Below are 113,909 nucleotides of genomic sequence, written 5' to 3'. Positions count from 1 at the left end.
CTCATCCACGTCGAGGTTGAACTTCTTGCGGCTGAACTCCAACAGGTGGAACAGGAAGAGCGGCGCATCGGCATGGGCGAAGGCCGCGTGGTTGGTCATCGAAGACGCGCCTGTGATGCGCGGGTTCAACTCACCCAGCCACAGATCGCCGGTCTTTTTGTCGATCAGGAAATCGAGCTCGAAATAGCCGCGATAACCCTCCTTGCGCAGCTGCTCCCCGAACTTGAAGGTCAGATCGCGGGCCTTCTCCCGCACCTTCGGCGGGAAGGCGGTGGCGAGGATTTCATTCCCGCACCAGCCGCCGCGATAGGGGGTCAGTTCTTTGAAACCCACAAGTTCGGTCATCAGCGGGCCGACGATGGTGCCCTCCTTGGTCGCACAGGCCTCGATCGCCGCGCCACGGCAATCGATCCGCTTCATGATCTTGATCTCGCCCTCGCCGATGATCTCGCTCTCGTGGCGGCGGAAGTCGGCTTCGGACTTGATGAAGAAGGTCGTGTGCCCGCTGTCGCCATAGGCCGACTGCAACACCAGATCATGGCCGATCCCGGCCTTCTCGCAGGTCTTTTTCAGGTCGTCGTAAGATTTCACCTCGGCCAGAACGTTCGGCACCGAGGGCACGCCCGCCTTGTTGCCGATGCGCACGGTTTCGATCTTGTTGTCCATCGACTGGCGCAGCTTGGCTTTCGGGAACCAGACCTCGGCGCCCAACTCCTTGCTGAGACGCTCGGTCTCTTCGTCGAACATCAAAAAGACGAACTTGGGCTTGCCGCCGCGGCGCTTGATAAAGTCGATGACCTCTTTGTGCTGCAGCAAGTAGTTGTTGATGTCCTCGATGCTCTGGAACTCTGCATGGGGCTGTTCCGAGGGGCAAAAGACGTTGGGGTGCTTACCGCCGTAGCAGTCGATATAGCAGATGTATTTGAAATTCTTCACCCATTCATCAAGGCCCAACAGATTGAAGTTGGTGGCCGAGATGAAATAGACCGGGTCCTCGTTTCGGTGAAAGAACCGGCGGATTTCGGAGATATTCTTGAGAATTTTTACCATGTCGTGGGTCCTTTTGGTCAAACGGGTGAAGAAGAAAGGTCTTTGCGGCGCACGCGTTTCAGCGCCTCCGCGGTAAAGACGCGCAGGCCCAGATCGGGCCGGTATCCGTGGATCTCGCTCACGTCCAAGGCACGCATAAAGTCGAGAATTTCCTGACTGACGACCTGTCCGGGGACAAGGATCGGAAAGCCGGGCGGATAGGGGATGATGAAACTGGCCGAGACAACGGTATCGCCCGCGTCCATCACCTCTTGGAGTGAGCCGTTCAGGTCGAGGTAGTCACAGTTTTTCTCATCATAGGCGAGGAAGAAGGGCGTGCGAATGTCCCCCTCTGGCGTATCCGCGGCGCGGAAGGCTTCGTGGAAGCAACTGAAATCCGGCAGCGGGGGGTAGTTTTCCATCAGGTTGGTGACACGCCGATCGAACGATAGCCGTTCCATCCGGCTGGCATCGTCCAAAAGATCGTCGAGCGATTTGGCGATCTCGACCAGCACTTCGATCAGATAGGCGACCGAAGAGCGCGTGGTGCCTATGTTGGTCATGAACAACACGGTATTGCGCGAGGTCTTGTTGATCTGGATGCCGTATTTATCCATCAAGATCTGCGTCTTGAAGGTATCGCCATCCCAGCCGGTGCCGCCCACGGCAAGCGTCACGCGGGTGGCGTCGAGGACAAACTCGTCCTGTTCCCAGCAATCCCACATGTCGGTCCAGCCCTGTTCGGTGTCGTAATAGCTGGTCACCCCGCTTTCGCGGTGGGTTTCGGGGATCATGTCGCCTGCGGTCAGCACCTTGAAATATTTGCGCAGCAAGGGGTGTTCACTGATCGCGCGGCGCATCGACATCGCCGCTTCGACCTGCCGCTGCACGAACTCAAAGCCCTCAAGTTCGACCTGCCGCCGCCCCACATCCAGCGAGGCGATGATCTGGTAGTTTGGCGAGGTTGACGTGTGCGTCATATAGGCTTCGTGGAAGCTTTGTTCGACCTCGCCTTTGAAGTCCTGATCGTTGACATGGATCATCGACCCCTGCCGCAGGGAGGTCAGGGTTTTATGGGTCGATTGCGTGGCATAGGCCCGCACCCGCGCCTGCGGTGGCGGGATCAGCCGGGTGTTGAGCAGGGTCTCATCATCCGCGTCTTTCAGCGTCTTTTGCTGCGCTTCATAGGCGTCGGCATGGGCGTCAGACTTGAATTTCTCGCGCAGGGTGTTGGCCGCGTTCATCGCCGTGCGCTGGCGATATGTGGGACTAAACCGGGCGAAAGCGAACCACGCCTCATCCCAGAGGAAGATCAGATCGGGCTTGATCGCCAGACATTCCTCCATCACCCGCTCGACGTTATAGACCAGCCCGTCGAAGGTGCAGTTGGTCAGCAGAAGCATCCGCACCCGATCAAGCTTGCCCGCCGCTTTCAGCTCCAGCAGCCGGTGCTTGATTTCGCGCAGGGGCACCGCGCCATACATCGAGTATTCATTTAGCGGATAGCTGTCGAGATAGCTGACCTGCGCGCCGGCCAGCACCATGCCGTAGTGATGCGACTTGTGGCAGTCGCGGTCGACCAGCACGATGTCACCGGGCCGCACCAGCGCCTGCACGACGATCTTGTTGCAGGTTGAGGTGCCGTTGGTGGCGAAAAACGTCTGCTTAGAGCCGAAAGCCCGGCTGGCGAGTTCCTGTGCCTCTTTGATCGGGCCATGCGGTTCCAACAGACTGTCGAGACCGCCGGACGTGGCGGAAGTTTCCGCTAAGAAGATATTAGGCCCGTAAAACGCCCCCATGTCCTGAATCCAATGGCTGCGGGTGATCGACTTGCCGCGGCTGATGGGCATGGCGTGGAAAACGCCTGTGGGCTGCTTGGAATATTCCACCAGCGCGGTGAAGAAGGGCGACTTGTTGCGCGCCTGCACCCCGCGCAGGATATTGAGGTGCAACTCCATGAAGTCTTCTTGGTTGTAGAAAACCCGCCGACAAATTCCCAGATCCAGCCCGGCGATATCCTCGACCGAACGTTCGGTGACCAGATAGGCGTCCAACTCGGGCCGGACCTTGGCGATCATCCGGCAAAGTTCGGGGCCATAGCTTTCAGGTTCAAGCGCGTCGATCTCATCCTGCCCCCCCGCGCGGGCGAGGTAGCGTGTCAGGATCTGCTGATCGACCTTTGATTTCAATGTCAGGCCGGGGCGGACGACGATGGCTTGGATGTTGTGGTTGAACATCACCGCAATCAGCGCGTCTTCGAGGCTCGGCACCACGACGGCTTCGTAGATAAACGGGTCTTCGCTGCGGCGCATGCGGGTGACATTGCTGCGCAGCCAGCGCTCTTGCTGTTCGTTCACATTGTCAACGATAAGCACTTCGAAATAGGGCTTGGCCAGAGCGCGCGCCTCGGGTGGGAGCATCGCCTCGTCGTCATGTTCGTCTTGATCCAGACTGTCGCGTTCCAGCGGGATCGTGCGCCGCCGGTAAGCGCCGGTGGTCAGCGCACGGGTCACCCGGTTCACGGCAAAGGCCAGATCCTCGAAATTGCCATGGGCAAATTGACGGCGCATGTGGTCAAAGGCGGACATGCCCGGAAAGGCCCAATAGGGCTCGATCAGGGCCAGCGAGTCGAACAGCGCCTCGATTTCCTTGCGGCCCTGCGCCGCGCCTTTGCCCTTAGGGTCACGCGACATGGCGGCGGCGGCGGCGCGCAGGGCGCTCCACCGATCCGACCGCAGTTGAATGGCCGAGGAATAGTCGTTCATAGAATGCATCAGTCGTCCTCTGCTGGAGGGCCGACCGATGCCTAGGTACCGCAGTGTGCGAACCTAACCTCGGCCTAGCCGCTGGTATTGTCGTTCTGCCCGGGTGTTTCGGGCGTTGTTTGTGGGTCTGGCATGGCCGCAGCAGGTGCCGCGGGCGCCGGTGTCTGTGCCACTTCCGGCGCGGTGCCGGCGGTGGCGCTGGCAAGCGGTTCCGGCGGGAAACCGTTCTTGCCCTTATAGGCGGGGATCTCGGCAGGCACCTGCTGGGCGGGCACATCGACATGCAGCCCCGCGCGGCTGCCCTGCTGCGGAACTTCGAGCGGGCCGAGGGTGTGCAGGAAAGCATCCGCGCCGCTGTCGCGGTCATAGACCGGGAAATCGGTCGGGCGATCACGGAAGGATTTGAGCAACTGGCCCAAGCCCTTCATCCCCGTCTCACGCTGGCGGCGCACCATGTTGAGATCGATCTCAATCGGGAACATGTCTTCTTGGCCTGCCGACTGGTGCAGCACCATCGAGGTCGGATCAACGACACAGGACTTGCCCACACCGCCAGCGCCAAGGCCGTTCACGTCAAAGATATAGCACTGGAACTGCGCCGCCGTGGCCCGCGCGATGGCAAGCTCTGCGTCGCGGTCCGTGGTGCCAGTCAAAACCGGGTGCAACAGCACTTCGACACCCTGAGAGGTCAGCTGGCGCGTCGTCTCGGGGAACCACATATCATAGCAGATCGACAGGCCAAAGCGGCCCACATCTGGCACGTCGAAGATGCAGAATTCATTGCCCGCCGCGATCCCGGCCTCATAGGGCCGGAATGGGAACATCTTGGCATAGCGGCGCACCACTTCGCCTTCGGGGTTGATGACGACGGAAGTGTTATAGACCCGGCCATCTTCGGGATGCTTTAGGAACATCGAACCGGGGATCAGCCAGACGCGGTGCCGCCGCGCGGCGGCCTGAAACTGTTCAATCGTCTCGTTCTCGGGCGGCAGGGCAAACCGGTCGAGCGGGCCGAAAGGCGCCAGTTCAGAGAACAGCACCATCTGCGTCCAAGGGAAGCGTGCCATCAGAATGTCGAGCCGCTGGATCATGCCATCGACATTGGGCTGCAAGGCATTGACGTACATCTGCACGCCGGCAATCGCGAAAGGGGTCATGCGTGAATACTCCGAACAACGCGGCGCAATGGACCATTTCCCTGCTTATCTCCGCGACGCACGTGTCTTACGCCCTCACGACCAAAACGGAAACAGGCGAACGACGCACAATGCGGTCGGCATTGGAGCCAACGAGGAATTCACGCAGGCTGTCGGGGTGTTCTGATCCCATGACCACCAGATCGGCGTTTGATTTCTTTATCGTTTTCAGCGCCTCGCGGTGGATTTTGCCGAACTTGAGGTGCTGCTTCACCTTTACGTCATCAGGCACTTCACGCTCGACTAGCTTTTCAAGCGCCTTGGCCGCACGGCCTGTGGCCTGTTTTTCGTAATCTGCGGGAAAGAACCCTTCGACCAGCGGCGTGCCCATGTCAGGCACGACCGACAGGATATGCAGGGTGCCCTTGGACAGGCGGATCATATCCACCGCCTGCGGCAGCGCTTTCTCCCATGATTTTGGGTCACTCAGGTCAACAGTCAGCAAGATATTGTCAAACATGGTGCGCCCTCCTCAGGCTGTCGCGGGCTTGCGGGTGTCACGCGCGGCACGGCCCCGTTGCAGGAAGACGACCAGTGCCAGCAGCAACAGCGCGGGGATGAACATCCAATATTTGCTGGGTTGCGGCATCGGTTTCAGCACGCGCAGCACCTCTTGGTCCCAATCAAGGCCCGCGCCCTGCGCAGGGCTATCGTAGAGGACATCGTCGATGATCATCTTGTCGCCATCCTCGCGGAACATGAGACCTGCGGCTTCCAGCTTCTCGGCCCCCGTCTCGCCCGCGCCAATCGGCAGCAGCGCGACGAATTCCAGCGGATCGCCCAGATCGTTCACTCCCGCAACGCGCAGGCGCAGCCGCTCACCGGCGGGCGTTTCCTCAGCCGCCTGCACGATCTCGGTCGGCGCTTCTTCGCTATAGGGCGGATAGACCATGTCCATCCAGAACCCCGGGCGGAACAGGGTAAAGGCAATCAGCAGCAACGCGATGGTTTCATAGAAACGGTTGCGGGCCAAAAACCAGCCTTGGGTCGCGGCGGCGAAGAGCAGCATCGCTACAGTTGCCACGACAAAGATGAACAGCCCCTGCCCCCATGTGACCCCGATCAACAGCAGTTCCGTGTTGAAGATAAACAGGAACGGCAGCGCCGCGGTGCGCAGGGAGTAGAAGAAGGCCACGAGACCCGTGCGGATCGGATCACCGCCCGAAACGGCGGCGGCGGCAAAGCTTGCCAGCCCCACCGGCGGGGTCACATCGGCCATGATGCCGAAATAGAAGACAAAGAGGTGCACAGCGATCAGCGGCACGATCAGCCCGTTCTGCTGACCCAATGTCACGATCACTGGCGCCAACAGCGCCGAAACCACGATGTAGTTCGCAGTGGTGGGCAAGCCCATGCCAAGGATCAGCGACAGGACCGCGGTCAGGAAGAGGATCGCAAGGATATTGCCGCCCGAGAGCACCTCAACCACATCCGCCAGCGCCGAGCCGACGCCGGTCTGGCTCACCGCGCCCACGATGATACCGGCCGTTGCCGTGGCGATGCCGATACCGATCATGTTGCGTGCGCCGGTGACCAACCCGTCGATCAGGTCAAGAACACCCGCCTTCACGTCGTTCACAAACTGGCTTTCGCCGCGGAACATCGCCATCAGCGGGCGCTGTGTCAGCAGGATAAAGATCATGTAAGCCGCCGCCCAAAAGGCCGAGAGGCCGGGCGACAGACGGTCGACCATCAGCGCCCAGACCAGCACGACCACGGGCAGGATGAAATGCAGCCCCGACCGCGCGGTCGGTCCGGGCATCGGCAGCGATGTCACCTCAGCATTGGGATCGTCCAGCTTCAGCGGCTCTTCTTTGCTGGCGACATAGAGCAGACCAACATAGACCGCCGTGAGGAAGACAAAGATGATGTAGCCCGCCGTCTCAGGGAAGGCCGGGCGGATCCAGCCCATTAGGTAGTAAACCGCGAAAGACAGGGCGCAGATGGCGATGATCGCAAAGGCGATGCCGATCAACTGCTGCACCAGCGGCTTGGGCGTATAGGCGCGGGGCAGACCCTGCATCCCGGCTTTCATCGCTTCAAGGTGCACGATGTAGACCAGCGCGATGTAAGAGATAACCGCAGGCAAGAAGGCGTGTTTGACCACGTCGAAATAGGGGATGCCGACATACTCGACCATCAGGAACGCCGCAGCGCCCATCACAGGCGGCATGATCTGACCGTTGACCGAAGAGGCCACCTCGACCGCGCCTGCTTTCTCGGAGTTGAAGCCCACTTTCTTCATCAGCGGAATGGTGAATGTGCCGGTGGTCACAACGTTCGCGATGGAGGAGCCCGAAATCAGGCCGGTCATGGCCGATGCCACAACCGCCGCTTTCGCCGGACCGCCGCGCATGTGGCCCATGAGGCTGAACGCGACCTGAATGAAGTAGTTGCCCGCGCCCGCACGGTCCAACAGCGAGCCGAACAGCACGAAGAGGAACACGAAAGAGGTCGACACACCAAGCGCGATGCCAAAGACGCCCTCGGTGGTGATCCACTGGTGGTTCACGATCTCCGACAGGCTATTGCCCTTATGGGCGATGATGCTGGGCATAGAAGGGCCAAGCACGGTGTAGAAAAGAAAAATGCTCGCCACGATCATCAACGCAGGCCCAAGCGCGCGGCGGGTGGCTTCGAGCAGGATTAACAGTCCGGTAACCCCTGCGATATAGTCTGGCAGGATCGGCGCGCCGACGCGGTTGGCGATTTCGCGGTAGAAGATAAAGAGGTAAAGCGCACAAAAGGTGCCAACGATCGCCAATGCCCATTCCCAGATTGGAACGCGGTTCTTGGGCGAGCCGAGCAGCACTGTCGCAATCACGAAAAGTGCGGGGATCGGGATCCACCAAATCGCGGTCGAATCTTTGGTGCTGACCATAAAGAGCGCGGCAAGAACGGCCGGAACGATGACACCAAGTGCCACCTGAAAACTCGTGCGCGTGGCCGGGAACACCATGATGCCAAGGAATACGGCAAAGCCCAAGTGAATGGAGCGGGCCAGCGTATCATTGAACAGACCAATGGGTGACGCGATGTAGAGTTGAAACAGCGACCAAGCCAGTGCCACCAACAGCAGCAAGGTGCCCATCAGCCCGCTTACAGCACGGCCGCCCGTATCAGAAGAAGCGACAAGTTCGTCCAGTTCCGCCTGGCTCAGTCCGCCTCGGTCACCGGTTGCGGCGGTTTCGACAGCCGCCGCCTTTTGCTGGTCCTTCTCAGACATATCGTCCCCCTGTCGGCTCCACCTTGGGGTGGATGCGCATATTGTTTTTTTCGGGTCTCTGACGGCAGCGTACCGCCGCCAGAGCTATCATGTCACGCGAAGATTACTCGATCCAACCTTGCTCTTTGTAATACTTCTCTGCACCGGGGTGCAGCGGCGCAGACAGACCGCCCGAGATCATCTCTTCTTGGGTCAGGTTCTCGAACGCCGGATGCAGACGCTTGAAACGGTCGAAGTTGTCAAAGACAGCTTTCACGACCTGATAGACCACATCGTCATCCACATCAGCGGATGTCACAAAGGTCGCTTTCACGCCGAAGGTTTTGATGTCGCTGTCGGTGCCCTTGTACATGCCGCCCGGCACGGTGGCCTCGGCATAATAGGGGTTGTCGTCGATCAGACCTTGGATCGCATCACCATCCACGGGGATCAGCTTGGCGTCGATGGTCGACACGGCTTCTTGGATGGAACCATTCGGGTGGCCAACGGTGTAGATGATCGCATCCACTTTGTTGTCGCCCAGAGCGGCGGCCTGCTCGGCTGGTTTCAGTTCGGAAGCCAGTGCGAAATCGTCCAGCGTCCAGCCCTTGGCGTCCATCACGACTTCCATGGTGGCGCGCTGACCGGAACCGGGGTTGCCGATGTTGACGCGCTTGCCTTTGAGATCATCAAAGGACTCGATGCCGCTGTCGGCACGGGCGATGACGTTGAACGGCTCACCGTGCACGGAGAAGACCGCGCGCAGGTTGTCGAACTTGTCGCCTTCGAACTGCGAGGAGCCGTTATAGGCATGGAACTGCCAGTCGGACTGGGCAACGCCCATATCCATGTCGCCCGCTTTGATCGCGTTGATGTTGGCGATGGACCCGCCGGTCGACGGCGCGGTGCATTTCAGGTTGTGGTCCGCTGTGCCGCGGTTCACCAGACGACAGATCGACTGACCGACGACGAAGTAAACGCCCGTCTGGCCACCGGTGCCGATGGTGATGAACTTTTCCTGCGCCATGGCCGCAGTGCCGGCCACCATGGCACCGGTCATTGCGAGCATTTTGAACATTTTCATAAGATGTCTCCCATTGTTATATTGGCGGACCACCCTTTAGGCGGACACCATTGCATGCACAAGTAGAGCGCCGCAGCCTTTAGGCAATTGACTGGGCAGGGAAATTTCTAACGCGCCGTTCAGGCCCAAGCAGACATGCCCTTGTGGCGGGAATCCCCGAATTCAGGTTAGGTCGGATTGCCATCGCGATCAATGCAACTCCCTTTCATGGCGTAACCCGACCCCAAAAGCCTACCCTACAGGCTGGGGCAAATCCGGCAGAACCGGCGCGGCGGCGATGAGTGATTTGGTATATTCATGCTGCGGCGCATCGAAGACCAGCGCGGTCTCTCCGGCCTCTACGATCTTGCCGGACTGCATCACCAGCACCCGGTCCGTCACCGTGCGCACCACCGACAGGTCGTGCGAAATAAAGAGATAGGTCAGATCATAATGGCTGCAAAGCTCGGCCAGCAGATCAAGGATCTGCGCGCGGACTGAGACATCCAGCGCGCTGACCGCCTCGTCGAAAAGGATCAGCTCTGGCCGGATGATCAGCGCGCGGGCAATGGCGATCCGCTGCCGCTGCCCGCCCGAGAATTCGTGAATGTATTTGCGCGCATCTGCGGGGCGCAGCCCCACGGCGGTCAGCGCTTCGTCAATCGCGCGGGTCCGCTCCGCCCCCTGCGGCGCGCTGTCGAGCAGGTGGAAAGGCTCGGTCACCAACCGATCAACGCGGTGGCGCGGATTGAAGCTGCCGAAAGGGTCTTGGAACACCACCTGCATCTTGCGGCGCACGGCAAGGTTCGGCTTGGTCCCGGTGAAGACGGGCTGACCATCGACGGTGATGCTGCCCTCTTGCACCTGTTCCAGACCCAAAATCGCCCGAGTCAGGGTCGATTTCCCGCAACCGGATTCCCCGACCAGCCCCAAACGCTCCCCCCGGTTCAGGGTAAAGCTGAGGTTGTTCACCGCGCGGAATGTGCCGGGCGCACCAAACAGCGTTTTGCGCGGCAGATGGTAATCGCGGCAGACGCCCTTGACCTCCAACAGCGGCTGGGGCGCGGGCGGCTCGGGCAGGTTCACCTCATGGCGGGAGGCGTCGAAAAGCATTTTGGTATAGGGGTGGCGCATGTCATGCAGCAGGGTTTGGGTTTCCCCCTGCTCGACGATCTGACCCTTGCGCATGACGATGATGCGGTCGGCCATATCGGCCACGACGGCAAGGTCATGGGTGATCATCAACAGCCCCATACCGTCTTCGCGCGCCAGACGGGTCAGCAGGGTAAGGATTTGTGCCTGCGTGGTGACATCCAACGCCGTGGTCGGCTCATCGGCGATCAGCAGACGGGGGCGCAGGGCGATGGCGATGGCGATCACCACCCGCTGACGTTGCCCGCCGCTCAGCTCATGCGGATAGCGCGACAGGGGGAAACGATCTTGCGGCAAGCCGACGCGGGTCAGCGTATCGGCGGCGCGGGTCTCAGCCTCGGCGCGCGACACGCCGGGTTCATGCACGCGGATGGTTTCGGCCACTTGGCGGCCAATGGTCTGCACCGGGTTCAGCGCGGTCATCGGCTCTTGAAACACCATGCCGATGTCATTGCCGCGCACGCCGCACAGGGCCGCTTCGCTCATCTGGCTCAGGTCATCATCGCCCAGCATTATATGGCCGGTGGTCGTGGCCCCCTTTGGCAGCAGTTGCATTGCCGCCAGCGCGGTCATCGACTTGCCCGAGCCGCTTTCCCCGGTCACGGCCACGATCTCTCCCGGTGCGACAGAGAAGGTCACCCCGTCGAGGATGCGCAGCCCGTGGATCGACAGCGAGAGATTGGAGACAGTCAAAAGCGTCATGTGCGTGCCACCCTCAGGCGGGGATCAAGCATGTCCCGCAGCCCGTCGCCCATCAAGTTCAACCCCAGCACCGTCAGAATGATTGCGAAACCGGGCATCAAGGCCATATGCGGCGCGATGCTGACCATCGTCTGCGCATCGGCCAACATCCGGCCCCATGACGGCACCGGCGGCTGCGCGCCAAGGCCGACGTAGCTCAGCCCCGCTTCGGCAAGGATACCCAGAGAGAATTGGATGGTCCCCTGCACGATCAGCAGATTGGCGACATTGGGCAGGATATGCTCAGCCGAGATCCGCGCGGCGGATTTGCCCGCGACCCGCGCGGCGAGGATGAATTCACGTTGCCACAAAGACAGCGCCGCCCCGCGTGTGATCCGGGCGAAAACGGGGATGTTAAAGATGCCGATGGCAATGATCGCATTGATCGCCCCGGCGCCAAAGACCGCCGTGATCAGAATGGCGATGACAATGGCCGGAAAGGCAAAGACCAGATCATTGCCGCGCATGATGACCTCATCCACGAGGCTCCCGCGCTGCGCTGCGGCCCAAAGCCCCAGCGGCACGCCCGCGCCCATGCCGATGCCCACCGCCACCAACGCTACGGCGATAGAGGTCCGCGCGCCGACCATGATCATGCTGAGGATATCGCGGCCAAAGTGATCGGTGCCCATGGGATGCGCCAGCGAAGGGCTGTGCAGCTTGTTCGCGATGTCGAGCCCGGCATAGTCATAGGGCGTCCAGACAAAGGAAATCAGCGCAGCCAATAGAAAGACCGAAGTCAGCGCAGCACCAAGGATCAAATTGCGGTTCATGTGCGCGCCCTCAGCCGGGGATCGACGGCGGCATAGGCCAGATCGACAAGGAAATTCACCAAGATCACCGAAAAGACCAAGAGCATCACCACCGACTCGACCACGATCAAATCCCGCGCCGAGATCGACTGAAACACCAGCCGCCCAAGGCCGGGTAGATAGAAAACCTGCTCAATGATGATCGACCCGGCCAACAGGAAAGAGAACTGCAGGCCGATGATCGTCAGCACCGGGATCAGCGCATTGCGCAGCCCGTGCCGCCAAAGCGCCTGTCGCGCGGTCAGCCCCTTGGCCCGCGCGGTCCGCATGAAATCTTCGCCCAGAACATCCAGAAGGGCCGAGCGCATGACCCGCGCGAGGATCGCCGCCTGCGGCAAGGCCAGCGCGATGGCAGGCAGGGTCAGCGCATGCAGCCCGGCGAAAAGCCCCTTGTCCCAGCCGACGAAACCGCCTGCCGAAAACCAGCGCAGGTTGATCGAAAAGATCAGCACGAGGATCATGGCGAACCAAAAGTTCGGCACCGCCACGCCCAATTGCGTTGCCCCCATGACGCCAACGTCGCCCGCCCGCCCCCGGCGGGAGGCGGCGTAGATGCCCGCCGGAAAGGCCACGATGACAGAGAGGAAAAGCGCATAAAGCGCCAAGGGCACAGAGACCCAAAGCCGGTCACCGATCATCTCGGTCACCGGGGTGCGATAGGTGTAGGATGTGCCGAAATCGCCGCGCAGCATGCCACCGACCCACTCAAGGTAACGCTCCGGTCGGGACTGATCGAGCCCCAGTTCACTGCGCAGCGCGGCCAATGTTTCTGGCTGTGCATTCAGGCCCAGCATAAAGGAGGCCGGATCGCCGGGGGCGACCTCGATCACCATAAAGATCACCAGCGACGCGACCGCGAGACTGATGAGCAGGGAGAGAAATCTTTTCAACGCATAGCGCAACATAGCGCGGAGGTTAGGCGGCACGCTCGGGAGGGTCCAGAGCCCGCGTGCAGTTTCCCAGAGGAGAAAGAGAGAAATGCTGAATTTTTAAGGCCCAGGCAGCGCGGGGCCGGGGTGCACATCGAAAGAATCCAGCATTGTGAGCATGTTATGCACTGAAACTGCCGTTTTCCCGTTCCTAATCGCTATGCGCTGGAACCATATCCGTTATGCGGTGTTGTCTTCGGGAGAACAGATAAAACTGGAGAATAAAAATGAAAACGACTTTGAAAACACTTGCGATCGCCGGCCTTCTGGGCACCGTTTCCGCACCCGCCTTCGCCGCTGCTCACATGGACATGGCCACCATGACCTGCGCCCAGTACCAAGAATTGAGCGATGAAGACAAAATGAAAGTCGCTTCCATGGCAATTGCCGAGCTGGAAGATGGCGACCACGGTGGCTCCATGATCACCGAAACCAAAAACGACGGTTCCGAGCCGAGCGACATCTCTGCTGCTGAAGCGACAGACGCTGAAGAAACCGAAGATTCCCTGATCGACGATACAAAAGCCGTCGAAGATTCCGAAGAAGCTGACGAGATGGCCGACACGGAAATGGAGCAGGAAATGGAAGACTTCATGGTCGTCTGTAACCAGAACCCCGACGCGCTGGTTAGCGAAGCCGCAGCAAACCTGCGTGGCAAAGACTAATAGGTCTTCGCATTTAATTAAGAAGGGCGCGCCTCACGGCGCGCCCTTCTTTAATGCTTAAACGCGATCCTATGGATCACTCCGCCCAGCTTACACCGGTCAGGTCGGTGGCCTGCGTGGGCGCGTTTACCCAAAGCCCCTCGACACCCGCCTTGGCAATCGTCGGGAAAGCGAGCTGGAACAGATAGCCGTTCACATAGTCTTCGGCGATCATGCGCTGCGCCTTGGCCAGCATCTCGGTCCGCGCTGCGGGTTCTGCCGTCTTGTTGAACTCGGTTATCAGCGACTGGAACTCAGCATTGTCATATTGGAAGTAATAGTCCGGGTTGGCGTAGATGTTGATGTCCATCGGCTCTGTATGGCTGACGATCGACAGACCGAAATCCTTGCCTTTGAACACCGTTTCCAACCACTGTGCCCATTCGACATTGGTGATCTGCGCCTTGATGCCAACTTCGGCCAGCTGGGCTGCGATGATCTCTCCGCCGCGGCGGGCGTAGGATGGGGGCGGCAGGTGCAACGTCGTCTCGAACCCATCGGGGAAACCGGCCTCGGCCAGCAGCGCCTTGGATTTTTCAGGGTCGTAGCTGCTCATCTCAGTCAGATCGACGTAGTCCGGGTTATGCGGCGCGAAATGGGTGCCGATGGGCGTGCCATAACCAAACATTGCCCCATCGATGATTGCCTGACGGTCGATGGCATGGGCCACGGCCTCGCGGACTTTAACGTTATCGAAAGGTTCGCGCTTGTTATTGATCGATAGGATCGTTTCCCCCTCGGTCGAGCCGATCAGCACTTGGAAACGCGGGTCCGCTTCGAACTGGGGGATATTTTCCGGCGCGGGGAAGCCGGTGAAAACATCGACATCCTCGGCCATGACCGAAGCGAAAGCCGCTGTCGGGTCCGAGATGAACTTGAAGGTCGCGCTGGCCAGCGCGGGCGCCTCGCCCCAATAGTCGTCATTCCGGGTCAGAGTGATCTTGTCGCCCTGATTCCAGTTCTCAAACTTGAACGCGCCTGTGCCAATCGGGGTTTGCTTGATCGCCTCGACCGTTTCAGGTGCGACGATCACCGCGTCGCCCCAAGCGAGGTTGAACAGCATGTTGCCATTCGGTTCGCTCAGTTTGACCTCAACGGTCTGCGGGTCAATGACGTTCACTTCGGAAATTGCGGCATAGAGCGTCTTTTGCGCGTTGGCGCTGTCTTCGGCGTTGATCCGGTCGAGGGTGAATTTCACGTCCTCGGCGTCCATCGTGGTGCCATCGTGAAAGGTGACCCCCTCGCGCAGCTTGAACGTATAGGTCAGCCCGTCTTCGGAAATCTCCCAGGACTCAGCCAAGCCCGGCACGACAGAGCCATCGCCCATGAAACGGGTCAGCCCTTCGAAGACATTGGTATAAAGCACCGAGTCGATGGCCCCGGCCGCGGCAGAGGTCGGATCAAGGTGCGGCGGCTCAAGCTGCATGGCGACGGTGATGTCGTCCTTGGCGAAGGCGCTGGTGGCGGCGACAACCAATGCAGCACTGGCCACACCGGTCATCAAACGGTTCAAACGGTTCATGAAGTTCTCCCATATTGGCGTATTTTTTTGCGAGGCTAGCCAAAAGCCGCGCGACGCGCCAGCCTTCGTTGCCAAGCCCGCGCGAGAAGGGTATCGCGGGTGCTTTGCACGGGCGCGCTGCGCATCGGACCGCCCGTGAGAAGGCATTAGGAGAACGTCATGGCCAGGCTGGGGATTGATTTTGGAACGTCCAACACCGCGGCGGGCATCGCCGTCAACGGCACCCCGCAACTGATCGCACTAGAGGCCGAGGCGCAGACCCTGCCGACGGCGGTATTTTTTGATTTCGAAGCGCGTGAAATGCGGATCGGCGCCGCCGCCTCTGACGCGCTGCTGGCCGGGGCCGAGGGCCGTTATATGCGCGGGCTGAAAAGCCTGCTTGGCACCCGGCTGATGCGCGAGCGGCGGGTGCTTTTAGGTGAACGGCTGGACTTTATCGACATCGTGGCGCGGTTTCTGGCGCGGGTGAAAACGCAAGCCGAAGCCGCCACGGGGATGCAGTTCGACACAGCACTCTCTGGCCGTCCGGTGCGCTTTCATTCAGCCGATGACGCGCGCGATGCGCAAGCGCTGACAGACCTGCGCGAGGCCTATGGCCGGGCCGGTTTCGACCATGTGGATTTCATGAACGAACCCGAAGCCGCCGCGCTTGCCAACCGCGCCGCGCTGCGACCGGGGGATCTGGGGCTGGTGATCGATATCGGCGGCGGCACCTCTGATTTCACGCTTTTCCGCCAGCGCGGGAATGATGAGATCGACATTTTGGAAAGCCACGGCATCCGCCTTGGCGGGACCGATTTTGACCGGTCCTTGTCCATCGGGCGGGTGATGCCGCAGCTTGGGATGGGCAGCGAAATTCGCCATGCTTTCGGAGGCGACACCCACATCGCGCCCAATGCGATCTTCAACGATCTGGCCACTTGGGCGAAAATTCCGTTTCTCTACGGCGCTGACACCCGCAAGGCGGCGGCGGAATTGCATAAGTTTGCCGAACACCCCAAGCGTCTGGCACGATTGGTTAAAGTGCTTGATGAAGAGCTTGGTCATGATCTTGCTTTTGCCGTCGAAGCGGGCAAAATCCGCGCCAATGGCGCAGGGGCCGAGGGGGATGCAGAGCCGGTAATCGACGTGTCGATGCTCAAACCCCGCGCAACTTTGCCCCTGCCCCGTGACTGGATGCGCAAGCGGCTTTCGAAACTGGCCGCACAGATGGGGGATGCAGCGGAGACGACAGCGCGGAACGCAGGCATCGCGCCCGGCGCCGTGGACCGGCTGATCTTTGTCGGCGGGTCGAGCCTGATGGAGGTGGTCGAGGCCGAAATGCGCACACGCTTTCCGCACGCGGAAGGGCATCGGGGGGCGGCGCTGACGGCTATTGTCGAGGGGTTGGCGTTGAGTGCCGGTGGGGGAGAACGCGGCTGATCCGTCTGATTGAGGGTGCGGGATCGGTATTTAAGAAAGGATGAAGTTGAAGGGGGGGGACACTCCCCCCGGTGGGGGCGAGATTGGCGGGGCGTTGTTGTTTGGGGCGCGCGGATTAAGCAGCCTGGGGCTTTTTACTGTGCAGGGGGCTTCGGCGGGCTATGTTCATCATGTCCATGAATTTCAGGAAGAACGCGAATGGCCCCACTGATCCAGAAAAAGCCCCCTACCTCTGCCGTGCAGGAAGAGGCGGAAGAACGCTCTGTCAGTGAGGCGGCGGCGCTGTCGCCCAAGCTGATCTATGAGGTGATCCGGCGCGAGGGGCGCGATGAGTTGAACCGCACCAACCGGTCGTTGATCTGGTCGGGGATATCCGCGGGGATGCTGATCAGTCTTTCGGTCTTGGGGGAGGCGATTTTCCGAACCTATTTGCCAGATGCAGGCTGGCGTTTTCTGCTGGAGAACCTCGGCTATTCATTGGGGTTCATCGCGGTCATCATGGGCCGGATGCAATTGTTTACCGAAAACACCATCACCACGGTCTTGCCCCTGATGCAGGAACGTAGCCTGAATATTCTGTGCAGGCTCATGCGGCTTTGGGCCGTTGTGCTGGGGGCCAATGTGATCGGGGCCTTCGCGGCGGCCGCGCTGTTTATCTATACGCCCGCCATCCCGGCGGAGGTTTTGCCCGCCATCATCAGCCTTTCGGAACACGCGACGGGCATGCCGGCGGCGGAGGGGTTTTGGCGGGCCATTCCGGCGGGGGTCATCGTGGCATTGATCGTCTGGATGCTGCCCGAAGCGGATGAGGCGGCGTTTTTCCTGATCCTGACCTTTACCTGGCTTATTGCTGCGGGGGATTTCACCCATATCGTCGCCGGGTCAGTCGAGATGGCAGCGCTCATTCTGCATGGCGGGCTGGGGCTTGGTCAGGCGATCTTTGGCTTCTTCCTGCCGGTGCTTGTCGGCAACATCATCGGCGGCACGTTGATCTTCACCCTTGTTGCTTGGGGGCAGGTCCGCGACGATGTGGAGGACAGCTAACGCGAAGCGGTCCCGGTTTTGGCCGGGGCCGAATTGAAAGGATTGGCATTGGTGCTGCGCAGACCTCCGACCCGACCGGCGATCTATTGGGATGCTTTCAAGGCGAGCCTAAAGCAAGCGGCCGACGATAACCTTGCGCTGATCTCGGCCGGGGTGGCGTTTTTCGCGATGCTGTCGTTGTTTCCCGCGCTGGCGGCGCTGATTGCGCTTTTGGGGCTGATCTCGGACCCTGTTGTGGTCATTGCCCAGTTGGAGGATGTGCGCGGGCTGCTGCCGGATGATGTCTATGACATTATCAATACGCAGGTGACCGGGCTGGTTACCGCGCGGGCCGATACCTTGGGTTGGGCCGGTATTGTATCGCTGCTGGTGGCGCTGTGGTCTGCGCGGGCCGGTGTGGGTGCCATGGTGATCGGTCTGAACGCTGTCTATAACGAGCGCAACCGCAATGCTGCGAAACATTACCTGCATGCCTTGATGTTGACGGTGAGCCTTGTGGGGGTCGGAATTGTGGCGCTGCTGGCGGTGGTGGTCGCACCCATCATTCTGGCGTTCATCCCGCTTGGACCCTTTGGCAACGCCGTGGCCGACCTGCTGCGCTGGACCGTTGCGACGGCGGTTTTGTTTGCCGGTGTGGGTGTGCTTTACCGTTTCGGGCCGAACCGGCGCGCGGCGCGATTGCCTTGGCTTAGCAGCGGGGCGATTTTGGCGGTGATGTCTTGGGCGGTGCTTTCGATCGGGTTTTCCTATTACGTCGCCAATTTCGGCAACTACAATCAGGTCTATGGCTCGATCGGGGCTGTGATTGCGATGTTGGTCTGGCTTTGGATCAGCAGTTTTCTGATCCTATTCGGCGCGGCCCTGAACGCGCAGGTCGAACGCCGGACGCGCCCGGACAGCACCATCGGCCCGGCCAAACCGCGCGGGCAACGTGGGGCCGAGGCCGCAGATACCTTTATCGATATCACGCAAGAGTAGCTGTTAAAGCAGGGGGCGCTTTTGGCGACCCTCAAGTTCGGTCACCCCCGCTTTCGCCAAGGCGGCGAGGTCGTTGATCTGAAGCACCCTGTCGGACCACGAAAGCAACTGGCGTTCTTTCAGGGCACCGAGGGTTTTGTTGGTGTGCACTACCGACAGGCCAAGCGCATCGGCCAGATCGCGTTGTGAATAGGGCAGCAGCATCTGGTTGTGGGTGACCATCCCCAGCGACTGGCCACGTTCGAAAATCTTGACCATCGCCCAAGCGATGGCCTGCATCGCGGTGCGTTGGCCAATGGTGGCAAGGACTTCGCCCATGAAATGCTCTTCGATCGCGGCCAACCAAGTGATGTCAAAGGCGCGTTCGGGGTGGTTTTTGAAGAAATTCCAGAACTCGCTGCGGTTGAAAACGCAAAGCCGCATATGGGTCCGGGCTTCGACGGAATGGCCCATTTCACCCATGATGCCTGCCTGCAGGCCGATGAAATCGCCGGGGAAGACAAAGCTGATGACCTGCCGGTTGCCGTTTTCCAAGGTCTTGTCGCGGATGCCCATCCCGGTCAGGGCCGTGTAAAGCTGGGGTGAGTTTGACCCCTCAAGCAGGATCGGCGTGCCCGGCTCAACCGTCAGCTCACCGGACTTGAACTTCTCCATGAAGTTCACTTCATCTTTCGACATCGGCAGGAAGGCATCTTTGCGACGGAGAGGGCAATAGCGGCATTGTGTCGTCATCAGATAAAATTTGCCTTCTTATGTCTTAGTTTAATGCGCCCTCGTGGCGCGCCCCCTAAATCGACAACTTTGCTAACCCGGGGGAAGACCATGTCGATTTTGATCTACGAACCGGACCCGTTGGTCTGTTCAGACATAAATGAAACGCTTTCTGCTGCGTTTCCGCAATCGCAAATTCGCCTTTTAGAGACGTTTGATCTCAGCAAGCTGGTGGAAAACATCGACAACATCGAATTCGCGGTCCTGTCGCTGCGGCGCGATCAGTTGCACCAGCATCTGTCGGATTTGTCGAACCTGCGGGAGTGGTTTCCAATCGTCTGTATCATGAACGATACGCCCCGATTGGCGGAGGCCGAAAGGAGGCTGAGGTTCATCACCCGCCCCTTTTCCAGTGGCAATCTGCTCAGCGCTGTTAACGGCGCGCTTTCTGACCCGCGGTTATGCCAGCCAGAAATGCCATGACCAAGTTCTTGAGACCGTCATGTTCGGTCGCGGAGGGGTCTTCCTGACGGGGGGCCTGAGCGGCGGGCGCGCGATCGGATCCGGCCATGGCAAGCAAGAGAAAACCAACACCAAAATAGACCGCGCCGAGGATCAGCGCGGCGGTGAGCGCTGTGGTGACGGTGATGAGATAAAGCCATGCCGCAAGCGTGAGAAACAGCAGCCCGATCAGCAGAAAGAGCGCGGCCCCGGCGCTGAGCATCGCGGTGCGCAGCGCACGCCGCAGGGAGCCGCGCAGATGGTTCATCACCGAGGAAAGCATCTTAGCGGCGGGCCGTCACAAGACCGACAAGGAAACCGATGCCTGCGGCGATGCCGAGGGCGGTACCGGGCTGGGCTTGCAGGAATTCCTCGGCTTGCTTTTGGGCCTCCATCGCCTTCAGGCGCCCTGTGTCGGCAAAATCATTCGCCGCGTTGCGGGCGTTGTCGCGCATCTCTTCCGACTTGGCCTTGCCGTATTCGCCCAGGGTTTCGGTCAGCGATGCGATGTCTTTTTTAAGAAGCGCGATCTGATCCGACAGATCGTCGATGGTCAGATCTTTTGCGGCAGCGGTCGGGGTCTTGGCCATGTGGGCCTCCTGAATGTTTGACTGACGATAGGCAGCGCGGGCGCTGAATGCAAAGGGTTCCCTGCGCAAAGCAAAGCGCGGGGAACCCTGTTTTTCTGGCCCGGCTTAGGCGTTGAGCGTTTCCGTGGAGGAAAAGAACATCGCTTGCGAGACAGCCGAGACGACCTGATCCACCGAATAGGGTTTGGAGATCAGGAATGCAGGCTCTGGCTTGTCACCGGTCAGCAGACGCTCGGGGAAGGCTGTGATAAAGATCACCGGACGCATGCCAAGCTCGTTCAGCAGATCGTTCACTGCATCGATACCCGAAGAGTTATCGGCCAATTGGATGTCCGCGAGGATCAGGTCCGGCACATCGGCTTTGCCCAGTTTCACCGCTTCATCACGGGTGCGCGCGATACCAGTCACCCGGTGGCCCATCTCGGCAACGATAGACTCGATGTCCATCGCGATGATGGCTTCGTCTTCGATGATCATCACCGAACCGGAGGTGCTGTCGGCCATTTCGCGGTGTGCGATCTGGATCAGCTCATCGGCCTCGGCCTCATCCACGCCAATGATCTTGGCGATTTCACCATGCGAAAAGCCTTCGATCGTGTGCAGCAGCAGCGCTTCGCGGCTGTTGTTGGTCAGGCTCGACAGATGCCGCTGCGCCTTGGCGCGGGGGCCGCTTTCGCCTTCTTCCACCGGGGCACCTGCGCTGGCCCAGATACCGTACAAAACCTTGAAAAGACCCGTCTTTGTGTCTACTCCATCGAGCACCGAGCGATCAACCAGGATGGCTTCCAGCGCCGCCGCGGCGAAGGTGTCACCACTGGTCTGGCTGCCAGTCATCGCCCGCGCGAACCGGCGAAGGTAGGGGATATTGGCACCCAGTTCATCGCTGATGCTGGTCTTTTGTGTCGCATCGTTCATCTAGTCGAATCCTTTTTTACTTTTCTTGGAACCAAACACGTCGACATTGTGTTTGGTTCCAGTATGCGTACATAATTATTCAAACGAGACGACGATGCCAGAGGTGATGTTAGTGAATTCAGGAAACAAGGACGAGCGCGAGCGCGTCATCGACGACAACCTCAAGCGTGTCTTCGATGAGACGCTCGATGAAGGCATCCCTGATCGTTTCAAGGATCTGCTTCAGAAGTTGAAGGAACAGGATTCAGAAAAAGGAACGTCATAATGACCCGTCCCGATCCGCGCGACGAGCTGGTAGAACATCTGCCGGCCATGCGGGCCTTTGCCATCAGCCTGACACGCAATGGTGCCACGGCAGACGACATGGTGCAGGACACCTTGGTCAAGGCGTGGACCAACATCGAAAAGTTCCAAGAGGGCACGAACATGCGTGCTTGGCTCTTCACGATCCTGCGGAACACTTACTATTCCTCGCGCCGCAAGGCGAAACGTGAAGTCTCAGACGTTGATGGCGTGTTGACCGATGGGTTGGCCGAAAAGCCTGCACATGATGGCCACATGCAGATGACGGATTTCCGCAAGGCGCTTGCCCTGCTGAAGGATGAGCAACGCGAAGCGCTGCTTCTTGTGGGGGCCTCTGGCTTCTCCTACGAGGAAGCTGCAGACATGTGTGGCGTTGCCGTAGGCACCATCAAAAGCCGCACCAACCGGGCTCGTGCCCGCCTTGCTGAACTGCTGGGTCACCATGACGACGAGTCGCTTGAAATGACCGATGACGCGACAATGTCAGTCCTATCCGCTTCTAAAGTTTCTTCTTTCTAAATATGACGTCTGGCTTCTTCAGCGGTGATCTGATGCGTGGGCTGACGATCCGTATTCTGCTGTTTCTGTCTCTCGCGCTTTTGCCCATCGGGCTGATCGCGGTTGTGCAGACACGGCAGATTGCGGATCAAAGCCGCCAAAGCGCAGAGCTATCGCTGATCGCCGTCACAGAACAGGCCTCTGCCGCGGAACGCCGGGTGATCCAAGAGGCTTTCGGCGCCGCCGAAGCGCTTACCTCTATCGTGCGTCTCAGGCGGGACGACCCAGAGGAATGCACCGCCTTCCTTAAGGAATACAAACAAGCGTCAGACATCTATTCGCTTGTGGGTTTCATCGGGCTAGACGGGAAAATGACCTGCTCCTCCACGGGGCAGGATCATGACTTTTCCGAGGATGAGAACTTTCAAACACTGGTGGAAACACCGGTCCGTCGTGCGATGCCGGTGTTGCAAGGGGCGGTCAGCAATCAGATGGTCACGCTGATCAACGCGCCGGTCTACGAAGAGCGCGAATTGATCGGCTTCATGGCGCTCAGCATTCCCGAAGACGCTATCAACGCGATACGCGAACCCAAGAGCAAACACAGCAGCGTCGCGATGATGACCCTCAACAAGATGGGCCACATCCTGACCACGGAAAACGGGCTGGCCGTTGCCAAAAAGGAATACCCCAGCGATGTCGCCTTGTCGCTGTTGACCACCAAAGAACCCAACGTCTTCCTTTCAGAGAATTTCGATGGCCAAGACCGCGCCTATGTGATCGTCCCAATCGTGCCAGACACGGTCTTTGCGCTGAGCGTGTGGCCCAAAAACACCCCGTTTCTGGACACGGGCGTTTCCACCCGCCTGAGCGCGCTTTTGCCCATCGTCATGTGGCTGGCCAGCTTGATCGTGGCCTTCTGGGCGTTGAACCGGCTGGCGATCAACCACATTCGCAAGCTTGGCCGGCAGATGCGTCGCTTTGCGCTGAACCGCACCCTGCCGCGCGGGACGCTTGGCCCCTCGGTGCCCACCGAATTGGTCGAGATGGAATCCGCTTTTGTCGGCATGGCGGAATCGATCCTGCGAGATGAGGCGACGCTCGAAGACAGTCTTCGGCAAAAGAACATCCTGCTGAAAGAGGTCCACCACCGGGTCAAAAACAACCTTCAGCTTATCTCGTCGATCATGAACATGCAGATCCGGCAGGCCAAAAGCGAAGACGCGCGTTTTGTTCTGCGGCGCTTGCAGGATCGTATCCTCAGCCTCGCCACCGTGCACAAGAACCTCTACCAGAATGACGATCTGGTGCGGGTCAACGCCAGCGAACTGCTGAACGAGATTGTAGGCCAGATGCTATCGGTCGGGCTGGCCTCTGGTTCGGGCGTGCAGGTTGAGCAATCCTTTGAGCCGATCAAGATTGACGCCGACGATGCGGCCCCCCTCACCCTGCTGGTGTCAGAGGCGCTGACCAACGCGCTGAAATACGTCTCGACGGTCGAACATGGCAAAGGGTTCATTTCGCTCAAGCTGATCCAGACCGGGCCGGAACAGGCGATGATTGAAGTCCGCAACACCATCGGCAACCCCGAAGAGGTGAAATCCGGCACCGGGCTCGGCTCTCGTTTGATCCTTGCCTTTACCCGCCAGTTGAACGGTCAGGTCGAGGTTGAAACCACGGATGGCGTATACCAAATCCGGGTTAATTTCCACGTCCCGACCGACAGCAAGATGATCTACGACTACTGACGCGCTATCGGTCAGCGGAATCTGGCCGGAAACGTGGCCCGCAGGTCACAGACTCGTTACAGGCGAAAAATTTGTCGGAACCCTTTGGCTTGCGCGCGGTTGAGCACCTGAAACGCAGTGCAAAAAGGAACACGGAGATGACCACAGAGCTCTTTCTCGGCGGTCTGACCATCCTGACCTTAGCCGCGGTCATCATCTTGGCCCTCACGACGGGCCGACGGGAACTTCATCCAGATGAGGACCGTGCCGGGCGCGACAAACAGCAACCGGAGACCCAAAGGTCGAACTACCGGTCAGACTACTAAGACCTGACACCCCTATCGACCGCCCCGAGCAGAACGCTCGGGGCGGTCGATATTTATAGGGTGCCTTTTAGAAGCTGGGCGGCGTGCAGGCGCTGACAATCTCACAAGGGTCGGTGCCAATATTGCGGAACCGATGTGGCAGGCGGCTGTCGAACAGGTAGCCATCCCCGGCGTTCAACAGGCTGACTGCGCCGTCGACCGTCACCTCTATGCTGCCGCGCACCACCACGCCCGCTTCTTCGCCCTCATGGCTCAGAAACTCCGGCCCGGTATCCGCGCCGGGCTCATAGGTTTCATGCAGCACCTGAAGCGCGTGATGCGCGGCATTGCCCAATTGGCGCAGCGATACGCCGCCCTGATGGCTTGGCGAAATCTCGGTCAGTTCCTGCGCGCGGTAGAAAACCTTGGCGCTGTCGTCCTCCTCAAGGATCGAGAAGAACTCCGCCATGCTGATGGGAATCGCGTCCAGCAGACTTTTCAGCGATGCGACTGATGGGCTCGTCCGGTTCTTTTCGATCAGCGAGATCGTGCCATTGGTCAGCCCGGCCTTGGCCGCAAGCTCACGTTGGGACAACCCATGTTTCTTGCGGATCGCTCTAAGTTTATCGCCGACGTTCAATGACTTGTCCTTTGTGGGCATCGGCGTTGCGACCGGGCATCGTGGCGGAGGGGCAACCGATGATTTTGGGAATTGTTAGATAGGCTCTGCCTTCGCGATTGACAATTATATTAAACGGAATATGGATTTTTTAAACGACACGTCACTGCCCCTCTCTCTTTCGCAATAAGGTATCTGTTCCATGTCCAGCACCGTCAAGAAATCGCACCGCAAATCCTCTGCCAAGGCCAAAGCCGCGCCGCAGATGACAGTGGTCGAAGCAAATCCCGCCACCAAACCCGACGGTCAGACGAATGCCGACCTCGTCGCGCGCCGCGACGCCGCCGTGCCGCGCGGTGTGGCCTCTGCCGCGCCGATCTATGCGAAATACGCCGAGAATGCCGAACTGTGGGATGTCGAAGGCAACCGCTACATCGATTTCGTCGGGGGCATCGGCGTGCTGAACACCGGCCATCGCCACCCCAAAGTGGTCGAAGCCGCCAAGGCGCAAGAAGATCACTATACCCACACCAGCTTTCAGGTCGTGCCCTACGGCCCCTACATCGAACTGGCTGAGAAACTGAACGCGCTGGCCCCGGGTGAGGCACCCAAAAAGACGCTGCTTGTCACCACCGGCGCCGAAGCCGTTGAGAACGCAGTGAAAATCGCCCGCGCTGCCACCGGTCGTCCGGGCATCATCGCCTTCACCGGCGGCTACCATGGCCGCACCCTGCTGACGCTGGGCATGACCGGCAAGGTCACGCCCTACAAAAAAGACGTGGGCCCTTTCCCGGCAGATGTCTTCCGTGCGCCTTTCCCTTCGGTGCGCGACGGGATCACCGTGCAGGACGCGCTGACCGGGTTGAAGAACCTCTTCCTCACCGATGCCCAGCCCGAGCGCGTTGCCGCGATCATCATCGAGCCAGTGCTCGGCGAAGGCGGCTATACCCCTGTGCCTTTCGACATGATGCAAGAACTGCGCGCAATCTGTGACCAGCACGGCATCCTGCTGATCGCCGACGAAGTGCAGGCCGGGTTTGGCCGCACCGGCACATGGTTCGCGATTGAGCATTCCGGCGTCGCGCCGGACCTAATCACCGTGGCGAAATCCATGGCCGGTGGGTACCCGCTGGCCGGTGTGATTGGCCGCGCCGATGTGATGGACGCGATGGCCCCCGGCGGTCTGGGCGGCACCTATGGCGGCAACCCGGTGGCTTGTGCTGCAGCGCTGGCGGCGATTGAGGCGATCGAAGACGAAGGTCTGCTGGCCCGCTCCACCGCGATGGGCGAAACGCTCAAAGCCCGCTTTGCCGAAATCGGCGCGCGGTCGGCGCCCTACCGCTTCTGGGATATCCGCGGCCTTGGTGCCATGGTCGCCGTCGAATTCGTAACCGACTTTGACAGCGCCAAACCCGATGCCGATTTCACCAAGCGCGTCATCGCCCACGCCCTCAAGCGCGGCCTGCTGCTGCTGAGCTGTGGCATGCATGGCAACGCCGTGCGCGTGATGGTTCCGCTGACCGCATCTGACGCCATCGTCGAAGAGGGCCTCGCGATCTTCGAAGAAGCCGTCGCCGCCGCTGTCGCCGAAGAGCAAAAATAAACCAACCGGCCATGCCGGAGGGATCGGGCGCGCGGGGCAACCTGCGCGCCCATTTTTATGGCGCGCATCCGGTTGGGCGAGTCTCTGGCAGCAGAGGCCTTGGCATCCGCTGGGGAAGCGCGCAAACTCCGCCTGAAATCAATGCCGGAGTGACGATGCCACTGTTAGACCCCTCGCCCATTTGCACCATTACGGGGATGTTTCACGTGAATAGCGCGGCAGCCCGCGGATGCGCCCAATGACCGCGCCGATGCGCCCCGGCCCGCGCAACCTGATCACCGATGTGGCAGGGCTGAAGGTCGGCAACGCGCAGGACGCGCGGCTGAAATCCGGCAGCACCGTGCTGATCGGCGACGCGCCCTTCACCGCCTCCGTCCACGTCATGGGCGGCGCCCCCGGCACGCGCGAGACCGATCTGCTGGCCCCCGACAAGACCGTGGCGGCGGTCGATGCGCTGGTGCTTTCGGGCGGCTCTGCCTATGGGTTGGATGCCTGTTCGGGCGTGGTGGATGCCCTGCGCGCGCAGGGGCGCGGGTTTCGCGTCGGCGATGCGCTGATCCCGCTGGTGCCCGGCGCGATCCTGTTTGATTTACTCAACGGCGGAGACAAGGATTGGGCGCAGAACCCCTATGCCGATCTGGGCCGCAAGGCCATGGAAGCGGCCGGCGAAGAGTTTGAAATAGGCTCTGTCGGCGCGGGCACCGGCGCGCTCAGCGCGATGGTCAAAGGCGGGCTCGGCTCGGCCAGTTTGCAACTGCCCGATGGCAGCATGGTCGGTGCGCTGGTGGGGGCCAATCCGGTGGGCGCCGTCACCACCCCCGGCGACCGCCATTTCCACGCCGCCCCCTTTGAGATCGAAGGAGAGTTTGGCGGGCTGGGGCCCGACCCCTCCGCCGGGCTGGGCCTCTCCTTTGAAAGCCGCAAGATGGCGGCCATGTCGGCCCGCGCCAATACCACCATCGCCATCGTTGCCACCGATGCCACGTTGGCCAAAGCCGAATGCCAGCGCGTTGCCGTGGCCGCCCATGACGGCATCGCCCGCGCGGTGGTGCCCGCGCATATGCCCAATGACGGCGATCTGGTCTTCTCCCTCTCGACCGCGGCGCGACCTGCGGGGGATGTGGCGATGATCGGCCATGCCGCCGCGCTTTGCCTGTCGCGGGCCATTGCCCGCGCGATCTATGCCGCCTCCCCCGCCCAAGGGGATCTTCTGCCTTGTTGGAGCACGCTGAATGCCTGATCTACCCCTCTCCGATATCTCCCTTCATTACGAGGTCGACGGCAGCGGCCCGCCACTGCTGATGCTGGCAGGCATGCTCAGCGACAGTGCAAGCTGGGGCGCTTTGGCACCGATGCTTTCGGATCATTTCACGCTGATCCGGCCTGACAACCGCAGCACCGGGCGCACAACGCCGTGGGACGCAGAAACCTCCGTCGGGCAGATGGCCCGTGATGCGCTGGCGTTGATGGATGAACTGGGGCACGCAAAGTTTCACGTTGTCGGCCATTCCATGGGCGGCCTGATGGCGATGGAGCTTTTTGGCCTTGCGCCCGAGCGCATCCAAGCGATGAGCATCCTCGCCTCTGCCCCGGTCCGTGCGCCGCGCACCATGGCGGTGTTCGACGCGCTGCTGGCCGTGCGCCGCGCGCCGCAAGGGGAGCAGCTTTGGCTGCCCGCGCTCTACCCTTGGGTCTTTACCCCCGGCTTCTTTTCCGATCCGACAAATACTGAGACCGCCCTTGCCGCCGCCTTGGCCTATCCCCATGCGCAAAGCGCGGATGCCATGGCCCATCAACTCGAAGCGCTACGCGGCTTTCGCCCCACGGTGCGCCCTGCCGATCTTCGGTGCCCGACCCAAGTGTTGCACGGCGCCGAAGACCTGCTGATCCCCCGCGCCGCCGCCGAGGACGCCTTTGCGCAGATCCCGAACGTGACGCAGACCACCCTGCCAAACGCAGGCCACTCGATCCATTGGGACGCTGCCGAAGCTGTCGCCCAACACCTGCGCCAATTCCACGCCACCGCCGGAGACCCGAGATGACACAAGACCTTTACGGATTGGAAACCTCTGCCAGCCGCCCGGAACCCCTGCAGGCGATCAACGATTTCATCCACGGCTTTCTGTCCTACCAGCCCAAAGCCGCAGGCATCATCGCCGCAGCCGATGCCGACCCGGAGGGGCCGCTGGTCAATGCCTATGCCGCCCTTTTGTGGATGTTCCTTGAGCACCCCATCGCTCCGGAAAAAGCCCGCCCCTATCTGGAACGCGCCACAGCCGCGACCGGGGCCAACGCCCGGGAGCAAGAGATCATCCGCGCTGTAAGCCACTGGATCCACGGCGATGTGCCCGCCCTCGTCGCTGCCTGTGACGCCATCACCGACAAATGGCCGCGCGATCTGGCGATGCTCAAACTGGCGCAATACCACCTGTTCAACTCAGGCGATGCCGCCGGAATGTTGCGCATGGCGCTAAAATCCCTGCCCGAGGCCGAAGACATCGCCTATACCCACGGCATGATCGCCTTTGGCTACGAGCAGTGCCACCTGCTTGACCGGGCCGAGGCCGCCGCCCGCCGCGCGATGGAGTTGCGCCACGATGAGCCCTGGGCGCATCACGCGCTGGCCCATGTGATGCTAACGCAAGGCCGCGTGGCGGAAGGCGCGCGTTTTATGGAAAGCGTGGCCGAGACATGGACTGATCTGAACTCGTTCATGCGCAGCCACAATTGGTGGCATCTGGCGCTGTTTTATCTGTCGCAAGGCCGCCATGACGACGTGCGCGCCGCCTATGACCAGCATATCTGGGGGCTTGAGAAAGACTATTCCCAAGACCAAGTCGGCGCGGTGTCCCTGCTGGCGCGGATGGAGTTCGCGGGCGTCGATGTGGGCGACCGTTGGGGCGATGTGGCCGACCATGTGGCGGCACGGGGGGCGGATACGGTCAGCCCCTTCCTGACGCTGCAATATCTCTATGCCCTTTGCCGCACAGGGCGGCCCGAGGCGGCAGAGATGGTTGCTGCGATCAAGGCCCGCGCGAGTGAGACTGCCGCCCATGACCATGCCGCATGGGCCGAGGTCGCGCTGCCCGCCGCCCGCGGCATCGCCGCCCATGCCAAGGGGGATTGGGCCACAGCGATCCGTGAGCTTGGCATGGCCCTGCCCCGCATGGCCGAATGCGGTGGCAGCCATGCGCAGCGCGATCTTTTCGAGCAGATCCACCTTGATGCGCTGGTGCGCGATGGCCGGGCCTCCGCCGCGCAGCAGGTGTTGGAGATGCGCCGGACCTATGACCCCGATGGCGTACCGCTCAACCTGATGCTGGGCGACGTATATGAAAAGACTGGCCTGCCCGATCTGGCCGCCCAAGCCCGCGCGCGTGCAGAACGCACGCTGGCCGGGGCCTAGACCGGGCCGCGCCTTAGCCGCGCTGGCCGACGGTGACCTCGAATTCGGCGATGCCATCGACACCTCCGGTGATCACGTCGCCGGGCTTCACCGCCGCGACACCGGCGGGCGTGCCGGTCATGATGATGTCACCCGGTGCCAGTGTCACGGCCTGCGACAGGGTCGCGGTATGTTCGCGCACCGACCAGATCATCTGTGACAGATCGGCCTCCTGTTTCATCTCGCCGTTCACGGCCAGCCATAGGCGGCCCTTCTCCACCGAGGCGACATCGGCGATGGGCAGGATCGGCGCGATGGGCGCGGAATTGTCAAAGGCTTTGGACCAGTCCCACGGGCGGCCCATCTTCTTGGCCTGTGCCTGAAGGTCGCGGCGGGTGAAATCGATGCCCACAGATGCGCCCCAGATGTGATCCATTACATCCGCTTCTGCGATGTTTGCGCCGCCCTTGCCGATGGCGATGACAAGCTCTGCCTCGAAGTGGAAATCCTCCGTCAGCGGCGGATAGGGCACGGTGCAGGGCGTATCCAGCGTGGCATCGGCGGGTTTGGTGAAAAAGAACGGCGGGTCGCGCATGTCATTGCCCATCTCAAGCACATGCGCCTCATAGTTACGGCCCACGCAAAAGACGCGGCGCACCGGGAAACGGTCGCTGGTGCCTTGAACGGCAAGGCTGCTTTGCTTTGGGGGTTCAATCACATACATCACTGGGTTCCTCTTGGCATGATGGGGCCAAGGAACACCCGCGCTTTGTAACAGTCAATGACCCCCGTGCGCTTATAAACCCTTGAGCGATAACTCTTTCACAGGTCCGTGCCCTTGCGGATCGCCTCTTGCACCTCGCGGATGTCTTCGGCGCTCAGCCCATAGTCCGCCGCAGCCACCTCGGCGCTTATATAGCCGCGCAAAAGGTCGCGTTTCACCAAGTCCTTGGGGCGCTCGATGGCGGGGCCGTAGCCCGCGCCCCCCGGAAAGGCCATCATCACCTTTGCCCCATGCGGCACGAACTGTTTGCCCTTGCCGCGCATCGGCGTGCCATCGTCGCGGGCGATGGTGGTCGGGGCACCGGGGGCGCCGCCCTGCCGCCCACGGGCGGGGTGATCGACGCGGTCAAACATGGCCTGCATGTCGAACTCATGCCCCGCGCGGGCGCTGACTTCCATGTACTGCCCCAGCCCCCCGCGCTGGCGACCCGCGCCGCCGCTGTCGGGGCGCAGTTCTTTGCGCCAGATCACCACAGGACCGGCATGTTCCGTGGCCTCCACCGGCATGGTCATCACGCCCGAGGGGAAGGCTGTGGCGTTCAGCCCATCATGCTGCGGCCGCGCGCCCGAACCACCGGAGTTGAAGGTCAGCACCTCGGCCCGGCGCGCACCTTTAGGCGCCTGCGCATCGGTGCGGGGGCGCAGGCTGACTTGGAAGTTGCACAGGCAGCCCGCCCCCTCGGCAGGGACAAGATTGGGCAGAATCTGATCCAGCGCCGCGTAGACCGTATCGGGCACGAAGTGACCCACGATGTGCCGCAGGGCCACGGGTGCCGGGTGCACGGCGTTTACGATGGTATCTTCGGGCGCGGTGATCCGAAACGGCTCTAGCGAGGCGGCGTTGTTGGGAATCTCCGGCGCGATGGCGCATTTCAACGCGTAGCAGGCATAGGCCTTGGTATAGACCAGCGGGCAGTTGATGCCCTTCTTGTCGATCCCGCTGGTGCCCGCGAAATCCGACAGGATGTGATCCTCTTTGATGCTCACCGTGACCTTCAGCGTGATCGGCGTGTCGAAGCCGTCGATCGTCATCTCGCCGGTCGCCTGCTGGCGTGGCAGCGCCGCGATCCGCTCCAGCGTGGCGCGGCGGGAATTGTCGAGGATGAAACCCGCGATGCCGGTGAGATCGTCGAGGGCAAACTCCTCCATCATGTCGATCAACCGGCGGTGGCCGATCTCGTTGCAGGTGGTCAGCGCGTAGATGTCGCCGACCAATTGATCCGGCTCGCGCACGTTGCCACGGATGATCCGCACCAGTGTCGCGTCGACCTTGCCCGCATCGGCGAATTTCATGATCGGCAGGTAAAGCCCTTCTTCGTAGACGCTCGCCGCATCCGCACCAAAGCCACGCCCGCCGATGTCGACGATATGCGCGGTGCAGGCAAAGAAGCCGACCAGCTTGCCACGGTGAAAAGACGGCGTGACCATGGTGATGTCATGCAGATGGCCCGTCCCCTCCCAAGGGTCGTTGGTGATATAAACGTCGCCCTCAAGGATGTTCTGCCGCCCGATGCGGCGGATAAAATGCGCCACCGCGTCGGCCATGGCGTTGACGTGGCCGGGCGTGCCGGTGACCGCCTGCGCCAGCATCTGACCGTCGGTATCATAGACCCCGGCCGAGAGATCGCCCGCCTCGCGCACCGAGGTCGAAAAGGCGGTGCGCACCAGCGCCTGCGCCTGTTCCTCAACGACCGAGATCAGCCGGTTCCACATGACCTGATAGGCGACGTTGGAATGTGTCTGTGCCATGGGCTTACCCTTTCACGGTGATGTCGATGCAGCCGTCCGGCTGGCAAATGGCGCGGCGTGACGCGGGCAGGATGATCGTCGTCTCATCCTCGGTGATCGCGGCGGGGCCTTGGGCGGTCTGGCCGGGGGCCATCTGGGCGCGCAGGACCACGTCGGCATCGCAGTATTCGGCGAGCGCCGGGTCGAACATACGCCGTATTAGAGCCACATCTGCCGCCGTACCCGGGGACTGCTCTGCGGTGCGGGCGACCGCCTCGGGCGGGGTGGTGGCATTGACCGACCAGACCGTGATCTCGATATCCAACCCCTCGACGGTACGACCGAAAAGCTTGGCGTAATCCGCCTCAAAAAGCGCCTCGAACCGGACGGCATCGGGGTTTAGGGCGTCTGCCTCATCCAGCACGATGGGGATCTCCCAGCCCTGCCCGCTGTAACGCATGTAGACTTTGTATTCCGACAGAATCTCCGCCCCGGCGTCGCAGTTGCGGACAAAGCCGGTGGCCTCGTCGCGTAGCTCGGCCAGCAGCGTCTTGATGCGATCCGCATCGAAATCCGACAGCTTCATATAGACCGAGCGGTTGGCCTCGAAGCTGAAGGGCGCGCGCAGGAACCCGATCGCCGAGCCGACCCCGGCACCGGGCGGCACCAGCAGGCGTTCCACGCCCAGCTTCTCGCAAAGCCGCCCCGCGTGCAGCGGAGCCGCACCGCCGAAGGCGATCATCGTGTAGTCGCTGAGATCCTCGCCGTTTTCCACCGCATGGACCCGCGCGGCATTGGCCATGTTCTCGTCCACCACCTCGGCCAAACCGAAGGCGGCGGTGGCGGCGTCCATGTCGAGTTCCTGCCCAATGACCTGATGCAACGCCGTCTCGGAACCTGCGGTATCCAGCCGGATTGAGCCGCCCGCGAAGTTGTCGGGGTCAAGCTTGCCCAGCACCAGATCAGCATCGGTCACCGCGGGTTTCGCGCCACCCCGGCCATAACAGGCGGGGCCGGGCTCGGAGCCCGCGCTTTCCGGCCCCACACGGATCTGCCGCATGGCGTCCACATGGGCAAGGCTGCCGCCCCCTGCACCAATCTCGACCATGTCGATCACCGGGATCGAAATCGGCATGCCCGACCCTTTCTTGAAGCGATAAGTCCGCGCCACTTCGAACACTCTGCTGGTCTTGGGTGTCTGGTTCTTGATCAGGCAAATCTTGGCCGTCGTGCCGCCCATGTCAAAGCTCAGCACCTTGTCGAGCCCGTAGCCGGCGGCGATGTTGGCGGCAAAGACCGCGCCCCCCGCCGGGCCGGATTCCACCAGCCGCACGGGGAATTCGGCGGCGCTTTCGATCGAGATGATGCCGCCGCCCGAATGCATCAGGAAGATGTTGCAAGAGACACCTTCCTTCTGAAGCCGCCCTTCAAGCCGCCCGAGGTAGCTCTTCATCAGAGGCTTGATATAGGCATTGGCGACCACGGTGTTGAACCGCTCATACTCGCGCATCTGCGGTGAGACCTCGGAAGAGATCGAGACCATGACCCCCGGCAGGCGCTCTTCCAACACCTCGCGGATCATCCGCTCATGCGTGTCGTTCAGATAGGAATGGATCAGTCCCACGGCGACACTGTCATAGCCGGCGTCCGCGATATGGTCGGCCAGCGCCTCAACCTCGGCCCGGTCCAGCGGGACCAGCACGGCCCCGGTGGCATCGACACGTTCGCTGACCGTGTAGCGCATCTGCCGTGGCAGCAGCGGTTCGGGGAGATTGAGGTTCAGGTCATATTGCTCGAACCGGCTTTCGGTGCGCATCTCGATCACGTCGCGGAAACCTTGGGTCGTGATCAGCGCCGTCTTGGCCCCGCGCCGCTCGATCAGCGCGTTGGTGGCCAGCGTTGTGCCGTGGATGATCTGGGTCAGGTCGGCAGGGGTGACCCCGGCCTTGGTGCAGACCTGATGCATCCCGTCGATGATCGCGTTCTCGGGCGCGGCATAGGTGGTCAGCACCTTGGTCGAGAAGCTCTCTCCGCCCTTTTCCAGCACCACGTCGGTAAAGGTGCCGCCGATGTCTACGCCCAGTCGGATGGTTGATGCCGCCATGTCATTCTCCTGTTTGGGCGCAGGATAGGGGCGGGCGCAGCATCGGTGCAAATTATTATATTCTATGGGTGTGAAAGGTTTTTTCGATCCTCTGCATCGAAAGCCCGGGCGCAGTCACGGGCCAGTTCGGCGGCGCGGGTGACATAGGCGGGCGTGCGATCCGCGTGATAGCGCGCGGCGACCTGCAAGGGGCGCGGATGCCATGCGGCGGGCAGGGTTTGCAACGCCCCATCGGCCAGAGCGCCTGCCACCATGACACGCGGCATTACCGCCACGCCCATGCCGTCGAGCACCATGTTCATCGCCGCCGACAGGCTGCTCGAAGGCACCAAACGGGCCTTGGGCGCGGTGGTGCCATCGAAACGGCGGATCAAATCGGAATGGGCCTGCGTGTGCCGCGCATGGCCCAGCACCGGATGGCGCAGCATCGCGGCAAAGTCGGGGGCGGGGCCGATCTGCGCGGCCAATTCAGGGGCAGCGACCCAGATGTAGTCATAGGTCGCCAAGTCCACCTGCCCGCTTGCGGGGGTCGAGAAGGGCGCGGTTTGCAACGTCAGGTCAAGCGCATGGGCGGCAAGCTCCTGATCCAGATCGCGTGACAGATCGACGGTAAGTTCGACGGTGAGATTGGGATAGACCTCGGCCAATGCGCGCAGGAAGGGGCGCAGCCATGTGCTGGCGACCACTTCGGTCACCCCAAGGCGCAGACTGTCGTCGATCAGGTCAGGCCGCGCGGCGGTCTCGACCAGTGCCTCGGCTTCGCGCAGCACGCGGCGGGCTTGGGCCAGCAGGGCGGTGCCCTTTTCGGTCAGCCGGATCGACCCGGCGTCGCGTTGCATCAGGGTAACGCCCAGCGTCGCCTCCAGCCCGGAGATCCGGGCCGAGATATTGGGCTGTGTCGTGTTCAGATGTGCAGCGGCGCGGCGAAAGCTGCCAAGGTCCGCGACCCAGATCAGCGCTTCAAGCTGTTTCAGCGTGAAGAGATTGCCGATCATTCGCGCCAGTCAAAGAAACCCGGTCCGGCCTCGGCCAGAAGCTTGCGGGCCATCGCCTCGCCCGCCGCGGCGCCGTCGGAAATGGCGCAGGTCACGTCGTCGCCGATGGCGTCTGACCCGTCCGGGCGCAGCACCTGGCCGCGCAGGCGCATCTCGGTGCCGTTGAGTTCGGCCAGCCCAGCGATGGGCGTCTCGCAAGAGCCGTCAAGCGTCGCCAGAAACGCGCGTTCGGCGGCCAGTTGTTCGCCCGTGGCGCGGTCATGGATCGCCGCCAACATGTCGGCGGCGCGGCTGTCGTCGATGCGGCGCTCAACCCCAATCGCCCCTTGGGCGATGGCCGGCAGCATGTCATCGGGATGCACGGCGGCCTGCGGCACATCGTCCATTTTCAGCCGGTTCAGCCCGGCCATGGCAAGGAATGTCGCTTCGGCCACGCCGTCATCCAGCTTTTTCAAACGGGTCTGCAGATTGCCGCGAAACTCGACCACTTCCAGATCAGGCCGACGCAGTTTGACCTGCGCACGACGGCGCAGGCTGGAGGTGCCAACGACCGCGCCCTGCGGCAGGTCGGCGATGGATTTCAAATGCGGCGAGATAAACGCATCGCGGCAATCCTCGCGCGGGAGATAGGTGTCGATCAACAGCCCACCGGGTTGCAGCGTCGGCATATCCTTCATCGAATGCACCGCGATGTCGATGGAGCCGTCGAGCAGCGCGGCCTCAATCTCGCGGGTGAACAGCCCCTTGCCGCCGATCTCTTTCAACGGGCGGTCGATGATCTTGTCGCCGGTGGTCTTGATCACCACGATCGTAAACGCTTCAAACGGCAGGTCAAAGGCGGCGGCGAGCCGGTCGCGCACCTCATTCGCTTGCGCGAGCGCCAGAAGCGATCCGCGTGTGCCGATGTTGAGGGGCCGGGCCGGGGTGGGGAGCTGATACGTCATGACGCATCCCTACCCCCGTCGACATGAACTGACAACTGCTGTACCTGCGCTACCTACGGGTTTGCCACAATTAGGAACGCCATAATGACTGCGAATAAGACCATCCTGCGCGCCCTTGCGGGCGAAACCCTGCCGACCCCACCGATCTGGATGATGCGGCAAGCTGGGCGCTACCTGCCGGAGTACCGCGCGACGCGGACCAAAGCGGGGGATTTCCTGTCGCTGTGCTACAATCCTGAACTTGCCGCCGAGGTGACGTTGCAGCCGATCCGCCGCTATGGGTTTGATGGCTCGATCCTTTTTGCCGACATCCTGCTGGTGCCGCAGGCGCTTGGCGCGGACCTGTGGTTTGTCACCGGCGAAGGGCCGCGTCTGTCGACGATCACCACCAAGGCCGAGATGGAAGCGCTGAAACCGGCGGATGCCATTCACGACCACCTCGCCCCGATTTACGAGACCGTGCGCATCCTGTCGCGCGAACTGCCCGAGGAAACCACGCTGATCGGTTTCGCCGGCGCACCTTGGACCGTGGCGACCTATATGATCGCGGGCAAAGGCACGCCGGATCAGGGGCCAGCCCATGCCTTGAAAGATGAGAACCCCGAGGTGTTCGATGCGCTGATGGAGCGGATTACGCTGGCGACGATAGAATACCTCGATATGCAGATCCAAGCCGGGGCCGAGGTGGTGAAGCTCTTCGACAGCTGGGCCGGATCGCTGCAAGGCACCGATTTCGACCGTTATTCGACCGAGCCGCTGCGCCAGATTATCAGTGCGCTGAAGGCCCGCCATCCGGGCGTACCGATCATCGCCTTCCCGCGCGGTGCCGGGGCGCGGTTTGCCAATCTGCATGCCGCGACTGGGGCGGACTGCATTGCCGTGGATGATGCGGTGAGCGCAGAATGGGTCGCCGAGAACGTGCAGCCGCATGGCTGTGTGCAGGGCAATCTGAAATCCTCGCATATGGTGACGGGCGGGGATGCGTTGGTCGAGGAGACGCGGGCGATTGTCGATGCGTTGTCGAAGGGGCCGCATATCTTTAATCTTGGCCACGGGATTACGCCGGATGCGGACCCGGAGAATGTACAATTGATGATTGATACCGTGCGCGGGACGCGCGGCTGAACACTCGCGCTAAGAGATGAGGGCCATCGCCTGCCCGCGGGTGGGCGATGTCACGTTGGTTCATGCCACTATATGCCTCAGCCTTGGTGCGAACTCACGAGGTTACGCCCAGCCTCACCAAATCGCCTACCCGGTCGTACCGAAGGTGCGCATAAAACACGGCACGCCTCCGGCGTGACGGGCGGGCAGGCGATGGCCCGGCGCCTGCGGCTTGATTCCGGGCTGAACGCTACCTCAAACCCACTTCGCCATAGGCGGCAGGCTCATCAGCACCGCATCGGGGTCATGCCCCGTCTCCAACCCGAACTTCGTCCCCCGGTCATAGACGAGGTTATACTCCGCATAGAGCCCACGGTGGCGCAGTTGCACGTCCTTATCGTCCATGTCCCACTCGATCTCGCGCCGTTTGTCGACCAGTGGCACATAGGCGGGCAGAAATGCCCGGCCCACATCCTGCGTCAGGGCGAAATCCGCCGCCCAATCACCGCTGTTGCGGTCGTCATAGAAAATCCCGCCCACACCCCGCGCGCGTTTGCGGTGCGGGATGTAGAAATACTCATCCGCCCAAGTCTTCAACTCGTCATAGAGCGTGGCACTATGGGGGTCACAGGCCGCCTTCATCTCGGCATGAAAATGCGCGGTGTCCTCGTCATATTCGATGCAAGGGTTCAAATCCGCCCCGCCGCCGAACCACCATGCATGAGGGGTCCAGAACATGCGGGTGTTCATGTGCACGGCAGGCACATGCGGGTTTTGCATATGCGCAACCAGACTGATCCCCGACGCCCAGAAGCGCGGATCATCGGCCATGCCCGGCAGCCCTTTGCGCGCGGCCATCGCCGCCTGCGCCCGTTCGCCCAAAGTGCCGTAGACGGTGGAGATATTCACGCCCACCTTCTCAAACACACGCCCGCCCCGCATCACGGACATCTCACCGCCGCCTGCGTCTGATCCGTCGGGCGCGGTGCGGGTGGTGTTGCTGACCACGAACCGCCCGGCTTCTTCCTCGCCCACGTGACGCGCTTCGATGTCATGAAACGCCTGAACGATGTCATCGCGTAGCTTGCGGAACCAGTCCGCCGCGCGTGTCTTTTGGTCTTGCATGTCTTCGGTCATCTCTGGCCCGCCTTTCTATTATTCCATCGCCCCGCCGCCGAGGATCAGACCTTCGTGTTCGGCCATGTAGATCCGCAACCAAGGCGTATATTCTTCGGGGTTCTGCGCGAGATTGGTGTGCAGATCGCTCAGGCTGATCCAGCGCGTCGCCATTACCTCTTCGGGGTTTTCCGTGATCGACAGTGCCCGGTCTGCATGGGCGAGAAAGACCTCAACAACCTCATGCTCAATCAGCCCACCACCAACATCGGCGCGGTATTCGACTTGGCCGCGATGCTGAAGGTCCAGTCCGGTGATCCCCAGTTCTTCGTCCAACCGCCGCGTGGCGCAGACGTTGGGCGGCTCATCCCATTGCGGATGCGTGCAGCAGGTGTTCGCCCAGAGGCCGGGGGTGTGGTATTTGCCAAGCGCGCGCTGCTGCATCAGCAGCTTGCCCTCGGCAATGACAAAGACCGAAACCGCCATATGCCGCAAACCGCGTTCATGCGCGGCGAGTTTTTCAACCGGTTGCAGGGTGCCGTCGACCCAAGCGGGGACCATGATCTCCATCAGAGGCGGCTCGCCGTTGTGTTCATCTCACCCTCGAAGCAGAAGAAATTCACCGGCAGTTATCGGAGGAATTCCTCTTGGTCTCAACCGCTAACCGGCCCGCAGCCCGCCCGTGCTACCTTTTGGCGCAGCCGATATGCTTTACCCCCTCGCCCCAAACGCTAGTTTCAAATCAGCCAGACAAAGGAACTCACAATGAACATGCGTATCGCGTCGATCTTCGCCATTTGCCTCGGGGCCACACCCCTTTGGGCGGAAAGCCATGCCTCCGGTGATGCCGAAGCCGGGGAAAAGGTCTTTCGTAAATGTAAAAGCTGCCACATGATCCAAGATGATGAGGGCAATGACATCCAAAAAGGCGGCCGCACCGGGCCGAACCTCTATGGAATCTACAACCGCGTGGCGGGGTCGGTCGAAGACTACCGCTATGGCGATTCCATCGTTGAAGCCGGCGAAGCTGGACTGGCGTGGAACGAAGAAGACTTCACCGGATATGTTGCCGATCCCAAGAAGTTTCTGGCCAGCTATCTCGACACGAACCGCGCCAAATCCAAGATGTCTTACCGTCTGAAAGATGAAGAAGACGCCAAGGATGTTTGGGCGTATCTGGTCTCGGTCGGGCCCGAGGTTACTGAAGCGGATATGGAAGAAGCCAAAACGACCGAATAATCCGACGTTTCACTGATTTATATCAACGGGGGGCCGATGATCCGGCCCCCCGTTTTGCGTTTTAAAGGCAGTCGCGCAGCAGCTGCGTGACATTCTCTTTGGTCAGTTCAATCGGGTTGCCGCCACAGCTTGGGTCTTGCAGGGCCGAGGCCACCAGCGCGTCGATATCCGGGTCCGTCACACCAAGGGCGGTCAGCGAGCTTGGGATGTTCAACTCTTCGTTCAGCTTGCCGACGAAATCGTAAAACCCGTCAAAGCCGCCGACGATATCAAGATAGGCTGCCGCTTTGGCCAGACGGTCCTCAATGGCGGGGCGGTTCATGCGCAGGACGGGCTGCATGACAACCGCGTTGGTGGTGCCGTGGTGCGTGTGATGCACCGCGCCGATCGGGTGGCTGATGGCATGGATCGCGCCCAGACCCTTTTGGAACGCCGTGGCGCCCATGGCCGCGGCAGACATCATATGACCGCGCGCCTCAAGATCAGTACCATCGGCATAGGCACGGGGCAGATATTCCTTCACCAGACGCATGCCTTCCAGCGCCATGCCTTGGCTCATCGGGTGGTAATGCGGGGAGCAGAAGGCTTCGAGGCAGTGGGCAAAAGCATCCATCCCGGTGCCTGCGGTGATCATCGGCGGCATGCCGACGGTCAGCTCCGGGTCGCAGATCACGACGGCGGGCAGCATTTTAGGGTGGAAGATGATCTTTTTCTCATGGCTTTGGGAATTGGTGATCACGCTGGCGCGGCCCACTTCCGACCCGGTGCCAGCCGTCGTCGGCACGGCCACGATCGGCGCGATGCCATCGGGGTCGGCGCGGGTCCACCAGTCCCCAATATCCTCAAAATCCCACAGGGGGCGCGTTTGGCCTGCCATGAAGGCGATGACCTTGCCCAGATCAAGCCCCGAGCCGCCGCCAAAGGCGATCACGCCGTCATGGCCGCCGTCGCGGTAGACCTTGATGCCCGCTTCGGCGTTCATCTCGGTCGGGTTCGGGTCAACGTCCGAGAACATCGCGCGGCCAAGGCCAGCCGCCTCCATCAGGTCGAGCGTGGACTGGGTGATCGGCAGATAGGCCAGCCCTTTGTCGGTGACCAACAGCGGGTTTTTGATACCTGCGGCGGCGCAGGCTTCGGCGATCTCTTTAATTCGGCCTGCGCCGAAGCGGATGGCGGTGGGGTAAGACCAATTGGCAGTCAGGGACATGTCTCAGGCTTTCTTGAGGTGGTAGGATTTAGGGCGTGTCAGCGCGTGATAGCCCAGTTCAGACAGGCCCGCGCCGCGCCCGGTCTGCTTGCAGCCGGTCCAGCACAGCGCCGGGTCGAGGTAATCGGCGCGGTTCATGAAGACGGTGCCGGTTTCCAGCCGCTGGCCAATGGCTTCGGCGGCATCAGCGTCAGCGGTAAAGATCGCAGCGGTCAGACCAAATTGGCTGTCGTTCATCAGCGCGATGGCTTCTTCGTCGTCCTTGACTGGCATGATGCCGACCACGGGGCCAAAGCTTTCGTCGCGCATGACGCGCATCTCATGGGTGACATCCGTCAGCACCTGCGGCGTCAGATAGGCACCGCCATCGTCGGCGGGCATCTTTTCGATATGCGCCTTGGCACCTGCCGCAACGGCCTCATCAATCTGCGCGCGGACCTCATTGGCAAAGCGAACATTGGCCATCGGGCCAAGCGTCGTGGCTTCTTCCAATGGGTTACCGAGGTTGAGGTTGTTCACCCATGCCACGGCCTTTTCGACGAAAGCGTCATAGAGGCTTTCGTGCACATAAATCCGCTCGATCCCGCAGCAGCATTGGCCCGCGTTGAACATCGCGCCGTCCATCACGCCATCGACTGCCGCGTCGAGATTGGCATCGGCCCGGACATAGGCGGGGTCTTTGCCGCCCAACTCTGTCGCGACGCCAGTGAATGTGCCCGCCGCCGCGCGCTCCATCGCCTGCCCGCCACCGACGGAGCCGGTGAAGTTCACGAAATCGAACGCATTGTCCGCGATCAGCGCCGATGTGGTGTCATGGCTCAGCACAACGTTCTGAAACACATCCTCGGGCACGCCCGCCGCGCGGTAGGCATCGGCCAGATGTTCACCGACCAAAATGGTCTGCGAGGCATGCTTTAGGATCACCGAATTCCCGGCAATGAGCGCAGGCGCGATGGTGTTGTTCGCGGTCATATAGGGGTAGTTCCAGGGTGCCACGACAAAGACTACGCCATGCGGCTCGCGCATGATCTTGCGCGAGAAGGCCGCGCTGTCTTCGATCACCGTTGGCGAAAGCGCATCGGCTGCGATCTTTGCCATGTGACTGGTGCGCTCCTGCAAGCCACCGAATTCGCCGCCGTAGCGCACCGGGCGGCCCATCTGATGGGCCAGCTCCTCGGTCATCCGGTCGGTCGAATTCTCGATCTCTTTCAACGCGCCCATCACCAAATCAACGCGCTCCTGCAAAGGCCGCGCCGCCCATGCCTTTTGCGCTTTGCGGGCGCGGGCTACAGCCTCAAGCGCCGCGTCATTGCTCAGGGTTTCGCGTTCCGCATAGACCGAACCGTCAATCGGAGAGATACATTTTACCGTCGTCATTCTCAGGCCCTTTCAAAGCCGCGGGCGATTTCCCAATCGGTCACCACCCGGTCATATTCTTCCTGCTCCCATTCCGCCGCGCGGGTGTAATGGGTCACTACATCGTCGCCCAAGACCTCGCGCAGGAACGTCGAGCCGCGCAGGGTCTCGGTTGCTGCCCGCAGGGTCTGGGGGATATCGACAGCATCGGATTCGCCGTAAGCATCGTCGCGTGTGGGCGGGGCCAGTTCCATCTTGTCTTCGATCCCTTTGATCCCGGCGGCCAGCATGACCGTCTGTGCCAGATAGGGGTTCAAGTCCGATCCGCCAATACGGCATTCGACACGCACGCCTTTGGTCCCCGCCCCACATAGGCGGAACCCAGCGGTGCGGTTGTCGACGGACCAGACGGTTTTGGTCGGGGCAAAGGTGCCTTTGGCGAAACGCTTGTAGCTGTTGATATAGGGCGCGAGGAAATAGGTGTATTCCGGCGCATAGGCGATCAGGCCGGCCATGTAGTGGCGCATCAGGTCGGACATGCCCAGTTCATCGTCTCCATCAACGAACATCGGCTTGCCGTCTTTCCACAGCGACTGGTGCACATGGCTGGAGGAGCCCACCCGGTCCTTGTCCCACTTGGGCAAAAAGCTGGCCGCCTGCCCCTGCTGCCATGCGATTTCCTTGACCGCGTGTTTCGCGATTGTGTGGTAGTCGGCACAATCAAGGGCCGGGGAATAGCGGATGTTAAGCTCTTCCTGCCCCGCTTCGGCCTCGCCTTTGGAATTCTCAATCGGCAGACCGGCGGCAAAGAGGTGGTTGCGCACGGGGCGCATCACGTTCTCTTCTTTGGTGGTCTGGAAGATGTTGTAATCCTCGTTGTAGCCGCTGAACGGCACGAGGTTGCGGTAGCCATCTTTGCGCAACGCGTCAAAGCTCTGCTCGAAAAGGAAGAACTCCAATTCGGTGGCCATCATCGCGTCAAAGCCCAGTTCTTTCAGCCGCGCGATCTGCTTTTTCAGCATGGCGCGGGGGGAATGGGGCACCGGCGCATGGGTATCGTGATCCAGCACATCGCAAAGCACCATCACGGTCCCTTCCAGCCACGGCACTGGGCGGATCGTCTCAAGGTCAGGCTGCATGACATAGTCGCCATAGCCTGCTTCCCATGAGGTAGAGGCAAAGCCTTCGGGCGTAGACATCACAAGGTCCGTCGCCAGCAGGTAATTGCAGCAATGGGTCTCTTTGTAGGAGGTCTCAACAAAGTTCACGGCGTGGAAACGCTTGCCCATCAGCCGGCCCTGCATGTCCACAAGGCAGGCAAGGACGGTATCCACCGAGCCGTCTTTGACCATTTTCTTCAGCGCATCGAATGTCAGGGTGCCGGGCATGTTCAGTCCACTTCAAGAGGTAAGGCGGGGGCGCGTATAGCACGCCCCCGGTTGTCGGTTCAGCCGTTTGTGTAGGGCGGACCGGCTTTGTTGATAACGTCGTTATAGTCGCGGAAGATCTGCACGATCTTGGCGTGCACTTCGCCTTCTTCGGCGATCTCTGTCCAGAAGTCCTTGGCCGCGTTTTCGACCTCGGCCCATTCGTCGGCAGGCACGGTGCTGAGCTTGAGCTTGTCACCCTGTGCGCGCAGACGCGCCTCGCCGCCCCAGTACCATTGGTTGCGGTAGGTGTGGCCCGCTTCGATCCCCGCCATGACCAACTGCTTGAGGTGATCCGGCAGATCGGCCCATTGCTGCTGGTTGACGAAGAAGGAGCCAATCCAAGCACCTGAGATGTTGTTGGTCAGGAAGTAGTCGGTCACATCGGCCCAGCCGACGGTGTAGTCTTCGGTGATGCCCGACCACGCCATGCCGTCTAGCTCGCCGGTTTGCACCGCGACCTCGGCGTCCTCGTAGGGGATGTTCACCGGCACCACGCCGAACTTCGACAGGAAACGGCCCGCGGTGGGGAAGGTATAGAGCTTCAGACCGTCCAGATCGGCGACCGATTTGATCTCTTTGGTGGTGTTGAAGTTACAGGGGTCCTGCCCCGCAGCCGACAGCCATTCGACGCCGACCTTGGCGTATTCTTCTTTCCAGATGTCGGCCAACCCATATTGGTTGAACAGCACCGGTACGTCGAGAATGTGCTTGGTGGCAAAGGGGAAATAGCCGCCGAACTGCTGCAAGGGCGTGGGCGATGCCATGGAGTCGTCATCGGAATGCACCATGTCGATGGTGCCGCGCTGCATGGCTTGGAACAGCTCGCCGGTGGGCACGATCTGGTCGGCGTAAAACAGTTCGATCTCCATCTCGCCATTGGCGGCGGCGTTGATGTAATCGACGGCGGGTTTGGTCACCTGCTCGCCCAAGGCAGCACCGGCATAGGTCTGCATGCGCCATTTGATCGGCGCTTGGGCATGGACAATGGACGGCGCGGCAAGGGCCGCTGGGGCGGCGACGGCGGCCCCGGATAAGAACTTTCTGCGAGTGGTCATACGTCTCTCCTTTGTTGCAATATCAGGCCGTCTTTGCGCGGCTCTCGTTGTTATTTGTCGTAGATGTAATCCGGCAGCCAAGTCGCGATCTGCGGGAAGACCATGACGAGTATCAGCGCCAAGACCATCACCAGCACGAAGGGCGTGATCGAAGCATAGATGTCGCGCAGGGTAATCTCCGGCGGCGCCATGGCGCGCATCAGGAACAGGTTATAGCCAAACGGCGGCGTCATATAGGCGATCTGCGTGGTGATCGTATAAAGGATACCATACCAGATCAGGTCAAAGCCCAGCGCACCGACGAGCGGCACATAAAGCGGGGCCACGATCACCAGCATCGCAGTGTCATCAAGGAAGGTGCCCATGATGATAAAGCTGAGCTGCATCATGATCAGGATCATCCACGGGCTCAGGTTCATCTTCTCGGTAAAGAGGCTCTCAATCGCCTTAACCGCGCCCAGCCCGTCAAAGACCGCGCCAAAGGCCAAGGCGGCGAGGATGATCCACATGAACATGCAGGTGATGCCGAGGGTGTTGCGGACGGAGTTCTCAAAAACTTCGCGCGTCATCCGGCCCTTCAGCACAGCGGCAAGGAACGCCGCCCCTGCCCCGATGGCAGAGCTTTCCACAAGACTGGTCCAGCCGCGCACAAACGGCACCATCATCACCGCAAAGATCACCAGCGGCAGGATGCCAGCCCGCAAAAGGCGCAGCTTTTCGGCACGGGGGATGTCACGATCTTCGGCTGAGAGGATGGGACCAAGCTCAGGGTTCATGCGGCACCGGATCACGATATAGGCAATGAACATCGCCGCCATCATCAGCCCCGGGATCACCCCCGCGAGCCACAGTTGCCCCACCGGCTGCCGCGCGATCATCGCGTAAAGCACCAGCACGACCGAGGGCGGCACGAGGATCCCAAGGCTCGATCCCGCTTGGATCACCCCCGTCACCATCCTCTTGTCATAGCCACGTTTCAGCAATTCCGGCAGCGCAATGGTCGAGCCAATCGCCATGCCCGCCACACTCAGCCCGTTCATGGCCGAGATCAGCACCATCAGACCAATCGTCCCAATCGCCAGCCCGCCGCGCACGCCGCCCATCCAGACATGGAACATCTTGTAAAGGTCATCGGCGATGCGGCTCTCGCTCAGCACATAGCCCATGAAGATGAACATGGGCAGCGTCAGCAGCGGATACCATTTCATCAGTTTCATCGCGGCGGCAAAGCCGATGTCATATCCGCCCTTGTCACCCCAAAGCAGCAGCGCCGAGACCACGGCGATAAAGCCGATAGCCCCGAACACACGCTGGCCCGTTAACAGCATCAGCATCATCGATGAGAACATCAATGTCGCAATCATTTCATAGGACATCAGATGGCCTCACCCTTGAGCCGCAGCACGTCTTTCAACAGCTCGGACAGACATTGCAGCAGCATCAGAAAGATACCGACGATCATCACGACCTTGATGGGCCAGAGGTAGGGCCGCCAAGCGGAACTGGATTTCTCCATATGGCCGATCTCTTCGGTCCCCGTGACCAACCCACCGAAAAAGCTAAACGGCTCGGTCCCCCAATAGCCCAGCGAATAGGCGGTGGAACTGACCGCCCCATAGAGCAGCACGCAGAGATAGAAGATCAGGAAAAAGACGGTGAAGAGGTCAAACCACGCTTTGCGGCGGAGCGACCAATCGCCATAGAGCAGGTCCATCCGCACGTTCGAGCCCAGTTGGATCGAATAGGGCCCGCCCAAGATATAATAGCCCACCATCACAAACTGCGCCATTTCCAGCGTCCAAAGCGAGGGGACGAAAAACGCTTTGCTGACCGTCGACCACAAAAGCACCCCCATCAGGACAAAGATGCCATACATCATGATCCGCCCGATCCGTCGGTTCATCGCGTCGATGCCCCGGATATAGCCACGCATGAATTTCATGGTTTGGCGTCCTTCATCGCGTCATTCATTTCGGGCCGCATCAGCGCGGCACGCAACCAATTGCTGATCATCGCGGCCATCTGCTGTTGCTCGGCCTCGGTTGTGATCAGGTCATTACGGATCTCAAGCATGACATGCGGATGGCCATGCGCCAAACCGTGTTCCTTGAGCGTATGGGTTACCCCGTCTTGGGGGCCATAGGGCGCGTTGCGCTCGACCGTTAGGTCCGTGAACTCTGGCGCCACCGCCAGCATCGCATCCGCCAGCCGTGTGTCACTGTCATGCAGGATGCCAATTTCCACGCGGCGCGGTTTGCCGTGGTAGATGGGCGTGAAACTGTGCACCGTCACGATCGCGGGCGCATCGACCCGCTTGATCGTCGCGGCAAGGGTCGCGCGGAAGGGCTCGTAATAGCGCGTCACCCGCTCGGCCCGGCCCGCCTCATCAAGCGTGGCATTGCCGGGGATCGCGAAAATCTCGCTCTGGGCAGGCATCGCGCCGGGGGCTTCGGGCGGGCGGTTGCAGTCGTAAACAAGCCGCGAAACGCGCCCGGCCACCAGCACGGCGTCTAAATCCTGCGCCATCGCCCGCGCCACGGCCAGCGCACCGGGATCCCATGCCACATGGCTTTCGCGGGCCGCAGCATCCAGACCAAGACCATCAAAGCAGGCCGGTATCTCACGCGCCGCATGTTCGCAGACCAACACCAGCGGCGCCTTGGCCCCGGCATTAATCACCTCGACGGCTTCATTCGAAAGATCTGTCTGCTCTGACACCTTGTCCCCCTCAGTTGATCAAACCTCATTCGGGCGGGGGGCTTCTGTCAACAGAATAATGTCGAATTTATTACAACGCCGCTCAGTTTGTGTTATTACTCGTCAAAAGAGGGGCATCCATGGCTGAACCGACGCTGACCATTTCCGACCGTATCCAGCAAGAACTGGACCGGCTGACCCGTGCGGAACGCCAACTTGCCCATTCGATTCTTGAGAATTACCCCGCCTCTGGCCTCGGCCCGCTGACGGCGCTGGCCAAGGATGCCAATGTCTCTACCCCCACCGTGGCGCGAATGGTGCAAAAGCTGGGGTTCAAGGGCTACCCTGAGTTTCAGAACGAGTTGCGCGAAGAGCTAAAGGCCAAGGCCAAGAACCCCATCGCCAAACACGACACATGGACCGAAGGCGCGCCCTCGGGCCATGTGCTGAACCGTTTCACCGACGCGGTGATCGACAATATCCGTCACACCCTCGGCCAGATTGAACCGGCGACTTTTGACCGTGCCTGCGCCATGATCGCCGATACCGCGCACCCACTTTATATCGTGGGCGGGCGCATCACGCATACGATGGCGGAATATCTGTTTTTGCACGCGCAGATCATCCGCCCGAAAGTGACCCATATCCAGTCCACCTCCAACGCATGGCCGCATTACCTCCTGGACGTGGGCGAAGGCGATGTCTTCGTCATCTTCGACGTGCGCCGCTATGAGAACAACACCCTGAAACTGGCCGAAATGGCCCATGCGCGGGGGGCCAAGATCATCCTCTTTACCGACCAGTGGCGCTCTCCGGTGCATAGCCTTGCCGATATCTGTTTCTCCAGCCGGATCGTCGCGCCCTCGGCTTGGGACAGTGCGGCGGCGACGCTTTTGCTGGTGGAAAGCGTGATCTCGGCCATGCAGGACATCAACTGGGCCGACACCAAAGACCGGGCCGAGCGGCTGGAAGAGATGTTCGATCAGACCCGATTGTTCCGCAAATTCACCTGATCCACAAAGGCTGCGCGCCCTGTCATAAAGGGTATTGGCTTGCCCAAACCCCGCCAGTCGTCTATGGCCAGCACGCCGGGTGTGGTGTCCAGCGCGGTGCCGTGACACGCGCCAAGGCCGGAGGGGGACCGACCATGCGTGATGAAATCTTTTCGCCCAGCGAGCTTGAGCGCCATTATGACCTCGCGCCATCGCCTGCGCTGGCGGCTGAAATGGCCGATATCTACGCCAAGATGGACCGTGTCGTTTCGCCCCCCGATTGGGCCATTCACGCCCCCTATGTCGCCGCGATCAACAAGCTGAAAAAAGAGCGTAACGCGGTCATCCTCGCGCATAACTACATGACGCCTGACATCTACCACGGGATCGCCGATTTCGTGGGCGACAGTCTGCAACTGGCGATCAAGGCGACCGAGGTTGAGGCCGATGTGATCGTGCAATGCGGTGTGCATTTCATGGCCGAGACCTCGAAAATCCTGAACCCGTCGAAAACCGTGCTGATCCCCGATATGGAAGCGGGCTGTTCGCTGGCCGAAAGCATCACCGCCGAGGGTGTCGAACAGATGCGCGCGCAATACCCCGGCGCGCCGGTGGTGACTTACGTGAATACCACGGCCGAGGTAAAAGCCGCGTCGGACATCTGCTGCACCTCCTCCAACGCCGCGCAGATCGTCGCCGCGATGGAGAGCGACACGGTGATCATGACGCCCGACAAATACCTCGCTCAGAACATCGCCAAACAGGTGCCCGAGAAACGCATCGTCTGGTGGGACGGGGCCTGCATCGTGCACGAACGCTATACCGCCAAGGATATCGCCGATTACCGCGAGTGGAACCCCGACACCCGCATCATCGCGCACCCCGAATGCCCACCAGATGTGGTGGCCGAGGCTGATTTTTCGGGCTCGACCAGCGGCATTCTGGACTATGTGCACCGGGAGAAACCGGCGAAAGCGATGCTGGTCACCGAATGCTCCATGGCGTCGAACATCGCGGATGAGCTGCCCGAAGTCGATTTCGTCGGCCCCTGCAACATGTGCCCCTACATGAAGAAGATCACGCTCGAAAAGGTGCTATGGTCGCTGCACACCATGTCTGGCGCGGTCGAGGTCGAGGCGGAAGTCTCTGAAAAAGCGCGCGTCGCGGTGCAGCGGATGATCGACCTCTCCCGCGAACTCGGCCTCTGAGGGCCGCGCCGGTGCAAGAGATCACAACCGGCAGGATCATCATCGTTGGTGCGGGCCTCGGCGCGCTTTATGCCGCGCTTTGTCTTGCGCCGCGCCCCGTTTTGCTGATCTCGCCTGATCCCTTGGGATCAGGGGCCAGTTCCGCTTGGGCGCAGGGCGGGGTGGCCGCCGCGATGGCGCAGGCCGACAGCCCCGAGGCGCATGCGCTGGACACCATCGCCGCCGGTGCTGGCACGGTAGAAGCGCGCGTCGCGGCGACCGTGACGGAAGAGGCCAGCGCCCATATCATTGCCCTGACAGACTTTGGCACCGCTTTCGACCGCAGCGCCGATGGCGGCTATGTCATGTCCCGCGAGGCGGCGCATAGTTTCGCGCGTGTGGTGCGGGTGCAGGGCGATCAGGCCGGGGCCGAGATCATGCGCGCCTTGATCGAGCGGGTGCGCAATACCCCGTCGATCCAAGTGCTTGAAGGCGTGTTGGCGCGCGGATTGGACAGCGACGGCAGCAAAGTCACCGGCGTTGAGATTGAATTGGCCCGAGCCGAAGGCTCCGCCCCCGTCCTGCTGCGCGGCGCGGGGGTCTTGCTGGCGGGTGGCGGTTCGGGCGGGCTCTATGCGCTGACGACCAATCCGGCTCGCATTCGCGGGCAGGTGATCGGGATGGCGGCACGGGCAGGCGCGCTCATCGCCGATGCAGAATTCGTGCAGTTCCACCCCACCGCCATCGACTGCGGCGAAGACCCCGCCCCCTTGGCAACCGAAGCCCTGCGCGGCGCCGGCGCGCATCTGATCAACAGCGAGGGGGCGCGGTTCATGACCGAGGTCCACCCGCTGGCCGAACTCGCCCCGCGTGACATCGTGGCCCGCGCGATCTTTGCCCAGACCCAAGCGGGCCAGCGCCCCATGCTCGACACCCGTGCGGCCTTGGGCCCTGCGGTGCTGGCCGAGTATCCCGCCGTCGCAGCCGCCTGTGCCCGCAACGGCATTGACCCGGTGATCCAACCGATCCCCGTGGCCGCCGCCGCGCATTACCATATGGGCGGCGTGGCCACGGATGCGCATGGGCGTTCCAGCCTCGCCGGGCTTTGGGTCTGTGGAGAGGCGTCTTCGACCGGGCTGCACGGCGCGAACCGGCTTGCATCGAACGGGCTGCTCGAAGCGCTGGTCTTTGCCCGCCGCGCGGCGCAGGACATGCTTGAGGAATGCAGCACCGGCGACAGCGGAACGGTGGCCCTGCCAGACCTGCCCGCTGGCGAAACACCCGCTGAGACCCTCGTCGCCCAGTTACGCCAAACCATGACCGCCCATGTCGGCGTTCTGCGCGATGCGGAAGGGCTCCAACGTGCCCTTGCCACGATTGCACAGATCGAAGCCGCACAACCCGACTGCGCCCAGCTGCAAAACATGACCGCCACCGCGACACTGATCACCGCCGCCGCCCTCGCGCGCCGCGAAAGCCGGGGCGCGCATTGCCGCACTGATTATCCTGACACGCTCCCCGAAGCCGCGCGCAGTTTTCTGACACTGGCCGAGGCGACCGCATTCCGCTCCAACCATGAGGAACTTCCCGCATGACCACCGCCCTGCCCGACCTGATCCTAGAGCCGCTGGTCCGCGCCGCGCTGATGGAAGACCTCGGCACCTATGGCGATGTCACCACGCGCAGCGTGATCCCCGAGGGCACGACTTATGCGGCGCAGCTGCGCGCCCGCGCAGAGGGCGTCGTCTCTGGCATGCAGATCGCACGGCTGGCCTTTCATCTCGTCGACCCATCGCTTGATGTTCGCACGCTGAAAGAAGACGGAAGCACGATCGCCAAAGGCGACACGCTGATGGAGATCGAAGGCTCTGCCGCCGCGATCCTGTCGGCAGAACGTGTGGCGTTGAACTTTGCCGGGCGGCTGTCGGGCATCGCCACCCTCACGGCGGCCTGCGTGGCCGAGACCAAGGGCACCGAGACCCGGATCACCTGCACCCGCAAGACCACGCCGGGGCTGCGGATGGTCGAAAAACAGGCGGTGCTGCATGGCGGCGGGTTCAACCACCGCTTTTCCCTCTCGGATGCGATCCTGATCAAAGACAATCACATTGCGGCAGCCGGTGGCATTCGGCCTGTCTTGCAAGCAGTGAAAAGCAACGCCTCGCATATGATCCGCGTCGAGATCGAAGTCGACACGCTGGCGCAGCTTGAAGAGGTCTTGGACGAAGGCGGCGCGGATGTTGTGCTGTTGGACAATATGGACACAAAAACGCTGCTTCAGGCTGTGGAAATTGCCAATGGGCGCATCGTGCTTGAGGCTTCGGGTAACATGACCCTGCCCCGCCTGGCCGAGGTCGCGGCGACGGGGGTGCACTATATCTCCATGGGCGCGCTCACACATTCTGCGACAACGCTGGACCTTGGGCTGGATTTCTGAACCAACTGGCGCAAAGATCGCGCAGCCAGCGAAGGGAGCCCCGCCATGTCCGACCTTACCATCCGAACCGTGAGAGACCATGACCGCGCCGATTGGGAGCGGCTCTATCAAGGCTATGCCGAATTTTACAAAGTCGAGCAGACGCCAGAAATGCGCGCGCGGGTCTGGTCTTGGCTGCATGACCCGCTGACAGAGGTCGAAGGGCTGGTCTGCGAAGACGCCGAAGGCCGTGTGATCGGCCTGACCCATTTCCGCCATTTCGCGCGCCCCTTGGCGGCGGCGACGGGCTGCTTCCTCGACGATCTATTCGTGGCTCCCGAAGCACGCGGCAGCGGGGCTGCCGACGCGCTGATCGGTGAGGTGAAAAAGATCGCCCAGAAACGCGGCTGGAGCCTCGTGCGCTGGATCACGGCCGAGGATAATTACCGCGGCCGTGGGGTGTATGACAAGCTGGCAACGCGGACCAACTGGGTCACCTACGACATCAAGCTGTAGGATCGGACGCCTTTTTCGGGGCCTCGGGATTGGTCGGCTCGTCTGGGTCAGTCACCAACTCTGCCTCTTCGATGTCGTCGGTCCGGGTTGTCAGCGCGCCTTCTGGCGGTGTCGTTTCCGGGGCACCGACGATCAGCGGCAGCATCTGCACACCGCTTGGCATGGCGACTTCCGAGAGCGGCGGGGTCTTCCATTCCAATGTGTCAAAGCTCTTGCAGTTTTCGCAGATCGGCTTCCATTCGGCGTGGATGTGGTGGCAATTCTCGCAAATCCACTGCGGCCCGCGCGAGACATTGAGCGCGCGTGTCAGCCAACCTTTGACCACCGTATCAGACGCGCCCTCACCCCGCTCGATCGCGGCCATCAGCGTGACGGAACGCGCGGAGGGATCGGTCTCAACCAGATTGCCAAGCGCACGGCGCGCTTCGGGGAAATCTTCGTTGGCGATGTGCAATTCGGCCAGCAGCATCTTGGTTTCGGGATGGTCGGGCTGTGATTTCGTCAGCGCGCGGAACCGTTTGATGCGCTGCTGCGGGGTCTCATCGGGCTGAACCTCGGCAAAGGCGGCGGCAAGGTCGGGGTGCGGGTGCACGCTCCACGCTTTTTGCAGCACTTTCGAGGCATAGCGCGGTTTGTCCTGCGCGATATAGCTGCGCGCGGCCATTACGGCGGCAGGCACCAGATCAGGCGACAGGCGGTTGGCTTCGATCGCGGCTTCGCGTGCTTCAATGCTGTTGCCCTCAGCGATGACTTCGCGGGCTTCCGACAGCGCCAGCACCGCATCGCGGCGTTTGTGAACATCACGTGGCAGGTGGCCGTTTTTGTACTTGGCCTGCAAGGTGCCGCGCGCGCCGGTCCAGTCATGCTTTTCGGCCTGCAACTTCAGCAGCGTATCGCCGGTTTCTTCGTGTTTGGGCTTCAGCGCGAAGGCCTTCTCGGCCAGTTTCAACGCGGTCTCGGTATCCCCATCGGCCAGCTTTTGTTTCATGATGCCACGCACGCCGACGAAACGGGTCTTTTCGTCTTCGACCAGCTTGCGATAGGTCCGCTCTGCCTTGCGGCGGTCGCCTGCAAGCTCTGCGGCCTGCGCAGTCAGCAGATTGGTCAGCGCCGGGCGTTTGAGATAGCGGTCCGCCTTGGCGGCCTTGGCCATCGCAACCTGCCCCTCACCGCTGGCCAGCGCCATCAGCCCGTCCGACAGCGCCTCATAGCCCTTCCGTTCGCGGTTGCGGTCAAAGTAGCGCGACAGGGCGGTCTCATCCCCGTTCAGGAAATGCCAGACCGCCGACAGCAGCGCCACGATCTTGAGCAGCACCCAGACCGCGAACATCAAAAGCAAAACGGCGATGACCGATTGCAGCGGCCCGAGGGTATATTCGGTGCCCGCCACGGTCAGTTGAATGCCGCCCTCGCTTTCCAGCAAGAAGCCCGCACCCCATGCCAAAGCGGCGACGAGCACGACGAAAAGAACGATTTTAATAAGAGACCAGAGCATTTTTCGTTCCTCAGTTGGCCGTCAGGCGTTGGGAGAGTTCATTGGCGGCGGTTTCAGCCGCCTGACGCGCGCGGGCATCGGCAAGCCATTCCGCCATCGCGTCCTGCGCAGGGGCCGGCAGCGTTTCGATCTCGGCCAGCGCATCGGTCAAACGGCCATCGCGCACCGCCGCTTCAGCGCGGGAGAGGACAGCATCGGGGTCCGTCCCTTCGCGGGGCGCGACCGAGCGGGCACCAAGCTGCCGTTTCAGGAAGCTGCCAAAGCCGCCTTCGCCTTCTTCCGGCACGGCGGCACGGGCGGTGGCCAAGGCCTGCCGCGCGGCGTCGGGATAACGCGCCTGCAGATTGGCGAGGGTGACCACACCGCCCGCAGCGGTCTCAGTCAGCGCTTGAGGAATGTTCTCAACCCCGGCTTCCTGCAACTCGGCCAGCGCGGCCTCAAAGGGGCGTCCGGCGCTGATCGCGGCGTTCATCTGGGTGATGCCGGTCTGGGCGCGGGCCGCTTCTGCAGCGGCGGCGGTCGCCTCTTCGGCGGTTTGGGCGTTATCCAGCAGGCTTTCGATTTCGCGGCGCTGCTCAGCGACAGAGACGCGCAGGGCTTCCATTTCACGCTCAAAGGCCGCGACTGCAATCTCGTTTTCGCCACCGCTTACGGGCTGTTTCTCAACCGTGGTGAGGCGGCTGTCGATCTCGGCCAATTGGCTTTGAAGCGCCGAGAATTCTTCGCGTGCGGCGGTCAACTCTGCGCTGAGCGCGTCGACCTGCGGCAGGCTTTCCGGTAGGGCCGCAGGCTCATCAGCGCGGGCTTCCAAGTCTGCGATGCGGGCCTGCTGCGCTTCGATCGCGTTTTGCAATTCCGCAGCCCCCTGCGCGCGGGTGCCAAGAACGTCGTATTCCGATGCGGCAAACCCCAGTCCGGCGGCAATGGCCCCACCGAGCAGCATGGGGAAAAACACGCTCCGCCTGCGCTCCTTCGGCGCGGGCGCGGGGGTCGGTGTCGGGGTTGGCTTGGGGGTCGTAGCGCTTGGCTTTTCGGTCTTGGTCGGCGCGGGCTTCGACGTGCTGTCACCCGGCTTAGACGCGGCTGCCGACGCCCGCGAAGGCGCAGGATCGGTCGCTGGTTTGTCGTGGGAAACCGGTTTGTCCTTGGGCGCAACGACGCTGGACGTTGGTTTAGGGTCATCCTTGGGCAAGGGCGTCTTTGGTGTCGTATCTTTGGCGGTAGAGGCGCTCTCCGCCTTAGCCGGTGCCTTGTCATCACGCTTGACCGCGTCGCTTGCAGCGGTCGGCTTCGCCGTGGCTTTCTCCGCTGCGGGCGCAGTGTCCCGCACGGGCAGAGTGCTGGTTGTTTTGCCCGGCTCGGTTTTGCCCAAGTCGGTTTGCCCGGGCTCGGCTTTCGCTGCGTCCGGTTTGACATCTTCGGTCTTCAGCGCGTCGGGTTTCACCGTGTCCGTACCCTTGGCATCGGTCTCGGATGGTTTCGGCGCGTCAGCTTTCTCTGCCGCTACTGCCTTATCCGCCTGCGGGGGCGTCTGTTCGGCCGTGGTCTTGTCCGCTTCGCTTTTGCTGACCGTCTTTTTGGGTTTTGCCACGCCGTACGCCTTTCGATTCTGAACCTATCATCCGCTCGCAGTGGCGAGCTTACCCGGCATACCTATGCCCCTCAAGGCAAGGTGGTGCAGCGGAAAAGTTTTTCAACGGCCTCCGCCATGGCTTCGCCAGTGGGTTCCGCAGCGACATCATGCGCATAGAGCGGCAGAGCTTCAAGCGCCTGCGCGGCGGCGGGGCTGATCGACAGGGCGATGACCCGCTCTGTGCAACTGGCCTCGCGGGCGAAATGCTGCGCGCTGCGGGGGGAAAAGAGCGGCACGATGACAGGACTTGGCCCATTTAAAAGGGTTTGCGCCGCGGCGGAGAGCGGCAAAAGGTTCTGTTCATAGATCGTCGCGACATCAACGGTCAGACCCGAAGCGCCTAAAATTGCAGCAACATCCGCCCGCCGATGGCGTCCGGCAAGGTGCAAGAGCGGGCCAATCTGCGGCTGCCCCGAGAGGGTCGCGATCAGCGTTTGGGCATCCAGCCCGGCCATCTGCGCCTGCCAGCCCGCTTTCGCTGCCGCCGCCGTGGTCTGCGGGCCGACACAAAAGGCGGGCCGCCCGTCCCCCTTTGGCGCATGGGCCACACCATTGGCCGAGGTAAAGATCACCCCGGCGAAGGGCGCGAGATCGACCTCTACACCGGTCGGGGCAATCTCGATCAAGGGGGAAATCACCGCCCCGTCCCGCAGCGCGGGCGAGAGCCGATCCAGAAACTGCGCGGCACCGGGATGTGGACGTGTCAGAAGCAATCTTGGCTGTGGCATCGCAAGGCTCCGGCATTGTTTGCGCGTGATAGCGGTGTTACCTGCGGTACAGGTGCCTTGCAACGGAAAGCCCCCATGCCCTCTACCCAACCTCAGACCCGCTTGATCCTTGGTTTGGAAAGCAGTTGCGACGATACCGCTGCCGCCGTGGTGCGTATGGGTGAGGATGGGCGCGGCACGGTGCTGGCCTCGGTCGTCGCAGGGCAGACCGAGCTGCACGCTGACTTCGGCGGTGTCGTTCCCGAAATTGCGGCTCGCGCCCATGCGGAAAAACTGGATCACTGTGTCGAAGAGGCCTTGGCCGAGGCCGGGATCAGCCTGCCGCAGATCGATGCCATCGCCGTCACTGCGGGGCCGGGGCTGATCGGCGGGGTTGTCTCAGGCGTGATGTGTGCCAAGGGACTTTCGGCAGCGACGGGCAAACCGCTTTATGGGGTGAACCATCTGGCGGGCCACGCCCTGACGCCGCGGCTGACCGATGATGTGCCCTATCCCTATCTGATGTTGCTGGTGTCGGGCGGACATTGCCAGTTTCTGCTGGTGCGCGGGCCGGAGAGTTTTGACCGTCTTGGCGGCACCATTGATGACGCGCCGGGCGAAGCCTTTGACAAGGTTGCGCGGCTGTTGGGTCTGCCGCAGCCCGGGGGGCCTTCGATTGAAAAATGCGCGCAGGAGGGCGAGCCCAATCGTTTCGCCCTGCCGCGCCCGTTGTTGGATCGTGACGGCTGCGACATGTCCTTTTCGGGCCTGAAAACCGCCGTGCTGCGTGCCCGCGACAAATGCGTGGCAGAGCGTGGCGGGCTGACCCGACAAGATCAGGCGGATCTGGCGGCAGGGTTTCAAGCAGCCGTGGTCGATGTGCTTGCCCATAAGACCCGCCGCGCCTTTGCGGAGTATCCGGCAGAGGGTGCGCGGGGCCTTTGTGTGGCAGGCGGGGTGGCGGCAAACAAGTCCATCCGTGCCGCGTTAGAGACTGTTGCAGCGGAACAGCAGGCGCTTTTCGTCGCTCCGCCGCTGGCGCTTTGCACCGATAACGCCGCGATGATCGCCTTCGCTGCTGGAGAGCAAGCCGCCCTGCGCGGGGCCGATGATCTGACACTCTCGGCACGCCCCCGCTGGCCGCTGGATACCGCGCGGCCATCGATGCTTGGCAGTGGCAAAAAGGGGGCTAAGGCATGAGCGTTTCCGTTCTTGGTGCAGGGGCATTCGGCACGGCGCTGGCAATCTCGCTCGCGGGTAAAGGGCCGGTGACGCTTTGGGCGCGCGATGCGGGGGACATGGCCAAGCGCCGTGAGAATACCAAACGCCTGCCGGGGTGCCCTTTCCCTGATACGCTCACGGTAACCGATAGCCTTGACCAAGCGAGCGCGGCCAAGATCCTGTTGCTGGCCGTGCCGATGCAACGGCTGCGCAGTGTCTTGGAAGACCACAAAGGCGCGCTTCACGGGAAACATCTGGTGGCCTGCTGCAAGGGGATCGAACTCAGCAGCGGTGTCGGACCGGTGAGCGTGATCACCCAAACCATCCCCGATGCCACGGCCGCGATCCTGACGGGGCCAAGCTTTGCCGCTGATATCGCCCGCGGCTTGCCCACCGCGCTGACCTTGGCCTGTGGCGATGCGGCGGCGGGCAAATACCTGCAAGCGGAACTGACCACGGCGAACCTGCGGCTGTACCGCACCACGGATACCATTGGCGCGGAACTGGGCGGGGCGCTGAAGAACGTCGTCGCCATCGCGAGCGGGGCCGCGATTGGGGCGGGGCTGGGGGAAAGCGCGCGGGCCGCGCTGATGACGCGCGGCTATGCCGAAATGCAGCGCCTCGCCGCGCATCTGAAGGCCGAACCGACAACGCTGGCCGGGCTTTCGGGCTTTGGTGATCTGACGCTGACCTGCACCTCAGAGCAATCGCGCAACTACCGGCTGGGGCAGTCGCTTGGCCAAGGCACGCCGTTCGACCCGTCGACCACGGTCGAAGGAGCCGCCACCGCGCGCGCTGTGGATGCACTTGCCCGCGAGGCTGCGCTCGATATGCCGATTACACGTGCGGTTGCCGGGCTGCTCGACAACCAGTTAGATGTGGCTGGCGCCATGAAATCACTACTGACCCGCCCCCTAAAGGAAGAATGATATGTTTGTTGCCCTGACCGCCCATGACAAAGCCGATGGCCTGCCGATCCGTCAGGAAAACCGGCCCGACCATTTGGCCTATCTCAAATCCAGCGATGCCGTAGCCCAAGCTGGCCCGCTGCTGAATGCCGAAGGCGGCATGATCGGCTCGCTCATCATTCTGGATGTGCCAGACATGGCCGCAGCCGAGGATTGGGCCGCGAATGACCCCTATGCCAAGGCCGGTCTGTTCCAAAGCGTGACCCTGACCCATTGGAACCGGGTGATCGGCTAATGGCCTATTGGTTGTTCAAATCCGAACCCGCAACATGGAGCTGGGCCGACCAAAAGGCCAAAGGTGACGCGGGCGAGGAATGGGACGGCGTGCGCAACTATCAAGCGCGCAACTTCATGCGCGAGATGAAGGTTGGCGATCTGGGGTTCTTCTACCACTCTCAGAAAGACCGCGAGGTTGTCGGCATCGTCGAAGTCTGCGCAGAAGCGCATCCCGACAGCAGCACCGATGACCCGCGTTGGGAATGTGTGGATATCAAAGCGGTGCGGTCGTTCAGCCTGCCTGTGACACTGGATACGATCAAGGCCGACCCGAGGCTGGAGGATATGGTGCTGGTGAAAAACTCCCGCCTATCGGTGCAACCTGTGACCGAAGCGGAATGGGACCTTATCTGCGGTTTGGGTAAGACTGCGCCCTAGGGTCGGGCCCTGAGACCGGCCAAAATTAACGGTTGGGAAACGAAAAAGGGTTCCGGCACCCCGCCAGAACCCTTCTCACCCCATGTGCTCCCAAAACCACCACACATGTTCTTTAAACTCTTATCAGCGCATCAAGCCGATATAAGACTGATAGCAGAAGTCATTGAATTTCTCAACTTTCTACTGTGTCAAAGCCCCATCAAAAACGAAACGCGCGCTTAACCAAGCGCGCGTCCGAGGTAAAGTTTTGGTAAGTCTTTCCGGCGATTAGCCGTAGACCGACTCTTTGCCGAAATGTTTGACCAGCATGTAATAGACCACGGCGCGGTACTTGTTCCGCTCTGACCGGCCATAGGTTTCAATCACTTTCTGGATGCCGCCCATGAGGTGCTCATCATCCGGCAGGCCGAGTTTCTTGATAAGGAAGTTGTCCTTTACGGTGTTCAATTCAGCCGTATCACCGGCAGACACCGTTTGCGCGTCGGCGTTGTAGATCGACGGACCGCAACCGATGGTCACCTTGGTCAAAAGGTCCATATCCGGGTCCATGCCGCATTTATTCTTCAGGTCCTCGGCGTATTTCGCGATCCATTCGTCACGCTTGCCCATAAATCTCTCCAACAGTAACTTCGGCTTCAGGGGTTCCTGAAGCCGGAGCCTAAGGCCATAACCCTGTTTTGCAAAAGATTTATTTCGCGACCCCGGCTGACTGCCCCCGTCGACCACGCCCGGCAGCCACGCCCCCATACGCAAAGAGGCGCCCGATGGGGCGCCTCTGAGTTCGATATCGCGGGTCGCTTAGGATGCGTCGTCAAGACGGACGTCGTTTTCGAGACCTTCGATTGTATCTTCATCAACTTCCGGCTGGGCTTCCAGCTCGGCTTTGGTCCAAGAGCTCAGCTTCAGGTCGTTTTCGGCGGCCATGGAGATTTCCTCAAGCGGCACGGCGACGGTGTGTTCGCCAAGGCCAAGGAAGCCACCCACACCAACGACAGCAGCATAGCCAGCGTCAGTTTTGATCACATAGTCGATGTCACCGATGGTGTCGCCATCCGCTTCGACGACGGTCAGGCCGACCAGATCACCCACAACCATACCGGAGAAGGCATTGCTCATGCCGGTGTCGGTGCGTGTGACGTCTGTTTCCATGTTCGCTTCGGTGTCCGAGGCGACATTCTCTTCCAGATCGGTTTCAGCTTCGCCTTCGATCTCGGCAGTCATTTCGCTGTCGATATCAGCATCTTCATCGGCTGCCAGATCGGTGTCTGTCTCTGTTGTGACAGTGCCGCTGGTGTCGGTGCTCAGGGTCGAGTTCGACTCTGAATCTGCGTTCCCGGCCAGATCGGCTTCGGCATCCGTCGACGGGGTCACGCCATCGGTTTCGGCGGTCAGCTCCGCTCCGTTGTCGACTTCGGTATCACCTTCGATTTCCGCGCTCTCCGTCGGGGCGGTCAGAATCTCGTCGGTTTTGTTGGGGTCGTTGGTCCCCTCGTAATCGTCAGAATTCTCACGCGACATCTCAGCGGTTTGCTCGGCCTGTTTCTCAACAGTGGCGGTCAAATCGTTGGCGGTGTCGCTTACGCTCTCACCCGAGATTGTGGCCTCGGCCTCTGCTGCTGCACCGGCTTCGGTGTCGGCAGTCTGAGCGAATGCGGTGCCCGCAGTCAGTGCAAGGGCGGCGACGGTGGATTTCAGGAATGTACGTTTCATTTTCGATACTCCTTTTCAGTGGTCTGGGGAAGAAACACCGCCCGGATAACTATGTTCCGCCCGCCATTTGCTACCGGCAGATATGTGCTTGAATCCGCCGATGGGCCGCATTTCCTGAGGAGTTTCAGAACTTTAATACAAAAACGCCGCCCCGACGGTCTGCGGGGCGGCGTTGAAACCTTACCAAGGAGGGAACTCTTTGCGATTTAGTAGCGGTAATGCTCGGGCTTGAACGGGCCTTCAGGCGTCACACCGATATAGGCGGCCTGTTCCGGGTTCAGTTTCGAAAGCTTCACGCCGATCCGGTCCAGATGCAGACGGGCGACTTTTTCATCCAGATGTTTGGGCAGGATATAAACGTCGTTGCCGTATTTGTCGGTGTTCTCCCACAGTTCGATCTGCGCCAACACTTGGTTGGTAAAGGAGGCGGACATCACGAAGGACGGGTGCCCGGTGGCATTGCCAAGGTTCAGCAGACGCCCTTCGGAGAGCAGGATCAGACGATTGCCGTTCGGCATCTCGATCATATCCACCTGTTCTTTGATGTTGGTCCACTTGTGGTTCTTCAGCGCGGCAACTTGGATTTCATTGTCGAAGTGGCCGATGTTGCCAACAATCGCCATGTCCTTCATCTCGCGCATATGCTCGATGCGGATCACGTCTTTGTTGCCGGTGGTGGTGATGAAGATATCGGCAGTTGCCACGACATCTTCCAGCAGCACGACTTCAAAACCGTCCATCGCTGCTTGCAACGCGCAGATGGGATCGACTTCGGTGACCTTGACGCGCGCGCCAGCACCGCTCAGCGACGCGGCAGAGCCTTTGCCCACATCGCCATAGCCCATGACGACAGCAACCTTACCGGCCATCATCGTGTCGGTGGCGCGGCGGATACCGTCCACGAGGCTCTCTTTACAGCCGTATTTGTTATCGAACTTCGACTTGGTGACAGAGTCGTTCACATTGATCGCGGGGAAGGGCAGTTGACCTTGCTTCACCAGATCATAAAGACGGTGCACGCCGGTGGTGGTTTCTTCGGATACGCCTTTGATCTGCTCGCGCATCTTGGTGAACCAGCCGGGGCTTTCCGCCATACGCTTTTTGATCTGAGCAAAGATCGCTTCTTCTTCCTCAGATTTGGGAATGGCGATCAGATCGTCTTCGCCGTTTTCAACCCGTGCGCCCAAAAGGATATAGAGCGTCGCATCGCCGCCATCGTCGAGGATCAGGTTCGGGCCTTCGGGGAACATGAAGGATTTGTCGAGGTAATCCCAATGCTCAACCAGTGACTGGCCTTTGATCGCGAAGACCGGAACGCCTGATTCAGCAATCGCCGCAGCAGCGTGGTCTTGGGTCGAGAAGATGTTACAAGACGCCCAACGCACATCGGCACCAAGCGCGACCAGTGTTTCAATCAAAACGGCTGTCTGGATGGTCATGTGCAACGATCCGACAATCCGCGAGCCTTTCAGCGGTTTGCTCTCACCGTATTCATCGCGCAGCGCCATCAGGCCCGGCATCTCGGTCTCGGCGATGTCCAGCTCTTTGCGCCCGTAGGCCGCCAGATTGATATCCTTAACAATATAGTCGTGGGCCATGCGGCGCTCCTGTTTGAAGTGTTGCAGGGCGGTTAGCACCTTCGCCGCGAATTCTCAATGTGAATGGGGAATGACCCCCGCAGGGTCAACGCTGAAGAGCGGCCAGTTGCTTATCGCCCGAGAGTCCCGCCATCCAGTCATCGCCTTGGGCCAGCACACAGGCATTGCCGTCGGCCAATGTCTTGACCAAGGTCCATGTGCCCGATTGATCCGACGCCCAGAGTTGGCTGTTGTCGTCCCGCTGACCCGGCACAGGCTCTTCGCCGTACCAATCGATCAGAGCCGACTTCATTTCCTTGGCGGGCATGCAGACTTCTTCCGCCTGCGCGGCACCTGCGAGGGTGGCCAAGGTAACTGCAAGTATCGTACCGGAAAAAACGGGTTTCATGATTATCTCCTTCGTGGGATGAACAGGTTTGACAGGGATTTGTTCCCAAGGATCACGAGGTAAGGACTCCGGCGGATGGCGCAGAAACCACGTGCATGGCAAAGGATGCTGTCAGGTCGACGGCTAGATCTGCTCGACCCCACCCCGGTCGATGTCGAGATCGAAGACATCGCCCATGGCTTGGCCTTTGTCGCGCGGTGGAACGGGCAGACGCGGGGCGACTATGCCTATTCGGTGGCCGAACATTCGCTATTGGTCGAAACGATATTTGCCCGGATCGCCCCCCGTGCGCCTGCGAAATGGCGCTTGGCCGCGCTGCTTCATGACGCACCGGAATATGTGATCGGGGACATGATCTCGCCCGTGAAGGCTGCTGTGGGGCCGGACTATCGCGCCTTGGATGACCGGCTGACCACTGCCGTGCATGTCCGGTTTGGCCTGCCTGCCAACTTGCCGGCGCGCGTCAAACAACAGATCAAAAAGGCGGATCGCGTCAGTGCTTGGATGGAGGCCAGCCAGATCGCAGGCTTTTCCGAAACCGAGGCGACGCGCTTTTTTGGCCGCCCCGACGCGGCGCTGATGGAGGGGCTGGGCATCCTGCTGCGCCCACCGGTCGAGGTACGGGCCGAGTTTACCCAACGCCATGAGGCGCTGCTGCGCGAGATGGCGTGATCCATGTCCGCCGTGCCGGGGCGCTTGATACCCGCGCCTTGGCCGACTTGCTGAACGCGATCATCGCCAAGGGGGGCACCACCGCCATGGTCACCCCCGTCACCCCGCGCGAGTTGCAAGGTTGGATGACCGCCTCGGACAGTGCATGGCACTTGGCCGAGGATGAGCGCGGCGCGCTGAAAGGCTTTCAGTACATTGAACCACACCCCGACCTGCCCAAGGGCGGCGTGGATGTCGCAACCTTTGTGCGGGTAGGAGAGACGGGTTTCGGCATCGGCTCAGCACTGTTTGAACAGACCAAGCAAGCTGCCCGTGACCTGGGCTATGCCCATATTCACGCGATCATCCGTGCCGATAACCTAGGCGGACTTGCCTATTACCAAAGCCGCGGTTTCGAAGATTTCCGCCGCCTGCCCAGTTGTACGCTGGCCGATGGCACCCGCGTCGATAAAATCTGGAAACGGTTCGAGCTTTAGCGCGGCGAGCGTTTTGCCAAGATGCGCTGCAGGGTACGCCGGTGCATGTTGAGCCGCCGCGCGGTTTCAGAAACATTGCGATCACAAAGCTCATAGACTCGCTGGATATGCTCCCACCGAACGCGGTCCGCGCTCATCGGGTTTTCCGGCGGCTCGGGCAGGTTGCCCCCGGTGGCTAGCAATGCGTTAACGATATCATTGGCATCTGCGGGCTTTGAAAGGTAATCTGTCGCGCCGCTTTTGACCGCAGCAACCGCCGTCGCAATCGCGCCATAGCCAGTCAGCACAACGACCCTTGCATCAGCACGTTTGTCGCGCAGCACTTCGACCACATCAAGACCGTTGCCATCCTGCAGGCGTAGATCGACCACGGCAAAGGCCGGGGGACGCGCGGTGGCGATGGCCTTGCCCGCCGCGACAGAGCCTGCAGTTTCCACCTCAAAGCCGCGTTTCTCCATCGCCTTGGCCAAGCGGCGCAGAAACGGCTCATCGTCATCGACCAAAAGCAAGCTGCGGTCTGGGCCTAAGTCGGAAATATCCTGCATCAATGTCCCCTCTTCTAGGCTAGTATGCGGCGGCTATGGCCGGGGGTCAATTTTACGTTTGGTCTATAAAGCAGCCGATGCTGTCGGCCATCTGCTCGGACCGCACTTCGCGGCGGAAAAAGTCGACGACGCCTTCTTCGGGCATGACCAGATAGCTGAAGGTCGAGTGATCGACGAGGTATTCGCCATTCTCATCTGCCGGGTGGGCCTTGTAGTAGGTGCGGTAAGCTTGGCTGGCTGCTTTGACTTGCTCAGGCGAGCCGGTCAGCCCCACCATACGCGGGTGCATCACCTCGGCAAAGTCGCCGACCACTTCGGGCGTGTCACGTGCCGGGTCGACGGTGATGAAAACAGGCGTGATGCTTTGGCCGCGCTCCTCCAGAATTTCGGTGGCGGCGGCGTTGCGGTCCACGTCCAGCGGGCAGACATCGGGGCAAGAGGTATAGCCGAAATAGAGCAAGGCAGGCTCGGTGATGACATCGGCATCGGTCACGGTTGCGCCCGCGCCGTTGACCAATTCGAACGGACCGCCAATATCGCCCCCCGCCACTTGGCTTGACCGGCAAGAGGCATAGGGATCATCTTCGCCGCGCAGCACCATAAAGGCCGTCCCGGCCAGAAATACCGCTGCAACCCCAACCGCACCAAATGCAATCATCTGTTTCATGTCAGTCCTTTGCGCCGATGGCCGCTCTTGATCGTGTTTCGCCGCAGACCTACGCTAGATCGCAGGTGATGCAAGACGCAATAAAGTGATGGGGCTAAGATGACGCAGGCAAACATTCGGCCCCTCGACGGGCGCACCCGCGCCAGTTGGATCCGCCTGCGCACGATGATCCTGCTGCGCTGGTTCGCCATCGCCGGACAGTTGACCGCCGTCACCGTGGCGCAATGGGCGCTAGGGCTGCAACTGGCCTTTGGCCTATGTTATCTGACCATCGGTGCCTCGGTGGTGGGCAACCTCGTCGCGGCCTTTGTCTTTCCCCAGAACAAACGCCTGTCCGAGCGCGAGAACCTTGCCATGGTCCTGTTTGACCTGCTGCAACTAACCGCCCTGCTGGGGCTGACCGGGGGGCTGCACAATCCCTTTGCGCTGCTTCTGCTGGCCCCGGTAACGATCTCGGCCACCGCACTCAGCCTGCGTTCGACACTGGTTTTGGGCGCTACCGCGATTGTCGCGGCTTCGGTGCTGGCGCTGTGGCATCTGCCGCTTGTCACCCAGTCGGGCGATGTGCTGCGCCAGCCCGGCATTTTTGTCTTTGGCCATTGGGCGGCGCTGCTGATCGCCATCGTTTTCACCAGCGCCTATTCGCGGCGCGTCACGACTGAGGTCCACTCCATGGCCGATGCGCTCTCAGCCACGCAGATGGTGCTGGCACGGGAGCAGAAATTGTCGGACCTGAGCGGTGTTGTGGCCGCTGCAGCCCATGAATTGGGTACGCCCCTAGCCACCATCAAACTAGCCAGCACCGAACTGCTGGGTGACCTCGAAGACCGGCCCGACCTGGCAGAAGATGCCGCGCTGATCCGCGATCAAGCCGACCGTTGCCGCGATATCCTGCGCGATATGGGACGCATTGGGAAAGACGATCTGCACATGCAACGCGCGCAACTCACCGCCGTGGTGAAAGAGGCCGCCGAACCACATCTGGAGCGGGGCAAGACGGTGATGTTCTCTGACAACCCGATGGCCCGAGATCACGCGCGCCCCCCGACGATCCCGCGCAAACCCGAGATCATTCACGGGCTGCGCAATCTGGTGCAGAACGCGGTGGATTTCGCCGAAACCACGGTTTGGATCGAAACCGAATGGTCTGCCGAGGATATCTCGGTGCGGATCATCGACAACGGGCCGGGCTTTCCGCCGCAGCATCTGGGGCGGATCGGCGACCCCTTCCTGCGCCGCCGTAGCGGCACGGCAAACGAGACGGCGCGCCCTGAATATGAGGGCATGGGGCTGGGGCTTTTCATCGCCAAAACCTTCCTTGAACGCTCCGGCGCGCGGCTGCGGTTTGCCAATGGGTCAGACAGCGGTTGGCTGCGCGGGTTGCCGCCCGCAGGCAGCGGCGCGGTTGTCGAAGTTGTCTGGCCGCGCCGCCTGCTGGACCTTGGCCCCGATGATGCCGTGATGGGCGAGAACCAGCGCCTGACGGCTTGAAAGGGGGAACTGCGCTTTTGTTAACCCGCCGTTAACCTTTGGCTCTCAAGATAGGGCGTCGCATTTGCCGAAAGGGTTATCCGTCATGGCATTGCCAGACGTTATCATCGTGCTTGCTGCCGCTTTCGCCACCGCTCTGGCCGCCCTTTGGTGGCTTAGCACAGCAGCGGGCCGCCCCGCTGCGGCACCGCCCGGCATCGACGATATGAGCCTGCTTTTCGAAGACGGCGAGTTGATCCACGGCTCCGACAGCGCACTAACCCGCTTTGCCCTCGCCCCCGGCCACCACCAGTGGGAGGACATCCGCGAAGCGCTGCTGTCGCGGTTTCCTGAATTCCCCCGCACGGCCCGGCACGGGGCCACCGGCAAACTGACCCTCACGGCAGAAGATGGCGACAGCCCCTCGGAACTTCGCATCACATGGCGGGACGCGCTATGCTGGCTGCACCTGCCCCAGACCCGCGCAGCCGAAGAGATCACGCAAGAGACGTTCCAAAAACTCGCCGCGCTGCGCCGGGCCAGCGAAACCAGCCCCAACCCCGCATGGCAGACCAATGCCGCAGGCCGCATCATCTGGCACAACCGGGCCTACGGGGCCCTGAAACGCAAGGCACCGGCCGATCCTGAATGCGGCGGCGCCGCTTTGTTCAGCACGCCTTCGCCCGAACATCCCAACCGCGTATGCCTGCGCTGCGGCGACGGGGACAAACCCGATTGGTACGCCCTGACCACCACGACAGAGGACAATGTGCAGGTCTACCACGCCACCTGCATCAATGCCGTGGTCGCCGCCGAAGAGGCGCAGCGCAACTTCGTTCAAACCCTCGCCAAGACCTTTGCGCATCTGTCCATCGGGCTGGCGATCTTTGACCGCAACGGGCAGTTGGCCCTGTTCAACCCTGCCCTGGTTGACCTGACCGCCCTGCCCGCCCCCTTTCTTAGCGCCCGACCGACGATGGTGTCCTTTTTCGATCAGCTGCGCGAAAGCCGCCGCATGCCGGAACCAAAAAACTACAAGAATTGGCGTCAGGAGATTGCCGAGGTGATCGCCGCCGCAACCGATGGGCGCTATCAAGAGACATGGTCGCTTGAGAACGGTCAAACCTACAGTATCCGTGGCCGGCCCCACCCCGACGGGGCCACGGCATTCTTGATCGAAGACATCACCGCCGAAGTCACCCTGACCCGCAATTTCCGCGCTGAGCTTGAGCAAAGCCAAAGCCTGCTGGACAAGCTCGAAGATGGCTTCGCCGTCTTCTCCGCCTCCGGCGTGCTGACCTTTTGCAACGCCGCCTATCGCGACCAATGGAAACAAGACCCCGACAAAAGCTTTGCCGAGATTACAATCAATGACGCGATCCGCGTCTGGCAAAAGATGTCGGCAGCCAATCCGCTTTGGCCCGACGTGGCCGAATTTGTCATGGGCAGAGGGGACCGCGCGGGCTGGAACATGCCTGTCGCTCCGCTCCACGGCGCGGCCCTCACTTGTGAGATTTCGGCCATCGCTTCCGGCGCGACGCTTTTGCGCTTTCGCCCGACCCCGGTTGGAACGGCCCGCCCGGACCGCAGCGCCATGCCTTCGGCATGCGACCGGCGACAACCCTCCAACTAGGGCATTCCCCGCCGCTTTAATCTTGCGGCTGCGTGTCGGCACGCTAAGCATGGGGCATGTTCGACGATACCCTTTCCCTCCTGCTCAGCGGCCCCGATGACACCGCCCGGCGCGCCCAGCAATTGGCCCGCCGCCTGTCACCCGGCGATGTCATATTGCTCAGCGGCGATGTCGGTGCGGGCAAGACCCATTTCGCCCGCGCCCTGATCACCGAACTGCTCGACTACCCCGAGGACATCCCCTCGCCCACCTTCACATTGGTACAAACATATGAGGGGGCAAGCGGCGCGATCTGGCATGCCGATCTCTACCGTCTGACCTCCACCCATGAGATTGAGGAGCTGGGGCTGATCGACGCTTTTCATGACGCGATCTGTCTGGTGGAATGGCCGGATCGTCTGGGCCCGCTCGCCCCCGCCGGGGCGCTACGGGTCAGCCTTTCCCCCGGCGCCCACGAAGACAGCCGCGCGCTGACAGCCGAATGGTCCGGCAGCGGTTGGGCCGCCAAGTTGACAGTTTGGCGCACATGACCGAACGCGCCGCATTGATCGAAGGTTTTTTGCAAACGTCCGGCTGGGCCGGGGGCACCCGAAAGCTACTGGCGGGCGACGCCTCCAACCGGCGGTATGACCGGCTGCGCAAAGCGAATGGGGATAGGGCCATCTTGATGGATGCCCCACCCGAACGCGGCGAAGACGTGCGCCCCTTCCTTGATGTCGCGGCGCATCTGACGGCCTGCGGCCTCAGCGCGCCACAGATTTACCACAAGGACAGCGACCACGGGCTGCTGCTGATCGAAGACCTTGGCGATGATCATTTCGCCCGGCTGATGGCGGCTGATCCCGCTCGGGAACTTCCGCTGTACCGCGCCGCCGCAGACGTATTGGTCAAACTTCACAGCGCCCCTTTGCCGGAACTGCCGCTTTGCGATGCCGATTGGCTGACCGATATGGCAGCCCCCGCATTCGACTTTTACGCACCCGAGGGTGGGCAAGTGGCAAGCGCCGCTTTCGCGCAGGCTTTCCGCCCCCTCGCCGCTGCGCTGGATGACGCGCCCAAGGCCGTGATCCTGCGCGACTATCACGCCGAAAATCTGCTCTGGCTGCCGGAGCGCGAAGGTGCCGCGCGCGTCGGCTTGCTGGATTTTCAGGACGCGCTGCTGGGCCACCCGGCCTATGATCTGGTCTCAATCCTGCAAGACGCCCGCCGCGATGTCCCCCGCGCGGTGGAGGGACAGATCATCGACTATTACATTGCCCAGACCGGACAAGAAGCCGCCCCCTTCCGCCGCGCCTATGCGCTGCTTGGTGCCCAGCGCAACCTGCGCATTCTGGGCATCTTTGCGCGCCTTTGCCTGCGCGATGGCAAACCGCATTACGTCGATCTGATCCCCCGTGTGTGGCAGCATCTGCAACATAACCTGCGTCATCCCGCGCTTGCCGCGGTGGCGGATTCTATCGCGGGCGTGCTGCCCCTTCCGACCCCCGATTTCTTGGAGCATCTGAAAAGCCAATGCGCGACTATCCCGACGCCATCATGATGTTCGCGGCCGGGTTCGGCACGCGTATGAAACATCTCACCCAGACCCAGCCCAAACCCATGGTGCCGGTCGCAGGTCGCCCCTTGATCGACCATGCGCTGGACCTCGCCCGCGGGATATCCCCCGCCCGGATCGTGGCGAACCTGCACTATCTGCCCGACCAGCTTGATGCCCATCTGCGGGCGCAGGATGTTAAGACCGTGATCGAGACGCCTGAGATCCTCGACACCGGCGGCGGGCTGCGCAATGCCCTGCCGTTGCTGGGCGCGGGGCCGGTTTTCACCATGAACAGTGACGCACTTTGGGCCGGGCCGAACCCGCTCGCGATGCTGCAAGCAGCGTGGGATCCGGCGCGGATGGAAGCGCTATTGATGACCGTGCCGCTGGAAAACACCCTTGGCCATGGCGGCACGGGCGACTTTACCCGCGCCCCGGATGGCCGCCTGCAACGCGGGCCGGGGCAGGTCTATGGCGGGATACAGATCATCAAAACCGACCTGCTGGCCGATATCGAAGCCGAGAAATTCTCGCTCAACCTGTTGTGGGATATGATGCTTCAGCGCGAGACGTTGTTTGGCCTGCCCTATACTGGGCGTTGGTGCGATGTGGGCCATCCCGGCGGCATTCCCCTTGCCGAAAGCCTTTTGGCGGGCGCCGATGTTTGAACCGCAAGACAGCCCCCGAGTCTTTGGCCTCGCCCCCGGTGTCGACTTTCCACGCGGGTTGGTGCGCGGGCTTTGTGACCGGTTGGAGAATGGCCCGCCCGAGGCGATGGCCCGCGTTGAACTGCTGGTCAACACCAACCGAATGGCACGCCGGTTGCGCCATGATTTCGACGCAGGACCGGCGGGGTTTCTGCCCCGCATTCGGCTGATTACGGACCTTGATGCCTTGGGCCCCGGCATTGCGCTGCCTGCCCCAACGCCACCGCTGCAACGGCGGCTGGAACTCATTCAACTGGTGTCGCGCCTGCTGGATGCCGCGCCGGATCTCGCGCCGCGCGCGTCGCTTTATGCGCTGTCGGACAGTCTTGCGGGCCTGATCGACGAAATGCAGGGCGAAGGGGTCTCGCCCGAGACGGTGGCGGGGCTGGACGTTGGCCATCTCTCGGCCCATTGGGAGCGCGCGCAGCGGTTCCTAGCCATCGCCCATGACTATCTAGGTCAGACCACCACCCGCCCGGATGCCGAAGCGCGGCGGCGTCAACTCGTCGCCCGGATCATCGCCCGCTGGCAGGACAATCCACCGCAGCACCCGGTGATCCTTGCCGGCTCTACCGGGTCGCGCGGGACCACCGCGCTGCTGATGGAGGCCGTGGCCCGCCTGCCGCAAGGGGCGATCATCCTGCCGGGTTTCGATTTCGAGATGCCGACCGCCGTTTGGAATGAATTGGATCAGGCGCTTTTGGCCGAGGATCATCCGCAATACCGGTTTCGCAAGCTGATGAACATGCTCGGCGTTGTGCGCGGCGCGGTCGCGCCCTGGTGCGAGATGCCCCCGGTTTCGATGGCCCGCAACAAGCTGCTGTCGCTCTCGCTCCGGCCCGCGCCGGTCACCCATGCTTGGCTGAACGAAGGGCCAAAACTGGAAGACCTGCAAGGTGCCACCGCCAACATCACTCTGATCGAAGCGCCCACGCCGCGGGTCGAGGCATTGGCCATCGCGCTGCGTCTGCGCCAAGCTGCCGAAGACGGGGTGAAAGCCGCGTTGATCACGCCCGACCGGATGCTTACCCGGCAGGTCACGGCTGCGCTTGATCGCTGGAACATCCTGCCCGACGACAGCGCCGGGATGCCGCTGCAACTCTCTCCGCCGGGGCGGTTCTTGCGCCATGTGGCGGCGCTGTTCGTCCGGAAACTGGATGCCGAGGCACTGCTGACCCTGCTGAAACACCCGCTGACACACAGCGGCGCGGGGCGGAACTTTCACCAGCTCTATACCCAGCGGTTGGAGGCCGAGATCCGCCGTCACGGGTTGCCCTATCCCGATGCAGAGAACTTGACCGAGATTGCAGAGCGGGCCGCGAAGCGGATGGAAGACCCCAGCGGTTTCCGGGATTGGGTCGCTTGGCTGGGCGAGGTTTTCCCCGGCCACGACACCCCCGGAGAGCGGCCCCTGCCCGATTGCGTCGCCGCGCATTTGGCGCTGGCCGAAAGGATCGCCGCCGGGCAACCCGCCGACCCCGATCACCTGCTCTGGCAGCAGGGTGCGGGCATCGCGGCTGCGGCGGTGATGGCCAACCTGACGGAGCACGCCGCCCATGGCGGCGCGATGAATGCCGCCGATTATGCCGACCTGCTTGGCGCACTTTTGTCCCAAGAAGAAGTGCGCGAGGCCGATACCCCGCATCCCGACATCATGATCTGGGGCACGATGGAGGCGCGGGTGCAGGGGGCCGAGTTGGTCATCCTCGGCGGTCTGAACGAAGGCACTTGGCCCGAAGCGCCGCCGCCCGATCCTTGGCTCAACCGTCAGATGCGCGAAAAGGCCGGGCTGCTGTTGCCCGAACGGCGCATCGGCCTGTCGGCGCATGACTACCAACAGGCCATCGCCAGCCCCGAGGTTTGGATCACCCGCGCGATCCGGTCGGATGAGGCAGAGATGGTGCCCTCGCGCTGGCTGAACCGGTTGGGCAACCTGCTGGGCGGCTTGGGCGATACCGGCGGGCCGGAGGCGTGGAAGGCGATGCAACAACGCGGCGGCTATTGGCTGGATCAGGTGCGCGGCCTTGAGGCGGTGGAGCGTACGGCCCCCGCGCCGCGCCCCTCGCCGCGCCCGCCCCGTGCCGCGCGGCCGCGCAAACTGTCGGTGACCGAGATCAAGACGCTGATCCGTGATCCCTATGCCGTCTACGCCAAGCACAGCCTGAAATTGCGTCCGATCAACCCGCTGGTGCAATCTCCCGACGCGCCGGTGCGGGGCATCGTTTTGCACCGCATCATGGAGGATTTCGTGAAGCTGGTGGCCCGCGACCCCGCGCGGCTGACCCGTGACACGCTGATGCAAGTGGCCGCCGAAGTGCTGGAGGAGGAAGCCCCATGGCCCGCCGCTCGCGCTATGTGGCTGGCGCGGATCGACCGGATCGCGGATTGGTTCATCGCCCGTGAAAGCCAACGCGCTGGATTTTCCAGCCCCGTCGCTTTTGAGCAGGGCGCGCGCGGCAGCTACACCTTCGCCGACCTCGGCTTTACCCTCAGCGGCTTTGCGGACCGGATCGACCAGACCGATGATGGTGATGTGCTGATCTACGACTACAAGACCGGGACGCCGCCGGGCAAAAAGGAACAGCGGCTGTTCGACAAACAACTGCTGATCGAAGCGGCGATGGTCGAGCGTGGCGGTTTCCCCGAGGTGGGCGTGGCCCATGTGGCCCATGCCGCCTTTATCGGGCTCGGGTCGAAACCCGTCGAAGTCCCTGCCCCGCTGGAAGAAGAGAACCCTCAAGAGGTGCTCGCCGGGCTGCACGCGCTGCTCTCACGCTACCTTGATGAGGGGCAGGGTTTCACCGCGCGCCGCATGGTGCAAAGCGATGCCTTTGCGGGAAATTATGACCAACTGGCCCGTTTCGGCGAATGGGACGGCACCAGCTCTGCCCGTCCAGAGGATTTGGAATGATGCGCGATTTTGACGATGCCACCCGCGCCCAGATCGAAGCGGCGCGGCCCGATGCCTCCACTTGGCTCACCGCCAACGCAGGCTCTGGCAAGACCCGCGTGCTGACCGACCGCGTGGCGCGGTTGTTGCTGGACGATGTGGAGCCGCAGCACATCCTTTGCCTGACCTATACCAAGGCCGCCGCGTCAGAGATGCAAAACCGTCTGTTCAAACGTTTGGGCGAATGGGCGATGCTGAAAGATGAGACGCTGCGCAGCGCTTTGGCCGATCTCGGCGTGCAGGGAGAGTTGACGCCCGAGCAACTGCGCAACGCCCGCACCCTTTTCGCCCGCGCGATTGAGACACCGGGCGGGCTGAAGATCCAAACCATCCACTCTTTCTGCGCGGCCCTTCTGCGCCGCTTCCCGTTGGAGGCGCAGGTCAGCCCGCAATTCACCGAGATCGAAGACCGCGCCGCCGATCTGCTGCGGGCCGAGATCGTCGATGAGATGGCCGAGAGCGAAGACGCCCCGCTGGTGGCCGACATTGCGCGGCATTACACCGGCGAAGATTTCGCCAGCCTTACCCGTAGCATCGTGGGCCAGCGCGATGCTTTCACCGACCCCCGGTCATGGGCCGAGATCTTAACGCTTTTCGCCCAGCCCGAAGACCTGACCGAAGAGAAAATCGCGGCATCGGTCTTTCTTGGCAGCGAAGCGGCGATGATGGCCGAGATCATCCCGCATCTGCTGGCCAAGGGCGGCAATGACGGCAAGGCTGGCGCGGCGCTGCAAGAGATTGACCGCTACGATCTTTCTGCCCTGCCCCAGCTTGAAAATACCCTTTTGACCGGCAGCGGCGCCAAGGCGCCATTTACCGCGAAGATCGGCAGTTTTCCGACCAAGCCGACACAAAAGGTCATCGCCGAACAGATGCCGCAGCTTGAGCAGTTGATGCAGCGCGTCGAAGACGCCCGCGAAGCGCGGCTGGCCTTAAAGGCGGCGCGCAAGTCCTATGTGCTGCACCGGTTCGCGGCCCGTTTCCTTGAGCGTTATGCCGATGAGAAACAAAAACGCGGCTGGCTCGACTTTGACGATCTGATCCTCAAAGCCCGCGCTTTGTTGACCGACAAGGCGGTGGCGGCTTGGGTGCTGTTTCGCATCGACGGTGGCATTGACCATATCCTTGTTGACGAAGCGCAGGACACCTCGCCGCGCCAATGGGATGTGATCGAACGGCTGACAGATGAATTTTACTCAGGCGCTGGCGCACGTAACGAGGTGGATCGGACGCTTTTCGTCGTGGGTGACAAGAAGCAGTCGATCTACTCTTTCCAAGGGGCCGACCCCGAAGAGTTGGACCGCAAAGGCACGACATTCGAGCAGAAAATCGGCGAAGCGGGGCAGTTCTTTCAGCGCCGCAGCCTCGCCTATTCCTTCCGCTCCTCTTCGGCGATTTTGCAGGCAGTCGATGGGGTTTTCGATCCGGACATCCAAACCGGGTTCACAAATGACGGGCATATGGCCTTTAAGGACCGCCTGCCCGGCCGTGTCGATCTTTGGCCCTTTATTGAGAAAGCAGGCCCCGATGAAGAAGGCGACTGGACCGACCCCGTTGACCGCCGTAGCGCGCGGCATCACACCGTGCAACTGGCCGAACGCATCGCGCGGCGGATCAAAGAGCTAACCACCGAGGCGCATTACCTGCCCGACGACAGCAAGGGCGACTTGGCACGGCGGCGCATCCAACCGGGGGATTTCCTAATCCTCGTGCAGCGCCGCTCGGCCCTGTTTTCGGAGATCATCCGCGCTTGCAAAGCGGCGGAACTGCCCATCGCCGGGGCGGACCGGCTCAAGGTCGGGGCCGAACTGGCGGTGCGCGATCTGGCGGCGATCCTGTCGTTCTTGGCGACACCTGACGATGATCTCTCGCTCGCCACCGCGTTGAAATCACCACTTTTCGGCTGGTCTGAACAAGACCTTTTCACCCTCGCCCATTACCGCAAAGAGGATCACCTCTGGCAAGCCCTGCGCGGCCAGACCGAGACCCACGCCGCCACCCTCGCTGTGCTGCGCGACCTGCGCGGGCAGGTCGATTACCTGCGCCCCTACGACCTGATCGAACGCATCCTCACCCGCCACGATGGCCGCCGCAAACTGCTGGCGCGGTTGGGGCCAGAGGCCGAGGATGGGATCAATGCGATGCTGAGCCAAGCGCTCTCTTACGAGCGCGGCACGGTGCCCAGCCTGACCGGATTTCTGCAATGGATGCAGACCGATGATCTGGAGATTAAACGCCAGATCGACAGTGCTTCGAACCAGATCCGCGTGATGACGGTGCATGGGGCAAAGGGTCTGGAAGCGCCGATCGTGATCCTGCCCGACACCGGGCGGCGCGATGTGACGATCAAGGATGAGATCATCACCGTCGACGGCACGCCCGTCTGGAAAGCCCCGGCAGATGACATGCCCCAGCCCATGCGCGCGCGGTTGGACGAGATGAAAGAGGCCGCATTGCAAGAGCGGCTTCGGCTTTTCTATGTGGCCATGACGCGGGCCGAAAAATGGCTGATCGTGGCGGCGGCAGGGGAATTGTCGAAAGATGAATCCTCTTGGTATCAGATCACCGCTGCCGCTTTGGCCCGGTTGCGGGCCGAGCCCTTGGGCGATGATGGCACGCTGCGCTATCAACAGGGCGATTGGGATGCGCTCGACGTCGTAGAGACGCCAGAGAAAATTGTCACAACGCCCGTGTTAGACCCTATTTTCACCCGTTCCGCCCCGTCCCCCCGGGGGGAGGACAAGACCCTCTCGCCCTCCGATCTTGGCGGTGCCAAGGCGCTGGCGGGTGAGGCCGGCTTTGATATGGATACCGCGCTGAGCTACGGCACTTTGGTCCATGAATTGCTGGAGAATCTGCCCCTCATGGGGCCGGACGCACGGCAGGTATTTCTGGACCGCTTGGCCCGAAGGCATCCACCTGAAATGATTGCCCGCGCCGAAAGTGAGGCCGACGCGGTTCTGCGCACCCCTGCCCTCGCCCCGCTATTCACCGAGACGACCCTTGCCGAAGTCCCCGTGACCGGCAGCTTGGGCCATCAGCGTCTACACGGCACGGTCGACCGCTTGGTGATCGCCGAGGACCATATCCTTGCCGTCGATTTCAAGACCAACCGCGTGGTCCCCGGGACCGCCGACGCCTGCCCCGACGGGCTGTTGCGCCAGATGGGCGCCTATGCCCATATGCTGCGCCAGATCTACCCCGATCGGCGGATCGAGACCGCCATTCTGTGGACCGCCCGCCCCGCTCTTATGGTGTTACCCAACGATATCGTGACAAATGCGCTGCGTGCCCTGCCATATCTTGACGCCACCGCCCCGCGTTCATAGGTTCAGGCCTCAACCCATTCCTGTCAGGAGAGCATCATGGCAACCGTCGCAGTCACCGACGACACTTTCGACGCCGAAGTCAAAAATTCGGACATTCCGGTTCTGGTCGATTTCTGGGCCGAATGGTGCGGCCCGTGCAAACAGATCGGCCCTTCGCTGGAAGAGCTGTCGGATGAGATGAACGGTCGCGTGAAGATCGTCAAAGTCAACGTCGACGAAAACCCGAACTCGCCCGCTCAGGTCGGCGTGCGTGGTATTCCGGCGCTGTTCATCTTTAAAGACGGGCAGGTCGTGTCCAACCTTGCTGGCGCACGCCCCAAGGCGGCCCTGCAAAGCTGGATCGAAGAATCCATCTAAGGTCAATACCTTACCAGATTTGACTTACGAAAACGGGCGTCCTTCGGGGCGCCCTTTTCATTTGCGGTCACGGGAGCCAGTCAAAGGGGCCAGCCAAAGCGTTTGAACCGGGCAACGATCTTTTCTTCGGCCTCGGCGCGGCCTGCGTTGATGCAATGCTCTTGCCAGAACCACCAGATATAGGCGGCGAAATCCGGGGCTGTCTGCCCCACGGCGGCAAAGCTGTGGCTGAGATCCGCAAGATCCGCCCGCACGCCGATATGGTGGAAATCGATCTGGCCAAAGAACAACGCCGGTTTGCGAAAGAAGTAGCCAGAGAACGCGGCTGCTGAATTCTGCGTCACGACGAATGCACAGCTTTGCAAATGCCGCACCATCTCACCCATCGTTAGGGTCAATCTTGGATGGCGCGCAGCGAGGGCTTCGAGCGCGGTTAGCTCCTCGGGGCTATAGACCTCTTTCGGGTGCAGGGCCGCGACGACGGGGCCGGTGTTATGGGCAAGCGTGAGGGTCAGCATTTCAAGTGGGCTGCAAGATTGAAAAGACCGCCGCTGCAACAAGCGGCCCTGTAGCGGCACGTAGATCGGCCCATCACGGTTGGACTGTCGCGGCGCATCTCCGAACAGGCGCTTTTGCCAGAAACTGTAGAAGCGTTGCGCCTGCTTTGGATCGACACCGCTTGGATCAAACTCGGCCACGACGACATCCCAAAGCCACCGTTCAGGGCGCGCTTCGATCTGCCAAAAGGGGTAGTAGTAGCAGCGCCGAAAGACCAAACCGCGGGACGTTGGGGCAGGGGCCATATGGCTTAATGAAAGCGCATCAGCCGCGCGGGCGGGCGCGCCGATATCTCGATATGTGACCCTAAATTGAGCATTTTCGAGGACACGCGCGAGTTTTCCGATGAAGTTATGCGTCCCGGCTTCGGCGCTCTGCCGTAGCGGGGGTTCAAGGTAGATATCAACTTGGACTTGATCCTGCATCGCTAAAGGCTAGCCCGTCGCCCGACCGCTCACAAGCGGCGCTGCCCTTGTCCTGCCCTGCCACGGGGGCCATATAGAGCGCCAAGCGACAGGAGGCCCCATGGCACAGAACGACGATTTCCCCGGTTGGCACGGGACCACGATCATTGGCGTCAAAAAAGGCGGCGAAGTGGTGATTGCCGGTGACGGACAGGTCAGCCTTGGCCAGACCGTGATCAAAGGCACCGCGCGCAAAGTGCGCAAGCTCAGCCCCGGCGGCTATGACGTTGTGGCGGGGTTTGCGGGGTCCACGGCAGATGCCTTTACCCTGCTGGAACGGTTGGAGGCCAAGCTCGAAGCGACACCGGGGCAATTGGCCCGCGCGAGTGTCGAATTGGCCAAGGACTGGCGCACCGACAAATACCTGCAAAAACTCGAAGCGATGCTGATCGTGACCGACGGGAAAGACCTGCTGGTCATCACCGGCGCAGGCGATGTGCTGGAGCCCGAACATGAGGTCGCGGCCATCGGGTCGGGCGGGAACTATGCCCTCGCCGCTGCGCGCGGCATGATGGACAGCGACCGCGACGCCGAAACCATTGCCCGTGATGCCATGGCGATCGCCGCCGACATCTGCGTCTACACCAACGGCAAACTCACCGTGGAGAAAATCACCGCATGACCGACCTGACCCCCCGCGAGATCGTATCCGAACTGGACCGTTATATCATCGGCCAGAATGACGCCAAACGCGCCGTTGCCGTGGCCCTTCGCAACCGGTGGCGCCGCAAGCAGCTAAGCGATGACCTGCGCGACGAAGTCTATCCCAAGAACATCCTGATGATCGGCCCCACCGGCGTCGGCAAGACCGAGATCAGCCGCCGTCTGGCAAAGCTGGCCCGCGCGCCGTTCATCAAGATCGAAGCGACGAAATTCACCGAAGTGGGCTATGTCGGCCGCGACGTGGAGCAGATCATCCGAGATCTTGTGGACAGCGCCATCGCCATGACCCGCGATTTCATGCGTGAAGACGTGAAAACCAAGGCCGAGCAGGCCGCCGAAGAGCGCGTGATCGACGCCATCGCTGGCACCGACGCCCGCGACGGCACCCGCGAGATGTTCCGCAAGAAGCTCCGCAGTGGTGAGTTGGACGACACGATGATCGAGCTTGAGGTCTCCGATACCTCCAGCCCCTTCCCAATGATGGACATTCCCGGCCAACAGGGCATGGGGATGATGAACCTTGGCGATATGTTTGGCAAAGCCATGGGGGGCCGCACCACCAAAAAACGCATGGCCGTGGCCGATAGCTATGAGGTGCTGGTCGGCGAAGAAGCCGACAAATTGCTGGACGATGAAGCCGTGAACCGCGCCGCCATCGAAGCGGTCGAGCAGAACGGCATTGTCTTTTTGGATGAGATCGACAAGGTCTGCGCCCGTTCCGATGCGCGGGGCGGTGATGTTTCACGTGAAGGGGTGCAGCGCGATCTGCTGCCGCTGATCGAAGGCACCGTGGTGTCGACGAAATACGGCACGGTGAAGACCGATCATATCCTCTTTATCGCTTCTGGTGCCTTCCACATCGCCAAACCGTCGGACCTGTTGCCCGAGCTTCAGGGCCGTCTGCCGATCCGCGTCGAACTGCGGGCGCTGACCGAGGGTGATTTCGTTCGCATCCTGACCGAGACCGACAATGCGCTGACGCGGCAATACACCGCCCTGATGGGAACCGAAGATCTGACCGTCACCTTCACCGAAGAGGGCATCGCAGCACTGGCCAAGATCGCGGCGGATGTGAACACCTCGGTCGAGAACATCGGCGCGCGGCGGCTTTATACGGTGATGGAACGGGTGTTCGAGGAGGTCTCCTTTGATGCGCCCGACCGGTCGGGGCAAGAGATCACGGTTGATGCCGACTTTGTCGAAAAGAACTTGGGCGAACTGACCCGCTCCACCGATCTAAGCCGCTACGTTCTTTAGGGCTTTCCTTTCCTCCATGCCCCGGCGATGAAAGGGGCATGGAATACCTCTCATTTTTGCGGCGCAACTGGCTGTTTCTGCTGGCCGGTTTCCTGCTGACATTCACCTCGTCCTATGGGCAAACCTATTTCATCTCGCTCTTTGCCGGGGCGGTGAAGGGCGATTTTGGCCTGAGTGATGGGCAATGGGGCGGCATCTATACCATCGGCACGACGCTTTCGGCAGTCACCATGGTCTGGGCCGGGGTGCTGACGGATCGTTTTCGCGTGCGGGTGCTGGCTTTCGGCGTGATGGTGGCGCTTGCTGGGGCCTGTTTGGCGATGGCGGCGGTGCCGAATTGGATCGCGCTGATCTTCGTTATCTATGCCTTGCGGCTGACCGGGCAGGGCATGATGTCTCAGCTTGGGCAGGTCGCCATGGTCCGCTGGTTTGAGGCATCGCGCGGCAAAGCGCTTTCGCTATCCTCTATGGGATTTGCGGCCGGTCAGGCGTTTCTTCCGGTAATCTTTGTGGCGCTTTTCGCCAGCTTTCATTGGCGCAGCCTTTGGGTGCTGGCCGCCGGGCTGGTGCTGCTGACCATCCCGGTGATCCTGATGCTGCTGCGTCAAGAGCGCACCCCGCAGAGCATGGCGGATCAGGCGCAGCGCGCGGGCATGGAGGGGCGGCATTGGACGCGGGCAGAGATGTTCCGTTCGGGCCTGTTTTGGATGATCATCCCCCTCGCCATCGGCCCCGCCGCATGGGGCACCGCGCTGTTTTTCCAGCAGGTTCACCTGACCGAAGTGAAAGGCTGGGCCTTGGTCGAATTCGTGGCGCTCATGCCGGTCTACACGCTCTCGGCGGTAGCCTCGACCTTCCTTTCGGGTTGGGCGATTGACCGCTTTGGCGTCAGCCGCGTGGTGCCGGTGATGATGCTGCCCTTTGCCCTGTCATTCGCGGTGCTGGCCTATGCCGACACGCTGTGGATGGCGGGGATCGGTTTGGTGATTTTCGGCATGGGGCAGGGCATGCAATCCACCGCCCCGGCGGCCTTTTGGGCCGAGTATTTCGGCACCCGCCATGTGGGGTCGATTAAAGCAGTCGCCGCGGCGCTGATGGTCTTTGGCTCGGCCATCGGGCCGGGGGTGACGGGTCTTTTCATCGACTTGGGCGTCGATTTCCCGCAGCAAATGTTGCCGATCGCGGTTTACTATCTGCTGGCGGCTGGGTTGGCCGCATGGGCGATAAGACGCTACAGGCCGCTGCTGCGCGGCTAACGGTTGCGCCGGAGATAGACGTAATAGGCCCCGCCGCCGCCGTGGCTGACATGGGCCTGCGCAATCTGAAGCACAAGGCCGTTGAGCGGCGGCATCGACAGCCATTGCGGCACCTGATGGCGCAAAACACCATCGCGCACAGGGATCGGGCCACCATCGTCGCGGCGCTTGCCCTTGCCGGTGATGACCAGCACCAACCGCTTGCCCCGCGCATGGGCATCCATGATGAAGCCGTTCAGCGCCGGATGCGCGCGGTCAAGCGTCATGCCATGAAGATCAATCCGGCCTTCGGGGCGCAGTTTGCCGCGTTTCAGCTTGCCGAAGGCTTTGTGATCCATCTGAACCGGGGCGGCTTTCATCTGTTCTGACAATGTCGGGCGCAAGTCATTGCTGCGTTTCTTCATGGTCGGCTGAGGCTTGTTGCCTTGGAGCGCGATTTTGGCCCGACGGACCTGCGGCGGGGCAGGGGCGGGCGCGTCGATCTCTTGCGTGAAAAGCTTGTTCAGCTCCAGCTTCTCTGTCCGCTCCGTGACCCTGCGCCAAAGCGCAAGATCGTCTTCGTTCAGGCGGCGGCGTTTCATATCGCGCTCTCCGGCAGGAAAGCATAGGCGCGTTGGATCGGCATCAAAACCATCATCCGCCCCGCGTCGCGCAGGCGGCCTGCCTCGCGGCCCGCTTTGTCGCCGGTGCCAAAGAACACATCCGCACGCTGCGTGCCCTTGATGGCCGAGCCTGTATCCTGCGCGACCATCAAGCGCCGCATGGGTTTCTTGCCGTCTTTTTCGATCCAAACCGGCGCGCCAAGCGGCACATGCGACGGGTCCACCGCGATGCTGCGCAGCGTGGTGATGGAACGGTTCATCGCCCCAAGCGGCCCCTTGTCGGCAGGCACCCGGCTGACCTCTCGAAAGAAAACATAGGATGGATTGTGGTAGAGCAATTCGCGGCCATCTTCGGGGTTCCGGCGTACCCAATTCTTGATGACATCGGCGCTGACCTGATGCGCCTCATAGACCCCGCGCCGCACCAGTTCGACCCCGACAGAGCGGTAATCATGGCCATTCGCCCCGCGGTAGCCCACGCGCAGGTAGCTGCCATCGGGCAGGCGGATACGTCCAGAGCCTTGAATTTGCAAAAAGAAAAGCTCAACCGGGTCATCGACCCAAGCGATTTCCAATCCGCGGTCCCGCATCACGTCGCCATCTAGGATCTCACGTCTGGTAAGCCAGGGGCGGTTCTCTTCGGCCTCGGGGGGCATGGCGTAGATGGGGTACTGAAACCGCGCAGAGGGGTAGAGATCACCGTCCAACTCAGGCTCGAAATACCCTGTGAACAGCCCATCTTTTCCGTCTTCCATCAACACGGGCCGGAAAAACAATTCGAAAAACTGCCGGGGGTCGGGGCCATCTTTGGCCAGCTTGCACAGCGCGCGCCAATCGACATCTTTCATGTCGCCGCAAGTGCTGGTGAACACCTCAAAGGCGGCGGCGTGGTCATCTTCGGCCCAGCCGTCAAGCTGGTCGAAATCCATCACCGTATAATGCACCTCTGCTGCGGACGGCGTGTTCATCGACACACCGCCCAACAGCGCAAGTGCGCCAAGCGCACGCGCTACCCGTCTGTGGAAACCAACAGCCAATTCGGATCATCCGAGCCCATGACACGGGCGAAGACCCATGTATCTTTTTGGCGTTTGATTTCGTTGCTGCTGCCCTCGACAACCTCGCCTTCGCGGTTGCGTACTTCAGAGGTCAGCTCTCCCACGAAGCGAATGGTGAGTTCGGCTTCTTTGGTGGTCTCGTCCATCGTGGCGTCGACCAATTCCATCTCACGCACGCCGATAAAGTTGGCGTCGATCGTCAGACCTTGATCCTCGCGCGCCGCGACACCGTCAACAAAGCTTTCATAGACATCATCGGCCAGAAACGGCTGGATTTCTGCCAGATCGCCACGCTCGTAGCCCATGACGATCATCTCATAGGCACCGCGCGCGCCTTGCAGAAAATCGCTGACGCCGAACGAGGGCTCAACCCGTTTCATCTCGGCCAGTGCCTTGCCCGAGGGGCTGTCTTCGGGAACGTGGTCGGTGATATCGAGATCGGGACCGCCTTCGATCACCTCAAACGCGGGGCCGCTGCGGGCGCTTGGCGTTTGATCGGTTACCGGGGGCTTTTCAAAACCCTCGCGGGTGCCAAGCACGTTTTTCAGCCGCAGGATCAGGAATACGGCGATACCGGCAAGCACCAGAAGCTGTATCAGGGGAGAATTCATCGAAACCTCATTCAGGGGTGGCATGGAAACATGCGAGTTAAGCTCTTATGTAGGTGTTCGACCGGGGCAAGTCCACTCTGCCCCCAGCGAAAGGACCCCGCCACATGTGGCTATTGATCGCATTTATCGCCGTGCCTCTGATCGAGATCACGCTTTTCATCCAAGTCGGTGGCGCCATCGGCCTTGGCTGGACGCTGACCGTGGTGGTGCTGACCGCCGTTCTGGGCACATGGTTGGTGCGCTCTCAAGGGGCGCTGGCGCTTGGTCAATTGCGCAGTTCCTTCAATGACCTGCGCGACCCGACAGAGCCTTTGGTGCATGGCGCGATGATCCTGTTTTCCGGCGCGCTGCTGTTGACGCCGGGTTTTTTCACCGATGCTGTCGGCTTTGCTTTCCTGATCCCGCGCTTCCGGCAAGCGGCCTACAGCGCGATCCGCGACCGGGTGAAGGTCCAGAGCTTTGGCACCCCGGGCGGCATGGGCCCGCGCCCCGGCCCGCAGGGCAGACGCAACCCGCGCGGTCGCGGTGACGTGATCGATGGCGATTTCCATGAGATCTCCGAACAGCCGCGCCAGACCAAGGGCCCCTCGGGCTGGACTAAGGATTGAGCGGCCCGTGCCGACCTGCTAAGTCCGGATAGATTTAAGAAATTCACCACAACAGGACACAGAAAATGGCAGAAAACGAAACAGCGCAACCGAAACAGCCGCAGATGCGCGTGCTGGGCCAGTTCATCCGCGACATGTCGTTTGAGAACATCATGGCGCAAAAGGGCGCCCCTGCAGATGTGCAGCCCGATGTGCAGGTTCAGGTCAACCTCGACGCGAAAAAGCGTGGTGGGGAAAACCAGTATGAGACCGCGATCAAGCTGAACATCACCTCGAAAGCGAAAGACGGCGACGCGACGCTTTTCGTGCTGGAAATCGACTATGTCGGTATTTTCCAAGTCGAAAGCGTGCCTGAAGAGCAGATGCACCCCTATCTGCTGATCGAATGCCCGCGGATGATCTTCCCCTTCCTGCGCCGCATCGTCAGCGACGTGACCCGCGATGGTGGCTTCCCGCCGCTGAACCTCGAGAACATCGACTTCCTGTCGCTCTACCGCAACGAAGTTGCCCGCCGTCAGGCCGAGACCCCGCCAAAAGCCGACGCCTAAGCGTCAGCCAAGCTGTTTCCACAGCGCGTCGTCGCCCAGCTTGCCGACAAATTCGGCATGGGCGGCGGCTTCGGCCTCTGTCAGACGCGAGGGCAGGGGATTGGGCCGCGGTTTCGGGGTCCAGCGCGTGTCAGGCTCACCGGATTTCCGTTCGGGCGCCGATGACAGCGCAAAGTCGGGCTGCCGCCCCCCGATCAATTCCAGATAGACTTCGGCCAGAATCTCACTGTCGAGCAGGGCGCCGTGCAGTGTCCGAGAGGTATTGTCGATCCCGAAGCGACGGCACAGCGCATCAAGCGACGCGGGCGAGCCGGGGAAGCGTTTGCGGGCGATCTCCAGCGTATCAAGTGCCTGCTCCCATGGGATTTGCGGCAGACCCATCCAGCGCAGTTCGGCATTCAGGAATTTGATGTCGAAGGCGGCGTTGTGAATGATCAGCTTGGACGTGCCAATAAAGTCGAGGAATGACTTGCCGATCTGCGCAAACTTGGGCTTGTCGCGCAGGAAATCATCACCCAATCCGTGCACCTGAAACGCCTCTTCGGGCATGGAGCGTTCGGGGTTGATATATTGGTGGTAGGTCTCGCCCGTGGCCATATGGTTCATCAGCTCGACCGCACCGATTTCGACGATACGGTCGCCGCTTTCGGGGTCAAAGCCGGTGGTTTCGGTATCGAGCACGATTTCACGCATGACGTAGCTTTTCCCTAATGTCGCGGATCACATCCCGCACCTGCGCGCGGGCATGGTCGGGCGTGTCGGTCACTATCACATAGTCTGAACGGGCGCACTTCTCTTTGGCGGGCATCTGCTTGGCGCGGATGGCATCGAATTGCGCTTCGGTCATGGTGCCACGGGCAAGCACGCGGTCGCGTTGGACGGCGTCGGGGATAGTGACGCAGACCACCGCGTCCATCGCAGCGTCGCCGCCGGTTTCAAACAGCAACGGAATGTCGAGCACGGCAATGTCGCTATAGGCTTCGGCCAGAAATGTCGCCCGGTCTTGGGCCACCAATGGATGTACGATTGACTCGATCCGGGGCAGGGCGGTGGGATCAGCGGCGATGATCTCTTTCAATGCGGCGCGAGAAACCGCGCCAGCCTCTATCGCCGTCGGAAACGCCGCCTGCATGGGCGCGACCGCCGCGCCCCCCTTTGCATAAAGCCGGTGCACCGCTGCATCGGCATCCCAAACGGCGCAGCCCTCCTCGGCAAACATCTTTGCCGTGGTCGATTTGCCCATGCCAATCGACCCGGTCAGCCCGAGGTGAAACATCAGCGCAGCACCGCCGTGCGCGTGGCGCGGTCAACCTCTGGCCGCTGGCCGAACCAACGCTCAAACGCGGGCACCGCCTGATGCAATAACATGCCAAGGCCGTCGACCGTGACACAGCCCATTTCTTCGGCCGTTTCCAGCAGATGTGTCCGCAGCGGCGCATAAACGAGATCCGTCACCACGGTGCCGGGGCGCAGCCCATCAAGCGGCACACGCAAAGCACCCTTGCCAATCATACCAAGCGATGTGGTGTTCACCACCAAGGCGGCATGATCAATCATATTGCCTGCCTGCATCCAATCGACGACTTTGACCCTGCTGCCGAAATCGCGCTGCAACTGCTCTGCCCGCACGCGGGTGCGGTTCGACAGGCAGATCTCAGGCACCCCAGCGTCCAAAAGCGACGAGACCACAGCGCGCGCCGCGCCGCCTGCACCCAAGATCGCCGCTGGTCCGGATTTTGGATCCCAATCGGGCGCACCGGCCTTCAAGTTCTCAATGAACCCATAGCCATCCGTATTATCAGCATGAATTTTGCCATCGGGACGAAAAATCAGCGTATTGGCGGCACCAATCAATGTGGCGCGGTCGGTGATGAGATCCGCGATCTTCATCACCGCCTCCTTATGGGGGATCGTCAGGTTTACCCCGACGAAACCCATCTTGGGCAGTGTCCGCAAAACCTGCTCCAGATCATCGGGCGCCACATCAAGTGGTACATAATGACCCGCGATCCCGTAGGTCTCTAGCCAATGGCGGTGCAGTTGCGGAGATTTGGAATGCGCGATGGGCGATCCGATCACACCGGCAAGGGGGATTTTGGACAGGCTCATGTCGTGAGGTCTCCGCGCAGCGTCAGGTAATTCAGCAGTTCAAGAAATGGCATACCGAGGACGTGAAAGTAATCCCCCTCAATCTGGCTGAACAGCCGCACACCTTCTTCTTCCAGCTTATAGCAGCCCACCGCGTAGCGGATGCTGTCCCAGTTCCGTTCGACGTAGTCCTTAATATAGGCGTCACTGGCGTCACGCATCCGCAGCCGCACTTGGCCGACATGCCGCCACAGCGGTTCACCATCTTCGTAGAGCACGGCGGCAGAGAGCAGCGAATGCCGATCCCCGCGCAACTGGTAAAGCTGCGCGATGGCCTCATCCCGATCACGCGGCTTGTGCAACATCTCTCCGCGATGCTCCAAGACCTGATCGCAGCCCAATACCAGCGCGCCGGGGTGTTTTTCGCTCACCTTGTGGGCCTTCATCTCGGCCAATGTATCGGCAATGTCGCGCGGTTTCGCCGCCTCTGCACACAGGGCAGCGGTGATCATCTCTTCGTCGATCCGCGCCGGGATCACCTCATGCGGGATCGCGGCCTGCGCCAAGAGTTTCGCGCGGATCTCCGAGCCGGAGGCGAGGACGATTTTCTGCGGCATGTGGATAACCCTGTGATGATCTGGCGCAAATCTTGAGGATTTGTTCTGCGAGATAAAAGTTGACAGCACAAGCCCGCAGATCTCGCCCCGAGTCGCGGTTTTTGTCGCCGATTCCCACCCCGATGGATAGGGATAAGCCGCTTGTGCGTATAACCACGGCACTTCACCGGTTATCCCCGCTTTGATACATTTTGTCCCCCGGAAAATACGCTGGCAAGTTACTGAGAAAGTTCAATATTCGCGAATCGGGGCGGGTTTATCCACAGGTGGCCGTGAAGTTTGTTCACCTGTTGATAAGCGGCGGTATAAATCATTAATCCACAGGAATCCGGTTCCCTACAATCAACTACATCTTTTCTCTTTTCTTATTTATTAAGAAAGAAGCACGCACACCGGAGCCGTCCCCATGTTCGATCTTCTCAGCCTCGCTTATCCGTGGATCAAAGCGCTCCATATCGTGTCCGTCATCAGTTGGATGGCCGCGCTGTTCTATCTGCCGCGGCTCTTCGTGCATCATGTCGAACAGGCAGGCTCGGCAGGTCGGATGCATGAGACCTTCTCGATGATGGAATTTAAGCTCGCTCAGTTCATCATGCGCCCCGCGATGATGGCGACATGGGGTTTCGGCCTCGCCCTCGTTCTGACGCCCGGAATCGTGGATTGGACGATGATCTGGCCTTGGACCAAGGGTGCTAGCGTCCTCGCCATGACGGTTTTCCACGTTTGGTTGAAAAAACAGGTCAAATCCGTCAAAAGCGGCGACAGCACGGTGACAGGCCGTCAGTTCCGCCTTTTGAACGAGGTGCCGACGCTTTTGATGATCGTGATCGTCTTCTCGGTCGTTGTGAAATTCTGAAGCAATTGACTCAAGCAGCCCCGTTGCCTATATCTGCGCCACTGTCCCGTCCGGGGCGGTTTCTGCTTGCCACATTCAAATGATCGACCAGCCCGCATTCTGCTGCGGCTGAACAGGATGCTCCATGACAACCGAAACGCTGAACCTCGCTGATCTCAAGGCGCAGACGCCGAAAAACCTGCTCGCCATGGCCGAAGAGCTGGAGATCGAAAACGCCTCGACCATGCGTAAAGGCGAGATGATGTTCCAAATTCTCCGCGAACGCGCGGATGAGGGCTGGGAGATCTCAGGCGACGGCGTGCTGGAAGTGTTGCAAGACGGATTCGGTTTCCTGCGCTCGCCCGAAGCGAACTACCTGCCGGGCCCCGATGACATCTATGTCTCGCCCGACATGATCCGCAAATGGTCGCTGCGCACAGGGGACACCATTGAAGGGCTGATCAAAGCGCCTGACGACACCGAACGCTATTTCGCGCTGACCGAAGTGACCAAGATCAACTTCGAGGCGCCTGAGAAGGCCCGCCACAAGGTTGCTTTTGAGAACCTGACGCCACTCTACCCCGACGAGCGTCTGACGATGGAGGTCGATGACCCCACCATCAAGGACCGCTCCGCACGGATCATCGATCTGGTTTCGCCCATCGGCAAGGGCCAGCGTTCGCTGATCGTCGCCCCGCCGCGCACCGGTAAGACCGTGCTGCTGCAGAACATCGCCAATAGCATCGAAAAAAACCACCCAGAGTGCTATCTGATCGTCTTGCTGATCGACGAACGGCCCGAAGAAGTCACCGACATGCAGCGTTCGGTAAAGGGGGAGGTCGTTTCCTCCACTTTCGACGAGCCCGCAACGCGCCACGTGGCCGTATCCGAGATGGTGATTGAGAAAGCCAAGCGTCTTGTCGAACATAAGCGCGACGTGGTGATCTTGCTCGATTCGATCACCCGTCTGGGCCGCGCCTTCAACACCGTGGTGCCGTCTTCGGGTAAGGTTCTGACCGGTGGTGTAGATGCAAACGCCCTGCAACGCCCCAAACGTTTCTTCGGCGCTGCGCGGAACATCGAAGAGGGCGGATCGCTCACCATCATCGCCACAGCGCTGATCGACACCGGCAGCCGCATGGATGAGGTGATCTTTGAAGAGTTCAAAGGCACCGGCAACTCTGAAATCGTGCTGGACCGCAAGATCGCCGACAAGCGCGTCTTCCCGGCGATTGACATCCTCAAGTCCGGCACCCGGAAAGAGGATTTGCTGGTCGATAAAGTGGACCTGCAAAAGACCTTTGTCCTGCGCCGCATTCTCAACCCGATGGGCACCACTGACGCCATCGAGTTCCTGCTCGGCAAGCTCAAGCAGACCAAGTCGAATTCTGACTTCTTCGACTCCATGAACACCTGAGTTATTGATTAATAACAATAGGTTAGTGAAATATGGACACGATATTCGCCCAAGCGTCAGCGCCGGGCCGTGCCGGAGTTGCGGTGATTCGCATTTCCGGCCCGCAGGCCTTTGCGATCGCAGAGAAGATCACCGGCCAACGCCCTGAGGGGCGCGAAAGCGTGCTGCGCAATCTTCGGGGCGCCGAGGGGGAGGTCATCGACCAAGCCTTACTCCTCAGCTTTCCCGGGCCGAATTCCTTCACCGGCGAAGATGTTGTCGAGCTGCAAGTTCACGGTTCGATCGCTGTCGTGCGCGCTATGCTCTCACTGCTCTCGACATTCCCGGAAACACGAATGGCTGAGGCAGGTGAATTCACCCGTCGCGCCCTAGAGAATGAAAAGCTGGACCTCGCACAGGTCGAAGGTCTGGCAGATCTCATCGAAGCAGAAACCGAGGCTCAAAGAAAACAAGCTCTCCGCGTTCTCTCCGGGCACCTTGGTGCGCGGGTCGAAGACTGGCGGAAAGACCTGATCCGAGCCGCCGCCCTGCTAGAAGCGACGATCGACTTCGCAGACGAAGAGGTGCCCGTTGATGTTACCCCAGAGGTCGACGCGCTGCTAACCAAAGTCGGGAAAGAGTTGCAGGCCGAAGCGCGGGGCACCTATGTTGCAGAGCGCGTCCGCAATGGCTTTGAAGTTGCCATCATCGGCGCACCTAACGCCGGTAAATCGACCCTGCTAAATGCTCTCGCAGGCCGTGACGCTGCGATTACATCCGAAATCGCTGGCACGACCCGCGACGTTATCGAGGTAAGGATGGACCTCGGCGGTCTTCCAGTGACGCTGTTGGATACGGCGGGTCTGCGCGATAGCGATGATAAGATTGAGGCCATCGGAATCGAGCGGGCTATCGAACGTGCGAAAGCCGCCGACTTGCGGGTCTTCCTTGCCGCCCCGGATGAGACTTTGATGATCGCTCCGGAGCCTGATGATATTGTGGTCCGACCAAAGGCGGATCTCACAGGTATCGGGGAAAGCGGGATATCTGGAAAAACCGGGCAGGGCATCTCCGAGCTTATTGCCCGGGTTCAAACGACCCTTTCGACGAAGAGCGCCAGCATCGGACTTGCGACACATGAGCGACATCGCGTCGCTCTGGAGCAAGCCGTCTCGTGTTTGGCTGAGGTAGATGTTATCCTGCAGCGAGGACCCGACTTTTATGATTTAGCCGCGGCGGAATTGCGATTCGCTATACGCGCGCTCGAAGCCTTAGTTGGCCGAATAGATGTCGAAAACCTGCTGGATGAAATCTTCACCAGCTTTTGCGTAGGTAAATGAAGGAGTGTTTCACGTGAAACATTTTGATGTGATCGTGATCGGCGGCGGCCATGCGGGCGCGGAAGCGGCCCACGCTTCGGCGCGCCTCGGAGCTCATACCGCTCTTGTGACGATGGACCGGAGCGGCATCGGTGTGATGTCTTGCAATCCTGCGATTGGGGGGCTGGGCAAAGGTCACCTCGTCCGCGAGATTGATGCGATGGACGGCGTTATGGGGCGGGTGGCGGATAAGGCTGGCATTCAGTTTCGTCTGCTGAACCGTCGCAAAGGCCCCGCGGTGCAAGGCCCGCGAGCCCAGGCAGACCGCAAAATCTACCGTACCGAGATGCTCAAAGAGATCGAAGGCCAAGAAAACCTCGATATTGTCGAAGGCGAAGTCGTGGATTTCGCGATGGATGGCGACACGGTGGCCGGGGTGGTACTGGCCGACGGCGCTACTATCCGAGCGACCTCTGTGGTGCTGACCACTGGAACTTTTTTGCGAGGCGTCATTCATATCGGCGACGTATCGCACCAGGGTGGACGAATGGGCGACAAAGCCTCCGTTCGGCTCGCTGAACGGATCGATTCCTTTGGCCTTCCTATGGGACGGTTGAAGACAGGGACGCCGCCGCGCTTGGATGGCCGGACCATTAACTGGGATATTTTGGAAAAACAGCCAGGCGACGAGGAGCCTGTCGTATTTTCATTCCTCTCCACAGAAGTATCTGCTCCGCAGGTTGCCTGCGGGATAACGCACACCAACCAGAAAACTCATCAGATCATTCGCGAGAACCTAGATAGGTCCGCCATGTACGGAGGGCATATCGATGGTGTGGGCCCGCGGTACTGCCCATCTATTGAAGACAAGGTGGTTCGATTTGCGGATAAAGACTCGCATCAGGTTTTCTTGGAGCCTGAGGGCGTAGACGACCACACTGTATACCCGAACGGAATTTCAACGTCCCTGCCGGAAGACGTGCAAGAGGCCTACGTACGGAGTATGGTCGGGCTCGAAAATGCAATAATCCTCCAGCCCGGCTATGCCATTGAGTATGATTACATAGACCCCCGTGCTCTGTCTTCGACCCTCGCCGTGCGGACCGTGCCGGGCCTCTATTTGGCGGGTCAGATCAATGGCACCACAGGTTACGAGGAAGCCGCTGCTCAGGGCCTCGTCGCAGGACTAAATGCTGCTTTGATGTCGCAGGGTAGGGACGCTGTGGCATTTGGACGTGCTGAGAGCTATATCGGCGTCATGATTGATGACCTGACGACCCGAGGTGTGAGTGAGCCATATCGCATGTTTACGTCCCGGGCGGAGTTCCGGTTGTCCCTACGCGCAGACAACGCTGACCAGCGCCTGACGCCTCTGGCAATCGAGCTCGGCTGCGTATCGGAAGCTCGCGGTAAGCTCTTTCAGCGTAAGCTGGCTTCTTTGGAGGCCTTTAAGGAGCAATTGCAGGCAAAAGATTGGACCCCGAAGGAACTCCTGGCAGGTGGTATTGCCGTCAATCAAGACGGTTCTAAACGGAATGGTTTTCAGGTCCTCGCGTTTCCGGACGTTAAGTTCGAGGATCTTCTGTCGCTCGATAGTAGCTTAGAGATAGCCCCAAAAGAGGTACGACGCCAGATCGAGCGCGATGCGCTTTACGCGACTTATATCTCCCGTCAGCAGAAAGAGATCGATCTTCTCAAAAAGGACGAGGGCCTTCGGATCCCGCCTGATTTCATGTTCGACGAGCTTGCTGGGCTCTCCAATGAATTGAAGTCGAAGATCGCGGCGGCGCGGCCGGAGACGATGGCACAGGCTGCCCGTATCGACGGGATGACGCCAGCAGCCCTAACCTTAATACTCGCGCGGGTGAAAAGAGGAACGGGTAAGAGGTCTGCATGACGATAGAGAACGCCCTGAATGTTTCACGTGAAACATTTGACAAGCTGGCAGCTTTCGCTGAGCTAGTGCGAAAATGGAATCCGAAGATCAATTTGGTTTCCAAAAACAGCTTGGATGATCTCTGGCAACGTCATATCCTCGATTCCGTACAGGTTTTCGAACTTGCTGAGGGCGAGGGCCATTGGGTTGATCTTGGCAGCGGCGGAGGGTTTCCGGGAATCGTGGTTGCGATTCTCAATCAAGAAGCGCAGAATTTTCAAGTGACCATGGTCGAGAGTGATCAACGAAAATGCGCGTTTCTCCGTACCGCAATACGGGAACTCGGCCTGACCGCTTTAGTCAAAACCGAGAGAATCGAACAGTTGGATGGCCTTGGATCCGATATATTGTCGGCACGGGCTCTTGCTGATTTGACGCAACTTCTGGACTTCACTGAACTTCATCTGAATTCTGACGGTACCGCGCTCTTTCCCAAGGGACAGAATTGGCGAAGTGAAGACAGTGATGCTAAGCAAGTCTGGGCCTACGCGCTCGAAGCCGTAGAGAGCAAAACCAATCCGACTGCCGCTATTTTGAAGATTAAGGATATCACTCGTGTCTGACCTATCTCGTCCGGCTGGACCGAAAATTGTTGCTATTGCGAACCAAAAGGGCGGCGTTGGTAAGACCACAACCACGATCAACCTCGCGGCAGCGCTTGCAGAGGCGGGCAAGCGAATCCTCGTTGTCGATCTTGACCCGCAGGGGAACGCCTCTACCGGGCTTGGGATCGAAGTAGAGGATCGAGAGTTCACGACCTATGATCTTTTGCTTGACGACAGCTTGCCGCAGGATGTCATCCAGCGCACTGAAACGGACGGATTACTTATCGTTCCCGCGACGGTGGACCTCAGTTCTGCGGATATTGAGCTTTTCTCGAATGAGAAAAGGAGCTTCCTACTTCACGATGCGCTGCGGCAACCGGCAATGGATCAGTTTGAGTTCGACTATATTCTGATCGACTGCCCGCCATCTCTCAACCTACTGACAGTAAACGCAATGATCGCGGCGCATTCTGTTCTCGTGCCGCTTCAGAGCGAGTTTTTTGCGCTGGAGGGTCTTTCCCAGCTTATGCTTACGATCCGCGAAGTGCGGCAGAGCGGGAATAAAGATCTGAGGATCGAGGGCGTGCTTCTTACGATGTATGATAGGCGGAATAACCTGTCGCAGCAGGTTGAAAGTGATGCGCGTTCAAACCTTGGAGATCTCGTGTTCCAGACCGTCATCCCGCGGAATGTTCGGGTAAGCGAAGCGCCAAGTTTTGCGATGCCCGTTTTGAGTTACGATCCTACTTCGAAAGGGGCCCAAGCCTACCGCGATTTGGCGGCAGAGCTAACGAGAAACAATGGTTAATAAGGTGGCAGTATGGCAGATAAACAAGAGCGTAAACGGGGCCTTGGCCGGGGGCTTTCGGCACTGATGGCGGATGTAGCTGAGACAGAGAGCGTGGCCGCCAAGGGGGCCGCGGCGGCGGAGCAGTTCGTTCCGATTGAGCGGATCAAGCCGAACCCAGATCAGCCGCGTAAACGGTTTGAGCAAGAGCATCTGGACGATCTCGCCGCATCTATCAAGGAAAAGGGGGTCATTCAGCCCCTAATCGTGCGTGCGCTGGACAATGGCAACTTCGAGATCGTCGCTGGTGAGCGGCGCTGGCGGGCTTCGCAAATCGCGAAGATACATAGCCTTCCGGTTATTGTGCGCGAGTTCACCGATGTTGAAGTGCTCGAAGTTGCGATCATCGAAAACATCCAGCGGGCCGACCTGAACTCGGTCGAGGAAGCGGCGGGTTATCGTCAGCTGATGGATAAATTCGGGCACACGCAGGAGAAGATGGCAGAGGCGCTTGGCAAGAGCCGGAGCCATATTGCGAACCTTTTGCGTCTGTTGAACCTGCCAGATCCGGTGCAGGAAATGGTGCGTCAGAATGAATTGAGCGCGGGGCACGCGCGGGCGCTGATCCCGGCAAAGGACCCGATGAAATTGGCCCAGCAGGTCATCAAGGGTGGCCTTTCCGTGCGGGCAACCGAAGCGTTGGTCAAGAGAGATCAGGCTGGCGAGCGCGGTAATATGGTAAATAAAGAGCGCCTCTCGCAGCGCTCAGAGAAAGACGCCGATACTCAGGCGCTTGAAGGCGACCTGTCAGCTAACCTTGGTATGAAGGTTAGTTTGGACCATAAACCGGGCCAAGAAGCGGGTAAGGTGACGTTGCACTATACCACGCTTGACCAGTTGGACGAGATCTGTCGCCTGCTGGGCGGGTCTTAGGGCAAAAGCGTTTCGATCACGGCGTTTAGAACTATAACGCCTTGATCGGACACGGTTAATCTGCCTCCTTCGCGCTTTGCCATGCCAATATCTTGCAGGTGATCGACCGCCTTTTCGTCGATTTCATGCCCGGCGATATCGGCGTAGCGAGCCAGATCGACGCCTTCTTTCAGGCGTAGACCCATAAGGAGAAACTCGGTCGCCTGTTCGCTTCGGCTGATGGCGGCGCGGGGTTTCTCCGCTTCGCCTTTTGCGACCCCATCAAGCCACCGTTGCGGATTGCTGTAGGCGACGGTTGCTAGTTTTTGTCCGCCAAGCGTCAGCCGTCCGTGCGCGCCGGGGCCGATACCGATGTAATCGCCATAGCGCCAGTAGATCAGGTTGTGACGCGATTGGGCGCCATCGCGTGCGTGATTTGAGACCTCATAGGCGGGCATGCCCATATCGTTGCAGATGTCTTGTGTCAGAGTGAACATATCCGCGCCCAAGTCTTCGTCGGGCAGGCCGCGCAGCTTGCCACGGGCGTAGCGGTCACCGAAAGCGGTGCCTTGTTCGATGGTCAGTTGGTAGAGCGAAATATGGTCTATCGCAAGCGATAGAGCCTGCTTTAGCTCGGCTTCCCATTGGGCCGCGGTCTGATCCTGACGGCCATAGATAAGATCGAAACTGACCCGTTCGAACGTATTGCGGGCGATGTCGAAAGCCGTCAACGCCTCTTCAGTAGAGTGCAGGCGGCCCAAACGCTTGAGATCCCGATCGTTGAGCGCCTGAATTCCCATAGAGACACGTGAAACGCCGGCTTGTCGGTAAGCGGTGAAACGGCCCGCTTCGACAGAACCGGGGTTGGCTTCGAGCGTGATCTCCAGATCATTTGCGGTGGGCCAGTGCCGCCGGATCGCGGCAATGATATCGGCCACGACATCCGGGTCCATCAGGCTGGGTGTGCCGCCCCCGAAAAAGACTGCGTTGAGGACGCGGCCCGGTGTCTCATCCGCCGCTCTCTGAAGCTCTGCCAGATAGGCATCACGCCAGGCGGCTTGGTCAATCCGGCGGCTGACATGGCTGTTGAAGTCGCAATAGGGACATTTCGCCTCGCAAAATGGCCAGTGGATATAAAGGCCGAAGCCGCCCTGTTGCCAATCTTCAGCCAAAACAGCCCGCAATCAATTTCGCAAAAGCATCGGCGCGGTGGCTGATGCTGTTTTTCTGTTCCGCGTCCATCTCGGCGAATGTGATGTCATGCCCATCGGGTTGGAACATCGGGTCATAGCCATGCCCTTGTTCACCCCGCATGGGCCAAACCAGCGTGCCATTTACCTTACCCGCAAAGACTTCGTCGTGGCCATCGGGCCAAGCCAGCACCAGCGTCGCGCAAAACCGGGCGCGGCGCGGGTAGGGGGCGTTTTTTTCCTCCAGCAGGTCCCGCGTTTTGGTCATGGCCATGATGAAATCGCGGCCATTCTCGGTCTCTGCCCAGTCGGCGGTATAGACACCGGGGGCGTTGGCCAGCGCTTCGACCTCAATGCCGGAATCGTCGGCCAAGGCGGCCATGCCGGTGGCCTTGGCCGCCGCATGTGCCTTGATCCGGGCGTTGCCGACGAATGTGGTCTCGGTCTCTTCTGGCTCGGGCAGGTCCATCTCTGCCGCGCCGACGACCTCCACCCCATGGGGCGCGAAAAGCTGCCGCATTTCGTCCAGTTTGCCCGCGTTATGGGTGGCGATCAGGATCCGGCTTTCGGTGAACTTGCGTGTCATGCGGTGACCGATTTCTGAATCGCGGCCAGTTCGCCGACGCCTTTTTCGGCCAGATCCATCAGCTGGTTCATCTGGTCGCGCGTATAGGTAGAGCCTTCGGCGCTCATCTGGACTTCGATCAGCTTGCCGGACCCGGTCATGATGAAGTTACCGTCAACGCCGGCCTCAGAGTCTTCGGGATAGTCGAGGTCAAGCACCGGCTGTCCTGCATAGATGCCACAGCTTACCGCGGCGACCGGATCAACCAGCGGATCAGAGACGACATCGCCCGCTTTCATCAGTTTGTTCACGGCCAACCGCAGGGCAATCCAACCGCCGGTGATCGACGCGCAGCGGGTGCCGCCATCGGCCTGAAGCACGTCACAATCGACGGTGATCTGACGCTCTCCCAGAGCGGAGCGGTCGACACCGGCGCGCAGGGCACGACCGATCAGGCGCTGGATCTCGACCGTGCGGCCCCCTTGCTTGCCCGACGCGGCCTCACGGCGCATTCGTGTATTGGTAGCGCGGGGCAGCATGCCGTATTCGGCGGTGACCCAACCCAGACCGGAGCCTTTGATAAACGGCGGCACGCGGTCTTCGATCGTGGCGGTGCACAGCACATGGGTGTCGCCCATCTTGATCAGGGCCGACCCTTCGGCGTGTTTGGTGAAACCTGTCTCGATCGAGACGGCGCGCATTTCATCGAGTTTCCGGCCAGAGGGACGCATGACATATCCTTTTTGATGTTGCCCGGGGATACCGCCCCACAAGGCTTTGATGCAACCCCGATTGACGTTTGCCCGGCTTGTACCTTTATTGGGGAAGAGAGCGAGCACCGATGAAAAACACGCCTGAATTGCTGAAAGACATGAACGACCGATCCCGCGAGGTGTTTCGCCGGGTGGTCGAAGGCTATCTGGAAAGTGGCGATCCCGTCGGGTCGCGCACGCTGACGCGCGACTTCAGCGAAAAGGTTTCGGCAGCGACGATCCGCAATGTGATGCAGGATCTCGAATACATGGGGCTGCTCGACAGCCCGCATGTCTCGGCCGGGCGGATTCCAACCCAATTGGGGCTGCGGATGTTCGTCGATGGCATGATTGAGATCGGCGACCCGACAGAGTTGGACCGCGAAAAGATCGACGCGACGCTGGGCAATAACTCGTCCGATGTGGGCGGGCTTTTGGACCGGATTGGCTCTGCCTTGTCGGGGGTAACGCATGGCGCCTCCCTTGTGCTGACGCCGAAGCACGAAGCGCCGATAAAGCATATCGAATTCGTCTCTCTGTCGCCTGATAGGGCCTTGGTTGTGCTTGTCTTTTCAGATGGCCATGTGGAAAACCGGCTTTTCACGCCTCCGCCGGGGCAAACGCCCAGTTCGATGCGCGAGGCGGCGAATTTTCTGAATGCTTTCGTTGAGGGAAAGACCCTCAGCGAATTGCAACGCAGCATCAAACAAGAGATCGCCAAACGCCGTCAGGAGATTGACGTCTTGGCCCAGCAACTGGTCGAGAGCGGTGCCGTGCTGTGGGACGCAGAAGGGGAGCATTCCGAACGCTTGATTGTCCGGGGCCGGTCGAATCTGCTGAGCGGGGAGGGGGAAGCCGAAGACCTCGATCGTATCCGCAGCCTCTTTGATGACCTTGAGCGCAAGCGAGACATCGCCGAATTCCTCGAACTGGCCGAAGATGGGGACGGTGTGCGCATTTTTATCGGCTCCGAAAACAAACTTTTCTCACTTTCGGGTTCCTCTCTGGTCGTTTCCCCTTATATGAACGCTGATCGTAAGGTGATCGGCGCCGTGGGTGTCATTGGCCCGACACGCTTAAATTATGGACGTATCGTGCCGATTGTGAACTACACGGCACAACTGGTGGGAAAGCTGATTTCCGACCGGAACTAGAGGTGGAACATGGCAGAGCCGAAAGAAAACGACTTTTTGGACGAGATCGACAGCGCCGAAGCTGAAGAATACGCCGAAGACATGGCCGAGATCGACGAAGAAGCCCTTGCGGTGGAAGAGTTGCGCGCCGAGCGTGACCAATACCGCGACCGTTTCATGCGCGCGCTGGCCGATGCCGAGAACGCGCGCAAACGCTCCGACAAGGATCGGCGCGAGGCCGAGAACTACGGCGGCTCCAAGCTCGCCCGTGACATGCTGCCGGTCTACGACAACATGAAGCGTGCGCTGGAAACCACCACCGAAGAGCAGAAAGAGGCTTTTGGCCCGCTGCTGGAAGGTGTGGAATTGACGATGCGCGAGTTGCTGAACGTCTTTAAAAAGCACGGCATCGAAGTGATCGCACCCGAAGTGGGCGACAAGTTCGACCCCAAGCATCACGAAGCGATGTTCGAAGCCCCGGTGCCCGGCACCGTCGCGGGCGAGATCATTCAGGTCGCCGCCGAAGGCTTCATGCTGCACGACCGTCTGCTGCGCCCCGCGCAGGTTGGGGTGTCTTCGACCCCGGCGAGCTAAGCCCAGTCAGATATCTTTGAAAGAGGCGGTCAGGACTTGGCCGCCTCTTTCAGTTTGTAGATCAGCTCAAGCGCTTCACGGGGGGAGAGTTCATCGGGGATGATCTCTTTCAGCCTTTCCTCGACAGCCGATGTCGTCGCGGGCTTCGGCTGTGGAGTCGGGCTGACGGCGAACAGCGGCAGATCGTCGATCAGGGTCTTTTGCGTCGCGCCGCCTTCGCGCTCGCCTTTTTCCAGCGCCTCCAGCACCACGCGGGCGCGTGCGATCACCGGCGCAGGCAGGCCCGCCAGTTGCGCGACCTGCACCCCGTAAGACCGGTCTGCCGCGCCTTTGCGCACCTCATGGAGAAAGACGACCTCGCCCTCCCATTCCTTGACCGCTACCGTGGCATTGTCGACACCCGGCAGCTTGCCCGCCAGCGCCGTCATTTCATGATAGTGCGTGGCAAACAGCGCCCGTGTCCGGTTCACGTCGTGCAGATGTTCCAGCGTCGCCCAAGCGATAGAGAGGCCATCATAAGTGGCCGTGCCGCGGCCAATTTCATCAAGGATGACCAAGGCGCGGTCATCCGCTTGGTTCAGGATCGCGGCGGTTTCGACCATCTCCACCATGAAGGTCGAGCGCCCGCGCGCCAGATCGTCCGACGCGCCGACGCGGCTGAAAAGCTGGCTGATAACGCCGATATGGGCCGAGCTTGCGGGCACGAAACTGCCCATCTGTGCCATCAACGCAATCAGGGCGTTCTGCCGCAGGAAGGTCGATTTACCGGCCATGTTCGGGCCGGTCAGCAGCCAGATGTTCGCGGCTTCGCCCTCGGCACTAAGGTCGCAGTCATTGGCGATGAAAGGCTCGCCTGATTGTTGGGTCAAAGCGCGCTCAACCACCGGATGCCGCCCGCCCTTGATGTCAAACGCCCGAGACATATCAACGCGCGGGCGGGTCCAATTCTCGCTCCGCGCAAGGTCGGCCAGACCTGTCGCAAGGTCGACTTCGGCTAGCCCGGCAGAGGTTTGGCCAATCTCTGCTGCATGTTCCAAAATGGCACTCCGAAGGCTTTCGTAGAGCCGTTTTTCGATCTCCTGCGCATGGTTGCCAGCGTTGAGGATTTTCGTCTCCAACTCAGACAGTTCGACGGTGGTGAACCGCACTTGGTTCGCCGTTGTCTGACGGTGGATAAAGGTCTCTGACAGCGGCGGAGAGAGCATTTTTTCCGCATGGGTCGCGGTACATTCGACGAAATAGCCCAAGACATTGTTGTGCTTGATCTTGAGCGAGGAAATCCCCGTGTCAGAAACAAATTGCTGCTGCATGCCCGCGATTACGCCGCGCCCTTCGTCGCGCAACTCGCGCGCGGCGTCGAGGTCTCCATCGTGACCGGGCGCGATGAAGCCGCCATCCCGCACCATCAGCGGCGGTTCGGCGACTAAGGCTTGATCCAGCAGGTCGATGAGGTCGCCATGACCCTGCAAACCTTCGGCGGCCTCGCGCAGCAGATCTGGCAGTTCCTGTTGTGTTAGGCTCTGGTGCAAAGCCTCGGCTTCGATCAACCCGTTGCGGATCGCGGCAAGGTCACGCGGGCCGCCCCGGTCAAGCGAAAGTCGCGACAATGCGCGGTCGAGGTCCGGAACATTGCGCAGCCGACGGCGCATGTCTTCGGCAAGACGGGCATTCTCATGGGCAAAGCTGACCGCATCGGCGCGGGCGGACACCACGTCAACGACCCGCGAGGGGCTTGAGATCCGCCGTTCCAGCAGGCGCGCGCCCCCGGCAGTGACGGTATTGTCCATGATCGACAGCAAAGACCCGCCGCGTCCGCCATTCAGAGAATGCGTCAGTTCCAGATTGCGCCGGGTTGCCGCGTCGATCTGTACGGTACGCGCTTCGGCCTCTTTCTGTGGAGGGCGGAGCAGGGGCAGCTTGCCGCGTTGCGTGATTGTGAGGTATTCTATTACCGCGCCCATGGCCGAGACTTCGGCGCGGGTGAAGCTGCCGAATGCCTCAAGCGTCGCGATATCAAACAGGTCGCAGACCCGCTTTTCCGCGCTGGTGCTGTCAAAGGCCGAGCGGGCCAAGCCCGTCAACGCAATCCCGAAATCAGAGACGACTTCGTGCAATTCACTCTCTTTCGCCTCAGAGACGATCAATTCAGACGGCGAGAGGCGGGCCAGTTCCGGCCCCAGACGAACCTGCGCCAGCGGCATGACGTGAAACGCACCGGTAGAGATATCGACCCATGCCATCGCGCAGGCGTCACGGACCTCGGCAAAGGCCGCGAGGTAGTTGTGACGGCGGGCTTCCAGCAGGCTCTCTTCGGTCAGGGTGCCGGGTGTCACCAGCCGCACCACATCGCGTTTCACGACTGACTTATAGCCGCGTTTCTTGGCCTCGGCGGGGCTTTCCATCTGCTCGCAGACCGCCACGCGAAAGCCCTTGCGGATCAGCGTCAGCAGATAGCCTTCGGCGGCATGGACCGGCACGCCACACATGGCGATGTCCTTGCCCTGATGCTTGCCGCGTTTGGTCAGCGCGATGTCCAGCGCTTCGGCAGCGGCCACGGCATCGTCGAAAAACATCTCGTAAAAATCGCCCATGCGGTAGAACAGCAGCGCATCCGCGTGGTCCGCTTTAAGCTCAAGATATTGCGCCATCATTGGCGTTACTTTTTCTGTCTGCACGGCGGCCCCCTATTGCAGCGCGGACCCTACAAAACCCCCCGAAGCAGGGAAAGGGGGTGCAGGCGTGATGGGCGGCCTTTATCGGGCAATTTTGCTCTGACGCGGCGCTTGCGTTGTGCAGGCGTCCGATCGTGGCTAAGAAGATTCCAAAGCAAGGGAAGGGCCATATCGTGACCAGAAAGAACCGTATCACCTCTGAAGAGGCGCTTGCCTTTCACCTTGAGCCGACGCCCGGCAAATTCGAGATCTCGGCCACGGTGCCGATGACCACCCAGCGGGACCTCAGCCTCGCCTATTCCCCCGGCGTGGCGGTGCCCTGCGAGGCGATCGCGGAAAACCCCGAGACGGCCTATGACTACACCAACAAGGGCAATCTGGTGGCGGTGATCTCAAACGGGACGGCGGTGCTGGGCTTGGGGAACCTCGGCGCGCTGGCGTCCAAGCCAGTGATGGAGGGCAAGGCGGTTCTGTTCAAACGCTTTGCCGATGTGAACTCGATCGATATCGAGCTTGATACAGAGGATACCGAGGCTTTCATCAACGCCTGCAAGCTGATGGGCCCGACCTTTGGCGGCATCAACCTCGAAGACATCAAAGCGCCTGAGTGTTTCATCATCGAACAACGTCTGAAGGAGGAGATGGACATCCCCGTCTTCCATGACGACCAGCACGGCACGGCGGTGATCTGTGCCGCGGGCCTGATCAACGCGCTGCATCTGTCGGGCAAAAAGATCGAAGACGTGCGCATCGTGCTGAATGGTGCGGGGGCGGCGGGCATCGCCTGTCTGGAACTGCTCAAATCGATGGGCGCGCGGCATGACAATTGCATCATGTGCGACACCAAGGGTGTGATCTATCAGGGTCGTACCGAGGGCATGAACCAGTGGAAATCGGCCCATGCCGCCAATACCGAGCTGCGCACGCTTGAAGAGGCGATGAAGGGGGCGGATGTGTTCCTTGGGGTTTCGGTCAAGGGCGCGGTGACGCCTACAATGGTCGCCTCCATGGCCGATAACCCGGTGATCTTCGCCATGGCGAACCCGGATCCAGAGATCACCCCCGAAGAGGCGCATGAGGTCCGTATGGACGCCATCGTCGCCACCGGGCGGTCGGATTATCCGAACCAAGTTAACAACGTGCTGGGCTTTCCCTATCTCTTTCGCGGTGCGCTGGATATTCACGCACGCGCCATCAACGATGAGATGAAGATCGCCTGCGCCCATGCTTTGGCGCAACTGGCGCGTGAGGATGTGCCCGATGAGGTGGCGCTGGCCTATGGCCGCACGCTGAGCTTTGGTCGCGACTATATCATCCCCACGCCCTTTGATCCGCGTTTGATCCACCGCATTCCGCCTGCCGTGGCCAAAGCGGGGATGGACACAGGGGCCGCCCGGCGGCCGATCATCGATATGGATGCCTATGAACTGGGGCTGAAATCGCGGATGGACCCGACGGCGAGCATCCTGCGCGGCATCAACGCCCGCGCTCGGGCCAATCAGGCGCGGATGATCTTTGCTGAGGGTGATGATCCCAAGGTGCTGCGCGCGGCAGTGATGTACCAGCGTGCGGGTCTCGGCAAGTCGCTGGTCGTGGGCCGCGAGGATGACGTGCGTGCCAAGCTCGAAGAAGCGGGCATGGCCGACGCGGTGCGCGAGTTGGAGGTGGTGAACGCCGCCAATACACAGCATTTGGAAACATACAAAGATTTCCTTTATGGCCGTCTGCAGCGCAAAGGGTTTGACCGCAAAGACATCCACCGCCTTGCTTCGCGCGATCGTCACGTCTTCGCGGCGCTGATGCTGGCGCATGGACATGGCGATGGTCTGGTCACCGGGGCCACGCGCAAATCGGCGCATGTGTTGGAACGGTTGAACCACGTCTTTGACGCAAATGCCGAAGCGGGAGCCGCAGGCATCACGGCGTTGCTGCACAAGGGTCGCATCGTCTTTATCGCAGATACGCTGGTCCATGAATGGCCCGATGAGAACGATCTGGCCAATATCGCCGAAAGCGGCGCGCGTGTGGCGCGGCATCTGGGGCTGGAGCCGCGGGTTGCCTTCGTCAGCTTCTCGACCTTTGGCTACCCCGTCTCGGAACGCGCCGAAAAGATGCACCTCGCGCCCGAAGTGCTCGACCGGCGCGGCGTCGATTTCGAATACGAAGGCGAGATGACCGTCGACGTGGCTCTGAACGCGGCCAGTCAGGCGAACTACCCGTTCTCGCGGCTGACGGGGCCTGCCAATATCCTCGTGGTGCCAGCGCGGCACTCGGCCAGCATCTCGGTCAAGCTGATGCAAGAGATGGCGGGGGCCACGGTGATCGGGCCGATCCTCACCGGCTTGGACAAATCGATCCAGATCTGCTCCTCCACCTCCACGGCGAATGACATTCTTAACATGGCCATTCTCGCGGCCTGCAAGGTGGGCTGATGATCTGGAACCTCGGCTCTATCAACGCGGATAACTTCTATCTGTTGCCCCATCTGCCGGGGCCGGGGGAGACGATTTCGGCCCGCAATTTTCGGCAAGGGCTGGGCGGTAAGGGGGCCAATATGTCGGTCGCCGCCGCCCGCGCCGGGACGCGGGTGATGCATGTCGGCGCGCTTGGGGCCGATGGCGGTTGGGCGCTGGAACGGCTGTTGGAATACGGGGTCGAGACGGCGCATATCACCTTGATGGAGGGGGTCACCGGCCACGCCAATATCGCCGTTGATCTTGAGGGCGAGAACAACATCGTCATTTTCCCCGGCACCAACCACGAAATCACCGATGAGATGATCGGCGCGGCGCTGAGTGAGGCCTCCTCTGGCGATTGGCTGTTGATGCAGAATGAGACCAACGGCCAGCGGTTCGCGGCCCGGACCGCAAAAACATTGGGCCTGCGGCTGGCCTATGCCGCCGCGCCTTTCGATGCAGCCGCGGTGACGGCGATCCTAGACCAGATCGATCTGTTGGTATTGAACGAGGTCGAAGCGGCGCAGCTTCGGGCCGCGACGGGGGGTGAGCTGCGGCAACTGCCTGTCGATGACATCGTGGTGACGCTGGGCGCCGGGGGTTGCGAATGGGTCTCTAACAAGGCGCATCTGGTGGAAAGTTACCCCGCCTATCGGGTCGAGGCGGTGGATACGACCGGGGCGGGGGATACCTTTACCGGCTATCTGGTCGCCGGGTTGGATCGGGGGATGACCATGCCGCAGGCGATTGATCTGGCGATGCGCGCCGGGGCGCTGATGGTCATGCGCCATGGCACCGCGGATGTGATCCCCGACCTGAAAGAGATCCGGGATCACGATTTTCGTACCTAAGCGATCGGTGTCGCGGTTACTTTACGAAGGGTGCCGCGCTGCCCCAAAGCTGTTTCACACGGGCATCCCGGCCACAGCCGTTGCGGTAGCGTTTGTAGGCGACTGATTTTTTGACCGCCACGCCGACACTGCTGAAGGCCAGCCGCTCGCTGCTTTTGTAGTAGTCTTGGTGGTAATCCTCAGCCGGATAAAACGGCGCATCGCCAAGGATTGGGGTCACGACTTTGGCGCCGAGGGCGGTCTGCGCCTCGGCCTTTGCCGCCTCTGCAGCGCTTTTCTGGGCGGGGCTGCCCGCAAAGATCGCGGTGCGGTAGCTTTCCCCTCGGTCACAGAATTGGCCGCCCGCATCCGTCGGGTCGATTGAGCGGAAAAAGAGATCCAGCAGCGTTTTGCGGCTGACCACGTCTGGGTCGAACTGGATTTGCACGGCCTCATAGTGGCCAGTGTTGCCGCCGGTGACCTGTTTGTAGGTGGGGTTCTGGGTGCGCCCCCCGGCAAAGCCCGAGACGGCTTCTTTCACGCCTTTGACGGATTCGAAATCCGCCTCGACGCACCAGAAACAGCCGCCCGCGACGGTCAGCACCTCGGTTTGCGCCGCTGCGGCAGGACGGTTCTGCGTCGCGAGGCCCAAAGTGATGGCGAGGGTCAGAATGGCGGGTTTGAACATTGATTTTCGGAACATGATGGTCCTCCTCTGGCGTAGGGTTGCCGCTGGGGCTGAGATAGCGCAAGGCCGGGGCAGGGGAAGTCACGCGCTGGTGAAGGCAATTTACCACTTGGCGAGATGGCGCGTTCTTTCTAGCGTTCCGGGTTTAACGGCAATGGGGGAAACCTTTCATGCGAATTGCGATGTGGTCAGGGCCACGCAATCTAAGCACCGCGATGATGTATAGTTTCGGGGCGCGGCAGGACTTTACCGCGATGGATGAGCCTTTCTACGCGGCCTATCTGAAGGCGACCGGGTTGGAACATCCGATGCGCGACGCGGTTCTGGCAGCACAGGACCAAGACCCTGCGCGGGTGTCCTTAGGGTTTGTGCAGGAAGGTGCGCGGCACCTTTATATGAAACATATGGCGCAGCATATGATTGACGGGTTTCCGCTGGACTGGGCGGAGGATTGTGTGAACATCCATCTGATCCGCCATCCCGCACGGGTGATCGCGAGCTACGCCGCGAAACGTGAAGCGCCCCGTTTGGCGGACATTGGATTTGACCGGCAGCTTATGCTGTTTGAGCGTTTGGGCGGGCTGGTCATCGACAGTGGCGATATCCGTGCGGACCCGGAGGGGATGCTGCGCAAACTCTGCGCCGCGATCGATCTGCCTTTCGACCCAGCGATGCTGCACTGGTCTGCAGGGCCACGCCCCGAGGATGGGGTTTGGGCCCCGCATTGGTATGGGGCGATCCATCAAAGTACCGGGTTTGCCGGACCCGAGGGGGATTTGCCCCTGCTGAACGGGGCGAATGCTGAGGTTCTGGCCGCCGCCTTACCCTATTATGAGCAGCTATTTGCGGAACGTCTTAAAAATTTCTGAAATCTGCGAAACTTATTTTGGGTCGCTGTCGTGACTACGGCGTTATTTCAAACGGAGGGAAAACCAGATGAAAAAATTTGCAAGCACCGTAGTCGCCCTGTCCATGATCGCCGGTGGCGCATGGGCTGATGCTCATGCCATGGCAATGGTCGAAGCGTCGGGCCAAGATGTTTCGAATGGCGTCGTTAGCGCCGATAAAGTGATGGCAGGAGAGAATGGCTGGCTGGTCGTGCACCGCACCGATGCCGACATGAAGCCCGGCCCTGTTGTGGGCTATGCGCCGCTGCGTGCGGGTGAGAACACCGACGTGGCCGCGATCCTGCAAGAGGACGTGGCTTCGGGTGATATGCTGATGCTGATGGTGCATTCCGAAGATGGCGGCATGAAGACCGGTGTGTTCGAATACACGCTGGGCGCCAAGGAAGATGGGCCGATCAAGCCAAACGGCGAATTGGTGATGAAAGTCGTCACTGCCGATTGATTTGGCATTGATAGATGTAGAAAGGCCCGGGCGGAAGCGTCCGGGCCTTTTGCGTTTTTGTTTGGGGCCAGCCGCCGGGGGGCGCTGCCCCCGGACCCCCGCGGGTATTTAAGAAAGAATGAAGGGGGTCTAGGTCCCCCGTGTTTCAGCCTTTGGTGCGTTTGTCGCGGGCGGCGAGGAGTTTGAGCCGCAGGGCGTTGAGTTGGATAAAGCCTGCGGCGTCTTTTTGATCGTAGGCGCCGGCGTCGTCTTCGAAGGTCACATGGGCTTCGGAGTAGAGGCTGTGATCGGACCAGCGACCCACGGTGCGGACGTGGCCTTTGTAGAGTTTCAGACGCACGGTGCCGGTGACATGGGCTTGGCTTGCGTCGATGGCGGCTTGCAGCATGGTGCGCTCGGGGCTGTACCAGAAGCCGTTGTAGATCAGTTCGGCGTATTTCGGCATCAGCTCGTCTTTGAGGTGCATGGCGCCGCGGTCGAGGGTGATGGATTCGATGCCGCGGTGGGCTTCGAGCAGCAGGGTGCCACCGGGGGTCTCATAGATGCCGCGGGATTTCATGCCGACGAAGCGGCCTTCGACCAGATCGAGACGGCCGCAGCCGTGTTTGCCGCCAAGCTCATTGAGTTTGGTGAGGATCGTGGCGGGGGACATAGCTTCGCCGTTGATGCTGACGGCATCGCCGCGCTCAAAGCCGATTTCGACGTATTCGGGCGTGTCCGGCGCGTCTTCGGGGTTTACCGTGCGCTGGTAGACATAGTCGGGCGCGTCGATGGCCGGGTCTTCGAGGACTTTGCCTTCGGAAGAGGTGTGCAGCAGATTGGCATCGACGGAGAAGGGGGCTTCGCCGCGTTTGTCTTTTGCGACGGGGATTTGGTGCGCTTCGGCGAATTCCAAGAGTTTGGTGCGGCTCGACAGATCCCATTCGCGCCAAGGGGCGATGACTTTGATGTCGGGGTTGAGCGCGTAGGCGGCCAGTTCAAAGCGGACCTGATCGTTGCCTTTGCCGGTTGCACCGTGGGCCACGGCATCGGCACCGGTTTCTTCGGCGATTTCCACGAGGCGTTTGGAGATCAGCGGACGGGCGATGGAGGTGCCTAAGAGATACAGACCTTCATAGACCGCGTTGGCGCGGAACATCGGGAAGACGAAGTCGCGGACGAATTCCTCGCGCACGTCTTCGATGTAGATGTTCTCTGGCGCGATGCCCATCATCTCGGCCTTTTTGCGGGCCGGTTCAAGCTCTTCACCTTGGCCGAGGTCGGCGGTGAAGGTCACCACCTCGCAGCCATATTCGGTTTGCAGCCATTTCAGGATGATCGAGGTATCGAGGCCGCCGGAATAGGCAAGCACGACTTTCTTGGGCGCGGACATGACGGGGTTCCTTTCAAGTTCGCCCTGCGAGGTAGCGGTTTTCGCGGGCGCGGGCAAGATTGAAGCCTGCGTTGACCTATGCAGGCTGCGCGCCTATCGACGAATGGCAGCAAGGAGAGCACAGATGGCGGATGAATTTGCACAGCAAGCACAGGCGGCGGCAGAGGCGCTGCGGGCATTGTTCCCGGCGACACCGCTGCTCCGCAATGAGCATCTGTCGGACCGCTTTGGCGCGGAAATCTGGCTGAAGCGCGAGGATTTAAGCCCGGTGCGCTCTTACAAGCTGCGCGGAGCGTTCAATGCGATGCGCAAAGTGATCCCGGGGCAGGGGCTGTTTGTCTGTGCCTCGGCGGGGAACCATGCGCAGGGGGTGGCTTTTGCCTGCAGCCATTTCGGGGTGCGCGGCGTGATTTTCATGCCGGTGACCACGCCGCAGCAGAAGGTGCAAAAGACCCGGATGTTCGGGGGTGAGAATGTCGAGATCCGGCTGGTGGGGGATTATTTCGATGCCACCTTGGCGGCAGCACAGAGTTTTTGCCGGGACGAGGGCGCGCATTTCCTGTCGCCTTTTGACGATGATGACGTGATTGAGGGGCAGGCTTCTGTTGCTGTGGAGATTGCCGCGCAATTGGGCCGGGTGCCGGATCGGGTGATCTTGCCCGTAGGCGGCGGCGGGCTGTCTTCGGGGGTGGTCAGTTATTTTGGGGACGCCTGCGACTATACATTCGTCGAACCCGCAGGGGCTCCGAGCCTTGCGCGGGCGTTGGAGGCCGGGGCGCCGGTTGATGTCTCTCCGATTGATAACTTTGTGGATGGCGCTGCGGTGGCCAAGATCGGCGCGCGGACCTTTGAGCGTTTGCGCGGGGTGAACCCGGCGGATGTGGTGCATCTGCCGGAGGACCGGATTTGCGTGACGATCAACGAGATGTTGAATGTCGAAGGCATCGTTTTAGAGCCAGCAGGCGCGCTGTCGATAGATGCGCTGGGCGAGGTGGCCGATCAGATTGTCGGCAAGACGGTGGTCTGTGTGGCTTCGGGCGGCAATTTCGATTTCGAGCGTTTGCCAGAGGTCAAAGAGCGGGCGCAGCGCTATTCGGGCGTGAAGAAATATTTTATTCTGCGCATGCCGCAGCGGCCGGGGGCGTTGAAGGAGTTTCTGATGCTGCTTGGTCCGGAGGATGACATCTGCCGGTTTGAGTATTTGAAGAAGTCGGCGCGAAATTTCGGCTCTGTCCTCATTGGGATCGAGACGCGGCGACCTGAGAATTTTAAGCCCTTCCTTGAACAGCTGGGGCAATCCGGCTTTACCTATACGGATATCACCAACGACGAGACCTTGGCGCAGTTCGTGCTGTAGGCGCGCCCGACGCGGCGGATTTACAGAAGAATTCACGTTTCGGTAAGCCATCGCTGTTTAGATCAGCAGGCCTGTCAGGATCGTGTCGCATGAAATTGGATATCCCCAGCCTCTCTGAAGCGGTGGCGACGCCTGCTGTGTCGCCATTGATTTTGGTGGTTGAGGGGGATGAAACCCATCGGGGTTTTCTCTCGGCGTCTCTGAGGGCATGGGGGTATGAGGTGATTTCTGCCGCGTCGGGTGCTGTGGCTCTGACCCTTTGCGAGCGCCGTTTGCCTGATATTGTGCTCTGCAGTTGGGCGATGACGGGGCTGTCGGGGCTCGACGTCTGCCGGGCTTTCCGAAGCCTGTCGGAAGAGCGTCGTGGCTATTTCATTTTGCTCACCGACAGGCCTGAAGGTGGCGTGGTGACCCGCGCCCTTTATGCGGGGGCGGATGATGTGTTGATCCGGCCAATCGGTCCGCCGGACCTGCGCGCACGGGTCATGGCAGGGGAGCGTTTTCTGGTCATGCAGCGTGAGTTGACGCAGAAAAACAAGCTGATCACCGAAACATTGGATGTTCTTCGGCAGGTGCATGCGCTGATCGACAAGGATTTGATTGAGGCCAAGAAATTCCAGCAATCGCTGCTCCGCGAACGCTATCGCGCCATGGAGGGGGGCAATCTGTCGATGATGCTGCGCTCCGCCGGGCATGTTGGCGGCGATTTGGTGGGGTATTTCCCTGTGCGGCCGGGGGTCGTGGGGCTTTTCGGTTTGGATGTGTCGGGCCATGGCATCAGCTCGGCCCTGATGACGGCGCGGCTGGCCGGATATCTGTCGGCGTCGACGCCGGACCAGAACCTTGCGCTCACGCTATTGCCCGGGGGCAGCTATGCGGCGCGCCCCCCGGGGGAGGTGATCGAAGAGCTTAACGATCTTGTTCTTCATGAGATGGAGACGGAGCATTATTTTACGCTGATGCTGGCGATTGCCGACCTCACCACCGGGGAGGTCACAGTTGCGCAGGCAGGGCACCCGCATCCCGCTTTGCTGCGCGGCGATGGGCAGGTCGAACAGCCGGGCACCGGGGGCTTTCCTGTTGGCTTGCTCGCCGGGGTGGGATTTGAGGAATATAAGCTTCAGATGGCGCCGGGGGACAGGCTGTTGATCCTATCGGATGGGGTGACGGAATGCCCCGATCCGGGCGGAGAGATGTTGGGCGAAGACGGTTTGGCGCGGATGCTGGGTGAATTGCGCCGGTTCAGCGGTCCGGCGCTTCTCAGCGCGCTGGTCTGGAAGCTTTCCGAATTCGCGGGCAGCCGTGATTTCCCCGATGATGTTTCAGGGATATTGCTGGAGTATCAGGGCAACGTTTAGCGCAGGTGGCGTTGCAGAAACAGGCGGTCGCCTTCGTTTGCGAGGGTCGCCAATGCTTCGCTGGCCGATAGCACCAAGGTGGCGTGATGCGGCTCTGTCGGCGCGGCGATCTGGCGCACGGGATGCGCGACGTAGATATGGCAGATCTTTTGCGCCCAGAGGTCGTAATCCTTCATATAGGTAAAGCGACGGAACGCGCCCAATCGGCGCGGGCGGGCAATGCGCCAGCCGGTTTCCTCCAGCACTTCGCGGTGGAGTGCTTGGAGCGGGGATTCTCCCGCTTCGATACCGCCGCCGGGCAATTGCACCTCGGTGTCTTGGGCCATTTCCAGCGTCATCAGAAAACGGCGTTGCAGCGGGAGAATGGCATAGACCCCGGGCCGCGGTGTGTAGCTTTGGCCGGGCTGTGGTGTCTCACCTGTACGTCGGATCATCTGCTGCCCCTTTTTCCATGGGTTGCTGCGCCTATATAGACGCGGTATGCCAAGCGGCCCCCGATAAGGAAACCCGATGACCCAAGGAACTAAAATCGCGTGGGACGATACCGTTCTGCCCTTTCAGCTTGATGATGTCGACATGCGCGGCCGCGTGGCGCGGCTTGATGGCGTGTTGGAGGGCATCCTGAAGCAGCACGACTATCCGCCGCAGGTCGAAGCCTTGGTGGCCGAGATGGCGTTGTTGACCGCATTGATCGGTCAGACGATCAAACTGCGTTGGAAACTGTCGCTACAGGTGCAATCCAAAGGTGCCGTTCGGATGATCGCGACCGATTACTACGGCCCCGAAAAGGAAGGCGAGCCTGCGCGCATCCGCGCCTATGCCAGCTATGATGCGGATCGGCTGACCGATGACGCCCCGTTTGAACAGATCGGCGAAGGCTATTTCGCGATCATGATCGACCAAGGCAAAGGCATGACCCCCTATCAGGGCATCACGCCGCTGGCCGGTGGGTCTTTGGCTGCCTGTGCGGAAGCCTATTTCGCCCAGTCCGAGCAGTTGCCGACCCGCTTTTCGCTAAGCTTTGGCAAATCGTCGGGTCCGGGCGAGCCAGAGCATTGGCGTGCTGGTGGCATCATGTTGCAACATATGCCCAAAGCCTCGCCACTATCGGCGTCGGGCGAAGGGACGGGTGAGGTCCTCAAGGCCGATGATTTGGTCGAAGGCGACGAGGCCGAGAATTGGAACCGCGTGAACATCCTGCTCGGCACGGTTGAGGATCTTGAGCTGATCGGACCCAGCGTACCGCCGACCGATCTGCTGTTGCGATTGTTTCACGAGGAACAACCGCGGGTCTATGACCCTCAGCCGGTGCGTTTCGGCTGCACCTGTTCCGAAGACCGCGTGCGTCAGAGCCTGTCGATCTACTCGGCCCGCGATATCGAAAAGATGACCACGGACGAAGGGCGGGTGACCGCAGACTGCCAGTTCTGCGGCGCGCATTATGACCTTGATCCGGCCACGGTCGGTTTCGACGCCAAGGCCTAGGGTGAGCGACCGGTTCCAGTCCTTTCGCGAGGCGCTTGCCCAGACTGGGGTGGAATCCTCCGATTTCGATCTGAACCCGGAGGTCACCCTGCCCGAGGGGCGCAGTCTGCGGCCTGCGGGTGTGCTCGCCCCGGTGGTGGATACCGGAACGCGGCTGGAACTGATCCTGACCAAGCGGTCTTCGGCGCTGAAACATCACCCCGGGCAGATTGCCTTTCCGGGGGGTAAACAAGACGGCGGCGATGCGGATGTCATCGCCGCCGCCCTGCGCGAAGCGCGCGAAGAGATCGGCCTGCCGAGCGACATCGTAGATGTCTTGGGTGTTCTTCCGGCCCATGAGACGGTCACCGGCTTTAGCGTCACCCCCGTGATCGGCTATGTGACGCGCGATTTCACCGTGGTGCCAGAACCCGGCGAGGTCGAAGAGGTGTTTCGCGTGCCGCTCGACCATGTGCTGAACCCCAGCAACTACCTTGTGCATTCCCGGCGTTGGCGGGGCCAGCGGCGGTATTATTACGCTGTTCCCTATGGCCCCTATTACATCTGGGGCGCGACCGCGCGTATGTTGCGGGCATGGGCGACCCGCATGAACACATGATTCCAACCACGACGCGATGGTTACATGACGCAGACGCACAGCGGGTTTGCCGCGTGGTGCAGGATGGCGGGCACCGTATCTATTTCGTCGGCGGTTGCGTGCGCGACGCGCTGTTGGGTCTGCCGGACAGCGATGTGGACCTCT

The 113,909-nt window shown here is 61.0% G+C and carries 110 protein-coding genes (2 of these 110 cut by a window edge); 57 read left to right on the top strand and 53 right to left on the bottom strand.

Going from position 1 to position 113,909, the window contains the following annotated elements:
• The 9 genes from K3762_RS00800 to K3762_RS00760 all read right to left on the bottom strand — a co-directional run.
• Positions 1-1,050 carry the 5' portion of a biotin carboxylase gene (locus K3762_RS00800; protein WP_067629482.1) on the bottom strand. 408 nt of this gene lie to the left of the window's left edge, so the window shows 1,050 of its 1,458 coding nt (coding positions 1-1,050); the start codon lies at positions 1,048-1,050; the stop codon falls past the left edge of the window.
• A 17-nt stretch (positions 1,051-1,067) separates the two neighbouring features.
• Positions 1,068-3,803, bottom strand: a complete 2,736-nt coding sequence (locus tag K3762_RS00795) for an aminotransferase class I/II-fold pyridoxal phosphate-dependent enzyme (RefSeq protein WP_120349857.1) — start codon at positions 3,801-3,803, stop codon at positions 1,068-1,070.
• Positions 3,804-3,868: 65 nt separating this feature from the next.
• Complete coding sequence (locus K3762_RS00790) at positions 3,869-4,951, bottom strand: carbon-nitrogen hydrolase family protein (RefSeq protein WP_067629486.1); 1,083 nt, start codon at positions 4,949-4,951, stop codon at positions 3,869-3,871.
• Between the two features lie 67 nt (positions 4,952-5,018).
• Complete coding sequence (locus tag K3762_RS00785; RefSeq protein WP_067940946.1) at positions 5,019-5,450, bottom strand: universal stress protein; 432 nt, start codon at positions 5,448-5,450, stop codon at positions 5,019-5,021.
• A 12-nt stretch (positions 5,451-5,462) separates the two neighbouring features.
• Positions 5,463-8,216, bottom strand: a complete 2,754-nt coding sequence (locus K3762_RS00780; RefSeq protein WP_067629489.1) for a TRAP transporter permease — start codon at positions 8,214-8,216, stop codon at positions 5,463-5,465.
• A gap of 103 nt (positions 8,217-8,319) precedes the next feature.
• Positions 8,320-9,279, bottom strand: coding sequence for a TAXI family TRAP transporter solute-binding subunit (locus K3762_RS00775; protein ID WP_067940950.1), 960 nt, complete (start codon positions 9,277-9,279; stop codon positions 8,320-8,322).
• Between the two features lie 231 nt (positions 9,280-9,510).
• Positions 9,511-11,112, bottom strand: coding sequence for an ABC transporter ATP-binding protein (locus K3762_RS00770; RefSeq protein WP_132444008.1), 1,602 nt, complete (start codon positions 11,110-11,112; stop codon positions 9,511-9,513).
• Positions 11,109-11,924 (bottom strand): ABC transporter permease, encoded by an 816-nt coding sequence (locus tag K3762_RS00765; RefSeq protein ID WP_260010908.1) that lies wholly within the window; start codon positions 11,922-11,924, stop codon positions 11,109-11,111. Before K3762_RS00765 ends, K3762_RS00770 begins: the two co-directional genes overlap by 4 nt.
• Positions 11,921-12,868: an ABC transporter permease gene (locus tag K3762_RS00760; RefSeq protein ID WP_120349854.1), complete on the bottom strand. Its 948-nt coding sequence runs from the start codon at positions 12,866-12,868 to the stop codon at positions 11,921-11,923. Before K3762_RS00760 ends, K3762_RS00765 begins: the two co-directional genes overlap by 4 nt.
• A 251-nt stretch (positions 12,869-13,119) precedes the next feature.
• On the opposite strand from K3762_RS00760, the gene K3762_RS00755 reads away from it, so the two are divergent.
• Positions 13,120-13,557 carry an HdeA/HdeB family chaperone gene (locus K3762_RS00755; RefSeq protein WP_120349853.1) on the top strand — a complete coding sequence of 146 codons (438 nt, stop codon included), beginning with the start codon at positions 13,120-13,122 and terminating at the stop codon, positions 13,555-13,557.
• Positions 13,558-13,633: 76 nt separating this feature from the next.
• On the opposite strand, the gene K3762_RS00750 is transcribed toward K3762_RS00755, so the two are convergent.
• A complete protein-coding gene (locus K3762_RS00750) occupies positions 13,634-15,118 on the bottom strand; it encodes an ABC transporter substrate-binding protein (protein ID WP_132444006.1) in 1,485 nt (494 codons plus the stop codon).
• A 159-nt stretch (positions 15,119-15,277) separates the two neighbouring features.
• Here K3762_RS00750 and K3762_RS00745 point away from each other — a divergent pair, with 159 nt between their 5' ends.
• The 3 genes from K3762_RS00745 to K3762_RS00735 all read left to right on the top strand — a co-directional run bounded on the left by K3762_RS00745 (position 15,278) and on the right by K3762_RS00735 (position 18,562).
• Entirely contained in the window at positions 15,278-16,540 is a 1,263-nt protein-coding gene (locus K3762_RS00745; protein ID WP_132444005.1) for an Hsp70 family protein, read from the top strand.
• Between the two features lie 198 nt (positions 16,541-16,738).
• Positions 16,739-17,584: a formate/nitrite transporter family protein gene (locus K3762_RS00740; protein WP_067623994.1), complete on the top strand. Its 846-nt coding sequence runs from the start codon at positions 16,739-16,741 to the stop codon at positions 17,582-17,584.
• Between the two features lie 48 nt (positions 17,585-17,632).
• On the top strand, positions 17,633-18,562 hold the full coding sequence (locus K3762_RS00735; protein ID WP_067936468.1) for a YihY/virulence factor BrkB family protein: 930 nt from the start codon (positions 17,633-17,635) through the stop codon (positions 18,560-18,562).
• Positions 18,563-18,565: 3 nt separating this feature from the next.
• On the opposite strand, the gene K3762_RS00730 is transcribed toward K3762_RS00735, so the two are convergent.
• Positions 18,566-19,294 carry a Crp/Fnr family transcriptional regulator gene (locus K3762_RS00730; protein WP_067623991.1) on the bottom strand — a complete coding sequence of 243 codons (729 nt, stop codon included), beginning with the start codon at positions 19,292-19,294 and terminating at the stop codon, positions 18,566-18,568.
• A gap of 90 nt (positions 19,295-19,384) precedes the next feature.
• Here K3762_RS00730 and K3762_RS00725 point away from each other — a divergent pair, with 90 nt between their 5' ends.
• A complete protein-coding gene (locus K3762_RS00725) occupies positions 19,385-19,756 on the top strand; it encodes a hypothetical protein (protein ID WP_132444004.1) in 372 nt (123 codons plus the stop codon).
• Here the strand turns inward: K3762_RS00725 and K3762_RS00720 are convergent.
• From K3762_RS00720 to K3762_RS00710, 3 genes are all read right to left on the bottom strand, one after another.
• Complete coding sequence (locus K3762_RS00720) at positions 19,707-20,042, bottom strand: phage holin family protein (protein WP_120352111.1); 336 nt, start codon at positions 20,040-20,042, stop codon at positions 19,707-19,709. The two genes, K3762_RS00725 and K3762_RS00720, sit on opposite strands and share 50 nt — an antisense overlap.
• Positions 20,043-20,058: 16 nt before the next feature.
• Positions 20,059-20,364, bottom strand: coding sequence for a YqjD family protein (locus K3762_RS00715; protein ID WP_067623987.1), 306 nt, complete (start codon positions 20,362-20,364; stop codon positions 20,059-20,061).
• Positions 20,365-20,469: 105 nt separating this feature from the next.
• Complete coding sequence (locus K3762_RS00710; protein WP_067623984.1) at positions 20,470-21,279, bottom strand: response regulator; 810 nt, start codon at positions 21,277-21,279, stop codon at positions 20,470-20,472.
• A 94-nt stretch (positions 21,280-21,373) separates the two neighbouring features.
• Between K3762_RS00710 and K3762_RS00705 the strand changes: the two genes are divergently transcribed.
• From K3762_RS00705 to K3762_RS00690, 4 genes are all read left to right on the top strand, one after another.
• Complete coding sequence (locus tag K3762_RS00705) at positions 21,374-21,544, top strand: NepR family anti-sigma factor (protein ID WP_201722086.1); 171 nt, start codon at positions 21,374-21,376, stop codon at positions 21,542-21,544.
• Complete coding sequence (locus tag K3762_RS00700; RefSeq protein WP_067623982.1) at positions 21,544-22,101, top strand: RNA polymerase sigma factor; 558 nt, start codon at positions 21,544-21,546, stop codon at positions 22,099-22,101. The genes K3762_RS00705 and K3762_RS00700 overlap by 1 nt, the downstream gene beginning before the upstream one ends.
• A 2-nt stretch (positions 22,102-22,103) precedes the next feature.
• The gene (locus K3762_RS00695; RefSeq protein WP_260010904.1) at positions 22,104-23,828 is read left to right on the top strand and encodes a sensor histidine kinase; all 1,725 of its coding nucleotides are present in this window, start codon (positions 22,104-22,106) and stop codon (positions 23,826-23,828) included.
• Between the two features lie 137 nt (positions 23,829-23,965).
• Entirely contained in the window at positions 23,966-24,133 is a 168-nt protein-coding gene (locus K3762_RS00690) for a hypothetical protein (RefSeq protein WP_165935537.1), read from the top strand.
• Between the two features lie 67 nt (positions 24,134-24,200).
• Here the strand turns inward: K3762_RS00690 and K3762_RS00685 are convergent, their stop codons facing one another.
• On the bottom strand, positions 24,201-24,752 hold the full coding sequence (locus tag K3762_RS00685; protein ID WP_067623976.1) for a cupin domain-containing protein: 552 nt from the start codon (positions 24,750-24,752) through the stop codon (positions 24,201-24,203).
• A 181-nt stretch (positions 24,753-24,933) separates the two neighbouring features.
• Between K3762_RS00685 and gabT the strand changes: the two genes are divergently transcribed.
• The 4 genes from gabT to K3762_RS00665 all read left to right on the top strand — a co-directional run bounded on the left by gabT (position 24,934) and on the right by K3762_RS00665 (position 29,740).
• Complete coding sequence (gene gabT, locus K3762_RS00680) at positions 24,934-26,334, top strand: 4-aminobutyrate--2-oxoglutarate transaminase (protein ID WP_260010902.1); 1,401 nt, start codon at positions 24,934-24,936, stop codon at positions 26,332-26,334.
• Positions 26,335-26,584: 250 nt separating this feature from the next.
• Positions 26,585-27,574 carry a P1 family peptidase gene (locus K3762_RS00675; RefSeq protein WP_260012842.1) on the top strand — a complete coding sequence of 330 codons (990 nt, stop codon included), beginning with the start codon at positions 26,585-26,587 and terminating at the stop codon, positions 27,572-27,574.
• Positions 27,567-28,376, top strand: coding sequence for an alpha/beta fold hydrolase (locus K3762_RS00670; RefSeq protein WP_260010900.1), 810 nt, complete (start codon positions 27,567-27,569; stop codon positions 28,374-28,376). The genes K3762_RS00675 and K3762_RS00670 overlap by 8 nt, the downstream gene beginning before the upstream one ends.
• Positions 28,373-29,740 (top strand): tetratricopeptide repeat protein, encoded by a 1,368-nt coding sequence (locus K3762_RS00665; RefSeq protein WP_132444001.1) that lies wholly within the window; start codon positions 28,373-28,375, stop codon positions 29,738-29,740. The genes K3762_RS00670 and K3762_RS00665 overlap by 4 nt, the downstream gene beginning before the upstream one ends.
• A 13-nt stretch (positions 29,741-29,753) precedes the next feature.
• Here the strand turns inward: K3762_RS00665 and K3762_RS00660 are convergent, their stop codons facing one another.
• The 5 genes from K3762_RS00660 to hemC all read right to left on the bottom strand — a co-directional run bounded on the left by K3762_RS00660 (position 29,754) and on the right by hemC (position 36,273).
• Positions 29,754-30,443, bottom strand: coding sequence for a fumarylacetoacetate hydrolase family protein (locus K3762_RS00660; RefSeq protein WP_132444000.1), 690 nt, complete (start codon positions 30,441-30,443; stop codon positions 29,754-29,756).
• A 98-nt stretch (positions 30,444-30,541) separates the two neighbouring features.
• Entirely contained in the window at positions 30,542-32,251 is a 1,710-nt protein-coding gene (locus K3762_RS00655) for a hydantoinase B/oxoprolinase family protein (protein WP_132443999.1), read from the bottom strand.
• A 4-nt stretch (positions 32,252-32,255) separates the two neighbouring features.
• Entirely contained in the window at positions 32,256-34,334 is a 2,079-nt protein-coding gene (locus K3762_RS00650; RefSeq protein WP_132443998.1) for a hydantoinase/oxoprolinase family protein, read from the bottom strand.
• 62 nt (positions 34,335-34,396) lie between these two features.
• Complete coding sequence (locus K3762_RS00645) at positions 34,397-35,329, bottom strand: LysR family transcriptional regulator (protein WP_132443997.1); 933 nt, start codon at positions 35,327-35,329, stop codon at positions 34,397-34,399.
• The gene (hemC, locus tag K3762_RS00640; RefSeq protein WP_260010898.1) at positions 35,326-36,273 is read right to left on the bottom strand and encodes a hydroxymethylbilane synthase; all 948 of its coding nucleotides are present in this window, start codon (positions 36,271-36,273) and stop codon (positions 35,326-35,328) included. The genes K3762_RS00645 and hemC overlap by 4 nt, the downstream gene beginning before the upstream one ends.
• Positions 36,274-36,357: 84 nt before the next feature.
• On the opposite strand from hemC, the gene hemE reads away from it, so the two are divergent.
• Positions 36,358-37,398, top strand: coding sequence for a uroporphyrinogen decarboxylase (gene hemE, locus K3762_RS00635; RefSeq protein ID WP_132443995.1), 1,041 nt, complete (start codon positions 36,358-36,360; stop codon positions 37,396-37,398).
• 234 nt (positions 37,399-37,632) lie between these two features.
• On the opposite strand, the gene hemF is transcribed toward hemE, so the two are convergent.
• Complete coding sequence (gene hemF, locus K3762_RS00630) at positions 37,633-38,514, bottom strand: oxygen-dependent coproporphyrinogen oxidase (protein ID WP_132443994.1); 882 nt, start codon at positions 38,512-38,514, stop codon at positions 37,633-37,635.
• 18 nt (positions 38,515-38,532) lie between these two features.
• On the bottom strand, positions 38,533-39,063 hold the full coding sequence (gene idi / locus K3762_RS00625) for an isopentenyl-diphosphate Delta-isomerase (RefSeq protein ID WP_260010897.1): 531 nt from the start codon (positions 39,061-39,063) through the stop codon (positions 38,533-38,535).
• 195 nt (positions 39,064-39,258) lie between these two features.
• Here idi and K3762_RS00620 point away from each other — a divergent pair, with 195 nt between their 5' ends.
• Entirely contained in the window at positions 39,259-39,732 is a 474-nt protein-coding gene (locus tag K3762_RS00620; protein WP_120349837.1) for a cytochrome c family protein, read from the top strand.
• 61 nt (positions 39,733-39,793) lie between these two features.
• Here K3762_RS00620 and K3762_RS00615 read toward each other — a convergent pair whose 3' ends face one another.
• The 7 genes from K3762_RS00615 to K3762_RS00585 are packed head-to-tail and all read right to left on the bottom strand — an operon-like array spanning position 39,794 to position 47,498.
• Positions 39,794-40,939 (bottom strand): iron-containing alcohol dehydrogenase, encoded by a 1,146-nt coding sequence (locus K3762_RS00615; protein ID WP_260010894.1) that lies wholly within the window; start codon positions 40,937-40,939, stop codon positions 39,794-39,796.
• A 3-nt stretch (positions 40,940-40,942) separates the two neighbouring features.
• Positions 40,943-42,316: an aldehyde dehydrogenase family protein gene (locus K3762_RS00610; RefSeq protein ID WP_260010891.1), complete on the bottom strand. Its 1,374-nt coding sequence runs from the start codon at positions 42,314-42,316 to the stop codon at positions 40,943-40,945.
• A 2-nt stretch (positions 42,317-42,318) separates the two neighbouring features.
• Positions 42,319-43,683 carry a glutamine synthetase family protein gene (locus K3762_RS00605; RefSeq protein ID WP_260010888.1) on the bottom strand — a complete coding sequence of 455 codons (1,365 nt, stop codon included), beginning with the start codon at positions 43,681-43,683 and terminating at the stop codon, positions 42,319-42,321.
• Positions 43,684-43,742: 59 nt separating this feature from the next.
• Positions 43,743-44,780 (bottom strand): TRAP transporter substrate-binding protein, encoded by a 1,038-nt coding sequence (locus K3762_RS00600; protein WP_067627959.1) that lies wholly within the window; start codon positions 44,778-44,780, stop codon positions 43,743-43,745.
• Between the two features lie 50 nt (positions 44,781-44,830).
• Positions 44,831-46,156, bottom strand: coding sequence for a TRAP transporter large permease subunit (locus tag K3762_RS00595; RefSeq protein ID WP_067916408.1), 1,326 nt, complete (start codon positions 46,154-46,156; stop codon positions 44,831-44,833).
• On the bottom strand, positions 46,156-46,722 hold the full coding sequence (locus K3762_RS00590; RefSeq protein ID WP_132443990.1) for a TRAP transporter small permease subunit: 567 nt from the start codon (positions 46,720-46,722) through the stop codon (positions 46,156-46,158). The genes K3762_RS00595 and K3762_RS00590 overlap by 1 nt, the downstream gene beginning before the upstream one ends.
• Positions 46,719-47,498 carry an N-formylglutamate amidohydrolase gene (locus K3762_RS00585; protein ID WP_260010884.1) on the bottom strand — a complete coding sequence of 260 codons (780 nt, stop codon included), beginning with the start codon at positions 47,496-47,498 and terminating at the stop codon, positions 46,719-46,721. The genes K3762_RS00590 and K3762_RS00585 overlap by 4 nt, the downstream gene beginning before the upstream one ends.
• A 119-nt stretch (positions 47,499-47,617) precedes the next feature.
• Between K3762_RS00585 and K3762_RS00580 the strand changes: the two genes are divergently transcribed.
• From K3762_RS00580 to K3762_RS00560, 5 genes are all read left to right on the top strand, one after another.
• Complete coding sequence (locus K3762_RS00580; protein ID WP_067626872.1) at positions 47,618-48,490, top strand: MurR/RpiR family transcriptional regulator; 873 nt, start codon at positions 47,618-47,620, stop codon at positions 48,488-48,490.
• Positions 48,491-48,624: 134 nt separating this feature from the next.
• Positions 48,625-49,677: a quinolinate synthase NadA gene (nadA, locus tag K3762_RS00575; protein ID WP_093927636.1), complete on the top strand. Its 1,053-nt coding sequence runs from the start codon at positions 48,625-48,627 to the stop codon at positions 49,675-49,677.
• A gap of 11 nt (positions 49,678-49,688) precedes the next feature.
• Positions 49,689-51,251, top strand: a complete 1,563-nt coding sequence (locus tag K3762_RS00570; RefSeq protein ID WP_132443987.1) for an L-aspartate oxidase — start codon at positions 49,689-49,691, stop codon at positions 51,249-51,251.
• The gene (gene nadC / locus K3762_RS00565) at positions 51,248-52,093 is read left to right on the top strand and encodes a carboxylating nicotinate-nucleotide diphosphorylase (protein ID WP_260010881.1); all 846 of its coding nucleotides are present in this window, start codon (positions 51,248-51,250) and stop codon (positions 52,091-52,093) included. Before K3762_RS00570 ends, nadC begins: the two co-directional genes overlap by 4 nt.
• Before the next feature lie 45 nt (positions 52,094-52,138).
• Positions 52,139-52,588, top strand: coding sequence for a GNAT family N-acetyltransferase (locus K3762_RS00560; RefSeq protein WP_260010872.1), 450 nt, complete (start codon positions 52,139-52,141; stop codon positions 52,586-52,588).
• On the opposite strand, the gene K3762_RS00555 is transcribed toward K3762_RS00560, so the two are convergent.
• The 3 genes from K3762_RS00555 to K3762_RS00545 all read right to left on the bottom strand — a co-directional run bounded on the left by K3762_RS00555 (position 52,578) and on the right by K3762_RS00545 (position 56,444).
• Complete coding sequence (locus K3762_RS00555; RefSeq protein ID WP_260010867.1) at positions 52,578-54,083, bottom strand: heme biosynthesis protein HemY; 1,506 nt, start codon at positions 54,081-54,083, stop codon at positions 52,578-52,580. The two genes, K3762_RS00560 and K3762_RS00555, sit on opposite strands and share 11 nt — an antisense overlap.
• 10 nt (positions 54,084-54,093) lie before the next feature.
• Positions 54,094-55,674 (bottom strand): hypothetical protein, encoded by a 1,581-nt coding sequence (locus K3762_RS00550; protein ID WP_240791556.1) that lies wholly within the window; start codon positions 55,672-55,674, stop codon positions 54,094-54,096.
• 71 nt (positions 55,675-55,745) lie between these two features.
• Positions 55,746-56,444: a uroporphyrinogen-III synthase gene (locus K3762_RS00545; protein WP_120349827.1), complete on the bottom strand. Its 699-nt coding sequence runs from the start codon at positions 56,442-56,444 to the stop codon at positions 55,746-55,748.
• 75 nt (positions 56,445-56,519) lie between these two features.
• Here K3762_RS00545 and tsaD point away from each other — a divergent pair, with 75 nt between their 5' ends.
• The 4 genes from tsaD to K3762_RS00525 are packed head-to-tail and all read left to right on the top strand — an operon-like array spanning position 56,520 to position 59,266.
• Positions 56,520-57,623, top strand: coding sequence for a tRNA (adenosine(37)-N6)-threonylcarbamoyltransferase complex transferase subunit TsaD (tsaD, locus tag K3762_RS00540; protein ID WP_260010864.1), 1,104 nt, complete (start codon positions 56,520-56,522; stop codon positions 57,621-57,623).
• On the top strand, positions 57,620-58,573 hold the full coding sequence (locus K3762_RS00535) for an NAD(P)H-dependent glycerol-3-phosphate dehydrogenase (RefSeq protein ID WP_260010861.1): 954 nt from the start codon (positions 57,620-57,622) through the stop codon (positions 58,571-58,573). Before tsaD ends, K3762_RS00535 begins: the two co-directional genes overlap by 4 nt.
• 1 nt (position 58,574) lies before the next feature.
• Complete coding sequence (locus tag K3762_RS00530) at positions 58,575-58,847, top strand: YciI family protein (protein ID WP_067623436.1); 273 nt, start codon at positions 58,575-58,577, stop codon at positions 58,845-58,847.
• The gene (locus K3762_RS00525; RefSeq protein ID WP_120349824.1) at positions 58,847-59,266 is read left to right on the top strand and encodes an EVE domain-containing protein; all 420 of its coding nucleotides are present in this window, start codon (positions 58,847-58,849) and stop codon (positions 59,264-59,266) included. Before K3762_RS00530 ends, K3762_RS00525 begins: the two co-directional genes overlap by 1 nt.
• 267 nt (positions 59,267-59,533) lie before the next feature.
• Here the strand turns inward: K3762_RS00525 and K3762_RS00520 are convergent, their stop codons facing one another.
• The 4 genes from K3762_RS00520 to K3762_RS00505 form a co-directional block, all read right to left on the bottom strand.
• Positions 59,534-59,875, bottom strand: coding sequence for a DUF2853 family protein (locus K3762_RS00520; protein ID WP_120349823.1), 342 nt, complete (start codon positions 59,873-59,875; stop codon positions 59,534-59,536).
• A 189-nt stretch (positions 59,876-60,064) separates the two neighbouring features.
• On the bottom strand, positions 60,065-60,976 hold the full coding sequence (locus K3762_RS00515) for a PRC-barrel domain-containing protein (protein ID WP_260010858.1): 912 nt from the start codon (positions 60,974-60,976) through the stop codon (positions 60,065-60,067).
• 206 nt (positions 60,977-61,182) lie between these two features.
• The gene (gene ahcY, locus K3762_RS00510) at positions 61,183-62,574 is read right to left on the bottom strand and encodes an adenosylhomocysteinase (RefSeq protein WP_132443980.1); all 1,392 of its coding nucleotides are present in this window, start codon (positions 62,572-62,574) and stop codon (positions 61,183-61,185) included.
• Between the two features lie 85 nt (positions 62,575-62,659).
• Positions 62,660-62,962 carry an S-adenosyl-L-homocysteine hydrolase gene (locus tag K3762_RS00505; RefSeq protein WP_240791555.1) on the bottom strand — a complete coding sequence of 101 codons (303 nt, stop codon included), beginning with the start codon at positions 62,960-62,962 and terminating at the stop codon, positions 62,660-62,662.
• Positions 62,963-63,037: 75 nt separating this feature from the next.
• Between K3762_RS00505 and K3762_RS00500 the strand changes: the two genes are divergently transcribed.
• Together K3762_RS00500 and K3762_RS00495 are read left to right on the top strand one after the other, a co-directional pair.
• Complete coding sequence (locus K3762_RS00500; protein WP_132443979.1) at positions 63,038-63,634, top strand: HD family hydrolase; 597 nt, start codon at positions 63,038-63,040, stop codon at positions 63,632-63,634.
• Positions 63,631-64,110 carry a GNAT family N-acetyltransferase gene (locus K3762_RS00495; RefSeq protein WP_120349819.1) on the top strand — a complete coding sequence of 160 codons (480 nt, stop codon included), beginning with the start codon at positions 63,631-63,633 and terminating at the stop codon, positions 64,108-64,110. The genes K3762_RS00500 and K3762_RS00495 overlap by 4 nt, the downstream gene beginning before the upstream one ends.
• Here K3762_RS00495 and K3762_RS00490 read toward each other — a convergent pair.
• Positions 64,107-64,655, bottom strand: a complete 549-nt coding sequence (locus K3762_RS00490; protein WP_120349818.1) for an ActR/PrrA/RegA family redox response regulator transcription factor — start codon at positions 64,653-64,655, stop codon at positions 64,107-64,109. The two genes, K3762_RS00495 and K3762_RS00490, sit on opposite strands and share 4 nt — an antisense overlap.
• Before the next feature lie 52 nt (positions 64,656-64,707).
• Positions 64,708-65,322: an SCO family protein gene (locus K3762_RS00485; RefSeq protein WP_132443978.1), complete on the bottom strand. Its 615-nt coding sequence runs from the start codon at positions 65,320-65,322 to the stop codon at positions 64,708-64,710.
• Between the two features lie 99 nt (positions 65,323-65,421).
• Between K3762_RS00485 and regB the strand changes: the two genes are divergently transcribed.
• The 8 genes from regB (at position 65,422) to trxA (ending at position 77,305) form a co-directional block, all read left to right on the top strand.
• Complete coding sequence (gene regB / locus K3762_RS00480; RefSeq protein WP_132443977.1) at positions 65,422-66,813, top strand: sensor histidine kinase RegB; 1,392 nt, start codon at positions 65,422-65,424, stop codon at positions 66,811-66,813.
• An 85-nt stretch (positions 66,814-66,898) separates the two neighbouring features.
• Positions 66,899-68,425, top strand: a complete 1,527-nt coding sequence (locus tag K3762_RS00475; protein WP_132443976.1) for a PAS-domain containing protein — start codon at positions 66,899-66,901, stop codon at positions 68,423-68,425.
• Between the two features lie 56 nt (positions 68,426-68,481).
• Positions 68,482-68,955: a tRNA (adenosine(37)-N6)-threonylcarbamoyltransferase complex ATPase subunit type 1 TsaE gene (tsaE, locus tag K3762_RS00470; protein WP_132443975.1), complete on the top strand. Its 474-nt coding sequence runs from the start codon at positions 68,482-68,484 to the stop codon at positions 68,953-68,955.
• Positions 68,952-69,965, top strand: coding sequence for an aminoglycoside phosphotransferase family protein (locus K3762_RS00465; protein ID WP_260010846.1), 1,014 nt, complete (start codon positions 68,952-68,954; stop codon positions 69,963-69,965). The genes tsaE and K3762_RS00465 overlap by 4 nt, the downstream gene beginning before the upstream one ends.
• Positions 69,938-70,630: a nucleotidyltransferase family protein gene (locus K3762_RS00460; protein WP_132443973.1), complete on the top strand. Its 693-nt coding sequence runs from the start codon at positions 69,938-69,940 to the stop codon at positions 70,628-70,630. Before K3762_RS00465 ends, K3762_RS00460 begins: the two co-directional genes overlap by 28 nt.
• A complete protein-coding gene (gene addB, locus K3762_RS00455; RefSeq protein ID WP_132443972.1) occupies positions 70,623-73,580 on the top strand; it encodes a double-strand break repair protein AddB in 2,958 nt (985 codons plus the stop codon). The genes K3762_RS00460 and addB overlap by 8 nt, the downstream gene beginning before the upstream one ends.
• The gene (gene addA / locus K3762_RS00450) at positions 73,577-76,948 is read left to right on the top strand and encodes a double-strand break repair helicase AddA (protein ID WP_132443971.1); all 3,372 of its coding nucleotides are present in this window, start codon (positions 73,577-73,579) and stop codon (positions 76,946-76,948) included. The genes addB and addA overlap by 4 nt, the downstream gene beginning before the upstream one ends.
• 36 nt (positions 76,949-76,984) lie before the next feature.
• Entirely contained in the window at positions 76,985-77,305 is a 321-nt protein-coding gene (gene trxA, locus K3762_RS00445; protein WP_007118424.1) for a thioredoxin, read from the top strand.
• 80 nt (positions 77,306-77,385) lie between these two features.
• On the opposite strand, the gene K3762_RS00440 is transcribed toward trxA, so the two are convergent.
• On the bottom strand, positions 77,386-78,288 hold the full coding sequence (locus tag K3762_RS00440; protein ID WP_132443970.1) for a hypothetical protein: 903 nt from the start codon (positions 78,286-78,288) through the stop codon (positions 77,386-77,388).
• Between the two features lie 100 nt (positions 78,289-78,388).
• On the opposite strand from K3762_RS00440, the gene hslV reads away from it, so the two are divergent.
• From hslV to K3762_RS00425, 3 genes are read left to right on the top strand one after another with little or no spacing between them, the layout of a single operon-like run.
• A complete protein-coding gene (gene hslV, locus K3762_RS00435; RefSeq protein ID WP_067623712.1) occupies positions 78,389-78,949 on the top strand; it encodes an ATP-dependent protease subunit HslV in 561 nt (186 codons plus the stop codon).
• Positions 78,946-80,247: an ATP-dependent protease ATPase subunit HslU gene (gene hslU, locus K3762_RS00430; protein WP_067937317.1), complete on the top strand. Its 1,302-nt coding sequence runs from the start codon at positions 78,946-78,948 to the stop codon at positions 80,245-80,247. The genes hslV and hslU overlap by 4 nt, the downstream gene beginning before the upstream one ends.
• A gap of 38 nt (positions 80,248-80,285) precedes the next feature.
• Positions 80,286-81,503, top strand: a complete 1,218-nt coding sequence (locus tag K3762_RS00425) for an MFS transporter (RefSeq protein ID WP_132443969.1) — start codon at positions 80,286-80,288, stop codon at positions 81,501-81,503.
• On the opposite strand, the gene K3762_RS00420 is transcribed toward K3762_RS00425, so the two are convergent.
• The 3 genes from K3762_RS00420 to K3762_RS00410 are packed head-to-tail and all read right to left on the bottom strand — an operon-like array spanning position 81,500 to position 83,774.
• Positions 81,500-82,084: a Smr/MutS family protein gene (locus tag K3762_RS00420; RefSeq protein WP_132443968.1), complete on the bottom strand. Its 585-nt coding sequence runs from the start codon at positions 82,082-82,084 to the stop codon at positions 81,500-81,502. The two genes, K3762_RS00425 and K3762_RS00420, sit on opposite strands and share 4 nt — an antisense overlap.
• Positions 82,081-83,073 carry a murein transglycosylase A gene (locus K3762_RS00415; protein WP_132443967.1) on the bottom strand — a complete coding sequence of 331 codons (993 nt, stop codon included), beginning with the start codon at positions 83,071-83,073 and terminating at the stop codon, positions 82,081-82,083. Before K3762_RS00415 ends, K3762_RS00420 begins: the two co-directional genes overlap by 4 nt.
• Positions 83,074-83,114: 41 nt before the next feature.
• Positions 83,115-83,774, bottom strand: coding sequence for a Tim44/TimA family putative adaptor protein (locus K3762_RS00410; RefSeq protein WP_120349806.1), 660 nt, complete (start codon positions 83,772-83,774; stop codon positions 83,115-83,117).
• A 104-nt stretch (positions 83,775-83,878) separates the two neighbouring features.
• On the opposite strand from K3762_RS00410, the gene K3762_RS00405 reads away from it, so the two are divergent.
• On the top strand, positions 83,879-84,382 hold the full coding sequence (locus K3762_RS00405) for an FxsA family protein (RefSeq protein WP_132443966.1): 504 nt from the start codon (positions 83,879-83,881) through the stop codon (positions 84,380-84,382).
• A 65-nt stretch (positions 84,383-84,447) separates the two neighbouring features.
• On the top strand, positions 84,448-84,930 hold the full coding sequence (gene secB / locus K3762_RS00400; RefSeq protein ID WP_067623694.1) for a protein-export chaperone SecB: 483 nt from the start codon (positions 84,448-84,450) through the stop codon (positions 84,928-84,930).
• Positions 84,931-84,933: 3 nt separating this feature from the next.
• Here secB and dnaQ read toward each other — a convergent pair whose 3' ends face one another.
• From dnaQ to K3762_RS00380, 4 genes are read right to left on the bottom strand one after another with little or no spacing between them, the layout of a single operon-like run.
• Entirely contained in the window at positions 84,934-85,623 is a 690-nt protein-coding gene (gene dnaQ, locus K3762_RS00395; protein WP_067623692.1) for a DNA polymerase III subunit epsilon, read from the bottom strand.
• Positions 85,616-86,206: a dephospho-CoA kinase gene (gene coaE, locus K3762_RS00390; RefSeq protein WP_132443965.1), complete on the bottom strand. Its 591-nt coding sequence runs from the start codon at positions 86,204-86,206 to the stop codon at positions 85,616-85,618. Before coaE ends, dnaQ begins: the two co-directional genes overlap by 8 nt.
• Positions 86,206-87,039 (bottom strand): shikimate dehydrogenase, encoded by an 834-nt coding sequence (locus tag K3762_RS00385; protein ID WP_260010832.1) that lies wholly within the window; start codon positions 87,037-87,039, stop codon positions 86,206-86,208. Before K3762_RS00385 ends, coaE begins: the two co-directional genes overlap by 1 nt.
• Positions 87,036-87,635, bottom strand: a complete 600-nt coding sequence (locus K3762_RS00380) for a nucleoside triphosphate pyrophosphatase (RefSeq protein ID WP_260010829.1) — start codon at positions 87,633-87,635, stop codon at positions 87,036-87,038. Before K3762_RS00380 ends, K3762_RS00385 begins: the two co-directional genes overlap by 4 nt.
• Positions 87,636-88,041: 406 nt before the next feature.
• On the opposite strand from K3762_RS00380, the gene K3762_RS00375 reads away from it, so the two are divergent.
• From K3762_RS00375 to K3762_RS00345, 7 genes are all read left to right on the top strand, one after another.
• Positions 88,042-88,491, top strand: a complete 450-nt coding sequence (locus K3762_RS00375; RefSeq protein ID WP_260010822.1) for a CopD family protein — start codon at positions 88,042-88,044, stop codon at positions 88,489-88,491.
• 124 nt (positions 88,492-88,615) lie between these two features.
• A complete protein-coding gene (rho, locus tag K3762_RS00370; protein ID WP_093927598.1) occupies positions 88,616-89,887 on the top strand; it encodes a transcription termination factor Rho in 1,272 nt (423 codons plus the stop codon).
• A gap of 32 nt (positions 89,888-89,919) precedes the next feature.
• Positions 89,920-91,206: a tRNA uridine-5-carboxymethylaminomethyl(34) synthesis GTPase MnmE gene (gene mnmE / locus K3762_RS00365; protein ID WP_132443962.1), complete on the top strand. Its 1,287-nt coding sequence runs from the start codon at positions 89,920-89,922 to the stop codon at positions 91,204-91,206.
• Between the two features lie 13 nt (positions 91,207-91,219).
• Positions 91,220-93,082 (top strand): tRNA uridine-5-carboxymethylaminomethyl(34) synthesis enzyme MnmG, encoded by a 1,863-nt coding sequence (gene mnmG, locus K3762_RS00360; protein WP_260010819.1) that lies wholly within the window; start codon positions 91,220-91,222, stop codon positions 93,080-93,082.
• Positions 93,079-93,684, top strand: coding sequence for a 16S rRNA (guanine(527)-N(7))-methyltransferase RsmG (gene rsmG / locus K3762_RS00355; RefSeq protein WP_260010817.1), 606 nt, complete (start codon positions 93,079-93,081; stop codon positions 93,682-93,684). Before mnmG ends, rsmG begins: the two co-directional genes overlap by 4 nt.
• Complete coding sequence (locus K3762_RS00350) at positions 93,677-94,474, top strand: ParA family protein (protein WP_120349797.1); 798 nt, start codon at positions 93,677-93,679, stop codon at positions 94,472-94,474. Before rsmG ends, K3762_RS00350 begins: the two co-directional genes overlap by 8 nt.
• 12 nt (positions 94,475-94,486) lie before the next feature.
• Positions 94,487-95,386, top strand: a complete 900-nt coding sequence (locus K3762_RS00345; protein WP_120349796.1) for a ParB/RepB/Spo0J family partition protein — start codon at positions 94,487-94,489, stop codon at positions 95,384-95,386.
• Here K3762_RS00345 and hemW read toward each other — a convergent pair.
• From hemW to rph, 3 genes are read right to left on the bottom strand one after another with little or no spacing between them, the layout of a single operon-like run.
• Positions 95,383-96,537 (bottom strand): radical SAM family heme chaperone HemW, encoded by a 1,155-nt coding sequence (gene hemW / locus K3762_RS00340; protein WP_260010815.1) that lies wholly within the window; start codon positions 96,535-96,537, stop codon positions 95,383-95,385. The genes K3762_RS00345 and hemW overlap by 4 nt on opposite strands.
• Complete coding sequence (rdgB, locus tag K3762_RS00335) at positions 96,530-97,141, bottom strand: RdgB/HAM1 family non-canonical purine NTP pyrophosphatase (RefSeq protein WP_132443958.1); 612 nt, start codon at positions 97,139-97,141, stop codon at positions 96,530-96,532. The genes hemW and rdgB overlap by 8 nt, the downstream gene beginning before the upstream one ends.
• Positions 97,138-97,851, bottom strand: coding sequence for a ribonuclease PH (gene rph, locus K3762_RS00330; protein ID WP_067630810.1), 714 nt, complete (start codon positions 97,849-97,851; stop codon positions 97,138-97,140). The genes rdgB and rph overlap by 4 nt, the downstream gene beginning before the upstream one ends.
• Before the next feature lie 110 nt (positions 97,852-97,961).
• On the opposite strand from rph, the gene hrcA reads away from it, so the two are divergent.
• On the top strand, positions 97,962-99,026 hold the full coding sequence (gene hrcA, locus K3762_RS00325; protein ID WP_120349793.1) for a heat-inducible transcriptional repressor HrcA: 1,065 nt from the start codon (positions 97,962-97,964) through the stop codon (positions 99,024-99,026).
• Positions 99,027-99,035: 9 nt separating this feature from the next.
• Complete coding sequence (locus K3762_RS00320) at positions 99,036-99,599, top strand: nucleotide exchange factor GrpE (protein ID WP_067630818.1); 564 nt, start codon at positions 99,036-99,038, stop codon at positions 99,597-99,599.
• Positions 99,600-99,628: 29 nt separating this feature from the next.
• Here K3762_RS00320 and mutS read toward each other — a convergent pair whose 3' ends face one another.
• Positions 99,629-102,250 (bottom strand): DNA mismatch repair protein MutS, encoded by a 2,622-nt coding sequence (gene mutS, locus K3762_RS00315; RefSeq protein ID WP_132444177.1) that lies wholly within the window; start codon positions 102,248-102,250, stop codon positions 99,629-99,631.
• Between the two features lie 194 nt (positions 102,251-102,444).
• On the opposite strand from mutS, the gene K3762_RS00310 reads away from it, so the two are divergent.
• Positions 102,445-104,703 carry an NADP-dependent malic enzyme gene (locus K3762_RS00310; RefSeq protein WP_132443957.1) on the top strand — a complete coding sequence of 753 codons (2,259 nt, stop codon included), beginning with the start codon at positions 102,445-102,447 and terminating at the stop codon, positions 104,701-104,703.
• Positions 104,703-105,578 carry a ribokinase gene (locus K3762_RS00305; protein ID WP_120349790.1) on the top strand — a complete coding sequence of 292 codons (876 nt, stop codon included), beginning with the start codon at positions 104,703-104,705 and terminating at the stop codon, positions 105,576-105,578. The genes K3762_RS00310 and K3762_RS00305 overlap by 1 nt, the downstream gene beginning before the upstream one ends.
• Before the next feature lie 16 nt (positions 105,579-105,594).
• On the opposite strand, the gene msrA is transcribed toward K3762_RS00305, so the two are convergent.
• On the bottom strand, positions 105,595-106,260 hold the full coding sequence (msrA, locus tag K3762_RS00300) for a peptide-methionine (S)-S-oxide reductase MsrA (RefSeq protein ID WP_120349789.1): 666 nt from the start codon (positions 106,258-106,260) through the stop codon (positions 105,595-105,597).
• A gap of 155 nt (positions 106,261-106,415) precedes the next feature.
• On the opposite strand from msrA, the gene K3762_RS00295 reads away from it, so the two are divergent.
• Positions 106,416-107,114: an HAD family hydrolase gene (locus tag K3762_RS00295; protein WP_132443956.1), complete on the top strand. Its 699-nt coding sequence runs from the start codon at positions 106,416-106,418 to the stop codon at positions 107,112-107,114.
• A gap of 67 nt (positions 107,115-107,181) precedes the next feature.
• The gene (locus K3762_RS00290; RefSeq protein ID WP_260010809.1) at positions 107,182-107,595 is read left to right on the top strand and encodes a hypothetical protein; all 414 of its coding nucleotides are present in this window, start codon (positions 107,182-107,184) and stop codon (positions 107,593-107,595) included.
• Positions 107,596-107,740: 145 nt separating this feature from the next.
• Here K3762_RS00290 and K3762_RS00285 read toward each other — a convergent pair whose 3' ends face one another.
• Positions 107,741-108,967 carry an argininosuccinate synthase gene (locus K3762_RS00285; RefSeq protein ID WP_067622271.1) on the bottom strand — a complete coding sequence of 409 codons (1,227 nt, stop codon included), beginning with the start codon at positions 108,965-108,967 and terminating at the stop codon, positions 107,741-107,743.
• 124 nt (positions 108,968-109,091) lie between these two features.
• Between K3762_RS00285 and ilvA the strand changes: the two genes are divergently transcribed.
• Together ilvA and K3762_RS00275 are read left to right on the top strand one after the other, a co-directional pair.
• Complete coding sequence (ilvA, locus tag K3762_RS00280; protein ID WP_260010807.1) at positions 109,092-110,324, top strand: threonine ammonia-lyase IlvA; 1,233 nt, start codon at positions 109,092-109,094, stop codon at positions 110,322-110,324.
• Between the two features lie 89 nt (positions 110,325-110,413).
• Positions 110,414-111,682 carry a PP2C family protein-serine/threonine phosphatase gene (locus K3762_RS00275; RefSeq protein ID WP_260010804.1) on the top strand — a complete coding sequence of 423 codons (1,269 nt, stop codon included), beginning with the start codon at positions 110,414-110,416 and terminating at the stop codon, positions 111,680-111,682.
• Here the strand turns inward: K3762_RS00275 and K3762_RS00270 are convergent.
• The gene (locus tag K3762_RS00270) at positions 111,679-112,116 is read right to left on the bottom strand and encodes an NUDIX domain-containing protein (RefSeq protein ID WP_132443952.1); all 438 of its coding nucleotides are present in this window, start codon (positions 112,114-112,116) and stop codon (positions 111,679-111,681) included. The two genes, K3762_RS00275 and K3762_RS00270, sit on opposite strands and share 4 nt — an antisense overlap.
• 76 nt (positions 112,117-112,192) lie before the next feature.
• Between K3762_RS00270 and K3762_RS00265 the strand changes: the two genes are divergently transcribed.
• The 3 genes in view from K3762_RS00265 to K3762_RS00255 are tightly spaced (at most 1 nt apart) and all read left to right on the top strand, a layout consistent with a single transcriptional unit that may run on beyond the window.
• Complete coding sequence (locus K3762_RS00265) at positions 112,193-113,167, top strand: Hsp33 family molecular chaperone HslO (protein ID WP_067622281.1); 975 nt, start codon at positions 112,193-112,195, stop codon at positions 113,165-113,167.
• 1 nt (position 113,168) lies between these two features.
• A complete protein-coding gene (locus tag K3762_RS00260) occupies positions 113,169-113,765 on the top strand; it encodes a CoA pyrophosphatase (RefSeq protein WP_067622284.1) in 597 nt (198 codons plus the stop codon).
• On the top strand, positions 113,762-113,909 hold the 5' portion of the coding sequence (locus tag K3762_RS00255) for a CCA tRNA nucleotidyltransferase (protein ID WP_132443951.1). 1,013 nt of this gene lie beyond the right edge of the window; only the first 148 of its 1,161 coding nucleotides appear in the window; its start codon is at positions 113,762-113,764; the stop codon falls past the right edge of the window. Before K3762_RS00260 ends, K3762_RS00255 begins: the two co-directional genes overlap by 4 nt.

The sequence above is a fragment of the Sulfitobacter sp. W074 genome (genome assembly GCF_025142275.1).
Lineage (GTDB): Bacteria > Pseudomonadota > Alphaproteobacteria > Rhodobacterales > Rhodobacteraceae > Sulfitobacter > Sulfitobacter profundi.
This window is presented reverse-complemented; position numbering and strand designations above follow the sequence as displayed.

Coding starts and splice junctions, on each gene's coding strand:
- K3762_RS00795 (WP_120349857.1), bottom strand. CDS start 3,803: ATGCATTCTATGAACGACTATTCCTCGGCCATTCAACTGCGGTCGGAT.
- K3762_RS00790 (WP_067629486.1), bottom strand. CDS start 4,951: ATGACCCCTTTCGCGATTGCCGGCGTGCAGATGTACGTCAATGCCTTG.
- K3762_RS00785 (WP_067940946.1), bottom strand. CDS start 5,450: ATGTTTGACAATATCTTGCTGACTGTTGACCTGAGTGACCCAAAATCA.
- K3762_RS00780 (WP_067629489.1), bottom strand. CDS start 8,216: ATGTCTGAGAAGGACCAGCAAAAGGCGGCGGCTGTCGAAACCGCCGCA.
- K3762_RS00775 (WP_067940950.1), bottom strand. CDS start 9,279: ATGAAAATGTTCAAAATGCTCGCAATGACCGGTGCCATGGTGGCCGGC.
- K3762_RS00770 (WP_132444008.1), bottom strand. CDS start 11,112: ATGACGCTTTTGACTGTCTCCAATCTCTCGCTGTCGATCCACGGGCTG.
- K3762_RS00765 (WP_260010908.1), bottom strand. CDS start 11,924: ATGAACCGCAATTTGATCCTTGGTGCTGCGCTGACTTCGGTCTTTCTA.
- K3762_RS00760 (WP_120349854.1), bottom strand. CDS start 12,868: ATGTTGCGCTATGCGTTGAAAAGATTTCTCTCCCTGCTCATCAGTCTC.
- K3762_RS00755 (WP_120349853.1), top strand. CDS start 13,120: ATGAAAACGACTTTGAAAACACTTGCGATCGCCGGCCTTCTGGGCACC.
- K3762_RS00750 (WP_132444006.1), bottom strand. CDS start 15,118: ATGAACCGTTTGAACCGTTTGATGACCGGTGTGGCCAGTGCTGCATTG.
- K3762_RS00745 (WP_132444005.1), top strand. CDS start 15,278: ATGGCCAGGCTGGGGATTGATTTTGGAACGTCCAACACCGCGGCGGGC.
- K3762_RS00740 (WP_067623994.1), top strand. CDS start 16,739: ATGGCCCCACTGATCCAGAAAAAGCCCCCTACCTCTGCCGTGCAGGAA.
- K3762_RS00730 (WP_067623991.1), bottom strand. CDS start 19,294: ATGACGACACAATGCCGCTATTGCCCTCTCCGTCGCAAAGATGCCTTC.
- K3762_RS00725 (WP_132444004.1), top strand. CDS start 19,385: ATGTCGATTTTGATCTACGAACCGGACCCGTTGGTCTGTTCAGACATA.
- K3762_RS00720 (WP_120352111.1), bottom strand. CDS start 20,042: ATGAACCATCTGCGCGGCTCCCTGCGGCGTGCGCTGCGCACCGCGATG.
- K3762_RS00715 (WP_067623987.1), bottom strand. CDS start 20,364: ATGGCCAAGACCCCGACCGCTGCCGCAAAAGATCTGACCATCGACGAT.
- K3762_RS00710 (WP_067623984.1), bottom strand. CDS start 21,279: ATGAACGATGCGACACAAAAGACCAGCATCAGCGATGAACTGGGTGCC.
- K3762_RS00705 (WP_201722086.1), top strand. CDS start 21,374: ATGCCAGAGGTGATGTTAGTGAATTCAGGAAACAAGGACGAGCGCGAG.
- K3762_RS00700 (WP_067623982.1), top strand. CDS start 21,544: ATGACCCGTCCCGATCCGCGCGACGAGCTGGTAGAACATCTGCCGGCC.
- K3762_RS00695 (WP_260010904.1), top strand. CDS start 22,104: ATGACGTCTGGCTTCTTCAGCGGTGATCTGATGCGTGGGCTGACGATC.
- K3762_RS00690 (WP_165935537.1), top strand. CDS start 23,966: ATGACCACAGAGCTCTTTCTCGGCGGTCTGACCATCCTGACCTTAGCC.
- gabT (WP_260010902.1), top strand. CDS start 24,934: ATGTCCAGCACCGTCAAGAAATCGCACCGCAAATCCTCTGCCAAGGCC.
- K3762_RS00675 (WP_260012842.1), top strand. CDS start 26,585: ATGCGCCCCGGCCCGCGCAACCTGATCACCGATGTGGCAGGGCTGAAG.
- K3762_RS00670 (WP_260010900.1), top strand. CDS start 27,567: ATGCCTGATCTACCCCTCTCCGATATCTCCCTTCATTACGAGGTCGAC.
- K3762_RS00665 (WP_132444001.1), top strand. CDS start 28,373: ATGACACAAGACCTTTACGGATTGGAAACCTCTGCCAGCCGCCCGGAA.
- K3762_RS00660 (WP_132444000.1), bottom strand. CDS start 30,443: ATGTATGTGATTGAACCCCCAAAGCAAAGCAGCCTTGCCGTTCAAGGC.
- K3762_RS00655 (WP_132443999.1), bottom strand. CDS start 32,251: ATGGCACAGACACATTCCAACGTCGCCTATCAGGTCATGTGGAACCGG.
- K3762_RS00650 (WP_132443998.1), bottom strand. CDS start 34,334: ATGGCGGCATCAACCATCCGACTGGGCGTAGACATCGGCGGCACCTTT.
- K3762_RS00645 (WP_132443997.1), bottom strand. CDS start 35,329: ATGATCGGCAATCTCTTCACGCTGAAACAGCTTGAAGCGCTGATCTGG.
- hemC (WP_260010898.1), bottom strand. CDS start 36,273: ATGACGTATCAGCTCCCCACCCCGGCCCGGCCCCTCAACATCGGCACA.
- hemE (WP_132443995.1), top strand. CDS start 36,358: ATGACTGCGAATAAGACCATCCTGCGCGCCCTTGCGGGCGAAACCCTG.
- hemF (WP_132443994.1), bottom strand. CDS start 38,514: ATGACCGAAGACATGCAAGACCAAAAGACACGCGCGGCGGACTGGTTC.
- idi (WP_260010897.1), bottom strand. CDS start 39,063: ATGGAGATCATGGTCCCCGCTTGGGTCGACGGCACCCTGCAACCGGTT.
- K3762_RS00620 (WP_120349837.1), top strand. CDS start 39,259: ATGAACATGCGTATCGCGTCGATCTTCGCCATTTGCCTCGGGGCCACA.
- K3762_RS00615 (WP_260010894.1), bottom strand. CDS start 40,939: ATGTCCCTGACTGCCAATTGGTCTTACCCCACCGCCATCCGCTTCGGC.
- K3762_RS00610 (WP_260010891.1), bottom strand. CDS start 42,316: ATGACGACGGTAAAATGTATCTCTCCGATTGACGGTTCGGTCTATGCG.
- K3762_RS00605 (WP_260010888.1), bottom strand. CDS start 43,683: ATGCCCGGCACCCTGACATTCGATGCGCTGAAGAAAATGGTCAAAGAC.
- K3762_RS00600 (WP_067627959.1), bottom strand. CDS start 44,780: ATGACCACTCGCAGAAAGTTCTTATCCGGGGCCGCCGTCGCCGCCCCA.
- K3762_RS00595 (WP_067916408.1), bottom strand. CDS start 46,156: ATGTCCTATGAAATGATTGCGACATTGATGTTCTCATCGATGATGCTG.
- K3762_RS00590 (WP_132443990.1), bottom strand. CDS start 46,722: ATGAAATTCATGCGTGGCTATATCCGGGGCATCGACGCGATGAACCGA.
- K3762_RS00580 (WP_067626872.1), top strand. CDS start 47,618: ATGGCTGAACCGACGCTGACCATTTCCGACCGTATCCAGCAAGAACTG.
- nadA (WP_093927636.1), top strand. CDS start 48,625: ATGCGTGATGAAATCTTTTCGCCCAGCGAGCTTGAGCGCCATTATGAC.
- nadC (WP_260010881.1), top strand. CDS start 51,248: ATGACCACCGCCCTGCCCGACCTGATCCTAGAGCCGCTGGTCCGCGCC.
- K3762_RS00560 (WP_260010872.1), top strand. CDS start 52,139: ATGTCCGACCTTACCATCCGAACCGTGAGAGACCATGACCGCGCCGAT.
- K3762_RS00555 (WP_260010867.1), bottom strand. CDS start 54,083: ATGCTCTGGTCTCTTATTAAAATCGTTCTTTTCGTCGTGCTCGTCGCC.
- K3762_RS00545 (WP_120349827.1), bottom strand. CDS start 56,444: ATGCCACAGCCAAGATTGCTTCTGACACGTCCACATCCCGGTGCCGCG.
- tsaD (WP_260010864.1), top strand. CDS start 56,520: ATGCCCTCTACCCAACCTCAGACCCGCTTGATCCTTGGTTTGGAAAGC.
- K3762_RS00535 (WP_260010861.1), top strand. CDS start 57,620: ATGAGCGTTTCCGTTCTTGGTGCAGGGGCATTCGGCACGGCGCTGGCA.
- K3762_RS00530 (WP_067623436.1), top strand. CDS start 58,575: ATGTTTGTTGCCCTGACCGCCCATGACAAAGCCGATGGCCTGCCGATC.
- K3762_RS00525 (WP_120349824.1), top strand. CDS start 58,847: ATGGCCTATTGGTTGTTCAAATCCGAACCCGCAACATGGAGCTGGGCC.
- K3762_RS00520 (WP_120349823.1), bottom strand. CDS start 59,875: ATGGGCAAGCGTGACGAATGGATCGCGAAATACGCCGAGGACCTGAAG.
- K3762_RS00515 (WP_260010858.1), bottom strand. CDS start 60,976: ATGAAACGTACATTCCTGAAATCCACCGTCGCCGCCCTTGCACTGACT.
- ahcY (WP_132443980.1), bottom strand. CDS start 62,574: ATGGCCCACGACTATATTGTTAAGGATATCAATCTGGCGGCCTACGGG.
- K3762_RS00505 (WP_240791555.1), bottom strand. CDS start 62,962: ATGAAACCCGTTTTTTCCGGTACGATACTTGCAGTTACCTTGGCCACC.
- K3762_RS00500 (WP_132443979.1), top strand. CDS start 63,038: ATGGCGCAGAAACCACGTGCATGGCAAAGGATGCTGTCAGGTCGACGG.
- K3762_RS00490 (WP_120349818.1), bottom strand. CDS start 64,655: ATGCAGGATATTTCCGACTTAGGCCCAGACCGCAGCTTGCTTTTGGTC.
- K3762_RS00485 (WP_132443978.1), bottom strand. CDS start 65,322: ATGAAACAGATGATTGCATTTGGTGCGGTTGGGGTTGCAGCGGTATTT.
- regB (WP_132443977.1), top strand. CDS start 65,422: ATGACGCAGGCAAACATTCGGCCCCTCGACGGGCGCACCCGCGCCAGT.
- K3762_RS00475 (WP_132443976.1), top strand. CDS start 66,899: ATGGCATTGCCAGACGTTATCATCGTGCTTGCTGCCGCTTTCGCCACC.
- tsaE (WP_132443975.1), top strand. CDS start 68,482: ATGTTCGACGATACCCTTTCCCTCCTGCTCAGCGGCCCCGATGACACC.
- K3762_RS00465 (WP_260010846.1), top strand. CDS start 68,952: ATGACCGAACGCGCCGCATTGATCGAAGGTTTTTTGCAAACGTCCGGC.
- K3762_RS00460 (WP_132443973.1), top strand. CDS start 69,938: ATGCGCGACTATCCCGACGCCATCATGATGTTCGCGGCCGGGTTCGGC.
- addB (WP_132443972.1), top strand. CDS start 70,623: ATGTTTGAACCGCAAGACAGCCCCCGAGTCTTTGGCCTCGCCCCCGGT.
- addA (WP_132443971.1), top strand. CDS start 73,577: ATGATGCGCGATTTTGACGATGCCACCCGCGCCCAGATCGAAGCGGCG.
- trxA (WP_007118424.1), top strand. CDS start 76,985: ATGGCAACCGTCGCAGTCACCGACGACACTTTCGACGCCGAAGTCAAA.
- K3762_RS00440 (WP_132443970.1), bottom strand. CDS start 78,288: ATGCAGGATCAAGTCCAAGTTGATATCTACCTTGAACCCCCGCTACGG.
- hslV (WP_067623712.1), top strand. CDS start 78,389: ATGGCACAGAACGACGATTTCCCCGGTTGGCACGGGACCACGATCATT.
- hslU (WP_067937317.1), top strand. CDS start 78,946: ATGACCGACCTGACCCCCCGCGAGATCGTATCCGAACTGGACCGTTAT.
- K3762_RS00425 (WP_132443969.1), top strand. CDS start 80,286: ATGGAATACCTCTCATTTTTGCGGCGCAACTGGCTGTTTCTGCTGGCC.
- K3762_RS00420 (WP_132443968.1), bottom strand. CDS start 82,084: ATGAAACGCCGCCGCCTGAACGAAGACGATCTTGCGCTTTGGCGCAGG.
- K3762_RS00415 (WP_132443967.1), bottom strand. CDS start 83,073: ATGAACACGCCGTCCGCAGCAGAGGTGCATTATACGGTGATGGATTTC.
- K3762_RS00410 (WP_120349806.1), bottom strand. CDS start 83,774: ATGAATTCTCCCCTGATACAGCTTCTGGTGCTTGCCGGTATCGCCGTA.
- K3762_RS00405 (WP_132443966.1), top strand. CDS start 83,879: ATGTGGCTATTGATCGCATTTATCGCCGTGCCTCTGATCGAGATCACG.
- secB (WP_067623694.1), top strand. CDS start 84,448: ATGGCAGAAAACGAAACAGCGCAACCGAAACAGCCGCAGATGCGCGTG.
- dnaQ (WP_067623692.1), bottom strand. CDS start 85,623: ATGCGTGAAATCGTGCTCGATACCGAAACCACCGGCTTTGACCCCGAA.
- coaE (WP_132443965.1), bottom strand. CDS start 86,206: ATGTTTCACCTCGGGCTGACCGGGTCGATTGGCATGGGCAAATCGACC.
- K3762_RS00385 (WP_260010832.1), bottom strand. CDS start 87,039: ATGAGCCTGTCCAAAATCCCCCTTGCCGGTGTGATCGGATCGCCCATC.
- K3762_RS00380 (WP_260010829.1), bottom strand. CDS start 87,635: ATGCCGCAGAAAATCGTCCTCGCCTCCGGCTCGGAGATCCGCGCGAAA.
- K3762_RS00375 (WP_260010822.1), top strand. CDS start 88,042: ATGTTCGATCTTCTCAGCCTCGCTTATCCGTGGATCAAAGCGCTCCAT.
- rho (WP_093927598.1), top strand. CDS start 88,616: ATGACAACCGAAACGCTGAACCTCGCTGATCTCAAGGCGCAGACGCCG.
- mnmE (WP_132443962.1), top strand. CDS start 89,920: ATGGACACGATATTCGCCCAAGCGTCAGCGCCGGGCCGTGCCGGAGTT.
- rsmG (WP_260010817.1), top strand. CDS start 93,079: ATGACGATAGAGAACGCCCTGAATGTTTCACGTGAAACATTTGACAAG.
- K3762_RS00345 (WP_120349796.1), top strand. CDS start 94,487: ATGGCAGATAAACAAGAGCGTAAACGGGGCCTTGGCCGGGGGCTTTCG.
- rdgB (WP_132443958.1), bottom strand. CDS start 97,141: ATGACACGCAAGTTCACCGAAAGCCGGATCCTGATCGCCACCCATAAC.
- rph (WP_067630810.1), bottom strand. CDS start 97,851: ATGCGTCCCTCTGGCCGGAAACTCGATGAAATGCGCGCCGTCTCGATC.
- hrcA (WP_120349793.1), top strand. CDS start 97,962: ATGAAAAACACGCCTGAATTGCTGAAAGACATGAACGACCGATCCCGC.
- K3762_RS00320 (WP_067630818.1), top strand. CDS start 99,036: ATGGCAGAGCCGAAAGAAAACGACTTTTTGGACGAGATCGACAGCGCC.
- mutS (WP_132444177.1), bottom strand. CDS start 102,250: ATGATGGCGCAATATCTTGAGCTTAAAGCGGACCACGCGGATGCGCTG.
- K3762_RS00305 (WP_120349790.1), top strand. CDS start 104,703: ATGATCTGGAACCTCGGCTCTATCAACGCGGATAACTTCTATCTGTTG.
- msrA (WP_120349789.1), bottom strand. CDS start 106,260: ATGTTCCGAAAATCAATGTTCAAACCCGCCATTCTGACCCTCGCCATC.
- K3762_RS00295 (WP_132443956.1), top strand. CDS start 106,416: ATGCGAATTGCGATGTGGTCAGGGCCACGCAATCTAAGCACCGCGATG.
- K3762_RS00290 (WP_260010809.1), top strand. CDS start 107,182: ATGAAAAAATTTGCAAGCACCGTAGTCGCCCTGTCCATGATCGCCGGT.
- K3762_RS00285 (WP_067622271.1), bottom strand. CDS start 108,967: ATGTCCGCGCCCAAGAAAGTCGTGCTTGCCTATTCCGGCGGCCTCGAT.
- ilvA (WP_260010807.1), top strand. CDS start 109,092: ATGGCGGATGAATTTGCACAGCAAGCACAGGCGGCGGCAGAGGCGCTG.
- K3762_RS00275 (WP_260010804.1), top strand. CDS start 110,414: ATGAAATTGGATATCCCCAGCCTCTCTGAAGCGGTGGCGACGCCTGCT.
- K3762_RS00270 (WP_132443952.1), bottom strand. CDS start 112,116: ATGATCCGACGTACAGGTGAGACACCACAGCCCGGCCAAAGCTACACA.
- K3762_RS00265 (WP_067622281.1), top strand. CDS start 112,193: ATGACCCAAGGAACTAAAATCGCGTGGGACGATACCGTTCTGCCCTTT.